This window comes from Streptomyces deserti, from assembly GCF_054782695.1.
On sequence record NZ_BAAGRZ010000002.1, the window covers coordinates 1 to 113067 of the forward strand.

The window sequence follows — 113067 nt, forward strand, 5'->3', positions numbered from 1 at the left end:
CAGTGCGGTCAAGAGGGTGTCTAACTCGGTCGTCACAACCCGATGTTGGACACCCTCCCCACGGCTGAGAACCCCGCATTCGGAACTACTCGTCTAGCTCGACGACGGGCGGGAGTGCGGCGGAGGTGGCCCGGGTGAAGATCTCCACCTCGATGTCGATGGCGGCGAGGCGCCTGGCGAGCTCGACGATGTAGACGTTCATACCGCCGGCGTCTCCGGTGCCGGGCTGGTGCAGCGGTGAGGTGTGCACGCTGAGCATCGCGACGCGGCCGGGGCGGTTGTGAGCGCCGGGCGGCCGCAATCGGCGCGGGCCGACGAGGGTGTTGCCGTGGGTGGGGCTGTGGGTACGGCTGTGGAGCCCTTCGAGCCGGGTCACGTACTGGCTCCTGCCGTTGCCCCGGCTTGCAGATCGAGGCGCTGTTCGCCCGCGTACACGTTCATGGAGCCGCCGCGCAGGAAGCCGACGAGCGTGAGCCCCGTCTCCGCTGCCAGGTCCACGGCGAGAGAGGACGGCGCCGAGACCGCCGCCAGCACCGGGATGCCCGCCATGACCGCCTTCTGCGCCAGCTCGAAGGAGGCCCGCCCGGACACCAGCAAAATGCTCCGGGACAGCGGCAGTTGGCCGGACTGCAGCGCGCGGCCGATCAGCTTGTCGACGGCGTTGTGCCGGCCGACGTCCTCCCGCAGGTCCAGCAGTTCGCCCTCGGGCGAGAACAACCCGGCGGCATGCAGTCCACCCGTCCGTTCGAACACCCGCTGCGCGGCCCGTAGTTGGTCCGGCAGGACCGCCAGCAGTCCGGGGGTGACCCGAACCGGGGGCATGTCGGCGATCGGCCATCGCGCGGTGGTCCGTACGGCGTCCAGGCTGGCCTTGCCGCACAGACCGCACGATGACGTCGTGTACACGTTGCGCTCGAGCGTGATGTCGGGCACCGGCACGCCGGGGGCGAGCTGCACGTCGACGACGTTGTACGTGTTCGCACCTCCCCCACTCGTGGCACCGGCGCAGTACACGATGTTCGCCACTTCCTCGGCCCGGCCCACGACGCCCTCGCTGACCAGGAACCCGGCGGCGAGCGCGAAGTCGTCCCCGGGCGTGCGCATCGTGATCGCCAGCGGCTTGCCGCCGAGCCGGATCTCCAGCGGCTCCTCTGCCACCAAGGTGTCCGGGCGCGTGCTCAGCGCGCCGTCCCGGATCCGCAGCACGCGCCGTCGCTCGGTGACCCGTCCCATGGCTCACTCCCAGTTCTTTGTGTGGATCTCGTTCCGCTCTACGCCTGGGGCGTCATCCCCCGATGACCGACATCGGCCGGACGGGCTGACCGGGGCGCAGCAGCGGCTCGCCGCCGGTGAAGCGAACCTCCCGGTGAGCGAGACCCGCAGGTCGGTGGCTACGCGACCGAAGGCGCCGATGAGCATGGCTGCGGCCCTTTCTCCTGATCCGCCCACCTCCTCAGCACTCGATGACGTTGACGGCGAGTCCGCCGCGCGCGGTCTCCTTGTACTTGACCTTCATGTCGGCGCCGGTCTCCTTCATGGTCTTGATGACCTTGTCGAGGGAGACGTGGTGGCGGCCGTCGCCGCGCAGGGCCATCCGTGCGGCGGTCACGGCCTTGACCGCGGCCATGCCGTTGCGCTCGATGCACGGGATCTGGACGAGACCGCCGACCGGGTCGCAGGTGAGGCCGAGGTTGTGCTCCATGCCGATCTCGGCGGCGTTCTCCACCTGTTCGGGACTGCCGCCGAGGACCTCGGCGAGACCACCGGCGGCCATCGAGCAGGCCGATCCGACCTCGCCCTGGCAACCGACCTCGGCGCCGGAGATGGAGGCGTTCTCTTTGAAAAGCATGCCGATGGCGCCCGCCGCGAGCAGGAAGCGGACGATGCCGTCGTCGTCGGCGCCCGGCACGAAGTCGAGGTAGTAGTGCAGGACGGCGGGGATGATGCCCGCGGCGCCGTTCGTCGGGGCGGTGACGACCCGGCCGCCCGCCGCGTTCTCCTCGTTCACCGCCATCGCGTAGAGGGTCACCCACTCCATGGCGCGCCCCGCCGGGTCGCCCTCGCCGCGCAGCTGCCGGGCCACCGCCGCGGCGCGCCGACGGACCTTCAGACCGCCGGGAAGAATGCCCTCACGGCCCATCCCCCGTGCGACACATGCCTCCATGACCCGCCAGATCTCCAGCAGGCCCGCGCGGATCTCCTCCTCGGTGCGCCAGGCCTTCTCGTTCTCCAGCATCAACGCGGAAATCGACAGGCCGGTCTCCCGGGAGAGCCGCAGCAGCTCGTCGCCGGTGCGGAACGGGTGGGCCGGCACCGTGTCGTCGGGTTTGATCCGGTCCGCGCCGACCGCGTCCTCGTCGACCACGAAGCCGCCGCCCACGGAGTAGTACGTCTTCTCCAGCAGCGGCACGCCGTCGGTGTCGTACGCGAAGAGGATCATGCCGTTGGCGTGGTACGGCAGCGCGCGCCGGCGGTGCAGGACCAGCTGGGTCGAGACGTCGAAGTCGATCTCGTGGGCCGGGCCGATCTCGGCGCCGAGGAGGCGGATGCGCCCGGTGCTGCGGATCCGCTCGACGTCCAGGTCGGCCTGGGCGACGTCGACCGTGTGCGGCTCGTTGCCCTCCAGGCCGAGCAGGACCGCCTTGGGGGTGCCGTGGCCGTGGCCGGTGGCACCGAGGGAGCCGAAGAGTTCCGCCCGTACCGCGGCGGTCTGGGCGAGCACGCCGTCCTGCTTCAGCCGGGCCACGAACATCCCGGCGGCGCGCATCGGGCCGACGGTGTGCGAGCTGGACGGGCCGATGCCTATGGAGAACAGGTCGAAGACGCTGATTGCCACGCCATACTCCGGGGGTTGAAGGGGCGTGCCGAGTGGTCACGGGCACGCCCCTGCGGGAGGTTGTCACTTACAGGCCGGGGTAGAGCGGGTGCTTGTCGGCCAGGGCCTTCACCCGGGCCTTGAGCGCTTCCGCGTCGTAGGACGGCTTCAGCGCCTCGGCGATGACGTCCGCGACCTCGGCGAAGTCCTCGGCCGTGAAGCCTCGGGTGGCGAGGGCGGGCGTGCCGATGCGCAGGCCCGACGTGACCATCGGCGGGCGCGGGTCGTTCGGGACGGCGTTGCGGTTGACCGTGATGCCGACCTCGTGGAGGCGGTCCTCGGCCTGCCGGCCGTCCAGCTCGGACTCGCGCAGGTCGACGAGGATGAGGTGCACGTCCGTGCCGCCGGACAGGACGTTGACGCCGGCCTCACGGGCGTCGGCGGCCGTCAGGCGCTCGGCGAGGATCTGCGCGCCCTCGACGGTACGGCGCTGACGCTCCTTGAACTCCTGCGAGGCGGCGACCTTGAAGGAGACCGCCTTGGCCGCGATCACATGCTCCAGGGGGCCGCCCTGGAAGCCCGGGAAGACGGAGGAGTTCAGCTTCTTCGCGAAGTCCTTCTTCGCCAGGATGATTCCGCCGCGCGGGCCGCCCAGTGTCTTGTGGGTGGTGGAGGTGACGACGTCCGCGTGCTCGACGGGGTTGGGATGCAGACCCGCGGCCACCAGACCCGCGAAGTGCGCCATGTCGACCCACAGGTACGCCTCGACCTCGTCGGCGATCCGGCGGAACTCGGCGAAGTCCAGCTGCCGCGGGTACGCCGACCAGCCAGCGATGATCACCTTCGGCCGGTGCTCCTTGGCGAGCCGCTCGACCTCGGCCATGTCGACCAGGCCGGTGGCGGAGTCCACGTGGTACGGGACGACCTCGAACTGCTTGCCCGAGAAGTTGATCTTCATCCCGTGGGTGAGGTGGCCACCGTGGGCCAGGTCCAGGCCCAGGATGGTGTCGCCGGGCTGGGCCAGCGCGAACAGGGCGGCCTGGTTGGCGGAGGCGCCCGAGTGCGGCTGGACGTTGGCGTACTCGGCGCCGAACAGCTCCTTCACCCGGTCGATGGCGATCTGCTCGGCCACATCGACGTGCTCGCAGCCGCCGTAGTAACGGCGGCCCGGGTAGCCCTCGGCGTACTTGTTGGTCAGGACCGAGCCCTGCGCCTCCATGACCGCGACCGGCGCGAAGTTCTCCGAGGCGATCATCTCCAGCGTGGACTGCTGGCGCTCCAACTCGGCGTCGACCGCGGCGGCGACCTCGGGGTCGAGCTCGTGCAGCGGCTGGTTGAACAGGGTCATCGGCGGTCTCCTTGGGTGTGGGCGCAGTGGGCGGCGTAGGCATCGGCGGACAGCGCGCCGGCGATGTTCTCGACCCGTAGCCGGAACAGCCAGCCGCCGGTGTAAGGGGCGGCGCTGACGACACCGGGGTCGTCGGCCAGCGCGGTGTTGACTTCCAGGACCCGGCCCGAGGCGGGGGCGTACAAGCCGCTGACGGCTGTCAGTGACGCGATCTCTCCACAGCTCTCCCCCGCCTCGACCCAGGTACCGACCTTGGGCAGCCGGAGGTCGACGACGTCACCGAGGGCCTGCGCCGCGAACGCGGTGATCCCGACCGTGGCGTTGCCCTCGTCCACGACCAGCCACTCGTGGTCCCAGGTGTAACGCAGGTGCCGCGGAATGCTGATGGCGGTCTCCCCTGTGTGCAGAGGGAGTTGCAGCGGGGAGCTCATGAGACGGCGGCCGCGGCGGCGGGGACGAGGGTGCGGCGGAGCCGGTTGAAGAACTTCGGCTGGTTGAGCGAGAGCACGGCGACGGGGGTGCCCTCGCGCCGGTAGACGGCCGTGAAGGAACGGCTGTCGATGTCACCCTCGACGACTTCGGGCTGGGCGCCGGGGGCGACGTGTCCGGCGAGCTGGATGCGCACCTGGTACTGGTCGGACCAGAAGTACGGTGCGGTGAGCGGGGCAGGGGCCGCCACACCGGTCAGCAGCGTGCGGGCGGCGGTCCTCGCCTGCTCGGTGGCGTTGCTCCAGTGCTCGATGCGGGCGTGCCGTCCGGTGAACGGGTTGGGGCAGCGGGCGACGTCACCGACGGCGACCACGCCCGGCACACCGGTCGAGCAACCGGCGTCGCACACCACACCGTCGTCCACCTGCACGCCGGAACCGGCGAGCCAGTCGGTGGCGGGCTTGACACCCACCCCGACCACGACGATGTCGGCGGGCAGCACCCGCCCGTCCGCCAGCCGTACGCCCGTGACCCGGCCCTCGCCGATGAGTCCCGCCACACCGGTTCCGCGCAGCAGGCGAACCCCGTGATCGCTATGGAGCGAGGAGCACACCAGCCCCATCTCGCGCCCCAGTTGGCGTTCCAGCGGTACGTCGAGCGCCTCGACGACGGTGACCTGGAGCCCGAGCCCGTGGGCGGTGGACGCCACCTCGGCGCCGATGAAACCGGCGCCGATGACGACGACCCTGGGCAGGCCGTCCAGCAACTCGGTGCGGAGGGCCAGAGCGTCGTCCAGGGTGCGCAGGGTGTGGACGCCGGCCAACCCGTCCGTGCCGGGGAGCATCCGGGGACTGGCGCCGGTCGCGACGACGACCCCGTCGGTGCGCACATGCCGTCCGCCGGCCAGGGTGATGGTCCGGGCGACGGGGTCGAGCCGCACCGCGCGCTCGCCGAGCAGCCACTGCACGTCCAGGTCCTCGTATTCGCTCGCGTCGCCGAGCGCGAGCGCGTCGGCCTCGAGGTCGCCTTTGAGGAAGTCCTTGGACAGCGGCGGGCGGTCGTAGGGAGTGTGGCGCTCCTCCCCCACGACGACGATCTCGCCGTCGTAGCCCTCTGCGCGCAGCGCGCGGACCGTGCTCAGGCCTGCCAGCGACGCTCCGACGACGGTGATGCTCCTCATGCCGGCTCCAGACGGGGAGTTGTCTCACATAACACAACGACATTCGCTATACGCAACATGCTTTCCGCGGGATGCGGGGCTTGTCAAGAGAGGGGCCGTACATCAATTTCTGATGACGCTCAAGGCTGCGCATTTCGCAGCGGAAGCCCCACCCCAATGCCCGTCCACCTGCCGGAGGGGCCGCAACAGCAGGTGGACGGGCGGTACTGGGGGTGGGGAGGGTCAGTGCGTGGGCCGCACCTCGAGCTTGTGCTGCAGCCAGGTGTGGAATTCGCCGATGTGGTGCTCGCTGGGCACCAGGACGCCACCCTTGGCGTACGCCTTCGAGCTCATCGCCGGCTGGGTGCGCTCACAGGCGTCGAAGTCCTGTTGGTTGACCCGGTGGAACAGCTCCACCGAACGGTTCACGTGCTTGCCGCTCTCCACGACGTGCGGCAGATACAGCCAGTCGCACTCGACGACCGTGCGGTCGGGGGCCATCGGGTACATCCGGTGGAAGATCACGTGGTCGGGCACGAGGTTGATGAAGACCTGCGGCCGGACGGTGATGGCGTAGTAGCGGCGGTCCTGGTCCTCGGCGACGCCCGGGATGCGGTCCAGGCCCTCGGAGCCGTCGACGGTGAAGCCCTGGACGTCCTCGCCGAACTCGGCGCCGTGGCCCACGTAGTACTGGGCCGCGTAGCCGTCCGCGAACTCCGGCAGGACTTCGGTGAGTTCCGGGTGGATGGTGGCGCAGTGGTAGCACTCCATGAAGTTCTCGATGATGAGCTTCCAGTTGGCCTTCACGTCGTAGGTGATGCGGCGGCCCACCTTCAGGTCGTCGATCCCGTAGCGCTCGATCGACTCGAGGTCGCCCAGCCGCTCGACGACCGCGCCCATCACGTCCGCCTCGAAGGAGGGCGGGTTGTCGGCCAGGCACACCCACACATAACCGAGCCACTCCCGTACATGGACGTTGATCAGGCCGTACTCGGTCCGGTCGATGTCGGGCATCGACGTCAGGTTGGGCGCGGCGACCAGCTTGCCGTCCAGGCCGTAGGTCCAGGCGTGGTACGGGCACTGGAAGGCGCGCTTGACCTCGCCGGACTCCTCCGTGCACAGCTTGGCCCCGCGGTGCCGGCAGATGTTCAGGAACGCCTTGATCGAGCCGTCCCGTGAGCGGGTGACCAGCACGCTCTCGCGTCCCACCTGGTAGGTGCGGAAGGCGCCGGGCTTGGCCAGCTCGGGGGCACGGGCCACGCAGAACCACATGGCCTCGAAGACCCGCTCCTGCTCCTGGGCGAAGACCTCGGGGTCGGTGTAGTACTCGCCGGACAGCGTGGGGATCAGGCTGGGCGGCAGGTTCGTGATGGTCATCGTGTCACCTTCGGACGATGTCAGACGCGCACGCGGCGGGGGTCGAACAGGGCGATGGGGTGGTCGGTGGTGCCTTCGGTCGCCAGGTCGGCGAGGATCTCGCCGACGACGGGGACGAACTTGAAGCCGTGGCCGGAGAATCCGCAGGCCACGGTCACCTGCGGGTGCTCGGGGTGCTGGGCGAGGACGAAGTGCTCGTCCGGGGTGTTGGCGTACATGCAGGCCGCGGCCTTGAGGAAGCGGCCGGGCAGGGAGGGGATGCGCGGGCGCAGGTACTCGGCCATGGCCGCGATCTCGTCCGGGTGGATCCGGCGGTCGAGGGTGTCGGGGTCGCTGGGGACGCCCTTGCGGAAGAAGGCGACCTTGGCGCCGCCGTCGGGGCCGTCGAGCGAGGGGAAGCCGTAGATCTGGGTGCCGCCCGGGTCCTCCCAGATGTAGACGGGGTGCCGGTCGGCGGTGAACGGGCCGGTTCCGCCTTCTGGTTGGAACCAGTACATGACCTGACGCTCCACCGTCACCCTCACGCCCAGGTCGGTCAGGAGCTTGGGAGCCCAGGCCCCGGGAGCGATGACGAGCCGGTCGGCGGTGTAGGCGCCGCGGTCGGTGACCACCCAGGCCCTGCCGCCCGGGCCGTCGGCCTCCCAGCCGAGGACCATTTCCGCGAAGTGCAGGTCGGCGCCGTGGGCCCGGGCCAGGTCCAGGTGGGCCGTCACGGTCGCCTCGGGCCGGGCGATGCCGGCCTTGCGCTCGTAGAAGGCGACGTCCTCGGCCGCGGGGTTGAAGGTGGGGAAGCGGCGCCGGATGTCGGCGGCGCCCAGGACCTCGTGGTCCAGGCCGAACTCCTGGGCGCTGCGCAGGGTGCCGGCGAAGGCCGTGCTGTCCTCGCGGCCGATCATGAGACCGCCGGTCTCGGTGAAGACCTCGCGTCCGGAGTCGGCGGCCAGCTTCTCCCACAGTTCGTGGGCACGAAGCAGCAGGGGCACGTAGGCCGGGTCCTCGAAGTAGGCCTGCCGGTAGATGCGGGATCCGCCGTGGCTGGAGCCGAGGTTGTGGGCCGGGCCGAAGCGCTCCAGGCCGAGCACGCGCCGGCCGCGGGCGGCGAGGTGACAGGCGGCTGCGCTGCCCATCCCGCCCAGGCCGACGACGATCACGTCGTACGAAGAGGCCATGTGTCCATCTCCTGGGAATCTTGCCGATGAGGGTTCTGGGTTCTGCCGGCGCCCGGTGCCGGTTCAGCGCCGGATGCGGGACATCTCGGGGTCGAACAGGGGCTCGGCGGCGGTGACGGCCGCGATCCTGGCGCCGAAGTACTCGATCTCCACCGGGGTCCCGGGGGCGGCGTGTCCGGCGGGCAGCCAGGCGTACGCGATGGGTGCGCCGATGGTGTAGCCGTAGGCGGCGCTGGTCACATAACCGACCGGGCGGCCGTCCACGTAGACCGGTTCGTGGCCCATCACCACGGACTGCTGGTCCTGGATGACCAGGGGGGGTGAGCCGACGGGTGACCGTCTCGTCGCTGATGCCCTCGAGTGCGGACTTGCCGGTGAAGTGCTCCTTGGTGCGGCGGACGGCGAGGCCGAGGCCGGCCTCGTAAGGGTCGTCAGGCCGTGCGCCGTCTTCCACAGCACGGCGTCGGCCGGGTGGGGCAGGGTCGGCGCTCCGGAGCGGGCGGCCAGGGCCAAAGCGGCGTTGACGTGGTCGTTGTGGGCGGGGGTGCACACGATGGCGACCAGGCGCCGGTTGCCGACGGCGGCGGCGATCGCGTCGGTGTCGTGCGCGGCGTCGATCACGAGGACCTCGTCATCGTTGCCGATCAGCCAGACGTTGTTGTCCACCTCCCAGCTGCCGCCGTCCAGTTGGAAGGTTCCGGAGGTGACCAGGTGCTCGATCCGCGCCGTCACAGGACCACCACCGAGCGCAGCACCTCACCTCGGTGCATCTTGGCGAACGCCGCCTCCACCTCGTCCAGGGCGATCTTCTCGCTCACGAAGTCCTGAAGGTCGAAACGGCCTTGCAGGTAGAGGTCGATCAGGGCGGGGAAGTCCCGGGCGGGCAAGCAGTCGCCGTACCAGGAGGACTTCAGTGCCCCGCCACGGCCGAAGACGTCCAGCAGGGGCAGGTCCACGGTCATCTCCGGCGTGGGGACGCCCACCAGGACGGCGGTGCCGGCCAAGTCGCGGGCGTAGAAGGCCTGCTTGTAGGTCTCGGGGCGGCCCACCGCGTCTACGACGATGTCGGCGCCGAAGCCGCCGGTGAGCTCGCGGATCGCCTCGACGGCGTCGGTCCTGGAGGAGTCGACGGTGTCGGTGGCGCCGAACTGCTCGGCCCACTTCAGCTTCCGCTCGTCGACGTCGACGGCGATGATACGGCCGGCACCGGCCACCTTGGCGCCCGCGATGGCGGCCATGCCCACGCCGCCGCAGCCGATCACCGCGATCGAGTCGCCGCGGCCGACGCCGCCGGTGTTGACCGCCGCGCCGAACCCGGCCATCACACCGCAGCCGAGCAACCCCGCCGCGGCCGGAGAGGCGGTCGCGTCCACCTTGGTGCACTGGCCGGCGGCGACCAGGGTCTTCTCGGCGAAGGCACCGATGCCCAGGGCCGGGGACAGCGCAGTGCCGTCGGTCAGGGTCATCGGCTGGGTGGCGTTGTGGGTGGCGAAGCAGTACCACGGCTTGCCCTTGCGACAGGCCCGGCATGTGCCGCAGACCGCACGCCAGTTGAGTACGACGAAGTCGCCGGGCACGACGCCGGTGACGCCCTCACCGACCGCCTCGACCACGCCTGCGGCCTCATGGCCGAGCAGGAACGGGAACTCGTCGGTGATCCCGCCCTCCCGGTAGTGCAGGTCGGTGTGGCAGACGCCGCAGGCCTGCACCTGCACCAGCGCCTCACCGGGGCCGGGGTCCGGCACCAGGATGGTCTCCACCGAGACCGGGACGCCCTTCTTCCGGGCGACGACGGCGCGTACCTCGTGTGTCAAGGTCGATCTCCTCGTCGAGGGGAGGGCCGAATGCGAGCTTCGGCCTGGTGTTCTGGATGGCGGGAGGACGTCGATCGCTCCCCCGGATTGATCGACGAGCGGAGGGCGAGAACTTCCCTGGGCCCGGGTGAGGACCGAGGCCCCCGCTTGAGTTGCGCAATACACAACTTTCTTCGTTATAAGCAACGAACGACCAAACTGTCTCCCTGCGGACACTCACTGTCAAGGGGCTGGGCGAGCGAACTCGTCATGCCGCGGGAAGCCGGCCGCCGGACACCCACAGGACACGCAGCCGGCCGGCCCCCGGAGAGGTCGGCCGGCTGCGTGTCCTCGCCCGCGCCGTCGAGTGGCACAGCGACAGCCGTGTACTGGTCAACGGGAACTGCACAGTGGTCTTCCGCTGACTGGACGGGCCGTGCGACCATGCGGGCGACCGGATCCCGCCATGGCCGTCGCCTTCCCCGGCCCTGCGCCCCATGGACACCCCCTGCGTATAGTTGCGCTATGAGCAACTACACCGCAGAGAGCGAAACAGCAGGTCCCGCGGTGAACGGGGTGCAGTCCGTCGACCGCGCCGTCAGCGTCCTGGAGATCCTCGCCCAGCGCGGCGAAGCGGGTGTCAGCGAGGTGGCCGCCGAGATCGACGTCCACAAGTCCACGGCGTTCCGTCTGCTCGGCGCGCTGGAGGCGCGCGGCCTGGTCGAGCAGACGGCCGAGCGGGGCAAGTACCGGCTGGGCTTCGGGATCGTGCGCCTGGCCGGCGCGGTCACGGGCCGCCTCGACATCACCCAGCAGGGCCGGCCGGTGTGCGAGCGGCTCAGCGAGGAGATCGGCGAGACGGTCAACATCGCGGTCCTGCAGGAGCACTATGCGGTCAACCTCCACCAGGTACGCGGCCCGGGCGCGGTCGGCACGCACAACTGGGTCGGGCAGCTCACCCCGGTGCACGCCACGTCGAGCGGCAAGATCCTCTTGGCTCACCTCTCGGAGAAGGAGCGCGCCGACGTGCTCGCGGCGTCCGGAATGCAGAAGCTGACGCCGAACACCCTTACCGCCAGGACGAAGCTGGAGAGGAACCTCGCCGAGGCGCGGGAGCGCGGGTACGCGGTGGCGCTGGAGGAACTCGAGATCGGGCTGCACGCCGTGGCGGCCCCGATCCGCTCCCACGACGGCGAGGTCATCGCCGCCCTCAGCGCCTCGGGCCCCACGTACCGCTTCACCGAGGAACGCATCCACGAGCTCGCGCCCGTGCTGATCAGGGGTGCGGAGGAGATCAGCCGCCGGATGGGCTACCTGGGCTGAGCCTCCCCTGGCCCGGCCAGGGGGCTCAGCGCGACGACGGCTGTGCCGGCGCTGTCGTAGAGGGCGTTCGCCTGCATGCCCTGCTGCGAGGGTTGTTCGCCTTGGAGCTCGGGGCTTCGGTTCGACGGCGACTGCGGGTTGTCGGTGGTCGGGCGCGCAGTTCCCCGCGCCGCTTTGGTCGGCTGCAGCGCCGTAGGCCGTCGCGTGGAGGCCCTGGCGTCCGGCTTTCGATGCCGTATGACGAGACTTGTTGCACAAAGCCCTGTGGGAGCCCCTCGGCGGAGCTCCCACAGGGGTGACGGGGCCGGGCCCCGGTGAGGTCGCTCAGATGTACTCGGTCGCCGCGTCGAGCAACCAGTCCGCCAGATAGCCGGCGAACGACGAACGGACCAGGACCCAGAATCCGGCCCTGGGTTCGTCCCGGGCGACCAGGACGACCTGCGTGCGGCCCAGGGTGGTCTGGGCGCATCGTCCGGGGCCGAAGACCCGCGGGTGCAGGTCCAGGGCGCAGCCGTGGGCCAGCAGATCGCGGGCACGGGGGCCCGTGACGACGAGCGTGGTGCGCTGCGCGGAGACGTCGGTGACCGAGACGGGCTCGTCTCCCGCGGCCTTACGGATCCGGCTCTCCAGCTCCCGCTCGCTCCCCGGCGATCCCACCAGCAGCCACTCGTCCGGACCGAGCCACAGCGCGGTCAACTCGCCCGCGTGTACGACCGTGTTGGGCTGGAGAGGCAGTGGGAGGTCCAGTGCGAGGCCGACGGCTTCGGCCGCCGTTCCCTTGGCGTCGAGGCGGACGTTGATCTGGGCCAGGAAGGGAAGTTCGGCCAGCCGGATCGCACCCCCGGACGTGCGTGTCGCGGCGGCCAGGCGGTCGGCGGCATGCGCCAGGGGGCTGCGGAGCGGGGCGGTCAGGGCGGTGTCAGCCATCGCGGCGGGCTCCCTCGGGGTCGTAGAGGACGGGGCTTGCGACGGTCACCGGGACCAGTCGGTCGCCGACGGGGGCGTACAGCCGCTCGCCGATGCGGTCCCGGCCGCCCTTGATCAGGGCGAGCGCGAAGGTCCGGCCGAGGGCCGCGCTGCGATAGCTGGAGGTGACGTGGCCGAGCATGGGGACGGGCGGCGCGGGCAGCACACTGTCGGCGACCAGGTGCGTGCCCTCCGGGAGGAAGGTGCCCGGGTCCTCGGGGAGGAGGCCGACCAGGTGCTTGCGGTCGGGGCGGGCGGTGTCCGCGCGGGCGTAGGACCGCTTGCCGATGAAGTCCGGCTTCTTCTTCGACACCACCCAGCTCATGCCGAGGTCCTGGGGAGTGACCGTGCCGTCGGTGTCCTGGCCGATGATCGGGTAGCCCTTCTCGGCCCGCAGGACGTGCATGGTCTCGGTGCCGTAGGGGGTGATGCCGTACGGGGCGCCGGCCTCGTACAACGCCTCCCAGAGGGCGAGGGCCCGCCAGGGCGAGACATTGATCTCGTAGGCGAGTTCGCCGGAGAAGCTGATCCGGCACACCCTGGCCTCGATGCCCGCGACGGTCGTCTCCCGCCAGGCCATGAACGGGAAGTCGTCGTTGGACACGGCCAGTCGGGGGGCGAGCGAGCCCAGGACGTCGCGGGAGCGGGGGCCGACCAGGGCGACCGTGGCCCACTGCTCGGTCACGGACGTGCAGTGGACCTTCAGCTCGGGCCACTCGGTCTGGAGCCACTCCTCCATCCAGTCCAGTACGGCGGCGGCGTTGCCCGTCGTCGTGGTGACCAGGAAGCGGTCCTGGGCGACGCGGATGACCGTGCCGTCGTCGAAGACCATGCCGTCCGGGCGGCACATGACGCCGTAGCGGATCATGCCGACCTTCAGGGTGCTCATCATGTTGGTGTAGAGCCGGTCGAGGAAGACGCCGGCGTGCGGACCCTGCACATCGATCTTGCCGAGGGTGGAGGCGTCCATGAAGGCCACGCTCTCGCGGGCCGCCCGGCACTCGCGCAGCACGGCGGCCTCCATGCCCTCGCCGTCCTGCGGGTAGTACCAGGGGCGCTTCCACTGGCCGACGTTCTCGAACAGGGCGCCGTGCGCGACATGCCACTCGTGGAGGGCGGTCGTGCGGACCGGATCGCTCAGCGCGCCTCGGTCGCGGCCGGCGAGGGCGGCGAAGGAGACGGGGGTGTACGGCGGCCGGAATGTGGGCAGGCCGAGCGCCGAGATGTCCACGCCGAGCAGTTCGGCGACGACGCCGCTGGCCAGGACGCCGGAAGTCTTGCCCTGGTCGTTGGCGGTGCCGGCCGTGGTGTACCGCTTGGTGTGCTCGACCGAGCGCAGGCCGGCGCCGGTCGCACGGGTCAGGTCGTCGACGGTGACGTCGCGTTGGAGGTCGACGAAACGGGGGGCGTCCGAGGCACCCGGAACGACGTACACGTGCATCGGTGGCGTCTGCCGCGGCTGCGCGGCCACCTCCGGGAGGCGGGGCGCCTCGGGCGTGTAACCCTCGGCCTCGACGGCGCGGGCACCGGCGGCCGCGCCCTGCGCCAGGACCGTGGCCGGGTCGAGGACACCGCTCGCACTGCCCACGACCTCGACCGCCTGGCGGCAGGTGTCGGGGACGAAGGAGCCCAGCATGTCGTCGTAGCGCAGCTTGCCGCCCGACTGGCTGAACAGGTGCGCCACCGGATTCCAGCCGCCGGAGACCAGCAGCAGGTCGGCGGCGAACTCCCGCTGCCCCGCCGACTGTCCGTACGGGGCGACGGTCACGGCGGTGAGCCGCGTGTCGCCTTCCGTGCCGGTGACGGCGTGGCCGGGCAGGACCTCGATGCCGGCCGCCCTCGCGCGCTCGGCCCACTCCCCCGGTTCGGGGCGGGTGTCGACGATCGCCGTGATGGCCAGGCCCGCCGCGGTGAGGTCCAGCGCCGCGGCGTAGGCGCTGTCGTTGGTGGTGAACACGACCGCGTGGCGGCCCGGGAGGACGCCGTGGCGGTTGACGTACGTGCGGGCCGAGGCGGCCAGCATCACTCCGGGGCGGTCGTTGTCCGCGAAGGCCAGCGAGCGCTCGTGGGCACCCGTGGCGAGGACGACACGGCGGGCGCGGATGCGCCAGACGCGTTCGCGGGAGACGTTCTCGGGGGCCTGGGCGCCGAGGTGGTTGGTGCGGCGCTCGACGGCGAGGAGGTGGTTGTCGTCGTAGTAGCCGAAGACGGTGGTACGGCGCAGGACGCGGACCTCCGGGGCGGTGTCGAGCTGCCCGGTGATCTCCTGTACCCAGTCGAGGTGTTCGGCCGTGCCCAGGAGGCTGCCGCCCAGTTCCGGCTGGTCGTCGGCGAGGATGACGCGCGCGCCGCTTCTCGCTGCCGCCGCCGCGGCCGCGAGGCCGGCCGGGCCCGCGCCGACGACCAGGAGGTCGCAGTGGGCGTGTACGGCGTCGTAGCGGGCGGGGTCCGGGTCGGTGGCGAGGCGGCCCTGGCCGGGGAGGCTGGTCGCCACGAGGCCGTCGTAGAGCTCGACGGTCGTCGCGGGCAGCATCGGCTCGGGGAAGGGCTCCTCGATCTGGACGACCGCGTTGGGCTCCTCCACGCCGGCGGAGAAGATGCCGCGGGGGCGGCCGAGCTTGATGCTGGTGCCGGCCTGGATGACGCCGTTGGCGAGGAGGGCGGAGGCGAGGGTGTCGCCTCGGTAGCCCTGGTATTCGGTGCCGTCGAAGGTGAAGGTGAGGGGGGTGTCGCGGTCGATTCGGCCGCGGGTCGCGTGGCGGAACGGCTGGGTTGCCGCGCCCCCGCCGCCCCTACCCGTCCCGTCCTGAAGGGGCTCCGCCCCCTGGACCCCCGTCGGCCCCGAAAGGGCCTCGTCCTCAAACTCCCCCAGAGGGGGGACCCCCAGACGGGCTGAGAACACTGGCCTCGGCTCAAGAGTCGCCGGGCGCTCCTCCCCCGCCCGGTACACCGCCAGGACCTCGTTCGTCGACGTGTCCCGCACCGCGTTGAACCAGCGGCGGCAGCCCGCCGCGTGGCTCCAGCGCTCGGCGAAGGGGCCCTTCGGGTTGTCGCGGAAGAACAGGTACCGGGCCCACTCCTCGTCACTGAGGGACGCCGGGTCCTCCGGGTAGGGCACGTGGGCCTGACCGCCGTAGTGGAACTCGGCCTCGTCGCGGGGCCCGCACCACGGGCAGGGGATGAGCAGCATGGATCGGCTCCCTAGTGGGCCACCGCGGCCGCGCCGTGCTCGTCGACGAGCGCGCCGGTGGTGAAACGGTCGAGCGAGAAGGGGGCGTTGAGCGGGTGAGGGCTGTCGTGGGCGATGGTGTGCGCGTAGACCCAGCCGACGCCCGGGGTGGCCTTGAAACCGCCGGTTCCCCAGCCGCAGTTGAGGTAGAGGTTGTCGACGGGGGTGAGCCCGATGATCGGCGAGGCGTCGGGGCTGACGTCGACGATGCCGCCCCAGGTGCGCAGGACGTGGGCGCGGGCGAAGACCGGGAAGAGCTCCAGGGCCGCCGACATCTGCTCTTCGATGATGTGGAAGGCGCCGCGCTGGGTGTAGGAGTTGTACGAGTCGATGCCCGCGCCCATCACCAGCTCGCCCTTGTGCGCCTGGCTGACGTACACGTGGACGGCGTTGGACATGACGACCGTCGGGTGCACCGGCTCCAGGAGCTCCGAGACCAGGGCCTGCAAGGGGTGGCTCTGGAGGGGGAGTTCGATGCCCGCCATGGCGGCGAGGACCGAGGTGTGGCCCGCCGAGCAGAGCGCCACCTTGCCCGCCGCGATGGGGCCGAGGTTCGTCCGGACGCCGACCACCCGGTTGCCGACCACATCCAGGCCGGTGACCTCGCAGTTCTGGATGATGTCGATGCCCGCCGCGTCCGCCGACCGGGCCAGGCCCCAGGCGACGTGGTCGTGCTTGGCGATGCCGGCGCGCGGCTGGTAGGTGGCGCCCAGGACCGGGTAGCGCACGTCCGGTGAGATGTTGACGATCGGGCAGACGTCCTTGACGCCGTCCGCGTCGAGCCACTCCGCGTCCACGCCGTTGAGACGGTTCGCCTCCACGCGACGCACACTGTCGCGGACGTCCTGCAGGCTGTGCGCGAGGTTGAGCACGCCGCGCTGCGAGAAGAGGATCGGGTAGTCGAGTTCCTCGGCCAGCCCCTCCCACAGCTTGAGCGCGTGCTCGTAGATGCCGGCGCTCTCGTCCCACAGGTAGTTGGAGCGGATGATCGTGGTGTTGCGGGCCATGTTGCCGCCCGCGAGCCAGCCCTTCTCCAGCACGGCGACATTGGTGATGCCGTGGTTCTTCGCCAGGTAGTGGGCGGTCGCCAGGCCGTGTCCGCCGCCGCCGACGATCACTACGTCGTACGACCGCTTCGGCTCCGGCGTACGCCACAGCCAGTCGGGGTGGTCGGGGAGGTCGGCGCCGGGGGTGCGGGGGCTCATCGGACGTCTCCGTCTTCTGACAGGTCTTCTGAACGGTGCGGATACCGCGGGTACTTGGGGATTGCGGCGTTCATGCGGCGGTGGCGTTCCTCTCGGCGGCCTCGACGACGTTGGCGAGCAACATCGCCCGGGTCATGGGGCCCACGCCCCCGGGCATGGGGGCGAGCCATCCGGCGACCTGGGCGGCGTCCGGGTGCACATCGCCGACCAGCCCGTGGTCGGAGCGGGTGATACCGACGTCCAGGACCGCCGCACCGGGGCGCAGCATGTCCTTCGTGACCAGCCCGGGCGAGCCGGCGGCCGCGACGACGATGTCCGCCTCGCGTACGTGCCAGGCCAGGCCCTTGGTGCCGGTGTGGCAGAGGGTCACGGTGGCGTTCTCGGAGCGGCGGGTGAGGAGGAGGCCGATGGGGCGTCCGACCGTGATGCCCCGGCCGATCACGCACACCCGCGCCCCGGCGATCGGCACGTCGTGGCGGCGGAGCAGTTCGACGATGCCGCGCGGGGTGCACGGCAGCGGGGCCTCGACGCCCAGGACGAGCCGGCCGAGGTTGACGGGGTGCAGGCCGTCGGCGTCCTTGGCCGGGTCCATGCGCTCCAGCACGGCGTTCGCGTCCAGATGGCGCGGGAGCGGGAGCTGAACGATGTAGCCGGTACAGGCCGGATCGGCGTTGAGCTCGTCGATGACGTCCTCGACCTGCCGCTGGCTCGCGTCGGAGGGCAGCTCCCGACGGATCGAGGCGATGCCCACCTGCGCGCAGTCCCTGTGCTTGCCGCCCACATAGGCACGGCTGCCGGGGTCGTCACCGACCAGGACCGTACCGAGACCGGGCGGCCGACCACCATTCGCGGTCAACTTGGCCACGCGCTCGGCGAGTTCGCGGCGAATGTCGGCGGCGGTCGCCTTGCCGTCGAGCAGCTGTGCGTTCACCGGCGGTGTTCCTTCCCTCGGAGTCGACGCTGGGTGTCAGCCACGGAGGCGGGACATGGTGGGGTCGAACAGGGGCTCCTCGGCGACGACCGCCTCGATGCGCTGGTCGAAGTAGCCGATACGCACGGGCGTACCGGGCGTGGCCAGCTCCGCCGGGAGCCACGCGTAGGCGATGCCCTTGCCGATCGTGTAGCCGTAGGCGGCGCTGGTGACGTAGCCGACGGCGCGGTCGCCGTCGTACACCGGCTCCTTGCCCATGACGACCGACCGCGGGTCGTCGATGGTGAGGCAGGTCAGCCTGCGCCGCACGTTTTCCTTACGGCGCTCCAGCGCGGCCTTGCCGATGAAGTCGTCCTTGTCGAGCTTGACGGCGAAGCCGACGCCGGCCTCGTAGGGGTCGTGCTCGTAGGTCATGTCGGTGCCGAAGGAGCGGTAGCCCTTCTCCAGCCGGAGGCTGTTGAAGGCGCCGCGGCCCGCGATGACGCCGCCGAGGGGCCCCGCCGCCTGCCACAGGGTGTCCCACAGCTTCAGGCCCTGGTCGGCGGTGGTGTAGAGCTCCCAGCCGAGCTCGCCGACGTACGACAGCCTCATCGCGGTGACCGGGACGCTGCCGATGTAGGCGCGCTTGGCGCGGAAGTACTTCAGGCCGTCGTTCGAGAAGTCCTCGTCCGTCAGGGGTTGCAGGACCTTGCGGGCGAGCGGGCCCCACAGGCCGATGCAGCAGGTGCCGGGGGTGATGTCGCGGACCTGGACCGTGCCGTCGGCGGGGAGGTGGCGGCTGAACCAGTCGAGGTCCAGGTTGCCGTTGGCGCCGACCTGGAAGAGGTCGCGGGCGAGGCGGGCGACGGTGATGTCGCTGCGGATGCCGCCGTCGTGGTCGAGGAGCAGGGTGTACGTGACCGAGCCGACGGACTTGGCGACCTTGCCGGTGCACAGGCGCTCCAGGAAGGCGGCGGCACCGGGACCGGTCACCTCCAGGCGCTTGAGGGCCGTCATGTCGTACATCGCGACGGTCTCGCGGGTGACCTGGGCCTCGGCGCCGACGACGGGCGACCAGAACTGGGCCGCCCAGTCGTTGGGCATGGGGATGCTGCGGCCTTCGACGAGGCGCGCGTTGGCCTCGTACCACTGCGGGCGCTCCCAGCCGTTCGCCTCCAGGAAGAAGGCGCCCAGCTCCTGCTGGCGGGTGTGGAAGGGGCTGGTGCGGATCGGGCGCGGGTCGCCCGAGGGCTGGAGGGGGTGGAGGATGTCGTAGACCTCGACGAAGTTCTGGCAGTCGCGGGCCAGGACGTACTCCGGGGACAGCTGGTGCGGCTCGAAGCGGTTGACGTCGCACTCGTGCAGGTCGAAGGACGTGCAGTGGCCGTCGACCAGCCATTCGGCCATCGCCCGGCCCACGCCCGCGGAGTGGGTGACCCACACGGCCTCGGCGACCCAGAATCCCTTGACGTCCGGGGACTCGCCGAGGAGCGGGAAGTTGTCGGTGGTGAAGGAGAACAGGCCGTTGATGCCCTCCTCGACCTTCGCCTCCTTGGTCGCGGGGAGCAGCGACTGGGTCTCGGTCCAGGCGTCGGCGAAGTCCTCCTCGGTGAACTTCAGGACCGACGGCATCTGGTCGGCCTCGTCCACGGAGAGGATGTCGTCGGCGGAGATGGGCATCGGGCGGTGGCCGTAGTAGCCGATGCCCAGGCCGTCGAAGCGGTCGCGGTAGTAGAGGTCGGCGTCCTGGTGGCGCAGGATCGGGCGGACCGCCTCCTCGGTCTGGCCGGCCAGGGCCGGGACAGGGCCGGTCCAGGCCAACTGGTGGGCGAGCGGGGTGAGCGGGAGGTTCATGCCGACCATGCGGGCGATCTTCGGGCCCCAGATGCCGGCGCAGCACACGACGATGTCGGCGGGGATCTCGCCCTGGTCGGTCAGGACACCGGTCACTTCGCCATCTGCCTGGATTACGTCGAGGACCTCGTGGCGGGGGAGGAATCGGACGCCGCGCTCGGTGGCCCGGCGGATCTGCGCCTCGACGGCGAGGACGGCCTTGGCGAGGCCGTCGGTCGGGATGAGGAGGCCGCCGAGGACCTTGTCGCGGTTGACCAGCGGGTGCTGCTCGACGCACTCGTCGGAGGTCAGGATGCGGGACTCGATGCCCCAGGCCGTGATCCAGCCGTGGCGGCGGTGCAGTTCCGCGAGGCGCTCCGGGGTGGTCGCCACTTCCAGCCCGCCGACCTGCAGGAAGCAGGGCTTGCCGTCGACGTCGAGGGAGCAGAACTTCTCGACGGTGTAGCGGGCCAGCTCGGTCATGGTCTTGGAGGAGTTCGTCTGGAAGACCAGGCCCGGGGCGTGCGAGGTCGAGCCTCCGGTGGCGGGGAGCGGGCCCTGGTCGACCACGGTCACCTCGGTCCAGCCTCGCGCGGAGATCTCGTCCGCGAGTGCCGCGCCAACGACTCCCGCTCCGATGATGACCACTCGGGGTCCCGCCATCGCCGCACCTCCGGTTTGATAACCAGTCGAGCCGATCCAGTTGCCGTGTGCGCAACTTGATTCAGGTTGCGCAACTCAATGTGCCTGTCGCACAGGTGGGTGTCAAGGGTCCTGAGACCTCGGAAAACGGGCCGGAACACGGCAATGCCCGGTGGGCGGAGCGCGCGGGGTGCGCACCGCCCACCGGGCATGTTCCGACCGGCTTCCTGCTCCCGGCTTCCGGCGCTACTTGAGCCAGGCGTCCACCTTGTCGCGGTTGGCCTCGACCCACTTCTTCGCCGCCGCCTCGGGGGTCATCTTGTCCACCGCGATGTACTTCGCCACGACGTTCTGGTCGTCGTTCGTCCAGCTGAAGTTCTTCACCAGGTCATAGGCCGGGCTGCCCGACTTGGCGAACTTCGCACTGACGATCTTGTCCAGCTTGTACACGGGGTAGTCGCAGTCGACCTTCTCCGCGTCGGCGTCGCAGCCCGCCTTGTACTCGGGCAGCTTGACCTTCTTGAGCGGCACCTCGGACATGAACCACTGCGGCTCGTAGAAGTAGCCGATCACCCATTCCTTGTCCTTCTCCGCCTTGCGGAAGGCCTGGATGAGGGCGGTCTCGCTGCCCGCGTACACCACCTTGTAGTTGAGCTTCAGGTTCTTCACCAGGGCCTCGTCGTTGGTGACGAACGACGGGTCACCGTCGAGGAGTTGGCCCTTGCCGCCGGACTCGGAGGTCTTGAACTGGGCCGCGTACTTGTTGAGGTTCTTCCAGTCGAGGATGTCCGGGTGCTCCTTGGCCAGCCACGGCGGCACGTACCAGCCGATGAGGCCTTCGTTGCCGGTCGGGCCGGCGTCGACGGCGGTCTTCTGGCCTGTGATGTACTTCTTCTTCAGGTCGTCGTGACCCCAGTTCTCGACGACGGCGTCGACCTCGCCCGTCCCGAAGCCCTGCCAGGCGATCTCTTCCTTCAGGTCCTTCTTGGTCACCTTGCAGCCGAGGTCGTGCTCCGCGACGTAGGCGATGACCGCCGCGTTGGCCTCGTAGCCCACCCAGGGGTTGACCGCGAGGTTGAAGGTGCCGCACTTGCCGGAGCTGCCCGAGCCGCCGGCCTCCGAGGAGCTGTCACCGACCTTCGCGCCGCCGCAGGCGGTGAGGGTGATCCCGAGGACAGCCACGCCCGCTATGCCGGCCGCGCCGACTCTCCGTTGTCTTGCTTGCCTTGCCATGGTCAGTTGCTCCTTACGCGCTGGTACGCCGCGCCGCTGCCTGAGTGATCCGGTCGAACATGACTCCGAGAAGGACGATGGCCAGCCCCGCGGCGAGCCCCTTCCCGTACAGCTGTCCCTGCGAGAAGCCGGCCACGACGTCGTAACCGAGGGCGCCCGCGCCTACCAGGCCGCCCACCACAACCATCGACAGCACGTAGATCAGGCCCTGGTTGGTCGCGAGAGTCAGGGCGCCGCGTGCCATCGGCAGTTGGACCTTGGTGATGATCTGCCAGGTGTTGCACCCGGCAGAGGTGGCCGCCTCCACCGTGGTGGCGGGCACATTCCGTACGCCGTCCGCGATGATCTTCATGGCGACGGGAGCCGCGTAGACGACGGCGGCGACGATCGCCGTGAAGCGGGTCGCGCCGAACAGCGCGAGGAACGGCACGAGATACACGAACGGCGGCATGACCTGTGCGGCGTCCAGGCTGGGCCTGAGCAGCCGGTCCACGAGCGCGCTGCGCCCCATCCACACGCCGAAGACGATGCCGAGCAGCATCACGAGCACCGTGGCGACGAGGGTCGACGCCAGCGTCGTCATGCTGTCCGACCACACGCCGGTGCCGACCAGCAGGCCCACGCACACGGCCGTGGTGAGGCCGGCGCGCCAGCCGCCGAGCACCACGGCGAGCGCGATCAGCGCCGCGCCGACGAGCCACCAGGGGGAGTCCGTGAGCAGTGCCTGGAACGGGTTGAGCAGGCCGTTGGTGATGGCGTCACGGAAGGCGTTGGTGATGCCCGACAGGTTGTCCTGCACCCAGGTGGTCACGCTGTCCGCCGTGCTCGAGATGGTGCTGCCGGTGCCCCCCTCGCCGGGGAACTCCGCCCCCCACACGTAGGTGTGGGACAGGTAGACCAGGACAGCCGTGACCGCCGCGCCCACCCCCAGCAGCGGGCGTCGCCATGCCAGGAAGCGGTTCTTCGAACGCCGGGCCGCCTCCTCGCGTGCGCTCGCCGCGGTGGTGACCCGGTCCAGCACGATGGCCATGACCACGATGGCCAGACCCGCGTTGAAGGCCGTGCCGACGTCGAGCGTCTGGAGTGCCTGGATGACGGTCTTGCCGAGGCCGGGCGCGTCGATCAGGGCGGCGATGGTCACCATGGCCAGGGCGGCCATGATGGTCTGGTTCACGCCCATGACCACGGTCCGCTTGGACATCGGCAGCAGCACCTTCGTCAGGGCCTGCCGTCGGGTGGCACCCAGCGAGTCGGCCGCCTCGACCGTGGTCTTGGGGACGGAACGGATGGCGTGCGCTGTGATGCGGATCGCGGGCGGCGCCGCGTAGATCAGGGTGGCGATGGTGGCGGAGGCCGGGCCGATGAGGAAGAACAGGGTCAGCGGGGCCAGATAGACGAAGGTCGGCATCGTCTGCATGAAGTCCAGGAAGGGTGTCACGACCCGGTTGAACCGGTCGGACAGCCCCGCCCACACACCCAGCGGAATCGCGAACAGCAGCGCCACGAACACCGCGGAGAGGGTGAGGGCCAGAGTGTCCATGCTCTCCTGCCACAGACCCTGCAGCCCCAGGAAGGTGAAGCCGGCCACCGCCAGCAGCGCGACCCTCCAGTTGCCCACGGCCCAGGAGACATAGCCCGCGATGCCGACGACACCGAGCCACCCGATCTGCGGGACGGGCCGGTCGGCGGAGGGCTGCGAGATCAGCTCCTGAACGAAGGTCACCAGGGTGTCGATGACCAGGCGGATCTCGTTGAAGAAGTACAGGAACAGCGGGTTGGAGTTGCGGTTCGCGCCGATCGAGTCGTTGACGTCGTTGAACCACCGGTGCAGATCGGTCAGGTCCGCCGCCGCCAGGGCGAGGGTCTGCTTCCCGCGCAGCAGGGCGAAGAGCACCAGCCAGACGAGAAGGATCGCGGCCACCACCATGGACCGGTTGACCCTGCGCTCGCTCTTGACGGGAGCGGCCGGCTCCACGGCCTGGGTCTTCTCCGGTTTCTCTGTCTTCTCCACGGCGACGGTCATCACGCGCCGCCTTCCCGCCCGGCGACCACCGCGAGGATCTCCTCGTCGCCGACGATGCCGAGCAGCTCGCCGTTCTCGACGACCTTGACCGGCTTGTCCGCCGCCAGTACCGCCCGGGTGGCCTCCTTCACCACGACGTCCGGGCCCAGCTCGGGACCGTCCAGGGCGTCGCCGTCCTCCAGTGGGCGCATGATCCACCGCAGGGTGAGCACGTCGCCGCGCGGCACATCCTTCACGAACTCGCGCACGTAGTCGTCCGCCGGGGCGCCCACCAGCTCGTCGCCGGTGCCGCACTGGACCATCTTGCCGTCGCGCATGATCAGGATGCGGTCGCCCAGCTTGAGCGCCTCGGAGAGGTCGTGGGTGATGAACACCATCGTCTTGCCGACCTCGTGGTGCAGGCGGATGACCTCGTTCTGCATGTCGCGCCGGATCAGCGGGTCGAGCGCCGAGAACGGCTCGTCGAAGAAGAGCACGTCCGGATCACCGGCCAGCGCACGGGCCAGGCCGACGCGCTGCTGCATACCGCCGGACAGCTGGTCGGGGTAGGAGTTCTCGTAGCCCGCGAGGCCCACCAGCTCGATGATCTCTTGCGCCCGCCGGGTGCGCTCCGTCCTGCCCATGCCCCGGATCTCCAGACCGAACGCCACATTGTCGACGACGCGGCGGTGGGGCAGCAGACCGAAGTGCTGGAAGACCATGGAGAACTTCCGCCGCCGCAGATCGCGCAGGCGCTTGGCGTCCGCCTCGCGGATGTCCTCGCCCTCGAAGACGATCTCACCGGCGGTGGGTTCGATCAGCCGGGTCAGACATCGCACCAGCGTGGACTTGCCCGAACCGGACAGGCCCATGACGACGAAGACCTCGCCGGGCGAGACGTCGAAGTGGACGTCTCGTACGGCAGCCGTGCATCCGGTGCGGTCCATGAGCTCGCGGCGGGTGAGCCCGCGCAGCTCCCCGGAATCCGGCACCTGGCCGGCCTTCGGCCCGAACACCTTCCACAGCCTGCGCACGGATATGACCGGGGTGGGACCCGAGTCCTGGGGCGTGCCGCGCCGCTGCGGCACCTCGGTCTGTGTGGTCACGTTCGACCTTCTTTCGGCGTTCAGCCGCGGAACCAGTGCTGCGGCCGGGGTCGGATGTTCTGCCAGATGTGTTTGGGCTCTCGGTACTCGTTCAGGCCGGTCGGTCCCAGCTCCCGGCCCACGCCCGAATGCCCGAAGCCACCCCATTCCGCTTGCGGCACATAGGGGTGGTAGTCGTTGATCCACACCGTGCCGTGGCGCAGCCGCCGGGCGACCCGCTGGGCCTTGCCGGCGTCCTGCGTCCACACGGCTCCGGCGAGTCCGTACTCGGTGTCGTTGGCGATGCGTACGGCGTCGTCCTCGTCGGTGAAGCGCTCCACGGTGAGCACGGGCCCGAAGGACTCCTCGTGCACCACGCGCATGTCCTGCCGGCACTCGTCGAGCACGGTGGGCAGGTAGAAGTGGCCGTTCGCCAGCTCGGGGTCGTCGGGGCGTGCGCCGCCGCAGCGTAGTACGGCGCCTTCGGCGAGACCGGCAGCGACGTATGCCTCGACCTTCTCCACATGCTGTGCGGAGATCAGCGCTCCGGTCTCGGCCTCGGGGTCGAAGGGGCCGCCGAGACGGATCTGCCGGGCTCGGCGGACGACCTCGTCGACGAAGCGGTCGTGCAGGGAGTCCTCGACGATCAGCCGGGCGCCGGCCGAGCAGACCTGCCCCGAGTGCAGGAAGACGGCCGTGAGGGCGAAGTCCACGGCCGTGGCGAAGTCGGCGTCGGCGAAGACGACGTTGGGGTTCTTGCCGCCGAGTTCCAGCGCGACCTTCTTCACCGTCGCGGCGGCGGTGGCCATGATGCGCTTGCCGGTCTCCAGACCTCCGGTGAAGGAGACCATGTCCACGGCCGGGTCTTCGGAGAGGGGTGCGCCCACCTCGGGCCCGGTGCCCAGGACGAGGTTCGCGGCGCCGGCCGGGAGTCCGGCCTCCTGAAGTGCCTTCATCAGCAGGATCGAGGTGGAGGGGGTGAGCTCGCTGGGCTTGAGGACGATCGTGTTGCCGGCGAGCAGGGCCGGGGCGACCTTCCAACTGGCCTGCAGCAGCGGGTAGTTCCAGGGAGTGATCAGTCCGCACACGCCTATCGGCTCGTACACGACGCGACTTACGGCGTCGCCCCGGCCGGTGTCGATCACACGTCCGGCGTCGGTGCCGCCGAGCCCGCCGTAGTGGCGGAAGCAGGCGACGACGTCGGCGATGTCGTACTCGCTCTCCACCAGCCGCTTGCCGGTGTCCAGCGACTCGGCGCGAGCGAACTCCTTGGCATCACGCTCGATGAGGTCGGCGGTGCGCAGCAGCAGCGCGCCGCGCTCCCGCTCGGGAGTGCTCGGCCAGTGCCCTTCGTCGAAGGCACGGCGGGCGGCGGCGATCGCCGCCTCGGTGTCGGGGCGTGTCCCTTCCGAGACGGTCGCGGTGAGCGAGCCGTCAGCGGGACACCGGATCTCCCGGCGACCTCCGGCCACCGGGTTCCGCCATTCGCCATCCACGTACAGGTCTGCCACGCGCCGAGCCTCTCAACCGAAATTCGTTGCGCATCGTGCACCCGATTGCTTGTGGTGGAACCCTGGCGAATGTCCAGACAGACGTCAAGAGGTTGGCCGATGACGATTTAGCCAGGCGATCCCTTACCCGGCCACCCTTGACCGCAAGCGGCACCGACCCGACCATGTTGCGTATCGCTCACCATGTTGTGCATTGCGCACCAACGGAGGCCGCTTATGTCCCCTCGACCGCAACCTGGCCGTGAGTACGTCCTCACCCTGTCCTGTCCGGACAGCGCCGGACTGGTTCACGCCGTGAGCGGCTTTCTCGTCAGGAACTCCGGCAACATCCTGGAAAGCCAGCAGTTCGATGATCGACTTCAGGGCCGTTTCTTCATGAGGGTCCACTTCGACGTTTCCGATCCGAACGCCGATCTGGAAAAACTGCGTTACCGGTTCGGTCCCGTGGCCCAGGCCTACGGCATCTCCTGGGCCCTGAGCGAGGCGGCCACGCCGACCCGGACGCTGATCATGGTGTCCAGGTTCGGCCACTGCCTGAACGACCTGCTCTTCCGCCGACGCACCGGCGCCCTCAACATCGAGATTCCCGCGATCGTCTCCAACCACCGGGACTTCGAGGGGCTCGCGGCGACGTACGGCATCCCCTTCCACCACATCCCGGTGACCAAGGAGACCAAGCCCGAAGCCGAGGCGCGGCTGCTGGAGCTCGTGCGTGAGCTGGACATCGACCTGGTGGTGCTGGCCCGCTACATGCAGGTCCTCTCCGACGACCTGTGCAAGGAGCTGGAGGGCCGCGCCATCAACATCCACCACTCCTTCCTCCCCAGTTTCAAGGGCGCCCGCCCCTACGAGCAGGCCTACCGGCGCGGAGTGAAGCTCGTCGGCGCGACGGCGCACTATGTGACGCCGGACCTGGACGAGGGCCAGATCATCGAGCAGGACGTGATCAGGGTGGACCACTCGCTCGACCCCGGCGACCTGGTCACGGTCGGGCGGGACGTGGAGGCACAGGTGCTCGCGCACGCGGTGAAGTGGCACAGCGAGAGCCGCGTGATGATCGACGGCAACCGTACGGTGGTCTTCCGCTGAGCCGCACTCACCGGGGGCGGGACCGGAATCCGGTCCCGCCCCCGTTCGTATACGGCCCTGGCGGCCCGCCCCTCGGTCACAGCGGCTGCTGGAGGGAGGCGATGCGTGCGGCCGTCAGTTCCGCGGGGGCGTCCTCCTGGACGAGGTGGCCCGCGCCGACGGCAACTGTTCGAAGACGTCGCCGGCGGGCTGCCGGACTGCCCCGGCCGCTCCCAGCGGACGTCACCTGAGGTGCTGGTGAAGGTTCGGGTCGGCTTCCCATCGGTGTCGAGTGCCAGCCCTCTCCCGGGTTCAGCCGCCCAGCCGGTCCAGCACAGCGCGGCGCCACCGCTCCGTCTCGGCGATCTGGTTGAACGTGAACAGGTGCAGACCGGCCACGCCCGCCGAGGGAGCGGTGAGCGCCTCCTCCACGCGGGACAGCAGCCGTTCGGGTGCATACCCTCCGGGGGCCGCGAAACGCACGAACCACGAGGCGTGCTTCGTCAGGAAGCGCGTCGACTCCCCCACCCCGATCTTCGTGGCCATCGCCAGCAGCTTCGCCCGCTGGACGGGGCCCGCGACGCCCACATGCACCGGCAGGGTGACGTCCCGGCGCCGTATACGAGCGATCCACTCCCCCAGCACCCGTGGGTCGAAGCAGAGGTTGCTCACGATGTACGTGGCGTGCTCGCGCTTGTCCCACATCGCCTGGATGGTGACGTCGTCGTGGATGAGCGGATGGCTCTCGGGGTAGCCGGTGACGCCGACGCGGGCGAAGGGCCTGCCCAGCTCGCTCAGTCTGCGCAGTACCGGCAGTGCCCCGTCGTAGACCCCGGCAGGCGGGTCGGCGTCGCCGGCCGGGACGAAGACGTCGTCCACCCCGGCCTCGCGGAGCCGTCCCGTGACCTCCTTCAGGTGCAGGTCGTCCCGTAGGAGCCGCGCCGGAACGTGCGGAACGACGCGGTAGCCGTGCGCCGCGAGCCGGCCGGCGAGGTCGAGCGTCGGTTCCAGGCCCTTGACCGGCGACGCCGTCACGGTGACGACGACGTCGCGCGGGACATGGGCGAGGACCTTGTCCTCGGTCGCCTTGGCGGGCAGCACCTCGTAGCGGACGCTCGCGTCTTCGAGCAGCGCCCGGAGCCCTGCGGCACCCAACGTCTACCCCGCCTGCTTCTGGGCATCACGGTGGCGGTAGTACGCGGCCTTCGACGGCGCCAGCGGCTCCTTGCCAAGGATCAGGTCGGCCGCCTTCTCGGCGATCATCATCACGGGAGCGTAGATGTTGCCGTTGGTGACGTAGGGCATCACCGACGCGTCCACCACGCGCAGGCCCTCCACGCCGTGCACCCGCATGCTGGTCGGGTCGACGACGGACATCTCGTCGGTGCCCATCTTGCAGGTGCAGGACGGGTGCAGGGCGGTCTCGCCCTCCTTCGCGACCCACGCGAGGATCTCCTCGTCCGTCTCCACCTCGGGTCCGGGCGAGACCTCCCCACCGTTGTAGGGAGCGAGCGCGGGCTGGTTGAGGAGCTTGCGGGCCACGCGGATGGCCTCGACCCATTCGCGGCGATCCTGCTCGGTGGAGAGGTAGTTGAAGCGCAGCGCCGGGTGTTCGCGGGGGTCCTTGCTCTTGATCTTCACCGAGCCGATGGCGTCCGAGTACATGGGCCCGACGTGCACCTGGTAGCCGTGGCCACCGGCGGGCGAGGAGCCGTCGTAGCGGACCGCGACCGGCAGGAAGTGGAACATCAGGTTGGGATAGTCCACGTCCTCGTTGCTGCGGGCGAAGCCGCCGGCCTCGAAGTGGTTGGTCGCCGCCGGTCCCTTCCCGAACAGCCACTGCAGGCCGATGAAAGGGGCCCGCCACTTCGCCATGTACGGCTGCATGGAGACCGGCTGCTTGCAGGCGTACTGGACGTAGACCTCCAGGTGGTCCTGCATGTTCTCGCCGACACCCGGGAGGTCGTGGACGACGTCGATGCCGAGGGCGCGCAGCTCGTCGGCGTTGCCGACGCCGGAGAGCTGGAGCAGCTGCGGGGAGTTGATGGCGCCGCCACAGAGGATGACTTCCCTTGCGCGGACCTTCTGGAGAGCTCCCCGGCCGCGCTGGAACTCGACACCGACGGCGCGCTTGCCCTCGAAGAGGACGCGGGTGACGAGGGCGCGCGTCCTGACGGTGAGGTTCGGCCGCTTCATCGCGGGCTTGAGGTACGCCTTCGAGGCCGACAGGCGGCGTCCACGGTGGACGTTGCGGTCGAACTTGGCGAAGCCCTCCTGCCGGTAGCCGTTGACGTCGTCGGTGGGGGCGTAGCCCGCTTCCTGGGTGGCTTTGAGGAAGGCTTCGAAGAGCGGGTTGGTCGCCGGGCCGCGCTCCAGGACGAGAGGGCCGTCGTGGCCGCGGAACTCGTCGTCGGGGTCGGCCGCGAGGCAGTTCTCCATGCGCCGGAAGTACGGCAGACAGTGTGCGTAGTCCCAGGTCTCCATGCCCGGGTCGGCCGCCCAGCGCTCGTAGTCCATGGGGTTGCCGCGCTGGAAGATCATGCCGTTGATGCTGCTGGAGCCGCCCAGCACCTTGCCGCGGGCGTGGTAGATGCGCCTGCCGCCCATGTGGGGCTCGGGCTCGGACTCGTACTTCCAGTCGTAGAACCGGCTGCCGATCGGATAGGTCAGCGCCGCGGGCATGTGGATGAAGACATCCCACGGGTAGTCCGACCGGCCTGCCTCCAGGACCAGCACCCGGTTGGCCGGGTCCGCGGAGAGTCTGTTCGCCAGTGCACTGCCGGCCGAACCGCCACCGACGATGACGAAGTCGTACTGCACAGGAGCCATGGTGCCTCGTCTCGCTCGCGCCGTAGATATGCGAGGGATGCTAGACCCAGTCGCGTCATACGCACCAGGTTGCGAACGACGCAACCTGCACGGTCTTCATTTCAGTCCGGTTACTTGCAAGGGTGTTGTTTACTGCGCGTATAGTTTCACTGTGAGCAACTACAGCCCTGACACAGAAACGTCGAATGCGCAAGCCGGCGGCGTGCAGTCGGTGGACCGCGCCATCAGCGTCCTGGAGATCCTCGCCCAGCGTGGCGAAGCGGGCGTCAGCGAGGTGGCGGGCGAGATCGACGTCCACAAGTCCACCGCTTTCCGCCTGCTCGGCGCCCTGGAGGCGCGCGGTCTGGTGGAGCAGGCCGGCGAGCGCGGCAAGTACCGGCTCGGCTTCGGCATCGTTCGCCTGGCCGGCGCGGTCACCGGGCGTATCGACATCACCCAGCAGGGCCGCCCGGTCTGCGAACGCCTCGCCGAGGAGATCGGCGAGACCGTCAACATCGCCGTCATGCAGGAGCAGTATGCGATCAACCTGTACCAGGTGCGCGGACCGGGCGCGGTCACCGCGCACAACTGGGTCGGCCAGCTGACTCCGCTGCACGCCACGTCGAGCGGCAAGATCCTGCTGGCCCACCTGCCCGCGAAGGAGCGCGCCGCGCTGCTGTCCGCCGCCGGCCTGAAGAAGGTCACCCCGCACACCATCACCGCCAAGACGAAGCTCGAGAAGAACCTCGCCGAGGCGCGGGAGCGGGGCTACGCCTTCACCCTGGAGGAGCTGGAGATCGGTCTGCACGCCATGGCCGCGCCGGTCCGCAACCGGGACGGCGAGGTCATCGCGGCACTCAGCGCCTCCGGCCCCGCCTACCGGTTCACCGAGGAGCGCCTGCACGAGCTCGCCCCGGTACTGCTCAAGGGTGCCGAGGAGATCAGCCACCGGATGGGCTACCTGGGCTGAGTCACCCCTGAGAGGTGCCCAGGCGCTCGTTCACCCAGTCGTGGAAGGCGCCGATGTGGTGCTCGCTGGGCACCAGCACGCCACCCTTGGCATACATCCGGGAGCTCATTCCGGGCTGCGTGCGCTCGCACGCCTCGAAGTCCTGACGGTTGACCCGGTCGAAGAGTTCCACGGACCGGCTGACGTCCTTGCCGCTCTCGACGACGTGCGGCAGGTAGAGCCAGTCGCACTCGACGACCGTGCGGTCCACGGACACCGGATACATCCGGTGGAAGATCACATGGTCGGGGACGAGGTTGATGAACACCTGCGGCTTGACGGTGATCGCGTAGTAGCGGCGGTCCTGGTCCTCGGCGACGCCCGGGATGCGGTCCAGCCCCTCCGAGCCGTCGACGGTGAAGCCCTGGACGTCCTCGCCGAACTCGGCGCCGTGGCCCACGTAGTACTGGGCCGCGTAACCATCCGCGAACTCCGGGAGGACTTCGGTGAGTTCCGGGTGGATGGTGGCGCAGTGGTAGCACTCCATGAAGTTCTCGATGATGAGCTTCCAGTTCGCCTTCACGTCGTAGACGATCCGCTTGCCGACGGAGAGGTTCTCGATGTCGTAGCGCTCGATCGACTCGACGTCGCCGAGGCGGGCGACGACCTCACCGATGACCTCCTCCTCGAAGGAAGGCGGGTTCTCCGCGAGGCACACCCAGACATAACCGAGCCATTCACGCACTGCCACGCTCACCAGGCCGTACTCGGTGCGGCCGACGTCGGGCATCTTGGTGAGGTTGGGCGCCGCGACGAGCTTGCCGTTCAGGTCGTACGTCCAGGCGTGGTACGGGCACTGGAAGGCCCGCTTGACCTCGCCGGTCTCCTCGGTGCAGAGCTTGGCTCCGCGGTGCCGGCACACGTTGAAGTACGCACGGATGGAGTTGTCACGCGCCCGGGTGACGAGGATGCTCTCGCGGCCCACGTCGACGGTGCGGAAGGCGCCGGGCTTCGCCAGCTCGGAGGCGCGCGCGACGCAGAACCACATGGTCTCGAATATGCGCTCCTGCTCCTGGGCGAAGATCGCCGGGTCCGTGTAGGACGAGCCGGGGAGGGTGGCGATCAGGCTGTCCGGCAGGCTGGTCGAGGTCACGGTGCACTCCTCGGGAAACGTCGTGGAGGGGTCATTCACGCGCCGGGAAGAGCGACTCCGGACGGCGTTGTGCATGGAGCAACGCTGCGTGCTATGTGCAACCGCAGCATGGGGTGCCGCTGGGGCGGTGTCAAGACGCGGTGGCGGCGAGCTGCTTGCGCCAGCGCGTGAACAGCCGCGGCTGGTTCATCCCGAGTACGGCGACCGGGTTCCCGGCACGCCGGTAGACGGCCAGGACGTCGCGGTCGTCCGCGGCGCCCGCCTCGATGGACACAGAGTCCGCGCCGGCCGCGTGACCGGCGAACTGGATCTTCACGCCGTACTGATCCGACCAGAAGTACGGCGGCCGGGGCACACCCGGTTCCACCGCACCGCCCGCCAGCAGCGTGGCGACCGCGGCGTCGGGACGCTCGCGCGCACCGGTCCAGTGCTCGACGCGGCGATGGAATCCCGCGCGTGGGTCGTACCAGTTGGCGCAGTCGCCGACCGCGACCACGCCTGCCAGGCTGGTGCGGCCGTCCGCGCCGCACTTGACGCCGTCGCCGAGTGCGATGCCGGAACCTTCCAGCCACTCGACGCACGGGCGTGCGCCCACGCCCACCACGACGATGTCAGCGGGGATGCTGCGGCCGTCCTCGAGCAGGACGGCATCGACACGCCCCCAGACTCCGTCCGGGGGGACCCCCGTCCCGCTTCGCTCGTCCCCGCTCAGCCCTTTGACGCCCACGCCGCACAACAGCCGTACGCCGTGGTCCGCATGGAGGGCGGAGACGACGGCGCCCATGGCCTCGCCGAGCGGTCCGGCGAGCGGTGTCGGGGCCGCCTCCACGACGGTCACCTCGAGCCCGAGGGCGTACGCGGTGGAGGCGACCTCGGCTCCGATGAAGCCGCCGCCGATCACCACCAGCCGTCCGCCGCGGGCGAGTTCGTCCCGCAGGGCGCGGGCGTCGTCGAGGGTGCGCAGGGTGTGCACCCCGGCCAGGCCTTCGGAGCCGGGGAGGGTGCGCGCTGCGGCGCCGGTCGCGATGACGAACCCGTCGGCGCGCACCTCCCGCCCGTCGGCGAGCAGGACGGCACGGTCCCTGTGGTCGAGTCCGACGGCACGGGTGCCGAGCAGCCACTGCGCCCCCAGGTCCTCGTCGTCCGTCTCCAGGGCGAGTTCCGTCTCGCCGAGGGTGCCGGCCAGGAACTCCTTGGACAGCGGGGGCCTGTCGTACGGGCGGTGGAGCTCGTCGCCGATGACGACCAGCCGCCCGTCGTAGCCCTGCTTGCGCAGTGAGCGTGCCGCCGACAGGCCGGCCAGTGAGGCACCGACCACGGCGACGGTCCTCACGCGGGGCCCCCGGCAAGCCGGGCTGCGACGCAGGGCGGCAGGTTGGGCGCGTCCGTGGACAGGCGGACGTAGATCACGCCGCCCTCGACGACGACCTCGTGCGTCCGGACCGGAAGCTTGGCCGGCGGGGCGTCGACCGCGCCGGTCCTCAGGTCGAACTTCGAAGCATGCAGCGGGCATTCCACCTCGCAGCCCTCCAGCCAGCCGTCGGCGAGCGACGCGTCCTGGTGGGTGCAGGTGTCGTCGATGGCGAAGAGCTCGCCGTCGTCGGTGTGGAACACCGAGACCGGCGGATCGATGTCGAGCCGGTGGGCCTCGCCTCGCGGGAGATCCTCGAGACGGCACGCGGGAATCATCATGACACCTCGGTGCGTATAACGAAACGGATTGCGGTAAGCGCAACATCAGTCTGGGGTCGCCCAGAACCCTTGTCAAGGCGTTCAAAGGGCCCTCTGCGCCGCCCATTTAGCTGCGTATTTCAAAACTCAGCTCACATAGAACAACAGCAGCCCGCCGCATCGGCTCGCGATGACCGCGAGCCGAGGGCGGGCGTGTGAGGGTCGCCGGTGGCCGTCAGAAGCCGCGGTCGATCCACTCCTGCAGGTGCGGGGCCTCGGCGGCGATGGTGGTCGTGTCCCCGTGTCCGGTATGGACGACGGTGTCGCCGGGCAGCGTCAGCAGCCGGTCCCGGATCGACTCGACGATGGTCGGGAAGTGGCTGTACGACCTTCCTGTCGCCCCCGGCCCACCGGCGAACAGCGTGTCGCCGCTGAAGAGGGCCGTCAGGGCCGGCGCATAGAGGCAGACCGCGCCGGGTGCGTGGCCGGGCGTGTGCAGCACGGTCAGCTCGATGCCGGCCACCGTGAGGCCCTGGCCGTCGGTCAGTTCGGCGTCCGGCGCCTTGTCGGGGTGGGTCTGTTTCCACAGCGGCAGGTCGTCCGGGTGGAGGAGGATCGGGGCACCCGTGCGCGCCGCGAGTTCGGGTGCGGAGTCGATGTGGTCGTTGTGGGCGTGCGTGCACACGATGGCCCGCAGGGTGCGCCCGCCGACGGCCCGGGCGATCGCCTCGGCGTCATGTGCGGCGTCGATGACGATCGCCTCGTGGTCGTCAGCGACGATCCACACGTTGTTGTCGACGTCCCAGGTCCCGCCGTCCAGCGAGAACGTCCCCGAGGTGACGAGGTGTTCGATGCGGGCCGCCATCAGAGCACCACCACCGAGCGCAGCACGTCGCCGTGGTGCATCCGCTCGAAGGCCTTCTCGACCTCGTCCAGCGCGATGGTCTCCGTGACGAAGGCGTCCAGGTCCAGCCGGCCCTGCAGGTAGAGGTCGATGAGCATCGGGAAGTCCCTGCTCGGCAGGCAGTCGCCGTACCAGGAGGACTTCAGCGCGCCACCGCGGCCGAAGACGTCCAGCAGCGGCAGTTCCAGCTTCATGTCCGGGGTCGGCACACCGACCAGGACGACCGTGCCGGCGAGGTCGCGGGCGTAGAAAGCCTGCTTGTACGTCTCCGGGCGGCCGACCGCCTCGATCACGACGTCGGCGCCGAAGCCGCCGGTCAGCTCGCGGATCGCCTCGACCGCGTCGGCGTTCTTGGAGTTGACGGTGTGGGTGGCGCCCAGCTTCTTGGCGGTCTCCAGTTTGCGGTCGTCGATGTCCACCGCGATGACCTTCGCCGCGCCCGCCAGGTTCGACCCGGCGATCGCCGCGGCGCCGACACCGCCGCAGCCGATGACGGCGACCGAGTCGCCCCGGCCGACGTTCCCGGTGTTGATGGCCGCGCCGATGCCCGCCATCACGCCACACCCCAGCAGACCGGCGGCGGCCGCCGACGCGGTCCGGTCGACCTTGGTGCACTGCCCGGCCGCGACCAGCGTCTTCTCCGCGAACGCGCCGATGCCCAGGGCCGGCGACAGCTCGGTGCCGTCGGTCAGGGTCATCTTCTGCTTCGCGTTGTGGGTGTTGAAGCAGTACCACGGCCGTCCGCGCAGACAGGCCCGGCACTGGCCGCACACCGCACGCCAGTTGAGGATGACGAAGTCGCCGGGGGCGACGTCGGTGACCCCCTCCCCCACCGACTCCACGACACCCGCGGCCTCGTGGCCCAGCAGGAACGGGAAGTCGTCGTTGATGCCGCCCTCGCGATAGTGCAGATCGGTGTGGCAGACCCCGCAGGCGTCGATCTTCACCAGCGCCTCACCCGGACCCGGGTCGGGCACGATGATCGTCTCCAGGCTGACGGGGGCGCCCTTGCCCCGCGCGACGACAGCACGGACCTGGTGCGTCATGGCCACTCCTCGGCTGGTCGAGACTTGAATCAGATGTTGCTCATTACGGCACACATCTCATGTGTCGCAACACAGCATCGTGGAGTGCCGACCGGGGGTCAAGGAGCTCGACGGGGTTCCCTCAGCTGGGGACGGAGTTCCCTCAGCCGGGCAGGATCCCGGCGGAACAGCGCGAACGCCCGACGGGGCCGTGGCCGGACATGTCGGTCCACGACCCCGCCGGGCGCGGGTCCGCCGATCTCAGTGAGCGGAGGAGGATGTGGGCTGCGTCGGCTGCGTGGACTGCTGGGGCTGTGCGGACTTTGCCCCATCGGCGGGCGTGCAGGGACCGATGCGGAGTTCGAAGTCGCCGTCGTACTTCTCGTGGCCGGCGATGACGGCCGTCTCGATGGCTTCCTTGCCCTTGCGCCCGCGGATGATGAGCGGGTCCTGGCGCAGATCGCGGGTGAGCGCGATACACAAGCCGACCATCACCAGGGTGAAGGGGGCCGCCGCGAGAATGGTGAGGTTCTGCAGTCCGGTGAGCGCGTCGTCCCTGCCGCCGCCGATGAGCAGCATGATCGCGGCGACCGCCCCGGTCAGCACACCCCAGAACACCACGACGGTCCGGGTCGGTTCCAGGGATCCGCGCTGTGAGAGGGTCCCCATCACGATCGAGGCGGCGTCGGCGCCGGAGACGAAGAAGATCCCGACGAGGATCATCACCACGATGCTCGTCACCGTGGCGATCGGATACTGCTGGAGCACGTCGAAGAGCTGACCCTGGGCTGTCGCGGCGTCGCCGAGGCGCCCTTCGTCCTGCAGGTGCATCGCCGAGCCGCCGAAGATCGCGAACCACAGCAGACTGACCGTGCTGGGCACCAGGATGACCCCGCCCACGAACTGCCGGATGGTCCGGCCGCGGCTGATGCGCGCGATGAACATGCCGACGAACGGCGTCCAGGAGATCCACCAGGCCCAGTAGAAGACCGTCCAGCCGGCCAGCCAGTCGGCGACTCCCTCACCGCTCGAGGCCTCGGTACGCCCTGCCATCTGGGTCAGATCGCCGAGGAAGGCGCCGACTGAGGTGGGCAGCAGGTCAAGGATGAAGATGCTCGGCCCGACGAGGAACACGAAGACCGCCAGGGTCACCGCCAGCACCATGTTGATGTTGGACAGCCACTGGATGCCCTTGGCGATCCCGGACACCGCCGAGGCGACGAACGCCACGGTCAGCACCGCGATCACGGCGACCAGTAGGCCGGTGCCGACGGATCCCATCCATCCCAGTCCGGTGATGCCGCCGCCGATCTGCAGGGCGCCGAGCCCCAGCGAGGCCGCGGAGCCGAAGAGGGTGGCGAAAATGGCGAGGATGTCGATGATCCTGCCGCCCCAGCCGTTCGCCCGCTTCTCGCCGATCAGCGGAGTGAACACGGCACTGATCAGCTGTCGGCGTCCGCACCGGAAGGTGCTGTAGGCGATGGCCAGGCCCACGACCGCGTACATCGCCCACGGGTGGAGCGTCCAGTGGAAGAGGGTGGTGGCCATGGCGGTCGCCATGGCCTGGTTGGCATCAGCCGGGTCGGTGCCCGGTGGCGGGGTGGTGAAGTGTGACAGCGGTTCGCTCACGCCGTAGAACATCAGGCCGATGCCCATGCCCGCGCTGAACATCATGGCGATCCAGGAGACGGTGCGGAACTCGGGCTGCTCGCCCTCCTCGCCGAGGGTGATCCGCCCGTAACGGCTCATGGCCAGCCAGAGGGCGAAGACGACGAAGCCCGAGGCGGCGAGGACGAATGCCCGGCCGCCGTTTCGGATGGTCCCGTCCAGCAGCTTCCCGGACACGCTCTCCAGCGTGCCGGTCGCCGTGGCCCCCCACACGACGAAGGCGAGGGTGAGGACCGCGGCGACTCCGAATACGACCAGGTCGGTCCGAGGGCGGGCGGATGCCGCCGGGCTTCCTGGCAGATCCGCCTCGACGGGATGGCTTCCGCTCCCGTTCCTCTCGCGGGTTTTGTTCATCAGCTCGTCCTTTCCGCAGACGGCAGTGGACTCTCTGTCGCGGACGACGGATGCGCGACCGAGCAGGCGGGGGATGCCTCGGCGGTCCCGCCGCGCCCCATGGACAGCGGCTACCACCCGGGCACAGTTGCACATAATGCATAGATGTTCACTATGAGCAACAACAATCTGACGGCTCACAGGGGCTGTCAAGGGGCAGGTCGAGCAGAAAATGCCCGACCGCGATCAACCGGTCAGCCGGTACGCGGCCGACGCCACCCCGAGCAGCCGGCGCGCTTTCAGCTCCGTCTCCGCCCACTCGCGCTCAGGGTCGGAGTCCCACGTGATCCCGGCCCCCGTGCCGAAGCGCAGGAGCGGGCCGCCGGAAGCGGTGCGGTCGACCCAGAAGGTGCGGATGCCCACCGCGAGCGCACCCGTGCCGCGGTCGGCGTCGACCCAGCCGACGCCACCGCAGTACGGACCGCGGGGCGCGGTCTCCAGCGCCGCGATGACGCGCAGCGCGCTGGACTTGGGGGCTCCCGTGACGGACCCCGGCGGGAACGTTCCGGCGAGCAGCTCCGGCCATCCGGCGCCGTCGGCGAGCTCGCCACGCACGGTGGACACCAGGTGCACCAGGCCGGGGTGTTCCTCGACCGCGCACAGGTCGGGGACGGTCACCGAGCCGGTGGCGCAGACGCGTCCCAGGTCGTTGCGGACCAGGTCCACGATCATGACGTTCTCAGCGTGGTCCTTCTCGAGGAGGTCCGCGGCGGTCCGGCCGGTGCCCTTGATGGGGCCGGACACCACCGTGCGGCCGTCGCGGCGGAGGAAGAGCTCGGGCGAGGCCGTGGCGATCTCCACACCGTGCGCGGGGAGGCGCACCGTGCCGGCGTACGGCGCTGGATTGCCGCGCGCCAGCAGGGCAGTGAGGGCGTCCACGTCCGCGCGTGCCGGGCCGGGCAGCGGCGCGGACAGAATCCGGCACAGATTCGCCTGGTAGACCTCGCCGGCCGCGATGTGCTCACGTATGCGCCGGACCCCGGCGGTGTAGGCGGCCCGGTCGAGGGAGGACGTCCAGGCGCCCGGGTCCGGCCCGCGCCACGCACCGGGATCGGCGGTGGGCACGGGCTCACGGCGTACATCCCCGAAACGCGCGCAGACCAGGCGCCCCTCGAAGCCGGCGACCACGGCCCAGAAGCCGGTGGAGTCCAGGGCCGCGGGATCGCCGGTCACGTCCCGGAGGTCGGTGGCGACGAGGCCGCCGAAGCGGGCCAGAGGGGAGAAGCGGTGCTCGGCTCCGCTCATCGACGGTCACGTACTCGCGTCCGTGCCGGCGCAGGCCGGTTCCAGCCGGACGACGATCGACTTCGACGTAGGGGTGTTGCTGATCGCCGCGGTGGAGTCCAGGGGTACGAGGACGTTGGTCTCGGGGAAGTAAGCGGCGCAGCAGCCTCGGGGCGTCGGGTAGGGCACTGCCCGGAAGGCCGGCGCCCTTCGCTCCACGCCGTCCCCGTATTCGCTGACGATGTCGACGAGGTCCCCTTCGGCCAGGCCTCGCTCGGTGAGGTCGTCGGGGTGCAGGAAGAGGACCCGGCGCCCCTGGTGGATGCCGCGGTAGCGGTCGTCCAGGCCGTAGATGGTGGTGTTGTACTGGTCGTGGGAACGGAGCGTCTGCAGCAGCAGCCGACCCTCCGGGACGTGGGGCCTCTCCAGCGGGTTGGCGGTGAAGTTGGCCAGGCCGGTGGAGGTGGTGAACCGGCGCTCGTCGCGCGGCGGGTGGGGCAGGGCGAAGCCGCCCGGCCGTCGTACCCGGGCATTGAAGTCCTCAAAACCGGGGATCACGCGTGCGATGCGGTCTCGGATGGTGTCGTAGTCTGCCGCGAAGTCCTCCCAGGGCACGCGGGAGCCTGCTGTCCCCAGCGTGGCCCGTGCCATCCGGCAGATGATCGCGACCTCGCTCAGCAGATGCTCGGACGCGGGGGCGAGCCGCCCCCGCGAGAGATGCACCATGCCCATGGAGTCCTCCACCGTGACCAGTTGGGGCCCGCTCGGCCGCAGGTCGGCCTCGGTTCGGCCGAGGCACGGGAGGATGAGGGCCTGCTCCCCGGTGATGACATGCGAGCGATTGAGCTTGGTCGAGATCTGGACGGTGAGGCGGCAGTTGCGCAACGCCTGCTCGGTCAGTTCGGTGTCGGGGGCCGCGGCGACGAAGTTGCCGCCCAGCGCGACGAAGACCCGTACGGCGCCGTCGCGTATGGCCCGGATGGTCTCCACCGCGTCGTGACCGTGGTGCCGCGGGGGCGTGAACGCGAACTCGGCGCCGAGCGCGTCCAGGAACGCGCCGTCCGGCTTCTCGTAGATGCCCATCGTCCGGTCGCCCTGCACGTTCGAATGGCCGCGTACCGGACACAGGCCGGCGCCCGGGCGGCCGATGTTGCCGCGCAGCAGAAGGAAGTTGACGACGTCCCGGATGGTGGGTACCGAGTGGCGGTGCTGGGTGAGTCCCATCGCCCAGCAGACGACGATCTTCTCGGCGGCCAGCACCTGGCGGAACGCGGCCCGGATCTCTTCCTCGGGCAGGCCCGTGGCCTGAAGGATGTCGTCCCACGACGTCTTGCGGGCATGCTCGGCGAACTCCTGGAAGCCATGCGTGTACCGGCCGATGAAGGACATGTCCAGGCACGTGCCGGGTGCTTCGTCCTCCGCCTCCAGCAGCATGCGGTTGAAGGCCTGGAACAGGGCCTGGTCTCCGCCCAGCCTGATCTGCAGGAACTGGTCCGCCAGCCGGGTGCCGCCGCCGACGATGCCGGAGGGCCGCTGGGGGTTCTTGAACCGGAGCAGCCCGGCCTCGGGCAGGGGGTTCACGGCGATGATGCGAGCGCCCCGCCGCTTGGCCTGTTCCAGTGCGGAGAGCATGCGGGGGTGGTTGGTGCCGGGGTTCTGGCCGACCACGAGGATGAGATCGGCCTCGTAGAGGTCGTCCAGGCGGACGCTGCCCTTGCCGATGCCGATGGTCTCCGTCAGGGCCGAACCGCTGGACTCGTGGCACATGTTGGAGCAGTCCGGCAGGTTGTTGGTGCCCAGCATCCGGACGAAGAGCTGATAGACGAACGCGGCCTCGTTGCTCGCCCGTCCGGAGGTGTAGAAGGCGGCCTGATCCGGGTGATCGAGCGCGCCGAGTTCGCGGGCGATCACGGCGAACGCGTCGTCCCAGGAGATCGGCCGGTAGCTGTCACTGCCGGCCGCGCGGTACACGGGGTGGGTGAGGCGTCCTTGCTGCCCGAGCCAGTAGTCGCTGCGGGGGAGCAGATCCTCCAGGGTGTGCTCGGCGAAGAAATCCGGCGTGACCCGGCGGACGGTGGCCTCCTCGGCCACCGCCTTGGCCCCGTTCTCGCAGAACTCCGCCCGGTGCCGGTGGTCCGGCTCGGGCCAGGCGCAACCGGGGCAGTCGAAGCCCTCCTTCTGGTTGACCCGGAGCAGAGTGAGCAGGCTGCGGCGGGCCCCCATCTGCTCGCCGGCGTGCCGCAGCGAGGAGGTGACCGCTGGGATTCCGGCGGCGTACTCCTTCGGGGGACCGACCCTGAGACGGGCGTCGCCGGGATCTTCAGCAGGTGCCTTGCGAGTCATCTGGAGCGCCACTCCGCGGTGTAGGGGATCAGAGCCGTTCCATCGCCGGGCATCGCGGCCGTCGTACGAGGAGCCGCCACCGGGGACGAGAGCTGTTTCCTATTGCGCAACTGTATTGCCATACGCAACACCTCTAAGGAAGCCCGACTTGCGACCTCCTGTCAAGGCCGCTGCACCGAACCAGCACGGGAGTCAGCACCGTGCGGCAGAGGTGGTGACGGCACTTACACTCTGGCCCCGAACTATGTTGTCCCACCACATGTGCGCCTGACGTGCGGATTCCTACGGTGTTCCGACACGAACCCGTCCCCACCGCACACGAGGAAGTGGCGCACATGGCCTCCGGAACTACCGCTCCCCCACCACCCTCGAACCTCAAGCGCATCGTCGCCGCCAGCCTCATCGGCACCACCATCGAGTGGTACGACTTCTTCCTGTACGGCTCCGCGGCCGCCCTCGTGTTCAACAAGCTGTTCTTCCCGGAGTCCGACCCCTTGGTCGGCACGCTGCTGTCGTTCCTGACGTACGCCGTGGGGTTCGCGGCCCGGCCGCTGGGTGCGCTGGTCTTCGGGCACTACGGTGACCGGCTCGGGCGCAAGAAGCTGCTGGTGCTGAGCCTGTTGCTGATGGGCGGGGCGACCTTCGCGATCGGGCTGCTGCCCACGCACGCCACCATCGGGTCCGCCGCGCCGGTGCTGCTGACCGTGCTGCGGCTGATCCAGGGCTTCGCTCTCGGCGGTGAGTGGGGCGGTGCCGTACTGCTGGTGTCCGAGCACGGGGACGCGCGGCGGCGCGGGTTCTGGGCCTCGTGGCCGCAGACCGGCGCGCCGGCGGGGCAGTTGCTGGCGACCGGGGTGCTGTCGCTGCTGACCGCCGTCCTGTCGGACGACGCCTTCGGCGCCTGGGGGTGGCGGATTCCGTTCCTGCTGTCCGGTGTGCTGGTGTTCGTCGGTTTGTGGATTCGTCTGTCTGTCGATGAGTCGCCGGTGTTCAAGCAGGCGTTGGCGCAGGCCGAGTCCCGCAAGGCGACCCGGGCAGCGGACGCCGAGCGGCTTCCGCTCGTCTCCGTGCTGCGGCACCACTGGCGTGACGTGCTCGTCGCGATGGGCGCGCGCATGGCGGAGAACATCAGCTACTACGTCATCACCGCGTTCATTCTCGTCTACGCCACCACCTCGGCCGGCGTCTCCAAGCAGACCGCGCTCAACGCGGTGCTGATCGCCTCGGCCGTGCACTTCGCGGTCATCCCGGCCTGGGGCGCGCTGTCGGACCGGCTCGGCCGACGACCGGTGTACCTGATGGGCGCGGTCGGCGTCGGGCTGTGGATGTTCCCGTTCTTCTCGCTCATCGACACCGGCGGTTTCGGCAATCTGATCCTCGCCGTGACCGTGGGCCTGGTGCTGCACGGCGCCATGTACGCGCCGCAGGCCGCCTTCTTCTCCGAGATGTTCGCGACCCGGATGCGCTACTCCGGCGCCTCCATCGGCGCCCAGTTCGCCTCGGTCGCGGCGGGCGCGCCCGCACCGCTGATCGCCACCGCGCTGCTGTCCGACTACGGCAGCTCCACCCCGATCGCCCTGTACGTCATCGCGGCCAGCCTGCTGACGGTCGTCGCGGTGGCGGTGGCCAAGGAGACGCGCCACCGGGACCTCTCCGAGATCACGCCCGATGCCGACATGGAGCCGGCTGCGGCACGGGAAGCGGACGCCCGGACCGTGTGAGCCACCCCGGCCCGCGACCCCCGTACGCGGCTCCGTACGGGGGTCAGCGCTGTGCCGGTGCGGACAACCGGTGCAGGCGCAGGGCGAGTTGGATCTCCAGGGCGCGGGACGGGGTCTGCCAGTCGTCGCCGAGGAGGCGGCCCACGCGTTCCAGGCGCTGGGCGACCGTGTTGACGTGGACGTGCAGCTCGTCCTTGGTGCGGGCCGGGCTCATACCGCAGGCGAAGTAGGCGTCGAGGGTGCGCAGCAGCTCGGTGCCGCGCCGTTCGTCGTACGCGACGACCTGGCCGATCGTACGGTCGACGAAGCCGGTGATGTCCCGGTCACCGGCGAGGAGCAGCCCCAGGAAGCCGAAGTCCTCGGCGGCGGCGCCGTCCCCGGAGCGGCCCAGCACGCTCAGGGCGTCGAGGCAGCGGCGGGCCTCCGCGTAGGCCTCGGCCACGGGGCCCGGGCGGTTGGCGAGGTCCTTTAGGGGGGCGGAGGCACCGACGCTGACCGGCTCGTGGACGGCCGTGCCCAGGTCCCGGGCGGTGCGGCGGGCGAGGTCGGTGGCGGTGTCCCCGGGGGTGAGGGGCAGCAGCAGGACGGTGCCGCCGTCGCGCGCGGCGGCCAGGCCGTGCCGGGTCGCCGCGAGATGGGAGGCCGCGGCCCACAGGCGTCTGCGGGCGTCCGCCTCCTGGTCGGCGTCGGCGGCCGCGCCCTCCAGGCGGGCGGCGAGGACGACATGGGTGGCGTCGAGGTCGGCGTGCAGGCGGGCGGCGCGGTCGCGCAGCAGGCGGGGGTCGCGGTCGCGGGCGTCCAGGAGGTCGTCCAGCAGCTCGCCGCGGACGCGCTGTTCCGCCTCGGCGGCGGAGCGGCGGGCGAGCAGCAGCAGGGAGGTGACCATCGCGGCGCGTTCCAGGGTGCGCTGGTCGACGGGGTCGAGTCCCCGATGGCCGCGCAGCACGAGCGCGCCGAGCAGTTCGCCGCCTGCGGTGACGGCGGCGATCCAGTCGTCCTCGTGGCGCACCGCGTGTCCTTCCGCGCGGGACGCCTCCAGGGCGTCGGCCGGTGCGGCGGCTGCCTCGGCGAACTCGACGGCGCCGCCCAGGACTTCGGAGACCGCGGCGGCCACGTCGTGCACTCCGCCGCCGCGCAGGACGAGTTCGGCGAGCCGGTCGTGGACGTCGGAGGCGCGCTCGATGACCGCGCTGCGGTCCTGGATGATCTCGTTGGCCCGCTCCAGGTCGGCGAGGGCCGAGCGGGTCTCGGTGAGCAGGTTGGCGGTGTCGATGGCGGCCGCGGCGAGGGCGGCGAAGGAGCCGAGCAGGGCGATCTGTTCCCGTTCGAAGACGCGGGCGCGGCGGTCCGCCGCGAACAGCACGCCGATGACGTGGTGCCCGAGCATCAGGGGCACGCCGAGGATGGCGACCAGTCCCTCGTCCCGTACGCCCGCGTCGATGGTGAGGGTGTGCTGGAAGCGGCCGTCCTTGAAGTAGTCCTCGGTGACGTAGGGGCGCGCGGTCTGCGCGACCAGGCCGCCGAGCCCCTCCCCCATGCCGAGCCGCAGCTGCTGGAAGCGGGCCGCGACCGAGCCCTCGGTGACCCGCATGTACGTGTCGCCCCTGGCCGGGTCGTTGAGGCTGAGGTACGCGACGTCCGTGCCGAGCAGCGAGCGGGCGCGCTGCACGATGGCCTGGAGTACGGCGTCCAGGTCGCGCAGTCCGGCGAGGTCGTGGGCGGTCTCGAACAGCGCGGACAGCTCGGCCTCCCGCCGGCGCCGCCCCTCCAGCTCGGACCGCACGCGCAGGGCGAGCAGCTTGGCCTGTTCGAGCGCGGCGATCCGCTCGACAGGCTGGCCCTCTGCGCGGGCGAGCAGCACCGGCTGCTCGTAGGCATCGGCGGACGCGCCCCGGGACAGCAGCTCCAGGAACGGCGTCTCGGCGCCGGCCCCGGCACCCCATGCCGGGGCAGCGCCGCCCGGCGTTCCGGCAGCGGTGGCGGAACGCTCGGCGGAGTGGACGTGATCGCGAGACATGCTCACAGGATTCCGCACAGCCCGGCCGTCCCGTCAGCCCTGTGGACAACTCCGCCGACTTCGAACACGCGAGCGTTCAGTGGGCGGTCCAGCCGCCGTCGAGCACGAGCGAGGTGCCGGTCATGAAGGACGCCTGCGGGCTGCACAGGTACGCCACGGCCTCGGCGACCTCCTCCGGTTCGATGAGCCGCTTGACGGCGCTGTCCTGCAGCAGCACCTCGGACAGCACGCGCTCCTCGGGGATGCCGTGCGCCCGGGCCTGGTCGGCGAGCTGCTTCTCGACCAGTGGGGTGCGCACATAGGCGGGGTTCACACAGTTCGAGGTGACCCCGTGGGGCGCGCCTTCGAGGGCGGCGGTCTTGGACAGTCCCTCCAGGCCGTGTTTGGCGGCCACGTAGGCCGACTTGTAGGCCGAGGCGCGCAGCCCGTGCACGGACGACACGTTCACGATGCGGCCCCAGCCCTGCCCGTACATGTGGGGCAGGGCACCGCGGATGAGCCGGAACGGGGCCTCCAGCATGACGGTGAGCACCGTGTGGAAGACGTCGGGCGGAAACTCCTCGATCGGGCGCACCAGTTGCAGTCCGGCGTTGTTGACGAGGACGTCGGTGCCCGCGGCGGCGAGTTCGGCGGCGTCCAGGTCGGTGAGGTCGAGGACGTGCGGTTCGACCGTGCCCGTGAGGTCCCGGGCCCCCTCGGCCAGCGTCTCCAGGCCCGCGGCGTCGCGGTCGACGGCTCTCACCTTGGCCCCGGCGGCCGCGAGCCGCAGCGCGCAGGCGCGGCCGATGCCGCCGGCGGCGCCGGTGACGAGGGCGGTGCGGCCGCCGAGGTCGAGCGTGGGGGCGTGGGGGGCCGGGAGGGCGCGGGGCACGGTCATGTCTCGACCCTAGGCAGCACCCGCGCCTCGCCCCATGTGGTCACGCCCCATAGTTCAGGCAGATCCCGTGGGGTCGAACCATGTGGGTGCGTCCGACAGGGCCTGCTTGATCCGGAAGAGTCCGTGCTCGTTCAGTTCGGGCAGGGCGTCCACGGCGAACCAGCCGACCTCCAGCGACTCGTCGTCGTTGACCCGCGCCTGGCCGCCGACGGCCCGGCACCGGATGGTGATGTCCATGTACTGGCAGGTGTCGCCGTTGGCGTAGGTGACCGGCTCCAGCGCCTGCACGAGCACGACCCGCTCGGCGACGCACCGCACCCCGGTCTCCTCCTCGACCTCGCGCACGGCGCAGACCGCGGGCTGCTCCCCGGGGTCCGGGATGCCGCCGATCACCGACCACCTGCCGGTGTCGGACCGGCGGTTCAGCAGCACTCTGTCCTCGTCGTCGAAGACGATGGCGGTGACTCCGGGGAGCCACAGCAGCTGATGACCGGCGGAGGCACGCAGCGTGCGGATGAAGTCGGGAGTAGCCATGGCCCGACCCTAACGGGCCGCTCCCGCCGCCCCGACGCGGTTCGGCCGGTGTGCGACGGGCGTACGGCTATACGTCACCGGCGCGTCGTCCGCGCACCCCGGCGCCGATCGCCCAGCCGAGCCCGCCCGCCGCGACCAGCAGGACGGCGATCTCCGGCAGGACGCCCAGCCGCGTGGCGGGCGTCTGCGAGGAGCGCAGCGGCACCTTCTGGACCAGGGAGTCGGCCACGAACATGCCGGTCTTCTGTGTGATCCTCCCGTCCGGCATGATGATCGCGCTGACGCCGCTGGTCACCGGCACGGTGACGGTCCGGCTGTGCTCGACGGCGCGGACGCGGGACATGGCGAGCTGCTGGTAGGTCATCTCGCTGCGGTCGAACGTCGCGTTGTTGCTCGGCACGGAGATCATCTGGGCGCCGTCGGTGACCGTGTCGCGCACGGCCCAGTCGAAGGCCGCCTCGTAGCAGGTGACGAGGCCGACCTTGGCGCCGTCCATGGTGAACACGCCCGGCTCGCTGCCCCGGCTGAAGTCCTGCCGGACCATGCTCGTCCAGTCGCTGTTGATCGCCCCGACGAGGGAACGCAATGGGAGGTACTCGCCGAACGGCTGGATCTGGCGCTTGTCGTAGGTGTCGACGGGGCCCTTGACCGGGTCCCACAGGATCTGTTCGTTGAGCAACCTGCCGTCGCGCTCCACGACGCCGCCGACCGAGATGGGGGCGCCGATGGCCTTGGCAGCCGCGTCGATGACGGCACGCGCGTCCGCGTTGGCGAACGGGTCGATGTCGGAGGAGTTCTCCGGCCACAGCACGAAGTCGGGCCGGGCGACCTTGCCCGCCCTGACCTCGGCGGCCAGCCGCTCCGTCTCGCGCGCGTGGTAGTCGAGTACGGCCCGCCGCTGGGAGTTGAAGTCGAGCCCCAGGCGCGGGACGTTGCCCTGGATGACCGCGACGGTCGCGGTGCCGACCTCGGCCTTGTCGCTGACCAACGGCCGGGCCGCCACCGCACCCAGGACCGGGACGGCCACGCTCAGCAGGCCCACGGCCGCCGCGGCCCGCCGTACGGTGCCGGTGCGCCGGGCCTGCACCGCCACGCGCGCGATCTCGTACAGGCCGAAGCCGCACAGGACGACCGCGAAACCGAGTACCGGGGTGCCGCCCAGCGCGGCGAGCGGCAGGAAGACGCCGTCCGCCTGCCCGAACGCGACCTTGCCCCAGGGGAAGCCGCGGAACGGCACACGCGCGCGTGCCGCCTCACCGGCGATCCACAGCGCGGCCGCCCACACCGGCCAGGCGGGCAGCTTCGACACCGCCGCGACGCCCGCGCCGACCAGTGCGACGAAGACCGCCTCGATCAGCACCAGCGCGATCCAGGGCCCGGGGCCGACCTCCACACCGGTCCACACCAGCAGCGGCAGCAGGAAGCCGAGGCCGAAGAGGTAGCCGAGGCCGAGTCCGGCCTTCCAGCCGCGGCCGCGCAGCACCCAGCCGAAGACGGCGAAGGCCGGCATGGCCAGCCACCACAGGGTGCGCGGCGGGAAGCTGACGTACAGCAGCAGGCCGGAGAGCGCTGCCGCGGCGGCCGGAACGAGGCGCATGAGCCGCCGGCCACGGGCCGCGGGCGCGATCTGCGGCTCCAACTGGTCCGACTCGCCGACGGAGGTTGCGGTGACGGTCACCCCGGGAGTCTACGGCGAGTGACCTTGGCACGGACAGCGCGGTCCACGGGGCGGCCACCGGCACGCGTGCGGCCTGACGTCCCGGGGACCGGCACCGATGAGCGCGCCCGCCCACGCGGGCCCGCTCCCCGCCGCACCGCGCCGCACCACACGACACGGCACCGCACTTCACCTCACCCCACCACCGCAACTTTTCACCAGACATCCCCAAACCGTCCACCAGCCGTTACGGTGTGCCGAAGCCCCCGCAGTGCGGCCGGTCGAGGCCCGGGGGGCGTGGTCCGTCACAGGTCGGGGGCGACGTGATGCGGGGGGCGGGGTGGGTTCCACAGGGATGGTGTCCGCGGCCGGTGCGGAGGCCGAGAGCGAGAGACGAAACGTTTCCGACGCCACGGGTGTCGTGGTGCTCGGGGCCTGCGCCGGCTGGTCCCTGATCTCCGCGGCCGCGCAGGGCGGCCGTCCCGAGGGCATGCTGCTCGCGGTGCTGGCCGTGACCGCCGGCTACGCCGCGGGCCGGATCGGCGGGGCGCTCCTGCCGGTCGCCGCGCCGTGTGCCGGGGCGCTGACCGGCATCGGCCTGACCGTGGCCGTTCCGCATCTGGCCCCGGGCCCGCAGATCGGCACGCCGCTGGGGCACGCCGGGGCCACCGCCGCCGTGCTGACCCTCTCGGCGGGCGCCGCGTGCTGCGCGGCCTGGGCGAGCCCGGTTCCGGCCGTACGGTTCGCGCTGCGTCTGCTGGCCGCCGGGACGGCGGTGACGGCGGCCGCGCTCGGCTCGGCCACCGGATGTGTCAGCTGCGCGGCGGTGCTGTTGTGGTCGCTGGCCACCGGCCGCGCCCGCCGCCGCGGCCCGGGCATCGCCGCACTGGCCGCGGTCACCGTCCTGGTGACCGGCCTGACCTGGGCAGTCGCCGGGAAGGCCGTGCCGGACGGGCTCGCCGGGTCCGTCGAGGACCGGCTGACCCCGCACCGCGTCGACCTGTGGCGCGACGCGCTGAGCATGGCGCACCAGGACGCCGCCCTGGGCGTGGGCCCGGGGCGCTTCGGGGAGCTGAGTGCGACGGCGGCCCAGTCGCCGCTGTCCGACGGCAAGGCCCACTCGGCGCCTTTGCAGCAGGCGGCCGAGCAGGGCGTCGTCGGGGTCGTACTGCTGGCGGCGGCCTTCGGCTGGGTCCTGTACGCGCTGTGGCGCTCCCCGCGCCCCACACCGGTGGCGCTCACCGCGGGCGCGGCCCTGACGTCACTCGCGGCCATCGCCGCGGTCGGCAACGCGCTGAGCTTCACCGCGGTGTCGGTGGGCGCGGGCCTGCTCGCGGGCATGTCGACGGCCCGCCCGCTCGCCGACGAGCCGGCGCGGGACGAGGCGGGCACGCGCGCGTGGTGAGCGCCGGGCTTGTCACAGGGACACCCGTCGAGGCCCGACCGATGACCGATTCGGTGACTCAGTGCGGGGGCCAGGAACTCAGTGCGCGGGCCCAGGACTGGTCGGCCGCAGCCGGTCCTTGATCACCCGTACGGCCGCCTCCGCGTCGTCGACGGTGATCGTGAACGTGTGTCCGTCCCACAGGCGCAGGACGACGCCCTCGCCGCGCCGGACGACGACCGCGGTGCCCTTCTCGGGGCGCCAGCGGTAGCCCCAGCCGCCCCACTGGCGCGGGGTGACGTCCGAGGTGTACTCGGCGCCCGCCACCTGTGAGAGCGGGATGCGGCGGCGCGGCACGCCGATGTGGCCGCAGCGCACCTCGAGGGACTCCTTGTCGACCCTCAGGGCGACGTGCACGAACGCGAGCGTGCCGAAGAGGACCAGCAGCCCGGCGGCGATGCAGCCGACGATCGCCATGATGAGCGGGGCGCTGCCGGACGTCCACGGTGCGTCGACGGCCAGCTCGATACCGAGTGCCATGCAGCCCGCACCGATGAGCGCCAGCAGCCACTGCAGCCGGTTGGTGGCGTGGCCGGTCCAGACGTCGGGGTTCGGGGCGTCCTCGCCGTGGCGGTGGTCCCTCATGGCTACGAGGTTACTCAGGTTTCGCTGCACGGGTACCGCGTCGCGGAGAGTCACTGAGCCGGTCGGGCCGCCGGCTCCTTGCCTCGGTGCCGGAGGAGAGCCGGGCTCGCGCCGCCGTACGGCCTGGGTCATGCGCACCGCCGTACGGCGTAGGTCACCGAGCCGGGGTGACCGTCTGGAGGAGCCGGCCTTCCTCGTAGGCCAGGGCGGCCGCGGGCAGCGGGCCCTCGCGTCCGCTCAGCAGCACGGTCAGCGTGCCGTCGGTGGCGGCGCGGGGGACGGGCTGCTCGCCGAGGCGGCGCAGTGCCTGGGCGGCCACCGCTCCGGCGGAGCCGTGCAGGACGAGGGGTGGGCGGCCGGGCTGCTGGACGGCGGCCCGGATGCGTTCGGCGACCAGTTCGTAATGGGTGCAGCCCAGGACGACGGTCGTCACATCGTCGGGGGTGAGCGCGGCGGCCGCGGCGACGGCGGCGTCGATGGCCGCCTCGTCCGCGCGTTCCACGGCTTCGGCGAGCCCCCGGCAGGGGACCTCGGTGACGGGCACCCCGTCGGCGAAGTCACGGATGAGTCCGCGCTGGTACGGGCTGCCGGTGGTGGCCGGGGTGGCCCAGATGGCGATCGGGCCGCCGCCGGCCGCGGCCGGCTTGATCGCGGGGACCGTGCCGATGACGGGCAGGTCCGGTTCGTGTCGGGCGCGCAGGGCGGTGAGCGCGTGGACGGTCGCGGTGTTGCAGCCGACGATGAGGGCGTCGGGCCGGTGCCCGGCCGCCGCCTCGGCGACGGCCAGGGCGCGCTCGGTCAGGTCCTCGGGGGTCCTCGGTCCCCACGGCATGCCGTCGGGGTCGAGGGAGAGTACGAGATCGGCGTCGGGGCGGAGACGCCGTACCGCGGCGGTGGCCGCGAGCAGACCGATTCCGGAGTCCATGAGCGCGATCTTCACCCGGCCACGATAGACGATGAGCGTCTTCCGGCCGGTCCGGTGGGGCAGACTGCGCGCGTGAGCGCCGTTGTGTGGATCGCCGCCGGATCACTCGCCGCCTGGCTGTGGCTGCTGCTCTGCCAGGGCTTCTTCTGGCGTACGGACGTCAGACTGCCGCCCTGCGGGGAGCCGGAGGCGTGGCCGTCCGTGTGTGTGGTCGTACCGGCCCGCGACGAGGCGGCGGTGCTGCCCGCCAGTCTGCCGTCGCTGCTCGCCCAGGACTACCCGGGGCGGGCGGAGGTCTTCCTGGTCGACGACAACAGTGCGGACGGCACCGGGGACCTGGCGCGTGAGCTGGCGCGCCGGCACGGCGGGCTGCCGCTCACGGTGGACTCGCCGGGCGAGCCGCCCGCGGGCTGGACCGGCAAGCTGTGGGCGGTGCGCCACGGCATCGGCCTGGCACGCGCGCGTGCCCCCGAGTACCTGCTGCTGACCGACGCCGACATCGCGCACGCGCCGGACAGCCTGCGCCGGCTGGTGGCGGCGGCACGCACCGGAGGGTTCGACGTCGTCTCCCAGATGGCCCGGCTGCGGGTGGACAGCACGTGGGAGCGGCTCGTGGTGCCGGCCTTCGTCTACTTCTTCGCGCAGCTGTACCCCTTCCGGCGGATCGGAAAGAAGGGGACGCGTACGGCGGCCGCCGCGGGCGGGTGCGTGCTGTTGTGCGCCGAGGCCGCCGAGCGGGCCCGGATCCCGGAGGCCATCCGCCACGCCGTCATCGACGACGTGGCCCTGGCGCGGGCCGTCAAGCGCGGCGGCGGCCATGTGTGGCTGGGGCTGGCGGACCGGGTGGACAGCGTGCGCCCCTATCCGCGGCTGGGCGACCTGTGGCGGATGGTCTCGCGCAGCGCGTACGCCCAGCTCCGGCACAACCCGCTGGTGCTGGCCGGAACGGTCGCCGGACTGGGGCTGGTGTACCTGGTGCCGCCCGCCGCGGTCGTCATGGGCCTGGCCTCGGGGAGTGCGGCGGCAGCGGTAGTCGGCGCAACGGCGTGGCTCGTGATGACGGGGACGTACGTCCCGATGCTCCGCTACTACCGGCAGCCGCTGTGGGTGGCGCCCCTGCTGCCGTTCACCGCGTTCCTGTACCTGCTGATGACGGTCGATTCCGCGGTGCAGCACTACCGGGGGCGCGGTGCGGCCTGGAAGGGCCGCACCTACGCGCGCCCGGACGCCGTGCCCGACGAGGGCTGAGCACCCGCGCCCTGGACGGGTCATTTCCGGCCCGGCGTCCAGTTCATGCCCCATCCGTAGGCGTAGTCGACGGTGCGCTGCGGGCTCACCCCGCGCTCGGGCACCAGGTAGCGGGCCTCGCGCTGGACGACGAGGTCGCCGCCGGTGTTGGTGATCAGGGCGAGCGCGCACACCGGCGAGGGAACGGTGCACTCGTCGAGCGAGAAGTCGATCGGCGCGCCGTGCTGCGGTGTGAGGGTGACGGTGGCGTTCAGGTCGGCGAACGAGCGGGCGCCTTCGTAGATGGTGACGAAGACGAGGATGCGCCGGAAGGCGTTCTTGTGGTCGAGGTTGACGGTGAGGTTCTCGCCGGACTCCACGGCGCCGGTGCGGTCGTCGCCGTCGAGTTGGATGTACGGCGGCTGGTGCAGCGACCCGAAGGCGTTGCCCAGGGCCTGCACGACTCCCTTGCTGCCGTCGGTGAGCTCGTACAGGGCGCACAGGTCCAGGTCGAGATCGGAGTGCATCGCGGCCGCGCGGCCGAACTTGGCGCCCCAGCCGGAGAACTGCTTGTGCACCTGCCAGTTGAGGTTGACGTGCAGGGCGCCGGAGGTACCGCCCTGCTTGGTCAGCGAGACCGAGGGCGCCGCCTTGGTGAGCGTCACCTTGGTCAGGCGGACCGGTGCGGCGGGGGGCGCGGCCGGCGGAGGCGGAGCGACCGGTCGTGTCGCGGACGGGGGCGGCGCCACCGGTTGGGTCACCGTGGGCGCCGCGGGCGGCGGCGCGGTCGTCGCGGGTGCCGCTGCCGGTGCGGTGTGCTGCGGTTCGTCCACCGTGATGCCGTAGTCCGTGGCCAGGCCTTCGAGTCCGCTGCTGTAGCCCTGGCCGACGGCACGGAACTTCCAGGCGCCCTGACGGCGGTAGAACTCACCGAGGACGAAAGCGGTCTCGGTCGTCGCGCCCGTGCTGTCGAAGCGGGCCGACACGGTGCCCTGCGCGGCGTCCCGTACCTCGATGTACAGGTCCGGCACCTGCCCGAACGTGCCGCCGTCGCAGGAAGCGGCGACGATGACCGTCTCGATCGCGGGCTCCACGCGCGCGAGGTCGACCAGGAGCGTGTCGCTCACCCGGCCACCGGCGTCCCGCTTGCCCTCGTGCCGGATCGCGCCGGAGGAGTGCAGCGGCTGGTTGTAGAAGACGAAGTCGCCGTCGGACCGGACCTTTCCGTCGACCAGCAGCAGCGCCGAGGCGTCCGCGTCGGGCACGCCCGGTCCGGAACGCCAGCCCAATTCCACTCGCAGCGCCGTCGTCGACACCGGAGTATTTGAACCTTTCAGCATTGACATGCCCGCCCCCATCACGTGTCACCGCGCCAGGCCACACCCGGCAGTCGATCGGGTTCCGTCCGCACAACCTATTCCCCACGGCATCGAACTCCCATGAGGAGTACGGAAAGACTGGCGGCCGACCCCCGGTAACCCGCCCGGAACTCGGCCTATACACGATCCGAACCCTGCTCAGCGCACCTTTTTGGCCAAGTTCGCTCGCATTGGCGATCCCGCGTCACCGACGACACGGAAAACAACCCTCTTATCGGTCTCCCCAACCAGCACATCGTGGGCTTAACTTATGTGCCATGACCTCCCCCGGCTCCACCTATGGTGGCGGCTACTACTCCGCCTCTTTCCCGGACACCCCGATCTACGACTCGCTCGTGAAGGAGCGGGGTACCCCGCAGATCGCTCCGATCCGGGTGCCCGCCCAGTACGACATGCCGGGCAGCCACCTGCCCGCACTGCCCTCGGCACTGCCCGCCCTCCCGGCGGCCCCGGCCCAGCCCGCCTACGGCTATCCGCAGGCGCCGCAGCCCGCCCCGCTCCAGCAGGCGCCCGCGGCGTACATCCCCCAGCAGGCGACGGCACCGCGCGGCTATCCCGGCCCGCAGCCGCAGCCTCCGCGCCCCGCGCCGGCGTCCGCCGCGGGCTACGAGGCGATGCGCCCCGCGGCTCCCCGGCCCGCCCCGGCTCCCTACCAGGATCCGTACAACAACCAGCAGTACCGCGGTTACTGACCCGACCCGGGGTTGTCGGTGCCGCCTGGCACGATGACCCCATGGCGAACGCGTATCTGCACTCGATTCACGTCCATCCGGTCAAGGCGTTCCGGGGCCTGGCGCCCCGGGAGGCCGTCGTGGAGCCCTGGGGGCTGGCCGGAGACCGGCGCTGGGTGCTGATCGACGACGGGGGAAAGGTCGTCACGCAACGCCAGCAGCCGCGCCTCGCCCTGGCCGCCGCCGAGCTCCTGCCCGGCGGCGGCGTACGGCTGTCCGCGCCCGGCATGGAGCCGCTGACGGTACGCGTTCCCCGGCCGGTCCGCACCGTGCCGGTGGAGATCTTCCGCGACAAGGTCGAGGCGGTCCCCGCCGAGGACGCGGCCGCGCACGCCTGGTGCAGCGCCTACCTCGGCACCGACGTGCGCCTGGTGCACATGGACGATCCGGCCCTGCGCCGGCCCGTCGACCCGGAGTACGCGCTGCCGGGCGAGACCGTCTCCTTCGCCGACGGCTACCCGCTGCTGCTCGCGACCGTCTCCTCCCTCGACGCCCTCAACTCCCTGATGGCCGAGGGCGATCACGCGGGCGAGGGCCCCCTGCCCATGAACCGGTTCCGGCCGAACGTGGTCGTGGCCGGCACCGCCGCCTGGGCCGAGGACGGCTGGTCGCGCATCGCCGTCGGCGACGTCACCTTCCGCATCGCCAAGACCTGCGGGCGATGCGTCGTGACCACGACCGACCAGGGCACCGCGGTGCGCGGCAGGGAGCCCCTGCACACACTGGGGCAACACCGCCGCATCGGGGGCAAACTGGTCTTCGGGCAGAACCTGGTGCCCCTCTCCCGCGGCATGATCCGGGTCGGGGACCCGGTCCGGATCCTCGAGTAGCAGATCGATCGATCACCTGTGGGAACCGCGGCCCAGGGACTGTGCGTTGGCCATTCGTGAGAAGTTCATGAGAGGTCCTGGCGAGAGGTGATTTCGCTCTCTCTTCACCGGGCCCTCGCGTGAGCGACTCCGCAGGGGGTTATCACGGAGCGGGAAGGGGGTGCGGACCGTGCGGGCGATCAGTGGGCTCTGGCGCTGGCGGCACAATCCGCTGTGCCGGGCGACCGATCTGGCCGAGGCCTGGCTGGCCCTGGTGGCCCTGCTCCTGATCCTTCTCGCCGCCCCGCTGATCGGCTCCGTCGTCGGCGGCGCCGCCCAGGACGCCCTGCAGCGGTCCGTCCGGGAGCAGCACCAGTCCCGGTACGTGGTGACGGCCACCGTGGTCCGCAAGCTGGAGGGTTCCCCGCTGGAGGCCGACCCGGAGACCTCCACGGGACGGGACCTGCGCAACCGCGTCCTCGCCGAGTGGACCGCGCCGGACGGCACCGAGCACCGCGGCCCGGTCCTGGCGGGCCTCAAGACCCCGCAGCAGGGCGATCACTTCCGGATATGGACGGACCGGCACGGCAAGCTGGTGGCCCGCCCGCTGGACGCCGCGACGGCGTCGACGCACGCCGTCCTCGCCGGGTTCGGCGCGGCCCTGGCGACCGCGGGCCTCATAGAGAGCGGCAGACGTGTGATCGTCTGGCGCATGGTCCGCCGCCGGTACGCCCGTTGGGACCAGGCATGGGACAAGGCGGGCCCGGACTGGGGCAGGACGGGCACGGGCAGCTGACGGCCTTCCGGCTCTGGTCAATCCACCACCCGCGCGCACGCTACGGTGGACCGGCCGAACCAATCGGCGACAACCCGCGCGTGAGTTGGCCGTAGAGGCGCGCCGGTGTGAGAGTGCGAGTGCGCTTCAGGCCCGACGGGCGTGAGCACGGTCGCGGTCCCAGTACCGGCTGTGACGCCCCGAAGGCGAACGAGCCATCAGTACGACGAGGTGGGGGCACAGTTACGCCATGGCACAGGGCACGGTCCAGGTGACGCACACCGGCACGTCGCGGTGGCGGCGCCGCACGGGTGAGTACGCATCGCTCGCCGCAGCCCTGGAGGCCGCGGCCGACGGTGACGTCCTCACCGTCGCGCCCGGCACCTACCGGGAGAACCTCGTCGTGCAGCGGGCGGTGACCCTGCGCGGTCCCGAGGGTTCCCCCGGTTCGGTGCGGATCGCGCCCGTCGACGGGGTGCCGCTGACGGTGCGGGCCTCGGCGGTGGTCCAGGACCTGCACGTGGAGGGCCAGGACGCGGCCGCGCCGGCGGTGCTCGTCGAGGAGGGCACGCCGGAGCTGAGGGACGTCCGGGTCGTCACCCGGTCCGCGGCCGGGATCGAGGTGCGCGGGAGCGCCCGGCCGACCGTGCGCCGCTGCACGGTCGACAATCCGGCGGGCATCGGCATCGCCGTCCTCGACGGCGGGGGCGGGGTGTTCGAGGAGTGCGAGGTCGTCGCCGCCGGGCAGGCGGGCGTGGCGGTGCGCGGCGGCGCCCACCCGCGTCTGGACCGCTGCCGGATCCACCACACCTCGGGTTCGGGACTGACGGCGACCGGTGAGAACTCCGCGCTGGAGGCGGTGGGCTGCGAGGTCTACGAGGTGCGCGGCAGCGGCGTCCAGGTCACGGGCCGGGCCACCGCCCACCTCACCGACTGCGACGTGCACCGCACGACCGCCGACGGCGTCACGCTCGACACGGACGCCGTGCTCACACTCGCCGACTGCCGTATCCACGACATCCCGGAGAACGCGATCGATCTGCGCTCGCGCTCCGTGCTCACCCTGACCCGCACCAGCGTGCGGCAGTTCGGGCGCAACGGCCTGTCGGTGTGGGACCCGGGCACGCGTGTGGACGCCAACCAGTGCGAGATCTTCGACAGCACCGGCGACTACCCGGCGGTGTGGGTCAGCGACGGCGCCACGGCGGTGCTCGACTCCTGCCGGGTGCACGACGTGCCGGACGCGCTGTTCGTCCTCGACCGCGGCTCGCGCGCGGACGTCGTGGACAGCGACCTGTCCCAGGTGCGCAACACGGCCGTGTCGGTGAGCGACGGCGCCACCGCGCAGCTCGACGACTGCCGGATCCGGGATGCGGCGACGGGCGCCTGGTTCCGCGACCACGGCAGCGGCGGCACCCTCAGCAACTGCACGCTGGACGGCACCCAGACCGGCGTGATCGTCACCAAGGGCGCCGACCCGACCGTCGAGCGCTGCACGGTCGACTCCCCCGCGGAGGCCGGGGTCTATGTGTCGGCCGGGGGCCGCGGCAGCTTCCTGAACTGCCGGGTGACGGGCAGCGGCGGCTACGGCTTCCATGTGATCGACGGCAGCCGCACCACGCTGCGGAAGTGCCGCACGGAGCGGTGCGCGCGGGGTGGGTACGAGTTCGCGGACGGCGGCGCGGACGCGGGGTCCGCAGGGGGCCCCGTCGTCGAGGACTGCACGAGCGACGAGAGCGGGGGGCTGCGACCGTCCGTGGCGCGGGAGACGGCCGTGCAGACGGCGACCCCCTCCCCCGGCCTGCTGGGCGCGATCCCCGGTCAGCGTGCCGAGCAGGAGACGCCCGCCCCGGCCCCGGAGCCGGAGAAGCCGGTCCGCACCTCCAAGGCCGTCCTCGGTGAACTCGACGCGCTCGTGGGCCTGGAGAGCGTCAAGCGTGAGGTGCGTGCCCTCACCGACATGATCGAGGTGGGCCGGCGCCGCCAGCAGGCGGGCCTGAAGGCGGCCTCCGTCAAGCGGCACCTGGTCTTCACGGGCTCCCCCGGCACCGGCAAGACGACCGTCGCCCGCCTCTACGGCGAGATCCTCGCCTCCCTCGGTGTGCTGGAGAAGGGCCACCTGGTCGAGGTGTCCCGGGTCGACCTGGTCGGCGAGCACATCGGCTCGACGGCGATCCGCACCCAGGAGGCCTTCGAGAAGGCCCGCGGCGGCGTGCTGTTCATCGATGAGGCGTACGCGCTGTCCCCCGAGGACGCGGGCCGTGACTTCGGCAAGGAGGCCATCGACACACTGGTGAAGCTGATGGAGGACCACCGGGACGCGGTCGTGGTGATCGTCGCGGGCTACACGGCCGAGATGGAGCGGTTCCTGTCGGTCAACCCGGGTGTCGCCTCCCGCTTCTCGCGGACCATCACCTTCAGCGACTACGGCCCGCAGGAGCTGCTGCGGATCGTGGAGCAGCAGGCCGAGGAGCACGAGTACCGGCTGGCGCCGGGCGCGGCCGAGGCCCTGCTGAAGTACTTCACCGGGATTCCCAAGGGCCCGGCGTTCGGCAACGGCCGCACCGCGCGGCAGACCTTCGAGGCGATGGTGGAGCGGCATGCGAGCCGGGTCGCCCAGCTGGACGACCCGAGCACGGACGACCTGACCCTGCTCTACGCCGAGGACCTGCCCGAGTTGCCCTGAGGCTCCCCGTCCTCAGGCTCCCCGTCCTGAGGCTGCCCGGCCTGGGGCCCGGTGTGGCGCGGCGCCGGTACACCCGGCCGCAGCCGGGTCAGCAGCCGCCGGCGTTCCTCGGCGAACGCCGGGTCCGCCTGGTAGTCGGAGTGGCCGAGGATCGGCGCGGGCAGCGGATGCAGCTCGGTACGGCCGTAGGAGAGGGGGTCCTTCAGGGGTTCGTGGTCCACCTCGGGGCCGCAGTCGCCGGGCAGCCCCACCGGGCCGCCGATGGGGTCGGTGAGCCGGTACAGGTTGCGCCAGCAGTCGACGTCGTGGTGCAGCGAGGTGAGCGCGGCCGGGCCGAAGTGGGCCGGGAACCAGCGGCCGTACAGGCGCTCCAGCGGGGAGCCGTACGTCAGCAGCGCGACCCGCCTGCGGGCGGACGGCGCGAGCTGCCAGGCCGCGGCCGCCGCGAGCACGCTGCCCTGGGAGTGCCCGGAGATGACCAGCCGCCCGCCGGTGACGCGGGTCCAGGTCGCCATCCGCCAGGTCAGGTCGGGCACGGCGCGCTCGGCGTAGCAGGGCGGCGCGAAGGGGTGGGCGGCGCGCGGCCAGAAGGTGCCGACGTCCCAGAGGATGCCGATGGTGCGCCGGGCGGAGGCGTCCTTGTAGGCGCGCCGGCCCCAGGTGACGAACAGTATGAAGCCGAGCCCTATCAGCCAGGAGCCGAGGGCCTGGGCGGTCTCGGCGGCGCCGTGGACGACGTCGTACGCGTGCTGAGTGGCCTCGCCGGGCGTCCGGTCGGTGGTCAGGGCGCCGACGAGGGCCCCGGCGCCCAGGACCAGGGTCGCCGTGGAGGTCACGCCGATCAGGACAGGCGCCTGGTCGGTGAGGGTCGCCATCGCGCGCGCGGAGGCGATACGGCGGGTGCGTCCGGGGTCCCCGGCCTCGTCCGGGTAGTCACGCTCCACGACGGCGCGCTCGGCGCGGGCGAGCCGCCAGGCGCGCCGGGCCAGCCAGCCGCACATCACCAGCAGTACGACGAGCAGCGGCGGGATGACGGACGCCTGCCAGGTCAGCAGGACCGGCGGCCCCTTGATGGAGGTCCCGGTGCCGTCCAGCCAGTCGGACACCCGCTGGGCCACACCGCCGGACATCACACCGCCCAGCGCGCACGCCAGCATCACGACCACGGGCCCGCCGAGGCCCCGCAGCACGGCGCGCGGCTCCGGATGTGTGCGGTACAGGACGTGGGCGACGACGGCGAGGACGACGACGAGCAGCCCCTGGACCAGAGCGATGGCGCCGAAGGTCGCGTCGCCCGGCAGCCGGCCGGCCGATACCCACCCCGGGCGCTCCCACCCGGCGTACACCAGGGTGAGCGCGAGCAGGACGAGGGCGGCGAGCGGCAGGCGTCGTACGAGGTGTGCGTCGAGTTCCTTGTCGAGGCGGTTCTCGGTGCGGCCCCGGCGGCAGACCACCCAGACCACGGCGATCGCGCCGGCCACGAGTGCCGCTGCCAGCAGCAGGCCCAGGACGTCCAGGACGGCCGGGCCGCCCGCCTCGCGGTCGTACCGGGCGGCGGCGGTGCCGACCGCGGCGGCGACGGTGAGCAGTCCGGCCGCGGTGTGCGCGGCGCGCAGCCGGGCCACCAGGCGGCGGCCGTACCAGAAGCCGGGGCGGCCCAGTGCGGTGCGGTCGCCGGCCTCGTCGCGCTCCGGTGCGCGGGTCATGGGCTGCTGGGACTCGTACGCGCTCCAGGTGCGCAGGGACAGGTACCACAGGAGGCCGGTCAGGGCGGTGGGCACCAGGGCCGCGAGGGCCAGCCTGCGGCCGGGGCGGCTCCACCAGCCGCCGTCGGAGACCGTGGGTGAGAGGAAGCCCAGCCAGGAGTGCCGGTCGGAACACGTGAGCGTGCCCGCGCACTGCCACGCGGCGAGATCGAGGGCGACCTCGCAGGCGGCCGCGACGAGCAGCACCGTCAGGGTCAGTCCCGCCAGGCGCACCAGCAGCCCGTACAGGCGGACCGTGCGTCTGCGGCCCCGGGCCGTGGGGCGCATCCAGTGGGCGAGGTTGACCACCATGAACGGCAGCAATAACAGCCACAGGGCGCGCGTGCCGTTGCCGGAGGTGAGGTTGCACCAGACGTAGGCCTCGGGCACCGGTCCGTCGCGGCGGTGGTCGGTCCGGGTCTCCGCGTCGACGTCGTCGGCGCGCCGGAAGACGGCCGCGATGTCGTCGCCGGTGATCCGCTCCGTGCGCGGATCGTTCAGCATCTCCTGCGGTGTCGTGCCGCCCACCCCGTGGACCAGGAGCTCCAGGGCGGTGCCGGTTTCCCCGGCCCCGGTTCCGCTGGTCGAGGCACGTTCCTGCGCACGTTCCATTGTTCGCACTTCCCCCGTGACGCGCCGTCGGCTCTGTCTGTGCGGGCAGAGGATCTCCGCCGCAAAGGCGGCGCACACCTCTCGTCACGGAATCTCCCCGAACCGGGTGACGGACGGGTAACGAAAGCGGCACGAGTGTCATGCGCGCGGCGAGCAGGCGGTGGCGCGGCCCGTGACGCGACGTGCGAGGATGGGACGCCCGCGCACCGGGGTCGGGGAGAATGTCCTTGTCAATGGGTCCCCTGCTCGAGCGGAGTCGAGAGCCTGGGGAAGGTGCGCAGGGCGTGTCGGACGGCAATGAGGCGAAAGGACCGGAGCGTACGTGAGCGAGAATCAGAACCTCCTCGCGGAGCAGCGGCGCGCCCTGATCCTCGACGAGGTCCGGCGCCGGGGCGGGGTCCGCGTCAACGAGCTGACCCGCAAGCTCGGCGTGTCGGACATGACGGTCCGCCGCGACCTCGACGCGCTCGCCCGGCAGGGCGTGCTGGAGAAGGTGCACGGCGGCGCGGTCCCGGTGGTCGAGGCGAGCACGCACGAACCGGGTTTCGAGGCCAAGTCGGGCCTGGAGCTCAGCGCCAAGGAGGACATCGCGCGGGCGGCGGCCAAGCTGGTCGCGCCGGGCGCGGCGATCGCCCTGTCGGGCGGTACGACGACGTACGCGCTGGCGCACCAGCTGCTGGACGTACCGGACCTGACCGTGGTCACCAACTCGGTGCGGGTGGCCGACGTCTTCCACGCGGCGCAGCGCACCTCGGGCCCGCGGCAGGGCGCGGCCACGGTGGTGCTGACCGGCGGGGTGCGCACTCCGTCGGACTCGCTGGTGGGGCCGGTCGCCGACCAGGCGATCGCGGCGCTCCACTTCGATCTGCTGTTCCTCGGCGTGCACGGGATATCGGTGGAGGCGGGCCTGTCGACGCCGAACCTCGCGGAGGCCGAGACCAACCGGCGGCTCGTGCAGTCGGCCCGGCGGGTCGTCGTGGTCGCCGACCACACCAAGTGGGGTGTCGTGGGACTGAGCTCGTTCGCGAAACTGGAGCAGATCGACACCCTGGTGACCGACGCCGGTCTGGAGTCCGGGGCGCGCGCGGAGATCTCGGAGCACCTGCGGCTGATCGTGGCGGGCGAGCCGGAGAACGGTGACTGATCAGAGCCCTGGCGCCTGACGGCTCATCAGCCAGGGTGCCCGTGGTCGAGGGATCCCGCGAGGGGGGTGGTGTCCATGGCTCGGCGTCTGCGCCCGGTGGGGCTCGGCTTCGTCGGCACCGCTCCCGTGCGGCTGGTCTTCACTCGGGAGATGTCCGCCGCACCGGAGTCGGTGTTCCGCGCGCTGGCCGAGGACGTGCCGGGGTGGGCCGAGTGGTTCTCGGCGGTGACGCTGGCCCGGCCGACGGGTGAGGGAGCCGGGCGGGAGATCCGGCTCAAGGGCGGCCTCCGGTTCCAGGAGACGATCCTTACGGCGAAGGCCGACGAGGTGTACGCGTATCGCGTCGACGTCACCAACGCGCCGGGCGTCCGGGCGCTCGTCGAGGAGTGGCGGCTCGCCCCGGCCGGCACCGGTACGCGCGTGCAGTGGACCTTCGCGGCCGACGGCCCGGCGCCGTTCCGGGTCGCGCTGCGGCTGGCCCAAGCGGGGCTGGGGCACGCGTTCCGGAACGCGACCGTCTCGCTGGACCGGCGGCTGGCGCGCCGGGTGTGAGGCCCCGCGGGGTTGCGGTGCCAGGTCCAGGGGGTCAGTCGGGCCAGACGCCCGTCCGCAGCAGTGACTCGATCGCCGCCGCGTACGGCTCGATGTCCAGCCCCTGCTGCGCCAGCCAGACGTCCGAGTAGTACTTGTCGAGGTACCGGTCCCCCGGGTCGCACAGCAGCGTCACCACGCTGCCCTGCCGCCCCTCGGCGACCATCTCGGCGACGATCTTCAGCGCGCTCCACAGGCCCGTGCCGGTCGAGCCGCCCGCCTTGCGTCCGATGGCCCGCTCCAGGGCCCGTACGGCGGCGATGCTGGCCGCGTCGGGCACCTTCATCATCCGGTCGATGGCGCCGGGCACGAAGCTCGGTTCCATGCGCGGGCGTCCGATGCCCTCGATACGGGAGCCGCAGTCGCATGTGACGTCCGGATCGCCGGTGGTCCAGCCCTCGAAGAAGCAGGAGTTCTCCGGGTCGGCGACGCAGATGCGGGTGTCGTACTGCATGTAGTGGACGTAGCGCGCGAGAGTCGCCGAGGTGCCGCCGGTGCCGGCCGTGGCGACGATCCACGCCGGTTCCGGGAACCGCTCCAACTTCAGCTGGCGGAAGATGGATTCGGCGATGTTGTTGTTTCCGCGCCAGTCCGTGGCCCGTTCGGCGTAGGTGAACTGGTCCATGTAGTGGCCGCCGGTCTCGGCCGCGAGGCGGGCGGACTCCTCGTACATGGTGCGGGGGTCGTCCACGAAGTGGCACCGGCCGCCGTGGAACTCGATGAGGCGGATCTTCTCGGCGCTCGTCGTGCGCGGCATGACGGCGATGAAGGGCACGCCGATCAGCTTCGCGAAGTACGCCTCGGAGACGGCGGTCGAGCCGCTGGACGCCTCGATCACCGGACGGCCCGGCCGGATCCAGCCGTTGCACAGGCCGTAGAGGAACAGGGAGCGGGCGAGGCGGTGCTTGAGGCTGCCGGTCGGGTGGGTCGACTCGTCCTTCAGGTACAGGTCGAGGCCCCACCGCTCGGGCAGCGGGAAGCGGAGCAGGTGCGTGTCGGCCGAGCGGTTGAGGTCGGCCTGGACCCTGCGGACGGCTTCTTTCAGCCACGCCCGGTAGGCGGCGTCGCTGTGGTCGACGTCGAGGGTGGCGCCGGTCCGGGGCTGTTGGTCAGTGGTCACGACGGGGCTCCTTGGGCTGCGCGCGCCGACGGCGGGGCGCGCGGCCGACACACCGATCATAAGCACCTTTCGCACGCTTCTCACCTGCATAAACGCATCTTTGAGCCCCCCAAAGCGCCCCCTGGGGCAAGGCGTGGGGCACGGGGGCGCGCGGTTCCGGGGGCGCATTCGGGTGAGTGCACCGGGCGCCCCTGGCCGGGCCGTCGCGCGGGGTGGTGCCGGGCGGCGGGGGCGGGCAGACTGCACCGGGCGGGGCCAAGGTCCCGGGCGGGGGCACACTGGACGACGACACGAGCCGGTACCGGCCCACGGGAGGCACGGTCCGGCACACCGACGCGCACAAGGGGGCGGGTGACATGGCGGAGCCGGAGTTCACGGCCACGGGGGTGCGGATCGGGAAGCGGCTGCGTTCGCTCACCCGGGCCGGGCAGGTCCGGATCAGCGACGGCCGGCTGGAGTTGCTCACCAGCTACGGCAGTGAGATCGACAGCGCGCCGGTGCAGGCGGTGCGCGCCTCCAAGCCCTGGTTCGCCCCCGACGACCGGGCGCTGGCCGATCTCAACGGCAAGCGGTACCTGCTGACCCTGGGCGAGCAGGACCCGGCGCCGGGCGAGCCGGGCCCGCCCGCGGCGCGCCGCTTCATCGAGGCCGTGCGCAGGGCGGCGGGGCGCGGCGCCTGAGATGTCCGCGAGTTGCGCTACCTCACCCCCTGCGTCACTCTGTTCTCACGTCACTCTGGGTTTACCGGCGATAACGCTGCGAACCAGCCCGCCGGCCACGACAGCAGGCGGCAGTGTCACGCAGGCGCCCTGCTGGATCCGTACTCCGTGTTCTTCCGGACGTCTTTCCGGACCTGACATCGGGGAGTCGCAGCCGTGATCAGTCACCCAAGCAGGCACTGCACGGTGGAGCTCCAAGCCCTGCCGTCGCGGATCGGCCAGGTCCGCAGAATCGTATCTGCGCAGTTGCGCTACTGGCATCTGGATTCCCTGATCGACCGGGCCTCGCTGGGTGTGACGGAGCTGTTGTCCAACGTCCACCGGCACGCCCAGCCCGACAAGACGTGCACCGTGGAGATCGAGCTGCTGCTCGACCGGCTCAAGGTCTCGGTGCGCGACCACGACCCGCGTCTGCCGGTGGTGGGGGACATCGACGAGATGGCGCCGCTGGCGACCTGCGGGCGCGGGCTGGCGATGGTGGCCGCGATGAGCGAGAGCTGGGGCGCGCTGCCCGACGGTGAGTCCGGCAAGGTGGTGTGGTTCACGCTCCCGACGTCCCCCGCCGCCGTGGCGCCGCCGACGCGCCCGCCGCGGCGCGCGGCGCAGGACAAGCCCGCGCCCCGGTTCGCGGAGGTGGCGCCCGCCGCGGAAGGCCTCCGGCCCGAACATGCTCCCGCCCGGTCCGCCGTCGCAGGCTGACCGGGCGGTGACCCTCTCCCCCGCGGGGTCCGCGGGTGTCACTCGGTGGCGATGGCCCGCAGCACGTCCAGGCGGGCCGCGCGCCGGGCCGGGCGCAGTCCCGCGAGGGCTCCGGCGGCCAGGCCCACCAGCGCCACCAGGGCGAGCTGCACGGGCGGCATCGCGAAGGCGAAGGCGCTGTCGGACGCGCCGTCGGACGCCTTCACGAGCACCCAGCCGAGGAACGCGCCGAGGCCGAGCCCGCCCACCGTGCCGAACGCGGCGACCAGGACGGACTCCCAGCGGACCATGGCCCGCAGTTGGGACCGGGTCTGGCCGACGGCGCGGAGCAGGCCGAGTTCGCGGGTGCGTTCGTGGATCGCCAGTGTGAGGGTGTTGGCGATGCCGAGGAGCGCGATGAGGACCGCGAGGGCGAGCAGGGCGTAGACGAGGGTGAGCATCATGTCGATGCCGCCGGCCGAGGACTGCGCGTACTCGTCACGGGTCTGCACCTCGGGGTTGCCGTACCGCTCGGCGACCTTCTCGACGGCGGCCCTGCCCGCGTCCGTGCCCACGCCGTCCTTGAAGGTGACGGCGACGAGGGTGTCGGAGTCCTGGGTGCGATGCGGGGCCCATGCGGCGCGGGTGATGACGTAGTCGCCGGCGAGTTCGGACTGGCCGTAGACCGCGCGGACCGTGAAGGTTTCCTGCTCGCCGTCGGTGAAGGTGAGCCGGGTCGTGTCGCCGGGGGTCAGGCCCCGCTTGCCGGCCTCCTGCTCGGTGAGGGCGATGCCGTCGGTGCCCAGGTCGCGCAGGGAGCCCTGGACGGTGCCCAGGTCGAAGGTGCGTTCCAGGGCGACCGGGTCGGTGACGGTCAACGCCCGCCCCTCGCCGTCGACTTCGGCGACGCCCCGGCCGAGCCCTACGGCGGTGTCCACCTCGGGGAGCCCCGCGACGGCGGGAGCCAGCCCGGGGCTCAGTCCGCTGCCGCCCGCGCCGAACGACGGCGTGCTGACGGCCACGTCGCCCGCGAAGGACCGGGACACCGTCTGGTCCATGGTCGCCTTCAGCGAGGCGCCGAACACGGTGAACAGCGACACGACGGCCACGCCGATCATCAGGGCACTCGCGGTGGCGGCCGTCCGCCTGGGGCTGCGCAGGGCGTTGCGCCGGGCGAGCGAGCCGGTGACGCCGCGCAGTCGGCCGAGGGGGCTGCCGAGGGCGCGTACGGCGGTGGAGGAGGCGACCGGGCCGAGCACCACGAACGCGGCCAGGGCCAGCACGGCGCCGGTTCCCGCCAGCCACACCGAGGGTGAGACCAGTACGCCGGTGAGCGTCACCGCGACCGCGAGGGCGAGAAGTCCCGTGCCGGTGACCGCCCGCAGCCGGGAGGCGCCGGAGGTGTCTACGGCCGTCTCGCGCAGCGCGGCCAGCGGTGCGGTGCGGCCGGCGCGTACGGCGGGCAGCACGGCGGAGCCCAGGCAGACCACGATGCCGACCGCGAGGGGCAGGAGCAGGGACACCGCGCCGACCACCAACGCGCCCTTAGGGAACGGGAATCCGATCGCCGGGAACAGCGCCTGCAGCCCCGCCGCGATGCCGATGCCGCCCGCGAGGCCTGCGGCCGAGGCGGTCACGGCCACGACGGTCGCCTCCAGAAGGGTGGCCGCGGTGACCTGGCGGCGCGTGGCGCCGAGTGCCCTCAACAGGGCGTTTTCCCGGGTGCGTTGGGCCACGACGATCGCGAAGGTGTTGTGGATGGAGAACGTGGCGACCAGCAGGGCGATGCCGGAGAACACCAGCAGGAAGAGCGTGAAAATGCTCAGGAACCGGCTGGAGATCATCTCGTTGTTCTCCTCGGCCGACTCCTGACCGGTGATGGCCTCGACCCCGCTCGGCAGCACGGGGGTCAGCCGGTCGACGAGCTCCCGCTGGCCGACGCCCGGACCGGCCCGCACCTGGATGCTGGACGCCTCGCCGGGCCTGGCCGTCAGGTACTTCTCGGCGTCGGCCCGTGTCATGCCTGTGAAGGTGACCTGCGCCATGCCGTCCTCGCCGCCGAAGGTGGCGAGTCCGACGATGGTCACCTCGACCGGGTCGGGGGTGCGCAGGACGGTCGTGTCGCCGATCTTCAGGTCGCCGGTCTTCGCGGCACCGCGGTTGACGACGACCTCGCCGGACTTCTGCGGGGCGCGGCCTTCGGCGAGCCGGTACGGGTTGAGCTTCGGGTCGGTGATCCAGTTGCCGGCGAGGGTGGGCGGGCCCTGCCCGCCGACGGGATCGCCGTTCGCGCCGACGAGTTGTCCGGCGCCCTGGATGCTGGGGGCGGCGACCGCGACACCGGGGACCTTCTCGATGCGGTCCACCAGGTCCGTGGCGACCGGCTGCCGCACCCCCTCGCTCTCGCCGGGCGTGGTGATGGCGTCGGCGCTGCGGACCACGGCGTCCGTGCCGCCGGCCGCGTTGCCGAACATGGTGCCGAAGCCGGCGCGCAGGGTGTCGCCCATGACGAGCGTCCCGGCCAGGAACGCCACGCCGAGGAACACGGCGAGGAACGTCCCGGCGAAACGCCTCTTGTGGGCGCGCAGGGAGGACACGCTCAGGCGGACGGAGGCGTTCATGAGGGCACCTCGAAGGCTTTCATCCGGTCCAGGACCTTGCCGGCGGTCGGGGCTGCCATGCGGTCCACCAGGCGCCCGTCGGCGAGGAAGACGACCTCGTCGGCGTGCGCCGCGGCCACGGGGTCGTGGGTGACCATGACGACCGTGCGGGCCGTCCGGCGCACCGCGCGGCCCAGCAGGCCCAGCACCTCCTCCCCGGAGCGGGAGTCGAGGTTGCCGGTCGGCTCGTCGGCGAAGACGACGTCCGGCTGCCCGGCGAACGCCCGTGCCACGGCGACGCGTTGCTGCTGTCCGCCGGACAGTTCGGCGGGCCGGTGGTGCAGCCGGTCGCGCAGCCCGACGACGTCGATCAGCGCGTCGATCCACTCGGGGTCGCCCGTGCTCCCCGCCAGGTCGAGCGGCAGCGTGATGTTCTCCGCGACGGTGAGCGTCGGCACCAGGTTGAACGCCTGGAACACGAAGCCCACACGGTCGCGGCGCAGCAGGGTCAGGCGGCGGTCGTCGAGACCGCCCAGGTCGGTGTCGCCGAGGTAGGCGGCGCCGGAGGTGAGCGTGTCGAGGCCGGCCGCGCAGTGCATCAGGGTGGACTTGCCGGAGCCCGAGGGCCCCATGATCGCGGTGAAACGGCCGGCCGGAAAGGTCACGGTGACGCCGTCGAGGGCCCGTACGGCGGTGTCGCCACCGCCGTACACCTTCACGGCGTCGACGACCCGGGCGGCCGTGCGCGGGGTGATCGTCGTGGTCATACCGCACCGCCCTTGCGCGCGGGGCCGAACTGCTCGTCCAGGACGGACAGCCGGCGCCAGTACTCGTCCTCGTCGATCTCGCCGGAGGCGAAGCGGTGGCCGAGGACGGTGAGGGGCGAGTGGTCGTCGACGGTGGGCCGGCGGGGGCCGCGGCGCCCGCGCCACACCGTGCGGCGCAGCAGCGCGATGCCGCCGCCGATGACCAGCGCCCAGATCACCGGGAAGAGCAGGATCCACGGGCCGGGCCCGCCGTCGCCGAAGTGCGCCAGGGTCTGCATGTCGGTTCAACTCCTCGGTCGCGATGCCTTGAGGTCCTTGTGCGTCGCTTCCGAGCGTCGTCCGGCAAGGGGTCCCCGGTCGTCGTACGGCCAGCGGCAGTGCGCGTACCTCCCGGGGAGTAAGCGGGGGCGGGGCGGCTGCTTCCCGCGGCCGCCTCCGTCTGTAACTACTAGTATGTACACTGCTCCCATGAGCACCTCCGAGCGACTGATCGAGTCCACCCGTGAGCTGCTGTGGGAGCGCGGCTACGTGGGCACCAGTCCCAAGGCGATCCTGGAGCGCGCGGGCGCGGGGCAGGGCAGCATGTACCACCACTTCAAGGGCAAGCCGGACCTCGCCCTCGCCGCGATCCGGCGGACGGCCGAGGAGATGCGGGCCACCGCCGAGGGAGTACTGGGCGGGCCGGGAACGCCGTACGAGCGCATCGAGGCGTATCTGCTGCGGGAGCGGGACGTGCTGCGCGGCTGCCCGGTCGGCCGGCTGACGATGGACCCGGACGTGATCGCGCACGACGAGCTGCGGGCTCCGGTCGACGAGACGCTGGACTGGCTCCGGGAGCGGATCGCCGGGATCGTCGAGGAGGGCAAGGAGCAGGGCCGGTTCGCGCCGGACCTGGACGGCGCGCAGATCGCGGCCGCCGTCGTCGCGACCGTCCAGGGCGGTTACGTCCTCGCCCGCGCGTCCGGGTCCCCCGCCGCCTTCGACGCGGGCGTCCGGGGGCTGCTCTCGCTGCTCGCCCCGCACAACTCCCGCACCGCGTAGGGGAATGCGCCCGAGGAGGCCGCCCATGCACGCCATGCAGTACGAACTCACCCTGCCCGCCGACTACGACATGGGCATCGTCCGCGACCGGGTCGCCCGCGTCGGGCACCTGCTCGACGACTGGGACGGGCTCGGCATCAAGGCGTATCTGGCGCGCGAGCGCGGAACGTACGGCTCGCCGGTCAACCAGTACGCGCCGTTCTACCTCTGGGACACGGTGGAGGGCATGAACGCCTTCCTCTGGGGCGGTGGCTTCCAGGGGCTCAGTGACGACTTCGGGCGGCCGTCGGTGCGGCAGTGGACGGGGCTGGCGTACGAGGAGGGTGGTGGTTCTCGCGGGCGTTTCGCGGTGCGGCGGCGGCAACCGGTGCCGGACGGGGCGCGGTTGGCGGAGGTGGCGCGGGACGCGGTGCGGGAGGCCGGGCGGCTGGCGGGCGAGGACGGGGCGGTGCTCGCGGCGGCCGCCGTGGACACCGGCCGCTGGGAGGTCCTGCACTTCTCGCTGTGGGAGCACGACGCGCCCACGGCGGACGGTGACGTGTTCCAGGTGCTGCACCTGTCGGCCCCGGGGCGGGACCGGCTGCCGCGCGGGCGCCAGTGGTGAGCGCGGTCCGCACGGTGCTCGGGGACATACCTCCTGAGCACCTGGGCGTGTGCGACGCGCACGACCACCTGTTCTTCGGCAGTCCCCGGCTGCCCGGTCAGGAGCTGCGGAGCTCTTCGGCCGCGCGGGCGGAGCTGGCCGCGTTCCGGGCGGCGGGCGGCGGGTCGGTGGTGCAGTGGACGCCGTACGGCCTGGGGCGGCGGGCGGCCGATCTGCCGCCGTTGTCCCGGGAGACGGGTGTGCACGTCGTGGCCGCGACCGGGCTGCACCAGGCCGTGCACTACGCCGAGGAGACGCTCACCGGGCTGCGCGGCCGGCTCGCCGACGTCTTCGTCGCCGAACTGACCGACGGCATCGGCACGTCGGGGGTACGCGCCGGGTTCGTCAAGGTCGCGGGCGGGTTCCACGCCCTCGACGCGCACGCCCGCTGGACCATGACGGCGGCGGCCGAGGCCCATCACGCCACGGGCGCGCCGATCGCCGTCCACCTGGAGCTGGGGACCGGTGCCCTGGACGTACTGGACCTGCTGTGCGGGGAGTTGGGTGTGCCGCCGCACCGGGTGGTGCTCGGGCACCTCAACCGCTTCCCCGACCTGGTGGTGCACCGCCAGGCCGCGGAAGTGGGTTGTTATCTGGCGTTCGACGGTCCGTCACATTCCCATCACGCCACCGACTGGCGGATGCCGGACGCCGTACGGGCCCTTGCCGACGCCGGTTTCGGCGAGCGGCTCCTGCTGGGCGGCGACACCACGACGGCCGCCGCCCGCTCGGTGAACGGCGGCCCCGGGATGCCGTATCTGCTGCGCCGGGTGGCCCCCCGGCTCGCGCTCGCCCTGGGCGAGGATCTGGTGCGGCGCGTCCTGACGGAGAATCCCGGCCGGGCCTTCGCCGTGGACTGGCGGTGACGGCCGGCCGTCAGGGGCTGGTCTGTACGAGCTTGCCACGCACGTGACGGCCGGCCAGCTCGGCCAGGGCGGCCGGAACCTCGCCGAGGGAGACGGTCCGGGCCAGCAGGTCGAGTCGGCCGTGGGCGAACAGGTCGCGGACGCGGTGGCGATCACCCGGGCTCCGGCGAGGGCGGCGAGCTGGACGGCGTAGCCGCCGACGCCGCCCGCACCGCCGGTCCCCGACGCCGCCCCCCACCGCCGGTGACCAGCACCGTCTGCCCGGCGGTGACGGGCAGTCGGCGTACCACCGCCTGGTAGGCGGTCATCCCGGCGCACGGCACGGCGGCGGCCGTGGCCGCGTCGAGTCCGCCGGATACGGCCGCCAGGGTCACGGCGTCGGCCAGGGCGTACTCGGCGGGGCCGCCCGGGCGGCGCAGGTCGCCGGGCAGGCGACGCGCTGCCCCGGACGTACGCCGGTCACCTCCGGGCCCACCGCATCGACCGTGCCCACCACGTCCCGGTCCAGGACCTGGGGCCGCGTCCAGTCGGGGTGGCCAGCGGCGGTGATCTGGTAGTCCATCGGGTTCAGCCCGCACGCCGCCCCCTCAGCCACACCTGGCCGGGGCCGGACTTTCCGTGAGGTCAGGTCGACGCCTGGTCGCTGTCCTTGGTCTCGCCCCAGCCGTGCCAGCGGTCGACCTCGATCCAGGCGCTGACGCGGGGGCGCTCCCGGTCCGGGTACGGCTTGCCGGTGTAGTGCCGGGCGAGGCGGTCGATGTCGTCCAGGCCCTCGTCGTCGTACGTCTCGATGACGCGGCCGATGAGGGTGACGTGCGTGTACCAGTTGTCCGCGTCGAGGACGGTGAGGGTGACGCGGGGGTCGCGGCGCAGGTGCTTGAGGCGTACCCGGCCCGCGTCCAGGTTGATCAGCACCCGGCCGCTCTCCCACAGGTACCAGGTGGCGGTGGAGACGGGGGTACCGTCCGACCGCACGGTGGCCATGACGCAGGGGTTGGGGCGGCGCAGCAGGGTGTCGGCCTTCGGGGGCAGCGGGGGCTTGGACACGCGGGCTCCTTCGGTGGGGTTCTCGGTGGTCAGGCGGTCGGCTCGGGGTCGAAGCTGGCGAAGTAGGCGGCGGCCATGTCCTCGTCGCCGTGGCCCTGGGCGGCCGCGCGCTCCAGGCGTGCGGCGCCGGCGGCGGCCACGTCGAGGCGAATGCCGTGCTGCTCGGCGGCCTGGACGATCAGCCGGGCGTCCTTGGCCGCGGTGTCCACCGCGAACTGGGCGGGAGACAACTGGCCGTCGAGGACCAGCCGGGCCTTGGCGCGCAGGTAGCCCATGTCGAGCGGGCCGCCGGCGACGAGGTCGAAGAAGCTGTCCGGGTCGACGCCGAGGGCCTGGGCCAGGGCCAGGACCTCCCCGGTGGCGGCGGTGGCGGCGAGCACCCAGCTGTTGGTGACCAGCTTCAGCCGGGTCGCGCTGGCCTGCGCCCCGTCCTCGCCGGTCCACACGGTGCGGGCGCCGACGGCCTCGAAGACCGGCGTCACCCTGTCCCGGTCCTCGGCGGGACCCGCGGCGAGCACGGTCAGCCGGCCTGCCTCGGCGGGCTGGCGGGTGCCGAGCACGGGGGCGTCGTAGAAGACCAGGCCGTGGTCGCGGGCGAAGGCGGCCAGCTCACCGACGGCTTCGATGCCCGCGGTGGTCGACTGCATCCAGGCGGTCCCGGGGCGCAGGGCGGGGGCGGCCCGGCGCATCACGTCCAGGGCGGCGGGGCCGTCGTACAGCATGGTCAGGACGGCGTCGGCGCCCTCGACGGCCTCGGCGGGCGTGCCGGCGATGTGGGCGCCGTCGGCGGCGAGCGGCTCGGCCTTGGCGCGGGTGCGGTTCCAGGCGCGGACGGTGTGTCCGGCGCGGACGAGGTTGCGAGCCATCGCCGCGCCCATGATGCCGGTGCCCAGGACGCTCACCGTGAGCTGGTCGGTCATGACGTCAACTTTCCTCGTGCATGCGGTGCGGGAGTGCTGTCCGTGGTCGGTGCTGTGTGTGGTCCAGCCTGGCCGCTCAGTCGCGTACCTTCCCCGAGGCAGCCCGGCCAAGCCCGTCCAGCCAGGCCTGGTGACCGTTGAGCATCGGGCTCGGCGTCCGCCGGGCCGGTTCGGCGGCGGGCCACCCGTCCCCGTGCATCCGGCGGGCCCGTCGGAACTGCTGTGCGTGCGCGTCCTGCCGGCCCGAGGGGACTGACCGACCCGCTGCTGGAGGAGCTGCGCGCCGGCCGGCACGACCTGGTGATCGCCATAGGCGTCCCGCGGGTCCGTGCCCTGGGCTCGGTCCCCCCTCGGACGGCCGCCCATCCGCAGGTGCGGCTCGATCTGCGGACCGGGGACGCGGCGGCGGCGCTGGCGCGGCTGGACGAGGGCGAGGTGGACGTGGCGGGGGCGGGGATCCCGGCCCGGCTGCCGGAGCCGCTGGTGAGCCGGACGGTCACGGTCACCGACTGGTCCTGGTCACGGCCCGGGACCGCCCGGACCACGGCCTTGCCGTTCCCTTCGTCCCCCCACCGCGGGCTGGTCCGGGACGCCGCCGACCGCTGGTTGCGGGCCCGCGGCACGGTGCCCGACGTGGTCTGCGAGCCGGACGGCCACGAGGGGCTGCTCACGCTGGTGGCCCTGGGCTGCGGCACGGGTGTGGTGCCCCGGCTGGTGCGGAGCACAGCGCGGTGCGGGACCGGCTGGCGGTGCTGCCCGCCGAGCCGGCGCCGGAGCCGTTCCCGATCGGGCTGTGCGTACGGCGTGCCGATCTGCGGCGGCCGCTGGTGGCGGCGTTGTGGAGCCTGACGGCCGAGGCAGCCGGGGAGCCTCACGGCTCGGGCTGAGGCGACCTGCGGCGGCCGGCCTGACGTCGTTCACCTGTCCGGAGCCCGGCGGATGCGGGCCTGGCGTGCTCGGCCGACGATCGGCGGGAGGCTCGCGTGTCGCGAGGCCCGCCCACGGCGTCGGTGAGGAGAGACCACATGGTGAGCGAGCGGACCACCGCCGACGAGCCTCGTGATGCCGAGACGGGCGAGTGGCTGCCCGCCCTGGACGTGGCCGAGCCGGTACACCAGAACCGGCTCACTGTCCTGCTGCGGGCCCTGATGCTCATCCCGCACTTCGTGGTGCTGTTCTTCCTGGCGATCGCGGCCGGTGTCTGCACCGTTGTGGGATGGTTCGCGGCCCTGGTGCTGGGGCACCTGCCCGGACGGATCGCCGGGTTCCTCTCCCGCTACCTCGGCTACCGGGTCCGGGTCCTCGCGAGTCTGATGCTGCTGAACGGCCGCTACCCGCCCTTCGCCCTGACGCCTCCCGCCGGTCACCCGGTGCGGATCGGTCTGCGGCCGGGGCGGCTCAACCGGCTCGCGGTCTTCTTCCGGCTGATCCTGATGATCCCGGCCGCGATCGTGCAGAGCCTGCTCACCTCCGGCTGGTGGGGCCTGTGCGTGATCTGGTGGATCATCGCCCTCGTCCTCGGACGCCTGCCCCGGCCCCTGTTCGAGGCGACCGCCGCCACCCTGCGCTATGAGATGCGCTTCCAGGCGTACATGATGATGCTCACCTCGGCCTACCCCAAGAAGCTCTTCGGCGACCGGGCCCCGGCCCCGGGCGAGTCGGTCCACTCGGCCACCCGCCCGCTGCTCGTCTCCGGCGCCGGCAAGGCGCTGCTGGTGCTTTTCCTCCTGGTCGGCATCGTCGGCGGCGTCACATCCAGCGTCACCACGTCGTCCCCCGACTCGGACTCCGCCCCGTCGCCGACGTACTGACCCCCGTCGCGCAGGGCCCGGCGTTCAGCCCAGCGCCCCCAGCGGATCGTCCAGCACCGGCTGCCAGGCCAACTCGGCGGCCCCCACCAGGCTGTTGTGATCCAGTGTGCAGGCCAGAATCGGCACACCGCCGCTCTGGCCCCACAGGCTGCGGTCGGCGACGACCGCGCGCAGCCGGTCCGGGTCGGCGTCGAGGAGGGTGCGGTGCAGGCCGCCGAGGATGATCCGGTCCGGGTTGAGGATGTTCACCAGGCCCGCGAGGCCGAGGCCGAGGCGGTCGATGAGGGACTCGGTGGCGGTGCGGACGGCCGGGTCGTCGTAGTGGTCGCGGATCAGGTCGTCGGCCTGCTGCAGCAGGGACACCTCGGGGCCGGGATCGCGTCCGGCCGCCGTGAGGAACGCCAGCGGGTCGGCCTCGACGTCGAGGCAGCCGCGGCTGCCGCAGTGGCAGGGGCGGCCCTCGGGGTTGACGGTGAGGTGGCCGACCTCCAGGGCGAGGCCCGAACTGCCGGTGTGCAGACGGCCGTCCAGCACCAGCGCGCCGCCGACGCCCCGGTGGCCGGTGGCCACGCACAGCAGGTCGCGGGCGCCGCGTCCGGCGCCGTGCCGGTGCTCGGCGAGCGCGGCGAGGTTGACGTCGTTCGCCGCGAACGCGGGTCCGTCGATGCCGGCGGCGCGCACCTGCTCGGCGAAGATCTCCCGCACGGGCGCGCCCGCGGGCCAGGCCAGGTGCAGCGGGTTGAGCGCCAGACCGTCCGGTTCGGCGACCGCGGAGGGTACGGCGAGCCCGGCGCCCACGCAGCGCCGTCCGGTCTGCCGCAGCAGTTCGGCGCCCGCCTCGACGACCGAGCCGAGCACCTTCGCCGGGTCGGCGTCGACGACCTCGCAACCGGGCGCGGTGGCGACGATCCGGCCGCCGAGGCCGACCAGCGCCGCCCGGAACCCGTCGGCGTGCACCTGTGCGGCGAGCGCGACGGGACCGTCCTCGGCGACCGCGAGCCGGTGCGAGGGCCGCCCCTGCGAACCGGCCGCCGCGCCGGGCCGGGCGTCGACCCGGATCAGGCCGAGCGCCTCCAGTTCGGCGGCGACCGCGCCGGCCGTCGCCCGGGTCACGCCGAGTTCGGCGGTGAGGACGGCACGGGTCGGGGCGCGTCCGGTGTGCACGAGCTCCAGCGCGGGCCCGAGCGCGCCGCGCCCCCGGTCCAACCGCGTCCTCGAGGTGGTCCCTTCCCCCGCCGGCCGGGGGTCCGCCTTCCCGCTCATGTGGGCGAGTCTCCCATGATCCGCGGGTGCGGCGGCCTACAGGCCGCTGACCCGGAGCGTGATGTTCAGCCGCCCGGCCAGCCCCAACTCCGGCGGCGCGGTGCCCGCCTGCACCCGCGGCACACCGTGGTAGGCGAGCCGGGACGGTCCGCCGAAGACGAACAGGTCGCCGCTGCGCAGCTCGACGTCCGTGTAGGGCCGGGTGCGGGTCTCGGTGTTGCCGAAGCGGAACACGCAGGTGTCGCCGAGGCTCAGCGACACCACCGGCGCGTCGGACTGCTCGTCGCTGTCGCGGTGCATGCCCATGCGGGCGTCGGCGTCGTAGAAGTTGATCAGTGCGATGTCGTATCCGGCAGTGTCCGCGCCGAGCGCCTCCCGCGCCGCGCGGCGGCCGAGCTCCCCCAGCCATGCCGGGAACGGCTTCACCGGGGCACCGTCGCCGTCGACGACCGTGCGGGCGTACGCGTACGGGTACCAGTGCGGGCCGGGGCACTCGGGACTGGCCCGTACCGCTCGACCACAGTTCGGACATGTCCGTACGGGCCCCCAGTGCCAGCCCAGGCAGACCTGCCGGGCGGTCATCGTGCCGCCGCCGGGGGTGCGGACCGTGCGCAGTCCGGCCGGCGGGCGGGCCCACTCCCGGCAGGCCGCCAGCAGCTCGCGCTGGAGCCGCGCGTCCAGCCAGTCCGGCAGGTGCACGGCGCCGGGCGCGACCTGCGTACGGGTTCTGGGGAACAGCTCGGCGTCCATGGTTCCCATCCTGCCCGAGGTGGCCTGAGCTGCGGCTCGGCTAGCCTGGACGCACGATGAACGACCGTATGACGACGCCCTGGGGCGAGTTCGCGCTGTCCCGTTTCCCGGAGGACCCGCGCGACAGGCTGCGTGCCTGGGACGCCTCCGACGAGTACCTACTCCGGCACCTCGCCGATCAGGAGATCGAGCTGTCGGGCACGGTCGTGGTCGTCGGGGACCGCTGGGGGGCGCTGGTCACGGCGCTCGCGGCGCACCGGCCGACGCAGATCACCGACTCGTATCTCGCGCAGGAGGCGACCCGCGCGAACCTGGCCCGGGCCGGCGCCGAGCCGGGCCAGGTCCGACTGCTCACCACGCAGGATCCGCCGCCGGGCCGCATCGACGTGCTGCTGGTGCGGGTGCCGAAGAGCCTGGCGCTGCTGGAGGACCAGCTGCTGCGGCTGGCGCCCGCGGTGCACGCGGGGACGGTGGTCGTCGGCACCGGGATGGTGAAGGAGATCCACACTTCGACGCTGCAGCTGTTCGAGCGGATCCTCGGCCCGACCCGCACCTCCCTCGCCGAGAAGAAGGCCCGGCTCATCTTCTGCACGCCGGACCCGGAGCTGGAGCGGCCCGCCCATCCGTGGCCGTACAGCTATACGCTCCCCGACGGCGTCGGCCCGGTCTCGGGGCGCACCGTCGTCAACCACGCGGGGGTCTTCTGCGCGGACCGGCTCGACATCGGCACCCGGTTCTTCCTCCAGCATCTGCCTCAGGCGCGCGGTGCCCGGCGGGTGGTGGACCTGGGGTGCGGCAACGGGGTCGTCGGTACGGCGGTGGCGCTGGCGGACCCGCAGGCCGAGGTGCTGTTCGTCGACGAGTCGTTCCAGGCGGTGGCCTCGGCGGAGGCGACGTACAAGGCGAACGGTGTGCCGGGGCACGCGGAGTTCCGGGTCGGGGACGGGCTGGCGGGAGTGCCGTCCGGCAGCGTCGACCTGGTGCTCAACAACCCGCCGTTCCACTCCCACCAGGCGACCACCGACAGCACGGCGTGGCGGATGTTCACCGGAGCGCGGCGCGTGCTGCGGCCGGGCGGCGAACTGTGGGTGGTCGGCAACCGGCACCTCGGCTACCACGTCAAGCTGCGGCGGCTGTTCGGCAACTGCCACCTGGTCGCGAGCGACCCGAAGTTCGTGGTGCTGAAGGCCGTCAGGCAGCGGTCCGGCCGAGCACCCGGATGAGGCCCGCGACGGTGCGCACCATGGCCTCCCTGCCCACCGTGAGGTAGTGGCGCGAGTCGACCGCGTCGGGGTGGGCGGCGAGGAACTCCCTGATCGCGCCGGTCATGGCGATGTTGAGCGCGGTGCCGATGTTGACCTTCGCGATGCCGCCCGCGACCGCCGCGGCCAGTTCGTCGTCCGGGACTCCGGAGGAGCCGTGCAGGACCAGCGGCACGTCCAGGGTGCTCGACAGGCGCTTGAGGAGAGTGTGGTCGAGGGTGGCCGTGCGGGTGGTCATGGCGTGCGCGCTGCCGATGGCGACGGCCAGGGCGTCCACGCCGGAGTCGGCGACGAACGCGCGGGCCTCGTCGGGGTCGGTGCGGGCGCCGGGCGCGTGGGCGTCGAGCGGCGGCTTGCCGGAACTCCCCCACCCACCCGGCACGGAACTCCCCCGCCCACCCGGCACAGAACTCCCCCACCCACCCGGCACAGAACTCCCCCACCCACCCGGCACAGAACTCCCCCACCCACCCGGCCCGGCCTTGCCTCCGATCTGCCCCAACTCGGCCTCGATCCACAGTCCATGGGCGTGCGCCCAGTCGGCCGCCGCCCGGGTCGCGGCGAGGTTCTCCTCGTACGGCAGCCGGGCCGCGTCGTACATCACGGAGCTGAACCCGGCGTCCGGAGCCTGGCGCAGCAGGGCGTCGCTCTGGACGTGGTCGAGGTGCAAGGCGACCGGTACGGCGGCGCGTTTGGCGGCGGCGACGGCCGCGCGGGCCAGCGGGAGCAGGCGGCCGTAGCGGAACTTGACGGCGTTCTCGCTGACCTGGAGGACGACGGGAGCGTGCACGGACTCGGCACCCGCGATGACCGCCTCGACATGCTCCAGCGTGATGATGTTGAACGACGCGACGGCCGATCGCTCGGCGGCGGCGCGGGTGACGAGGTCGCCGGTGGTCACGAGGGGCACGACGCCTCCTGCTCCGCGGCGCCGGGGAGGATCACCGAGCGGGTGAGGTGGCGGGGCCGGTCCGGGTCGAGGCCGCGCGCCGCCGCGACGGCGACGGCGAGCCGCTGGGCGCGGACCAGTTCGGCGAGCGGATCGAGCGTGCCCTCGACCCACAACCCGCCGGTGTCCCGGACCTGTCGGGCCAGGCCCTCGGGGGCCTCGCCGAGCATCCAGGTGGCGGTGGAGCGCGTGGTGACGCTGATGGGGCCGTGCCGGTACTCCATCGCCGGGTAGGCCTCCGCCCAGGACAGCGCGGCCTCGCGCATCTTCAGCGCGGCCTCGTTCGCCAGTCCGACGGTCCAGCCGCGGCCGAGGAAGGTGACCTGCGTGCACTCCACGAGCCCGTCGGGCAGCGGCGCCGCCAGCGCGGTGCGCGCGTCGGCGACGACCGCGTCGGTGTGCAGGCCCAGGTGGGCGCGGAGCAGGGTGAGGGCGGTGGTCGCGAAGCGGGTCTGCACGACGGACCGTTCGTCCGCGAAGTCGAGTACCACGGCGTCGTCGGCGGCCGACATCACGGGGCTGTCGGGGTCGGCGGTGACGGCGGTGGTGCGTACGCGGCCCTTCAACTGGCCGAGCAGGTCGAGGACTTCGGTGGTCGTCCCGGAGCGGGTCAGGGCGACGACACGGTCGTACGCGCGGCCCCGGGGGAACTCCGAGGCGGCGAAGGCGTCCGTCTCGCCCTGTCCCGCCGCCTCGCGCAGCGCGGCGGCCGACTGGGCCATGAAGTACGAGGTACCGCAGCCGACGAGGGCGACCCGCTCCCCCGGCGCCGGAAGCACCCCGCCGTGTCCGGGCGCCTGAGTCACGGCGCGTGACCAGCACTCGGGCTGGCTGTTCAGCTCGTCCTCGACATGGGTCATGCCGCACCCCTTCGACTGTTGCTCGTTCTTGCAAGATATAGCGCGCTTTCAAGCACAATCAAGCATTCGCGCGGCCGTCGGGTGCGCTAGGGTCGCCGCAAGGTCCGGGAACGGAGGGTGTGGATGTCGCGGGACGCCCGCTGGAAGGCGCTGCTGGAGCTGCTCGTCGAGCGCGGCCGGCTGGACGTCGAGGAGGCGGCGGCCGAGCTCGGCGTGTCGGCCGCGACCATCCGGCGCGACTTCGACCAGCTCGCCGAACAGCAGATGCTGGTGCGCACCCGGGGCGGCGCGGTCGTGCACGGGGTGTCGTACGAGCTGCCGCTGCGCTACAAGACGGCCCGCCACCCCTCCGAGAAGCAGCGCATCGCCAAGGCGGTGGCGGATATGGTCGCGCCCGGTGAGGCGGTCGGCCTGACCGGCGGGACGACCACCACCGAGGTGGCGCGGGCGCTGGCGGTGCGCGGCGATCTCGCGTCCGGCTCCCCCGCGCTGACCGTCGTGACGAACGCGCTGAACATCGCCAACGAGCTGGCCGTACGCCCCCAGTTCAAGATCGTGGTGACGGGCGGGGTCGCGCGGGCACAGTCCTACGAGTTGATCGGCCCGCTCGCGGACGGGGTGCTGGGCCAGATCACGATGGACGTGGCGGTGCTCGGGGTCGTCGCCTTCGACGTCACGCACGGGGCCGCGGCCCACGACGAGGCGGAGGCCGCGATCAACCGGCTGCTGTGCGAGCGGGCCGAGCGCGTGGTCGTGGCCGCCGACTCCAGCAAGCTGGGCCGGCGGGCGTTCGCCCGGATCTGCGCGGCCGAGGCGGTGGACACGCTGGTCACGGACACGGCGGCCGACCCGGAGACGGTACGGCGGTTCGAGGAGGCGGGACTGAGGGTCCTCACGGTCTGAGCCGTGTCGCGGCCTGTCCGGCCGGGCCTCTCGCCGTACTCGCCCGCCCGGCTCCGCCTAGGCCTGTCGTCAAACTCCCGCCTGCTCCGGGCGGACGACGGGAGTCTGACGACAGGGCCTAGGCTGAGGGCAGGAGGCTGCGATGAGCGGTACGAGCGGTACATCCCGCGACGCGGACGGCGCCGGCGGCCCGCGCTGTCCGCCGATCGCCGAGCACGGGCTGATCGGCGACCTGCGCAGCGTGGCCCTGGTGGGGACCGACGGCACGATCGACTGGTACTGCTGCCCGTCCTTCGACGCGCCGAGCGTGTTCGCCTCGATCCTGGACGCCGAGCGCGGCGGCTGCTTCGAGCTGGCGGCTGCCGCCGCGGCGCGGACCAAGCAGTTCTACTTCCCCGACACCAACGTCCTGATCACCCGGTTCTTCACCGAGGACGGGGTCGGCGAGGTGCAGGACTTCATGCCCGTCAGCGGCGAGGCGGTCGAGGTGGAGCGGCACCGGCTGATCCGGCGGGTGGTGTGCGTGCGCGGCTCGCTGCCGTTCCGGACGCGGGTGGCCCCGCGGTTCGGCTACGGCACCCGGCCGCACACGGTCCGGCTGACCGGCGACATGGCGGTCTTCGCGTCCGACGGGCTGTCGCTCGCGCTGACCGCGACCGTGCCGCTGGAGGCCGACGGGCCGGACGTGCGGGCGGAGTTCAAGCTCACCGAGGGCGAGTCGACGGTGTTCGCGCTGGACCAGGTCGGCGGCCCCGTCTCCCCGCGCGGGTGCGCGCACACGGAGGCGCAGGAGCAGTTCGCCGCCACGGTGGCGTACTGGCGGCGCTGGCTGTCCGCCTCCCAGTACCGGGGCCGCTGGCGGGAGATGGTGCACCGCTCGGCCCTGACGCTGAAGCTGCTCACCTACGCGCCGACCGGGGCGATCGTGGCCGCGCCGACGACGAGCCTGCCCGAACAGCTCGGCGGCGAACGCAACTGGGACTACCGCTACGTGTGGGTGCGCGACGCGGCGTTCTGCGTGTACGCGCTGCTGCGGCTGGGGTTCACCGGCGAGGCAAAGGAATTCATGCAGTTCGTGACCCGGCACATCGCTCCGGGCGACGGGCGGGGATCCGGTCCGTTGCAGATCATGTACGGCATCGACGGCCGCACCGACCTGCCGGAGCGCGAGCTCGGCCATCTGGCAGGGCACCAGGGCTCGGCTCCGGTGCGGGTCGGGAACGCCGCCGCCGACCAGCTCCAGCTCGACATCTACGGCGCGCTCATCGACTCCATCTACCTCTACGACAAGTGGGCCGAACCGATCTCCAGCGGCCAGTGGGACGACGTGTGCGCGCTGGTGGACTGGGTGTGCGCGCACTGGGACCAGCCCGACGAGGGCATCTGGGAGACCCGCGGCGGCCGCAAGAACTTCCTGTACTCGCGGCTGATGTGCTGGGTGGCGATCGAGCGGGCCATCCGGATGGCCAACCGGCGCGGCCTGCCCGCCGACCTGCCGCGCTGGCGGGAGAGCCGCGACACGATCTACCGGCGGATCATGGACCGGGGCTGGTCCGAGGAGCGTCAGGCCTTCGTCCAGCACGAGGACGGCGACGTGCTGGACGCGGCCGTCCTGATGATGCCGCTGAGCAAGTTCATCGCCCCCACGGATCCCAAGTGGCTGTCGACCCTGGACGCCCTCACCCAGGAGCTGGTCTCCGACTCGCTGGTCTACCGGTACGACCCGCAGGCCTACCCCGACGGTCTGCGCGGCGTCGAGGGCACGTTCTCCATCTGCTCGTTCTGGTACGTCGAGGCCCTCACCCGGGCCGGCCGGCTCGACGAGGCGCGCCTGGCCTTCGAGAAGATGCTGACGTACGCCAACCATCTCGGCCTGTACGCCGAGGAGATCAGCCACACCGGCGAGCAGCAGGGCAACTTCCCACAGGCGTTCACGCACCTGGCGCTCATCAGCGCGGCGTTCATCCTGGACCGGGCGCTGAGCTGACGGTGGTCAGTGCCCGTGACCGTCGGAGGGGTGGTCCTCCTGCGGGGTCCCCGGCGCCTCGGGTGCCGCGCCGCCGGCCCGGACCGTGAACGCGGCGGTGTGGACCTTGCCGTCGTGCTGGAAGTCCAGGAACAGGCGGTAGCTGCCGCTGCTGGGCGCCGTGGCCGTGAACGAGATGTCCGGGCCGGGCCTGGTCGTGCCGTCGCCGGGTTCGCCGTTCGGGTGGACGTGCAGGTAGGCGAGGTCGCCGGAGCGCAGGGCCACGAGGTGGCCGTACGCGCCGAGGTAGGGCTGGAGGTTGGTGACGGGCTTGCCGTCGCGGGAGACCTTCAGCTTCAGTTCGCTCGCCTTGCCCGGGCGCAGGGCCCCGGCCAGCTCGACCTCGTAGCCGTTGGTCCGGGCCGTGGTCCTGGGCGCCGGGAGGTCCTTCGGTTCGTACGTTCCCGCGACCGCGAGGTCCGCTCCGAGGGTGAGGTTCCCGGTGCCCTTCTTCGCCGGGGTGAAGTCGGCGAAGATCCGGTAGCCGCCCGCGTCGGGCAGGTCGACGGGGGTGCTCCAGGTGCCGTCGGCGGCGCGGGTGGGGTGCAGGTGGCGGTAGGTGGTCAGGTCGCGTGAGGCCACGATGAGGTGGAGTTCCTTGTCGTGCTCGCGCTGGTAGGCGGTGACGGCCCGGCCGCTCGCGTCGCGGACGGTGAAGCGGAGGTCGGCGCGTTTGCCCGCCGTGACGCGCGGGGTCCTCAGGTCGAGGGTGTAGCCCTTGTCGGAGATCTGCAGTCCGCCGGCCGGGGATGTCTCGTGCCCGGCGTGGCCGCCGCCCTCCTGCGCCGCGGGCGAGGGCCCGCCGTGTTCGTCGTCGTGCTTCGGCGCGCTGTCCGCGACGACGGGGTCGAGGCCCTGGCCGATCCCGTAGGCCGTGCCGAAGGTCGCGGCGAGTGCGGCGGCGAACGCGGTGATCTTCAGTCCGGTTTTCATGGCCGTCGTCTCCTTCGAGGAACAGGGCCTCGGGCTTGGTGAGGCCTCGATGCAGTTCACCATACCCCTAGGGGGTATAAAGTCAAGTCGACTCAGCACTTGCTTCCAATACCCCTCGGGGGTATATAGGACACCGGTGCGGCGATACCCCCGCCCCGTATCCCGAAAATCACTACCTCACTGAGGAGGCCCCATGTCCGTCACCCCCTACGCCGTCGCCGGGATGTCCTGCGGCCACTGCAAGGCCACGCTGACCAAGGTCATCGGCGAGTTGGACGGAGTCACCGGTGTCGAGGTCGACCTCGACACCGGGCGGGTCACCGTCACCAGTGCCGCCGAGCCCGACGACGCCCTGATCGCCGAGGTCGTCGACGAGGCGGGTTACGAGCTGACCGGCCGGGTCTGACCGGCCGGGCCCCGACCCGCGCCCGCATTCGTCCGCATTCCGAGGAGCAGCCATGACCACCAGTACGACCGGCCCGACCACCGAGGTAGAGCTCGCCATCGGCGGCATGACCTGCGCCTCGTGCGCGGCGCGCATCGAGAAGAAGCTCAACCGGATGGACGGCGTCACCGCCACCGTCAACTACGCCACCGAGAAGGCGAAGGTCAGCTACGGCGGTGACGTCTCCGTCCGGGACCTGATCACCACCGTCGAGGCGACCGGGTACACCGCGCGGGAGCCGGCACCGCCCGAGCGTCCCGCCGAGAAGGGCGAGCAGACCGACGAACTCCGGCCGCCGCGGCAGCGGTTGGTGACCGCCGTGGTGCTGGCCGTACCGGTCGTGGCGATGGCCATGATCCCCGCCCTGCAGTTCGAGTACTGGCAGTGGCTGTCCCTGACGCTGGCGGCGCCGGTCGTGACGTACGCCGCCTGGCCCTTCCACCGGGCGGCGTTCACCAACGCGCGGCACGGCGCGGCCACCATGGACACGCTGATCTCGGTCGGCACCTCGGCGGCGTTCCTGTGGTCGCTGTGGGCGCTGTTCTTCGGCACCGCGGGCACGCCGGGCATGACGCACCCCTTCGAGCTGACCATCGCCCGCACGGACGGCGCCAAGAACATCTACCTGGAGGCCGCGGCCGGCGTGACCGCCTTCATCCTGGCCGGGCGGTACTTCGAGGCCCGCGCCAAGCGCCGGGCGGGCGCGGCGCTGCGGGCGCTGCTGGAGCTGGGCGCGAAGGACGTCACCGTGCTGCGCGGGGATGGCCGCGAACAGACCATCCCCGTCGGCGAGTTGAAGGTCGGCGACCGGTTCCTGGTGCGCCCCGGCGAGAAGATCGCGACCGACGGGACCGTCGTCGAGGGGTCCTCCGCCGTGGACGCCTCGATGCTGACCGGAGAGTCCGTGCCCGTGGAGGTGGCGGCCGGGGACCCGGTCACCGGTGCCACGATCAACGTCGGCGGGCGGCTCGTCGTCGAGGCCACCCGGGTCGGCGCCGACACCCAACTGGCGCGGATGGCCCGGATGGTGGAGGACGCGCAGAACGGGAAGGCCGCCGCGCGGCGGCTCGCGGACCGGATCTCCGCGGTGTTCGTCCCGGTCGTGATCGCCCTGGCCCTGGGCACGCTGGGCTTCTGGCTCGGCAACGGTGCCGGGCTGACGGCCGCCTTCACGGCAGCGGTCGCCGTCCTCATCATCGCCTGCCCGTGCGCCCTGGGGCTGGCCACGCCGACCGCGCTGATGGTCGGCACGGGGCGCGGCGCCCAGCTCGGCATCCTCATCAAGGGCCCGAAGGTCCTGGAGTCCACGCGGCGCGTCGACACCGTCGTCCTGGACAAGACCGGCACCGTCACCACCGGCCGTATGACGCTGCTGGCCGTGCACACCGCCGACGGCACCGACGAAGCCGACGTGCTGCGGCTGGCGGGGGCGTTGGAGCACTCCTCCGAGCACCCGATCGCCCGTGCGGTCGCCGACGGGGCGCTGGAGAAGCTGGGCTCGCTGCCCACGCCCGAGGACTTCGCGAACGTGCCCGGTCTGGGCGTGCAGGGCATCGTCGAGGGCCACGCGGTCCTCGTCGGCCGGGAACGGCTGCTCGCCGAGTGGGCGATGGAGCTGCCGGACGACCTGGTGCGGGCCAGAACTGCTGCCGAGGAGGCCGGACGCACCGCCATCGCGGTCGCCTGGGACGGCGAGGCACGTGCGGTCCTGGAGGTCGCCGACGCCGTGAAGGACACCAGCGCGGAGGCCGTACGGCGGCTGCGCGCCCTCGGGCTGCGGCCGGTCCTGCTGACCGGCGACAACGCGGCGGTGGCCCGGTCCGTCGCCCGCGAGGTCGGTATCGCGCCCGAGGACGTGATCGCGGAGGTACTCCCCCGGGACAAGGTCGAGGTCGTCAAGCGGCTCCAGGCCGAGGGCCGTTCGGTCGCCATGGTCGGCGACGGCGTGAACGACGCGGCGGCGCTCGCCCAGGCCGACCTGGGGCTGGCCATGGGCACCGGCACGGACGCCGCGATCGAGGCCGGCGACCTGACCCTCGTACGAGGTGACCTGCGTGCCGCGGCGGACGCCATCCGGCTCGCCCGCCGGACGCTCGGCACCATCCGCTCCAACCTGTTCTGGGCCTTCGCCTACAACGTCGCCGCCCTGCCGCTCGCCGCGGCCGGCCTGCTCAACCCGATGATCGCGGGAGCGGCGATGGCGTTCTCGTCGGTGTTCGTCGTCGGCAACTCCCTGCGGCTGCGCACCTTCCGGGCCGCGGCCTGACCCGCTCGCACCGCCGGTGACGCTCCCGTTCCACACCGCCGGTGAGGCTCCCGGGCCTCACCGGCGGTGCCACACGAGGGTGTAGCGCCAGAACAGCCGGCGGCGCGGCCGCGCGCCGGGCAGCACGGCGCGGGCCTCGCGGACGATCTCTGGAAAGCTCATCTCCGGCGCTCTGGTGGGGGCGGTCATCGCGACCGGCCGGGGCGCCGGCCTCCCTCTGTTCTCGAGCCATGCCATGACGAGGTTCAGCGGGATCGACGCGGCACCGAGCAGGTGGTCGACGGGCGTCCGGGCCCGGGCGAGCCCGACCACCACCAGGGTCCCGCCGGGTGCCAGGTGGTCGCGGAAGGCGGTCAGGGCGGGAGTGAACGGCAGGTGGTGGAGGACGGCGACGCAGGTGATGACGTCGTACGTACGGTCGGGGATCCCGGCCGGCGCGTCGGCGACCGTGTACGTCACCGGAGCCGCCGCGGGGGTCAGCTCCCGCGCCCGGGCCGTGATCGCCGGGTCGGCGTCGATGCCGTGCACCTGCTCGGCCCGGCCGGCCAGCAGCCGGGCCAGGTCGCCGCTGCCGGAGCCGACGTCCAGGGCACTCCCCACGCGCCGGGGAAGCTGCCGCAGGATCCAGCGGTGGTAGTGGGCGTTGTGGTCCCAGGGGTGGGCGGCGTGGAAGCGGTCGAGGGCGTGCAGGAACCGGTGCGGCAGGGACGTCATGCCCCCAGTTCACCAGGTGACGACGGCGCGTCTCACACCACCGCCGCGCGGCGGGACAGCAGGGAGCGGTGGATCTCCCGTGCCGTCAGGCCTCCCGACGGGAACCGGAACACGACCGGCCCGACCCCACCAGACGGACACTCGACGCAGCTGAACCCAACCGATCCGGCACGCGGCACAGCCGAACCCAAGAGGCCCGGACACCCGGCCCCTCATCGCCCGGACGGCCGTGCCGAGGAGCCGTCGCAGGTAGGACGGGTCACGCTTGGTTCCAGGTCGGCGGCTCCGGTCCCGTGCTCACCGAGTGGGGTCTCACCGGGTGGAACGATCACGCCCTGGGCACTCGTTCAGTCTGTGCCGGCCGCGGGCGCACCCCGCCGGCCGGCCCCGTGCCCGGAATGCCACCGCAGGAGATACCGCATGACCGACCCGACCACCGACGAGGCCACCCACGCGCGCACGGCGGCCGAGGACCCTGCCGCCGGAGGGGGGCGTGCCCTGTCCGCCGTCCTCCACGATCTGCGGGCCGTCGACGGTGCCCTGTACGCCGCGGTGGCCGCCACGCCCACGCCGACGCTGGACCGGGCCCTGCGCCGCCTGTCCCACGCGGCCGACCACTCGAAGATCTCGTTCGCCATCGCCGCCGCCCTCGCCCTGGGCGGGTCACGGCCGCGCAGGGCCGCGCTCGCCGGGGTCGGTGCGATCACCGTGGCCTCGGCCTCCGCCAACCTGCTCGGCAAGCGTCTGGTCCGCCGGGCCCGGCCGGACCGGGAGGCGGCCCGGGTGACCGTGGACCGGCATGTCCCGATGCCGACGTCGGCGTCGTTCCCGTCCGGGCACACGGCGTCGGCGGTCGCGTTCGCCACCGCCGTCGGTGTCGTCCTCCCGCCCGCGGCGGTACCGCTCGGGGCGCTGGCGAGCGCCGTCGGCTACTCCCGCGTGCACACGGGCGTGCACTACCCGGGCGACGTCGCCGCCGGCGCCGTCCTCGGCATCGCGAGCGCGACTGTCGCGCTGGCCGCGGCCGCGGCGGCGGCCGCCCCGTCGTCGAGGTGGCGGTCGGCCCTCGCGTCGAGCCGCTCGTGGCTCCGGCACGGTGCCGGCGCGCCCCGACGGGGGTGAGATGCGGCCGGCCGTGGGACCCGCGTGGGTTCCACGGCCGGCGTCCTGACCGACGGGCCGTCAGCCCAAGGCCCTGACGGCCTGGTAGTACGTCCATGCCGTGCTGTCGCAGGTGGTCCTCGTACCGCCGCTGTAGTGGGCGCACACGCGCTTGAGGTCCTCGTAGAAGGCGCTGTCGAGGCGGGACTTGTGAGCGCTGAAGGTGCCCGCCGCCTTGTAGTTGCGGTAGCCGAAGTCGTGGCGGGCGCAGGACTGGGCGAACGGGAAGCCGAACGGGTTGTCCGGCGAGGAGGAGCAGTAATCGGTGGACCAGTCGAACTCGTAGGCGGCCCACGCGGCCTGGTTCGCACGGGCGGCGGCCCACAGGCGGTGACTCGACGCGCTGGTCCGGGTCCAGCTCGCGAGGACCTGGGGCTTGTCGGCGGGAGCGGCTTCGGCGGCCGCGGCGGTGCCGACGACGGTGACGAGGGCCAGGGTCGAGGCGGCTAAACCGGTGGCGAGTCTGCGGTGCATCCCACACCTCCATGAGACTGCGACCCGACCGCCGAGCCGCAGGTTCATGACAAGAGAATGCTTGCCCGCTGACTGCCTTCACCACCTGATGCGCCCCAACCCCCTTTAACTCTTGGGTATTTCAGGAGATCGGAGCGTAAACCTCCGGATACCCCGCCGGTTAGGCGGTGTCCCGTGGATCGGATCGTCGCTTGATCGGACGTGCACGTCCGTCCGGTAGGTGGCGTCGGCCATGGGCCCGTAGGTCGGGCGTGGCCCTCTCACAGGTGATCAAGCCTTGCGGCCCACGCCACCGAACATGGCCACCTCGCCGGGCAGATCGGCCTCGCCACCGTCCGGGCGCCAGAGGTTGCAGGAGACCACGCCGGGGTCGAGGAGTTCCAGCCCGTCGAAGAACCCGGCGACGGCGGCGGGGGTGCGCTGGGTCAGCTTCGGTGTGCCGTGCTCGTTCCAGAAGGCCACCGCGGCGTCGACGTCCGGCATGTCCGGCCGGGTGATGGTGTGCGAGAGGACGAGGTGGCTGCCGGCGGGCAGCGCGTCCATCAGACGCCGCACGATCCCGTACGCCTCCTCGTCGTCCTCGATGAAAATGACGACGCCGAGCAGCATCAGCGCCACTGGCTCACTGAAGTCCAGCGTCTGCGCCGCCTGCTCCAGGATCGCGTCGACATTGCGCAGGTCCTCGTCGAGGTAGGCCGTGCGCCCTTCCGGCGTGCTGGTCAGCAGGGCCTCAGCGTGGGCCAGCACGATGGGGTCGTTGTCGACGTAGACAATGCGGGACTCCGGCGCGAGGCGCTGGGCGACCTCGTGCGTGTTGTCGGCAGTGGGCAGGCCGGTGCCGATGTCGAGGAACTGCCGTATCCCGCACTCGCCGACGAGGTACCGTACGGCGCGCCCGAGGAACAGCCGGTCGGCAAGGGCGTAGTCACCGATGCCGGGGTGCAGCTTGCGGATCTGGTCCCCGGCCACCTGGTCGACGTCGTAGTTGTCCTTGCCGCCCAGCCAGTAGTTCCAGATCCGGGCCGTGTGCGGCTGGTCGGTCTTGATCCGCTTGCGCGCCTCGATCGACGCGGCGGGAATCTCAGTCACGGGATGTTCTCCAGGTCAGGCCGATTAGCGGTCAAGGAGCAACATAACCAGAGCAGTTGAGGACAGCGACTCCACCCGGGACAGGCTGGACCGAAGAGGCTGTTTCTGAGAGGGAGGTATGTGAGTCGACAGGTGAATTGTCGTCACCTGAACGTATGGGACTGCGGCATCTCAGCCGGTCGGCGGGCTCGGGCATGCTGGGCTGAACACCGTGAGCGAGTGCAAGCGCGGCTTGGCCGTTGACGTGTTGGGCCTGGTGATCGCGGTGGTGGTGCTCGCCGCGTCCGTGCAAAGTGGCCTCCGGTGCGGCGGATGTGCACGCCGCCGACGTCCAGCCTTTCGCCTGGTGGGTTCACGCCACACTGCGGTTGGACTGTCAGGACGGCCGCCTGCCTGTCACGGACCGACCCATCGGCGACGTCACCGCATCCCAAGCCGATTTCGGACGATGGGTGTGGCCTGTTGCACTGTTGGTTATTGGCATCAGGGTAGTGGTGAGCTTCGACGACGCAGCACGTCGTCGGCGACTGGCCGCGTAGCGGTACGCTGCCCTCTCCCAGAAGTGATCACTAGCTCGATCTGCGCCCACCGCTCGTCGGACAGGCCGGTCTTGTAGTGCTTGCGCTCGCTCACAATGCACTCGCGTGCTCGGCCGAGCCCCTTCCCGGCTGACCAGCCCGTTGGCCTCCTGCTGCGCCGCAGTCAATCGCTCGCCGCGGACCGCGTTTGAACCGCTCCGGATCTGATGGAGGCTCCACCGATCCCCGGAGCGGTTCAGTTTGCTGCATCACGGACGTCCGGACGTGCCGCTGAGGATCTGCTCGCGAAGGATGTCGGCATGGCCGCAGTGCTGGGCCAGTTCGCGCAGCGCATGGAGGTAGACCCAGCGCAGCGGCAGTGGGCCCCGGCGGTTGCCCCGTACCAGGTCGTCCAGCGTCAGCTCTGCCGTGGCCTGACGGGACGCCGCGCACGCCTGCTGGTAGGCGCGCTGGACCGAGGCGATCGTGTCGCCGTCGTGGAGGTCGAACGACTCGTCGGGCGAGTCGGGAATGCCGATCTCGGCACGGGATCGGCAGGTGATCGCCTCGTCGAACCAGACCTTTTCGACGAACGTGGCGTGCTTGACCAGGCCGAGCAGCGTGGTCTTGGACGGGACCAGTGACAGGCGTGCTTGCTCTTCGGTCAACCCGTTCAGACTGTCGTGCAGAGCGGATCGATGCTCATCGAGGAATACCTCGAACTGATCGCGGAGCGCGGCGTGGAAGACGGCGGGTTCCACCGACGGTTGGAAGACCATGACCGCAACGATAGGCCGCTCAGGTCCTGCCCTGAGATCCCGCCTGTGGGGAGCGCACCCAGGCGGCGAAGGCTTCCACTGCGTTGACGACTGTCTCGAAGCGCAGGGAGTGGAACAGGTCGAGGGCGTGCCCAACTTCTCGGAAATAGGTCTCGGGTGACGACGGCAGCCTGCCGCGCTTCGGCTGCTCCTACCAGGCGATCGCCGACACGACCTGCTCAGCCACCACGGTCCGCAACCGTCGCGACGAGCGGATCCGGCTTGGCATCTTCGCCACACTCCAGCGAACGCGGCCTGCACGGCCGCATCGCGTACAAGGGCGAGAAGGTACCGATCCAGGCAAGCCAGAGGTGGCACGTGGAGCGGACCCACGCCTGGCAGAGAAGATGGGTGGGTCAGCGGACCGTGCCAACTCCCAGACGCCTGGCCCAGTCCAGCAATTCGGGTTCGGCCAGGGTGGTGCCGAGCCAGTCGTGGTCGAGGTCGGCGCCTGGAAGGGAGGGTACGGCCGCGACGTAGAGTCCGGCAGCACGCGCCGCGGCAATGCCCGTGGCCGAGTCCTCGAACGCGACGGAGTGCTTGGGAGCCGTACCGAGTGCCTCGCATGCTGTGAGGTAGAGCTCTGGTGCGGGCTTGGGGGAGCGCACTTCGTCGGCGGCGAACGAGTGGGTGAAGTAGTCGGCGAGACCGGCTGACCACAGTGCCGTGTCCAGCAGTTCTCGGGGGCTGTTGCTGGCGACGGCGATGGGGACGGCTGCCCGGCAGGCGCGCACCAGTTCCGCCGCCCCGGGGAGGGCTGCGGCGCCCCCGGCCAGCTCCTTGCGGACCGTTTCGAGGAGTTCGGCGGCGAGTTCGGCGCCGGCCCCGGGGCGCCCGAGGTATTCGGCCATGGCCTCTCCAGCGGCCTCCACGGTGCGGCCGATGACCAGGGCTTTCTGTTCGGGGCCGAAGGGATGGCCGTGCGCCGCGAAGATGGCCGTTTCCGCAACGGTCCAGCAGGCTTCGGTGTCGACCAGCAAGCCGTCGCAGTCGAAGACCACAGCCTCGGCGCTGGTGGGGAGCGAGCCCATGCAGATGTCCTTTCACTTCCGGTGTGTGGTTGCCCGTTCGGCGCTGTCGGATCGTCTGCGGTCGCGTCGACCGGTGCCTTACTGCCCGAGTGCCAGCCGGATGCCGAAGGCGGCGATGACCGTGCCGGTGATCCGGTCGAGGTAGCGGCGGGCCGAGGGGCGTTGTAGGCGGTCTCGGAGCACGTGCGCGAAGGCGATCAGCGCACAGGCCCAGATGACGGCCAGGAGAATGCGCACACCGGCCACGAGATCTCTCTCGATGCGTGGCGCCAGGTGGCCCACAGCAGCCTGCCGCCCATCCACACCAGGTACGCGGCCCCGGCCCAACGAAGAGTCTCGCCCGCAAAAGTCCCGATCGCATCTGGGGTGATCATGAGCGATCACCCTAGGTCGGGAGTCGCGGAACGTCTACATTCCTGCCCGAAATCGGGCAGGAATATGGCGTTCACCTCTGGATTTAGGCATGATGCCTCACGGTGACGCGCCCGGGACGCGTCTCCGGCGGTGAGGTCAGCGGGTCAGCCTGGACTCCTCGAGCCTCACGGCACTGCGCAACGCCGGCCTCGTCAGCGCCCACCGAGCGGGCCGCTCCGTGCTCTGCGTCCGCACGTCCGTCGCCGAACGCGTCCTTGCTGCCATCCCGTAGTCGCCCACCGCGCCGCACCCCCTGGATTGCCGTGTTCCCCCAGGTATGCCGCACTTCCCGCAAGACGACCCGGCCTGGGACTCTCAACAGCTGGCTCGTTCCAAAGGATCGGCAGGCACGACGGTGCCGAATGTAAGCGGAGGGCCTGGCGGTCCGGGTAGCGCCTCAGTGACGCAGCCCGATTTCAGAGGCTTCCAGTCCTTCACGGGTCAGTACACCTGGGCGACGGGCACGACGGCGACGGGGCAGTGCGCGTGGTGGAGGACGGCATGCACCACCGTCCCCAGGCGCAGCCCGAACCGGCCGTCCGGCGCGTGACGCGGAAGCACCACCAGGCCCGCTTCGGCCGAGGTCGCCACGAGCGCGGCGGCGGCCGAGCCGGCCACCAGCTCGGTGTCGGCGGGCACCTGCGGATACTCGGCGATGGGACGGGCGGCGCGGTCCAGCAGGCGCGCGTGCAGGCGCCGTTCCTCATCCACGACGGTCACCTGGGGCACCATCAGGCCGGTGCGGACGAAAGGCGTCCAGGCGTGGACCAGACGCACCCGAGCCCGGCGCAGTTCCGCCTCGGCCAGGGCGAACCGTACGGCCTGCTCGTCCCGTTCGTCGCGCACCCCGACCACGATGCCGTCGCCCGCTGCCCGTTCCGTGTGTCCACGGGCGACGACCACCGGGCGGTCGGCGTGGGCGGCCACCTTCAGGCTCACCGAGCCGAGCAGCAGCCCGGTGAAGCCGCCCCGGCCCCGGGTGCCGACCACCACCAGGTCGGTGTCCCGGGCCGCGTCGAGGAGTGCCTCGGCGGCATGGTCCCGGGCGAGGATCGTGTCGACGCGCAGGCCGGGGTGGGTGGCCGTGGTCCGGGCGCGGGCGTCGTCCAGCAGGCCGGTGGCCGCGGCCCGCAGACGCTCGTCGGTCTCCGCGTCCCCGCTTCCGGGGCCGACGGCGTGCAGGATCCTCAGTGCGGCGCCGCGCAGCCCCGCCTCGGTGGCCGCCCAGTCCGCGGCCAGCCAGGTGTGCGGCGTGTCGTCGACGCCGACGAGTACGGTGCCGAAGGGCCCTCGGGTCACCATCGTGCCGCCCCGCTTCCTGCCGTAGCCGGCCCGGGTCCGCGGTCGTTGCCCACCGGGCCTTCTCGCACCTCACCGGGTACCCGTCGGCTGTGCCGCCACCCCTGCCGCCCCGCCGGGCCGCGGGACCCGTTCACCCGCGCCGGCCGGCCACCGCCGCCTTCCCGCGGCTCGCTCCGCCGGACCGGCCCTTGCGCAGGAACCGCCGCAGCCGGGTCTCCGGCCAGGTGTTGATCACGTCGTCCTCGGTGAGCCAGCCGCGCTGGGCCGTTCCCACGCCGTAGCGCATGACGGCCAGGTGCAGCGGGGCGTGGGCGTCGCTGTCGATCGCGAACTTCACCCCGTACCGCCTGGCCCGCAGGATGTCGCTGTCGCGCAGGTCGAGCCGGTCCGGGTGGCCGTTGATCTCCAGGGCGGTACCCGTGCGCGCGCAGGCGGCGAAGACCGCGTCGAGGTCGCAGTCGACACCGGGCCGCCTGCCGATGATCCGGGTGGTGGGGTGGCCGATGATGTTGACGTACGGGTTCTCGCAGGCCCGTACGATGCGCCTGGTCATCGCCTCGCGCCCCTGGTTGAAGTGCGAGTGCACCGAGGCCACGCACAGGTCGAAGCCGGCGAGGAACTCCTCGGGCCAGTCGACCTCGCCGTCGGGGTCGATGTTGAGCTCGGCGCCGTGCAGCAGCCGCAGGCCGCCGCTCCTGCCCCGGGTGGGGTACGTGCCGTCGAGCTCCCGCACGCGCTCGCGCTGCGCCAGCATCCGTTCGTCGGTCATCCGCTGCATGTAGAGGTTGGGCCCGTGGTCGGTGATCGCGTAGTAGGCGTAGCCGCGCTCGGCGGCCGCGGCGGCCATCTCCTCCAGCGGGGCGAGGCCGTCGGTGAGGTCGGTGTGCGTGTGCAGGTCGCCCCGGATGTCCTGCTCCGTCACCAGGTCGGGCAGCTCGCCGCGCAGCCCGGCCGCGATCTCCCCGCGGTCCTCGCGCAGCGTCGGGGGGATCCAGGGCAGGCCGAGCCGGGCGTACACCTCCTCCTCCGTCTCGGAGACGATCTTCTCGCCGCTCTCGGCGTCGAACAGCCCGTACTCGGAGAGCTTGAGCCCCTGGTGCACGGCCAGCTCCCGGGTGCGGATGTTGTGCGCCTTGCTGCCCGTGAAGTACTGCAGCGCCGCTCCCCACGAGTCCAGCGGGACGACACGCAGGTCGACGGACAGGCCCCTGGTGGTGCGGACCGACGTCTTCTTCTCCCCGTGCGCGATGACCTCCTGGACGTACGGCAGCTCGGTGAACGCCCGCATCAGCGCGGTCGGCGTGCGGGCCGCGGCGAGCACGTCGACGTCGCCGATCGTCTCGCGGAACCGGCGCAGCGACCCGGCGTACGCGCACCGCAGGCAGCCGGGGACCCGGGACAGCTCGGCGACGATGTCGTCGGCGAGGTCCATGGCGGCGTCGAGCAGCACACGGTCGCCGGACGACTGGAGGAGTTCGATGCCGTGCAGGATGTTCTGCTCCGTCTTCGGCCCGAAGCCCTTCAGGTCGCGCAGCCGCTCCGCGTGGATGGCGTCGACCAGTTCCTCGACCGAGGAGATGCCCAGCTCCTCGTACAGGACGCAGGCCTTCTTCGGGCCGAGCGTGGGGATGGCGGTCAGCCGCCGGACCCCGGCGGGGATCTTCGCCCGCAGTTCCTCGACCGCGGACACGCTGCCGCCGCGGAAGTACTCGACGATCTTCTCGGCGATCGACTTGCCGACGTTGGGGATCTCCTGGAGGCCCTTGACGTCGAGGCGGGACACGTCGGCGTGGTAGCCGCCGATCGACCGGGCGGCCTTCTCGTAGACACGCGCCCTGTACGCGTCTCCTCCGGTGATCGAGATCAGGTCCGCGTACTCCTGGAAGAGCGCGGCGACCTCGTCGTTGGACCGAGCCACACGTCCAGGGTAGGCAGGGATCCCGAGATCATGCTGTCCCCGCGTGCCGCGCCGGCGTCTCGGTACGGGCGGTGGGATCACGGGTACTCCGAAGGTCAGCACGACTCCCTGAGGAGATGACTCGGATGCTGATCCTCGGACTGCTCCTCGTCGCGGCCACGGGTGCCTTCACCGGCCTGCTGATCGCCGGCAACCTGTCGGGCGGCCCGGAGTACACCGTGTCGCTGCTGGGCAACGACATCGCCACCCTGAACGCGCTCGCGATCTTCAGCTCCGGTCTCGCGCTGGCGCTCCTGTTCTGTCTGGGCCTGGCCATGATGGCGACCGGCGCGGCGCGCCGCCGGCACCGCCACCGGGGTCCGCGGCGGCGCGGGCGGGGCGAGGAGACCACCACTCTCGACGGGGCGACGCGGCCGGACGCCCGCGCCTGAGGGAACTCCGGACACTCCTGCAGCGCCCGCCCAAGGACACTCCTACGGCGCCCGCCCAGGACAGTCCTACGGCGTCACTCCCAAGGCGCCCCGGCGTACGTCGACGGCGGTGAGCGCCAGCGCCAGGGGCCCCGGGGCGAGGAAGGCGAGCGGCAGCAGCATCCAGGCGCACAGGGCCGCCGTCGCCACCGCGAGCAGGACGAGGCCACTGCCGCCCACGTCCCGTACGGCGTCCCGGGCGGCCTCGCGCACCGCCGCCCGCCAGTCGGTCAGCGACTCGGGGCGGGCACAGGCCCGCAGGCCCACCACCGTGGCGCCCGCGCCGATCGCGGCGGCCACCACCGCGAAGAGCGGCGCCCCGGGCAGCCCCGCCCCGGCCAGCGCCAGGTCGGCGGCGAGCAGCAGCAGGCCCGAGAGCACGACCGTCCCCGCCGCCAGGTCGCCGGCCCGCAACCGCCGCCGCAGCAGGGTGAGGTACCGCCCCGCCGTGGCGGGCCGGCCTTCTCCCGCGCCCCGCAGCACCGCGCACGCCGTCGACAGCGCGGCCGGGACGGTCAGCAGCGGCAGGCAGGCCACGGCGGTGACGAGGCCGACGCTCAGCACGTCGGCGAACAGGGTCATGCGCGGCCCGAAGACCTCGCCCGGCTCCCGTGCGGTGCTCACGCCCCTCACCCCTTCAGTCCGGAGCTGGCCATGCCCTCCACCAGGAACCGCTGGAAGGCGAGGAAGAACAGCACGATCGGCAGCAGCGCGATCACCGACATCGCGAACATCGGGCCGAACGCCGAGGTGCTGGAGGCGTCCACGAAGGACCTGAGCGCGAGCGTCAGCGTGAACTTGTCCGGGTCGAAGAGGTAGATCAGCTGGGTGAAGAAGTCGTTCCACGTCCAGATGAAGGTGAAGATCGCCGTGGTGATCAGCGCGGGGCGGGTCAGCGGCAGGACGACCTTGAAGAAGCTGCGGAACGGGCCGCAGCCGTCGATGCGGGCCGCCTCCTCCAGCTCGCGCGGCAGGCCGCGCATGAACTGCACGATGAGGAAGACGAAGAACGCCTCCGTGGCGAGGAACTTCGGCAGAATCAGCGGCCAGTAGGTGTTCACCAGGCCGAGCTGGTTGAAGATGATGTACTGCGGGATCAGCACCGCGTGGTGCGGCAGCATGATCGTGGCGATCATGAAGGCGAACAGCGGCCCGCGGAACCGGAAGCGCAGCCGTGCGAAGGCGTAGGCGGCGAGCGAGCAGCTGATGACGTTGCCGAGGACCGCGCCGCCCGCGATGAGCAGCGAGTTGCCGAGCAGCCGCCACACGGACACGTCGTTCACGCCCTCCAGCGCCGTGGAGTAGTTCGACCACTCCAGGCGGCTGGGCAGCAGGTCGAGGCTCGCGATGACCTCGTCGGCGGGCTTGAGCGAGGTGGCCAGCAGCCAGGCCAGCGGATACAGCATCACGAGCAGTGCGGCCAGGCAGCCGAGGTGCAGGGCGATCCGGCCCCAGCGAACCGGCTTGTGGAACGGGGTCGGTGGCCCCGGGCCTGCCGGTCTTCTTCGCGAGCGCGCGCATGGCGTCGGCCCACTCGCTCCAGGTCCAGCTCTCGCCGGGAAGCGGGATGCCGGAGTCCTTCCAGGCCTTCACGTCGTAGACGACGGTCTCGGTGCCGCGCCCCTGCGGGATCGCGTACTGCGTGCCGTCGAGCCGCCCGGTGGCGAGCAGGCCGGGGTCGATCTCGCCGGTGCGCAGGACGGCCTTCTGCTCGGCGAGATCGAGCAGGACGCCACCGGAGGCGTACTGGTCGATCTGGCGGTAGTCGAGCTGCATCACGTCGGGGGCGTCACCGCCCGCGGCCTGGGTGGCGAGCTTCTGTTTGTAGGCCTCGTAGGCCGAGAACGACGTTTGTACATCGACGTTCGGGTGGCGTTTCTCGAACAGGTCGACGGCCTGCTCGGTGCGCTGCGCGCGGTCGGGGTTGCCCCACCACGTGTAGCGCAGCACGACCTTGCCGCCGGCGACCGACTCCCCGGATCCTCCGCAGCCGGCCAGCACCGCGCAGAGCACGAGTGCGGCGGCCGACGCGCAGAACCCCTTCGTCCTGTGTCCGGGCATGCCGAGGTCACCTCTCCTCTCCTCGGAGTTCGGTTGAGGTCCCCCCTCGTTGTGTGCGGCTACTCCCCCTGGTACGGCAGCGTGGTGCCCGGCAGGGCGTACTCGTCCCGGCGCCCGCACATGCCGAACCCGCCGAGCCGGGTGGGCGCGGCCTCGTGCGCGGTCGCCTCGCTGAGGTACGAGGGCTCGCCCGCTGCCAGCGCGTCGAGCTGGGCGCCGGTGCGCTCGGCCGTGGCCAGTGCGCCCGCCCGCCACAGTTCGCGCCAGGTCGGCACCTTGTCGCGCACCAGCCGGGCGGCGGCGCGCTGGAACTCCAGGTACGGGCCGCTGTCGCCGGCGACCAGGGCCTCGCGCAGGGCGAGGTAGCCCTCGACGGCGAGGTCCCTGCGGCGCCGGGCGGCGGCCGCGGTCTCCGGGCCGGTGCCGGGCGGCAGGGTCGCCGCGGCGGCGTACTTCTCCGGGTCGGCGAGCACCTCGGGCGGGAAGGTGAACACGGCGTCCCCCGCCTCGGGCAGGCCGCTGTTCTGCATCAGCACGGTGATGCGCAGGTCCCCGCCCTGCACCATGCGGTGCACGGTGCCCGGCGTGAACCAGGCGACCGAGCCGGACTCCAGCGGAATGTCCCGGTAGCCGTCGGGGCTGAGCGTCTGCACGGCGCCCCGGCCGCCGGTGACGACGTACGCCTCCGTGCACACCAGGTGCAGATGCGGACTGCCGCCGCACACCCCGTCGGCGGCCTCCCAGTCGTAGGCGCTCAGGTGGGACAGGCCGACGGCGCCGGGCAGCGGATGGGGCAGCGAAGGCTTGGCGTCGCTCACCATGACAGGCCCTCCAGGTGCGTGCTCACGCGCTCCCGGTCCCAGGCACCGTCGGCGACGACGACCCGGTAGCGGTAGGCGAACGACTCGCCCGGCGGCAGCTCGAACTCCTCGAAGAAGGCCCACGAGAAGGCGACCGTCGGGAACGGTTCGGAGCGCACGAACCAGTGGGACTCGTGGATCGCGGCCTTGTCGTCCAGGTTCTCGGGCGCGTGGGCGAAGACGAGGGTGGAGTGCCCGTCGACCTCGTCGTGCTCGGTGGTGAGCGCCAGCCACGGGCCCTGGCTGCCCATGAGTTTCCCGGCGTCGGCGTCGGTGTCGGTGTCGGGTGCGAAGACCGTGCCGCCGGTGAAGTCGCGCGGGCCGCGCCACTGGAGCCCGGTGTAGCCGGCCATCTCGCGGCCCGCGGTGGTCGGGGAGCCGAAGGCCAGGGGCGTGTCACGGATGTTGGTGAGGCGGATCGCCCAGTCCAGGGCCCAGGCACCGGCCGCCTCGTCGACCGAGTGGACGGCGAGGTCCCGTACCTCCCGCGCCCACTCCTCGCCCCCGTTCTCGACCCACGTCAGGTCCTCGGTGAAGGCCAGCCGGTCGTCCTCGACGGTGAACGCGGAGAACCCGTCGTGGCGCATGGAGCCGACCCGCTCGGGCAGTTTCAGGTAACCCTGGCCGTGGACGTAGCAGTTGCCGCCCCAGAAGTTCTGCCCGGACAGGTGACTGGCCGTCATCTGCAGGCCCTTGTGCCAGCGGTGGTCGTTCGGGCGGTAGCCGGTCACCGTGTGCCCGGCCAGGGTGCGCACCGGGTGGGCATAGGGCTTGCGGGACTCGAACGCCTCGGGGTCGGGGCGGTAGACGTAGCGGAGGATCTCGGTGCCGTTCGCCGCCGTGACCGCGATGTCCTCGCCATGGGTGTGGCTGACTCGGATGCTCATGCGCGCTCCTTGGGGGCCCAGTCGGGGTGGTCGCCGTGCATGGCCTCATAGAAGGGGTCGCCGGGGCCGATCTCGCCCGCGTGCACGGGGCTGCCGCTGAACGCCGCTTTGTACAGGGCGGCGGCGAACTCCAGCGTGGCGCGGGCGTCTGGGCCGCTGCCCGGCGGTCTCGTCCCGGTGTCGTAGGCGTCGAGGAGGGTGCCGAGCTGGGCCGTGTGCGAGCTGGGCACGTCCTGTGCGGGGGTGCGCCAGAGGTCGGCGCGGTCGGAGTCGACGTGCGGGGCCGGGGTGTAGACCCAGTTGTCGTTGCCGTGGCCGTACAGGTGGGTCAACTCCACCGTCGCGTCGGCGCAGTCGATCCGGACGCGGCTCACCTCGTCCGGGGAGAGCACGCTGTTGACGACGGTGGCGAGGGCCCCGTTCCTGAAACGCACCAGCGCCGTCGACACGTCCTCGCTCTCCGTGTCGTGCACCAGCCGCGCCGCCATGGCCCGCACCTCCTCCCACTCGCCGAGCAGGTGCAGCAGCAGGTCGTACTGGTGGATGCCGTGCCCCATGGTCGGCCCGCCGCCCTCGGTGGCCCAGCGTCCGCGCCACGGCACCGCGTAGTACGCGGCGTCCCGGTGCCAGGTCGTCTGGCAGTGCGCGACCAGCGGGGCGCCCAGCTCACCGCTCGCGATCAGCTCGCGGGCGTGCTCGGCTCCGGAACCGTAGCGGTGCTGGAAGACCACGGAGGCGTACGCCCCCGACGCCTCCTCGGCGGCCGCGATCTCGTCGTACTCGGCGAGCGACAGGCACAGCGGCTTCTCGCACAGCACCCAGGCGCCCGCCTTGAGCGCGGCCACCGTCTGCTCCCGGTGCAGCGCCGGCGGCGTGCCGATGAGGACCAGGTCGGGGCGTACGGCGTCCAGCATGTCGCCCATCGAGGTGTACCCGGCGACCTCCTCGCCCGCCAGCTCCCGGAACGCGTCCAGCCGGCCCTGGTCCACGTCGACGGCGGCAACCAGTTCCACGCGGTCGGCGTGGGCTCTGAGCGCGGGCAGATGGCTGCCGCTGACGATGGCTCCGGTGCCGACGACGGCGACGCGTCGGCGGGCGGAGAACGCTGGGGACACGGGCATGCGGCGCTCCTCGGACAACCGGTGGACATGCGCTTGGAAAGCGCTTGCACTCGACAGGCGACCCTAGGTGCGGGAGATTGTCAGGACAACCCCCCGTGCGATGATCTTGGCAAAGGCATCACCTCTGTGACCCGGCGGGCGGGGCGCTGTCGGCCCGGGCGGGGCCGTGGCCGCGGTCGCCCGGGGGCTGAACGAGCCGTCCTGCTCGGCCGGCGCGCGGGAGGTCGCGCGCCGGATCGCCGGGATGCACGCCCCGCAGGAGGTGCTGTCGCTGCTGCCGGCGCGGATGCCCTGAGCGCGCGGGGGCCCTGCTCCTCCGGCCGAGGGTGCTCCTTCCGGGGCATCGCCCCCGGGTCAGGCGCGGGCTTCGCCACTGGTCTGCAGTCCCGTGGCCGGACCGCGGAACCGGTAACGCCGTTCCGGGCGCCCCGCCACCCCGTACCGCAGGGACACCTCCGCGCTGCCGATGGTGTGGAAGTACTCCAGGTAGCGGCGGGCGCTGACGCGGGAGACGCCGGTCAGGTTCGCGCACTCGGTGGCGGACAGGGTGCCGTCGGCCTCGCGGAGGGTGCGTTCGATCAGCTCGGCGGTCTCCACGCTCATGCCCTTGGGCAGCACGGGGACGGCCGCTGCCGCGCCGGCCGCCCCGGCCAGGACGCGGTCGACGTCGGCCTGGCTGCGCACGACGGTGTCGCGCAGCCGGCCGCGCTGGGCGGCGTACCGCTCGAGGCGGGTGCGCAGGTCCTGGAACTCGAACGGCTTGAGCAGGTAGTCGACGACGCCGTGCCGGACGGCGCCGCGTACCGTCTCGGCCTCCCGGGCGGCGCTGATCACCATCACGTCGCAGTCGTGGCCGGCGGTGCGCAGCCGGGGGATGACGTCGAGGCCGAAGAGGTCGGGCAGGTAGAGGTCGAGCAGGACGAGGTCGGGGCGCAGTTCGTCGACGGCGGTGATGGCCTGCTCGCCGGTGCTGGCGACTCCGACGACCCGGAACGGCTCGACGCGCTCGACGAAGGTGCGGTGCACCCGGGCCACCATGAAGTCGTCGTCGACCACGAGCACGTCGATCGGGTCGGACCTGCCCGGCGTGGTCCTCATCGTGTCGCTCCTTCCGTCACCGCGTCGGTGAGGTGGCTGACGGTCATGCGTGCGGTGAACATCGCCCCGTCGGGCGTGTTGGTCACCGAGATCTCACCGCCGTGACGTTCGCAGACCAGACGGGTGAGCGCCAGACCGATGCCGCGCTCGCCCTCCTGGGCGGCCTTGGTGGTGAAGCCGTGCGAGAACACCTCGCGGGCGAGTTCGGGTGCCACGCCGGGCCCGGAGTCGCGGACCACGATCTCCACGCTGGAGGCGTCCTGCCGCAGCTCGACCTCGACCCAGGCGTCCTGTTCGCCGTCGTGCGCGGCGGCGTCGACGGCGTTGTCGACCAGGTTGCCGACGACGGTCGCGACATCGGCGGCGTCCTCCGGGGCGAGCCGGTCGAGCGCGGTGTGGTCGGAGATCCGCAGGCTGACCCTGCGTTCGGCCGCCAGGGACGCCTTCGCCATCAGCAGGGCCGCGACGGCCGTGTCGCGGACGCGGCGGCTGAGGGTGACGTCGAGGGACTGGCGGCGCTGGTTGAGTGCGCGGATGTAGCGGACCACCTCGTCCTGCTCGCCGATCTGGATGAGCCCGGAGATGGTGTGCAGCTGGTTGGCGAACTCGTGGGCCTGGGCGCGCAGCAGTTCGGAGGAGCTGCGGAAGGAGCCGATCTCCCGCTCCAGCCGGGCCAGTTCGGTGCGGTCGCGCAGGGTGGTGACCGAGCCGAGCGGGCGGCCGTCCTTGGTGACGGTCATCCGGTTCATCACCAGGACCCGGCCGCGGCGGATGACAACCTCGTCCCGCCGGTCCCCCGTCGCCCCGGAGACGGCCTCGCCCCGCCGGTCCTGGGTGGCGCCCGACAGGACCTCCCGCAGCCGTCCCTCGATGCCGAGGGCCTCCAGGCTCTGGCCCACGCAGTCCTCGGGCAGGTCCAGCAGGCGCCGGCCCATCTCGTTGACGAGGGTGAGCCGGTGCTGCGGGTCCAGGGCGATCACGCCCTCGGCGATGCCGTACAGCATGGCTTCGCGGTGCTCGGCGAGCCCGGCGATCTCGCGGGGTTCCAGGCCGAGGGTCTGCCGTTTGACGCGCCGGGCGAGCAGCCAGGAGCCGGCGACGCCGAGCCCGCTGGCGATGCCCAGGTAGGCGAGCAGGTAGGAGGACGCGCCGCTCAGGCGCTGCCACACCGTGGGATCGGCCTCACCGATCATCACCGTGCCGAGGTGCCGGCCGAGATTCTCCTGGCCGGCCCCGAGGACGGGCACCTGGGCGACCAGTTCGCGGCTGCCGTCCAGGGTCAGCGGCCCCGACCAGCCGCGTCCCGCGGTGGCGCCCTCGCCCAGGGGCAGCCGGTCGCCGACCACCGTGGGATTCGTGGAGCTTACGATCCGGCCGGCGGCGTCGGCCACCGTCACCGAGGTGACCCCGGACTGGGTCTGCGTGGAGTTCACCAGCGGCGCCAGCGCCTCCTGCGTCACCGGCCGCCCCAGCTGGCTGCGCACCAGCGGGTTCGCGGCCAGCTGCTCGGCGAGCGCGCTCACCCGGCGGCCCTCGACACGGTTGAAGGTCGCCTCCGACTGGGCGAGCGAGACCGCGGCGACCGCCAGCAGCACCATCACGACGATGGCGAGCTGGAGCACCAGCATCTCGCCCGCGAGGGTCTGGCGACGGAAGGTGGCGACCACGACGTACTCAATCTCCCGTGTCTCGTGACGGGTCGCCCCATCATGGCGCCCACCTGCACAGAGGGAAAGAGAGGTGCGCCGCCGCCCGACGCCGCCCTGTGGCCACAAAGACCAAAACCTCCGTTGGTTCCGCAAGAGAGACAGACCCCTGACGCGAGGGCAGCATGTGGCCCACGTCACCCTCCCCCACAGGGCCTCCCCTCTCCATCGAATCTCCATCGACACAACCGACAGGTGGTGGCACTCGTGCGCCTGCGCACTCCCCTCGCCCTGCTCGGGGCCGCCGTGCTCGTGCTCGTGGGTCCGCCGCTGCTGACCGCCGGCAGCGGCGCCGAGACCGGCACACAGATCCCGGGCCTGCGCTTCATGGTTCCCAACACGCCCGGAGGCGGTTACGACATCACGGCCCGTACGGCCGCGAAGAACGCCGAGGACGCCGGGCTCACCCACAACATCGAGGTGTTCAACCTGCCCGGCGCCGGCGGCACCGTGGGCCTGAGCCGCCTGGTGAGCGAGCACGGCAACGGCAAGCTCGCCATGTCCATGGGCCTCGGTGTCGTCGGCGCCGTCCGCTCCAACGACGCGCCGAAGACCCTCGCCGACACCACCCCGATCGCCCGGCTCACCGAGGAGCAGGACGTCGTCGTGGTCGCCAAGGACTCCCCGTACAAGACCATCGACGAGCTGATCGGCGCTTGGAAGAAGAACCCGGGCAAGCTGCCGGTGGGCGGCGGGTCGTCGCCCGGCGGGCCCGACCACCTCGCGCCGATGCTGATGGCGCAGGCCGCCGGGATCGCCCCGAAGAAGGTCAACTACATCCCCTTCGACGGCGGCGGCGAGCTGCTCGCCTCGATCCTCGGCAACAAGGTCGCCTTCGGCGTGTCCGGCGTCGGCGAGTACCTGGACCAGATCAAGGCCGGTGAGCTGCGAGTGCTGGCGGTCACCGGCCCGGAGCGGGTCGACGAGCTGAAGGACGCGCCCACGCTCAAGGAGTCCGGCTACGACGTGAACTTCACCAACTGGCGCGGCATCGTCGCCCCGCCCGGCCTGACCGACGCCGAACGGGACAAGCTCGTCCGGCTGATCGAGGAGCTGCACGACTCGCCCGAGTGGCAGCAGTCCCTGAAGCAGAACGGCTGGGACGACGCCTTCCTTACGGGCGAGAAGTTCCGCGCGTTCCTGGACGCCCAGGACAAGCGTGTGGTGTCGGTGCTGAAGGAGCTGGGACTGTGACGACGCAGATGGACATTCCTCCGGCCGAGACGGCCGAGCGCCGCTCCTGGCTGCGCGACCACTCCGAACTCGGTGTGTGCGCCCTGCTGCTGGCACTGGGCGTGCTCGTGCTGACCGACGCGCTCACCATGGACGTCGACATCGCCCAGCGCGGCCCGGTCGGCCCGAAGACCGTGCCCGTCGTGGTCGGCATCGGGCTGCTGCTGATCGCCGCGCTGCTCGCCGTCGACGTGCTGCGCGGCGGCCGCGGCCAGGCCGAGACCGGCGAGGACATCGACCTGTCCGAGCCCGCGGACTGGCGCACGGTGCTGCTGCTCACCGGGGTGTTCCTCGGCGCGGCGGTCCTCATCGAACCGCTCGGCTTCCCCATCGCCGGAACGCTGCTGTTCTGGGGCGCCGCCTTCGCGCTCGGCAGCCGCAGAACCGACCGCGACCCGCTCATCGCGGCGGTCCTCTCCCTCGTCACCTACACCGTCTTCAACAACCTGCTCGGAGTGCCGCTGCCCGGCGGTCCGCTGATGGGAGTGCTGTGACATGGACGCCCTCAACTCCCTTCTGGACGGCTTCGGTACGGCCCTCACCCCGATCAACCTGCTCTGGGCCGCGATCGGCGTCCTGCTCGGCACCGCGATCGGCGTGCTGCCCGGCATCGGCCCCGCCATGGCGGTCGCCCTGCTGCTGCCGGTGACGTACGGGCTCAACCCGATCGGCGCGTTCATCATGTTCGCGGGCATCTACTACGGCGCGATGTTCGGCGGCTCCACCACCTCGATCCTCCTCAACACACCCGGCGAGAGCGCCGCCGTCGTCGCGGCCATGGAGGGCAACCCCATGGCCAAGTCCGGCCGGGGCTCGCAGGCCCTCGCAGCCGCCGCCATCGGTCACTTCGCGGGCGGCCTGATCGGCACGATCCTGCTGGTGGCGCTCGCCCCGACGGTCGCCGAACTGGCGGTGGACATCGGCGCGCCGGACTACTTCGCCATCATGGTGCTGGCGTTCATCGCGGTGACCTCGGTACTGGGCTCCTCCCGTGTCCGGGGCCTGGCGTCCCTGCTCATCGGCCTCACGCTCGGCCTGGTCGGCCTGGACCAGATGACCGGCCAGCAGCGCCTGACCTTCGGTTCCCTCCAGCTCGCCGACGGGATCGACGTGGTGATCGTCGCGGTCGGTCTCTTCGCGATCGGCGAGGCCCTGTGGGTCGCCGCGCACCTGCGGCGCAGGCCGCCCGAGCCGATCCCGGTGGGCCGCCCGTGGCTGGGCCGCGACGACGTGAAGCGGACCTGGAAGTCGTGGGCGCGCGGCCCGTTCATCGGCTTCCCGTTCGGCGCGGTCCCGGCGGGCGGCGCGGAGATCCCCACCTTCCTCTCCTACGTCACGGAGAAGCGCCTGTCGAAGCACAAGGACGAGTGGGGCAAGGGCGCCATCGAGGGCGTCGCCGGACCGGAGTCCGCGGCGTCGGCCTCGGCGGCGGGCACCCTGGTGTCGATGCTGACCCTCGGCCTGCCGACCACGGCCGTCGCGGCGGTGATGCTGGCCGCCTTCCAGCAGTACGGCATCCAGCCCGGCCCGCTGCTCTTCGAACGGGAACCCGACCTGGTGTGGGGCCTGATCGCCTCCCTGTTCGTCGGCATGGTGCTGCTCCTCGCCCTCAACCTGCCCCTGGCACCGCTGTGGGCGAAGCTGCTGCGCATTCCGCGGCCGTACCTGTACGCGGGGATCATGTTCTTCGCAGCGGTCGGCGCGTACGCGGTCGGCGGTGAGGTCATCGACCTGGTGACGTTGCTGATCATCGGCCTCATCGGGTTCGGCATGCGCCGCTACGGCCTGCCGATCCTGCCCGCCGTGATCGGCGTCATCCTCGGCCCGAACGCCGAGCAGCAGCTGCGGCGCGCCCTGCAGATCAGCGACGGCAGCGTCACGGGCCTGGTCAACACGCCGTTCGCGGTGACCGTGTACGCGGTGATCGTGGTGCTGCTGGCGTGGCCGCTGCTGAAGAAGATGGTGACGCGGGGCCGCGCCGAGGCGTAGGGCCTGTGCCGCGTCGCGGGGCAGGCGGGACTTTCGGCACAGGTCCTGCCCCCGTCACCGCGGTACCCGCTCCCGGGTGCCGTCCGGGAAGCGGATCTCCACCTCCCCGTCCGCGGCGACCCGTACGCGCGTATCCGAACACAGCGCGTGCGGGTCGCCGCTCACTGCCGGGTCGGCGCTGAGCACGACGAGGGTCACCAGGAGGTGGGTGCCGCCCGGGTGGGCGGGCAGGGTGAGGTGTGGGGTCGCCGAGTGGCGGCCGTAGGCGTTGGTTCCGGTCGCGTGGGCCACCGCCGTCCCGGCGTCCCGCCACCCGTGCAGCCCCGCGATCGCGCTGGTCAGTCCGTCCGCGCGCCGGGCCATCGCCCAGTCGGGCCCGGTCGCGGCGGCGGGCGGCGCGGTGTCGTCGGCGACGGCCCAGCCCCCTTCGCGCACGGGGGTGCCGTGCGGTGCGTCGACGTGGTGGACGCGGACCTCCCAGGGGCCGTGCACCACGCTGACCGTCTCGATACGGTGCCCCCCGCTGTCGCCCGGCAGCAGCGCCCGGTGCCAGGAGGCGGCGCGGCGCCCCTCGACGCCGAGCAGGTGGATACGGCCGCGCCGGGACGGTGTGCCGTCGGCGGTGAGCAGCGCGATGTGGTTGTCGGGGCCGGCCGGCGGGGCGTCGGCCGCCGCGGTCTCGGGGGCGGCGGCGCTCGCGTAGGCGAACTTGGCGTAGTACGGGCTGTCCTGGGCGGTGGGGGTACCTCCCTGCTCGAGCGCAGCCGAGAGCTTGGGGGAGGGCGGGGGCGGCAGCCGGTCGCTGCCGTGGTTGACGAGCCGTACGATCCCGTCGGCCGCGGTGGAGTGCAGCAGCCAGCCGGGAGCGGGTAACGCCAGGCACACGTCGGCCTCCTCCACCGGGCTGGGCTCCTCGGGCGCGGTCCACACGGGGTGGTCGGCGGGCAGCAGCAGACCGAGGAACGCCTTGCTCGCCCAGTACGGGGACGCCGGGCCCGAGTACCGCTGGGTGACGGGGTGGAAGGGGCCGTACCAGCCGAGCGTGAGCAGTCCGCGCTCGTCGGGCACCCCCCGCTCGGCGAAGTGCTTCAGGGCGCCCGAGGCGAGGCGGCGGGTGCGGCCGGGCGGCAGCGGGGTGACGTCGGCGAGGGCGCCCGCCCACAGCGGGGCGGTGGTGGCGAAGCGGTAGGTCAGGGAGCGGCCCTGGTGGACGGGGGCGCCGTCAGCGCCGAAGAAGTGCTGGTGGGCGTGGAGGAACGCGCGCAGCCGTGCCCGGTGACGGTCGACCAGACGCGGGTCGGCGCGCGGCCCGGCGATGCGGGCCCACAGCACCGGATACAGGTGCAGGGCCCAGGCGTTGTAGTAGTCGAACTTGCGGCCGTCGCCGTCGGTGTACCAGCCGCCGCCCCGGTACCAGTCCTCCAGGCGGGCCAGGCCCGCGTCGATCTCGGAGCGGCTGTGCGGAGCGCCGGCGGAGGCGAGGAACTCCTCGGTGATGACCTGGAACAGCCGCCAGTTGGAATCGTTGACGCGGGCCCCGACGAATCCGCCCAGCCAGTCGGCGACCCGCTGCCGTACGCCGTCGTCGAGCCGGTCCCAGAGCCACGGGCGGGTCTCGTGCAGGGCGATCGCGATCGACGCGGCCTCGACCATGGGCTGGGCCCGGTCTGTGATGGGCGGCCAGTGGTCCGGACTGCGCGGGTCGGTGCCGGCGGCGAGTCCGGCCGCGTACCGCTCGATCAGGCCGGGGGCCCGCCCGCCCGAGCCCGCGATGCGGAAGGCGGCCAGCAGGAAGGAGCGGGCGAAGCCCTCCAGGCCGTCCGACCAGGGCCCGGAGTGGCTGGGCGGGCCGGGCAGCCGGTACTGGGCCAGGCCCGGGGAGGCGTACGGCAGCAGCCCGTCGAGGAGCCGGTCGGCGATCGCCTCCCAGTGGGCGCGGGTCCAGCCGGTGATCGGCGATCTGGTGGGGTCGGGGGGCGGAAGCAGGTGCGTCGGACCGGGGAGCGACACGTGCGGCGCGCTCATGCGGGTGCGGTTCCTCCGTCTGTCACAGGGCACGCCCGGGCGGGGGCGCGCCGACGCTGTCGCGTACGACGATGTGGGTACCGAGCAGGTGGTGGGCCCCGGCGGCGTGCTCGGGGTCGCGCAGCGCGATGCGTACGGCGGCGCGGCCGAGCTCTTCGGCGGGGGTGCGGACGGTGGTGAGCGGCGGGTTGAAGTCCTCGGCGAGCGGGATGTCGTTGTAGCCGACGACGGAGATGTCACCGGGGACGGTCAGGCCCGCCTCCGCGATGGCGCGCAGGGCACCCGCGGCGACCATGTCGTCCCCGGCGAAGACGGCGGTGAACTCCCTGGTGCCCTGGAGGAGTTCGGCCATCGCCCGGTGGCCGGCGGCGCGGCCGAGGCCGCAGTCGATGACGTGCGCGGCCTCGGGCGGCAGCCCGTGTTCGGCGAGCGCGGCCCGGTAGCCGGCGACGCGGGCGTCGAGTGCGGTGTTGCCGGGCAGCCCGCCGAGGAACACGATCCCGCGGTGGCCCGCCGACAGCAGGTGGGCGGTGATGGCGCGGGCCCCGGCCTCGTTGTCGAACTCGACGACGAGCGCGGGGATGTCGGGGTCGGGCGCGGGCCGCCCGCACAGCACCAGCCGGGCGCCGGAGGCGTCCAGGGCCTGCGCGTAGTGGGCGACGCGCTCCCGGTAGGCGTCGTCCTCGACGACCCCGCCGACCAGGATGACCAGCCGCGCCCCCTCCTCCCGCATCAGCTGCACGAACTCCATCTCGCGCTGCGGATCCCCGCCCGTGGCGCCGACCACACACAGCCAGCCGCGGTCGGCGGCCTCCGCCTCCACGCCCTCGGCGACCTGCGCGTAGAAGGGGCTGGTGACCTGGCGGACCACGACGGCGGCCATCTTGCGGCCGCCGCCGACCAGGGCGCGGGCGTGCGCGTTGGCGACGTAGTCGAGGTCGCGGGCCGCGCGCAGGACACGTGCCCGGGTCGCGGCGGGCACCGGGTGGTTGCCGCTCAGTGCGCGCGAGGCGGTGGCCATGGACACGCCCGCCCGCTCGGCGACCTCGCGGATCGTGACCCGCCGCTTCGACCCCATGCCGTCGTTCCCCATCCCCCGCGTCTCCTCTTCCCCGGCCGCCGTTCAGGTGTTGGCCGCGTAGTCCTCGGCGTACTCCTCGGCCATTCTGTCGCCGCCCCGCGTCCGCCACTTCTTCACCGTGGCGTCCCACTCCGACAGCGGGACGCGCCCGGCGACGATCCCGGTGACGGTGTCGTCGATCAGGGCCTTGAGCGTGGCGCCCTGGGAGTTGTTCGTCGCGGACTGCAGCCCGAAGGAGGCGTCGCGGATCGCGTGCGGGACGACCTTCCGCTGCCAGGCGTGCAGAGCGCGGACGGCCTCGGGCATGCCCGGGACGAACAGCACCTGGGGGCCTTCCGCGAGGTACTTCAGCGGCAGGTTGGTGTTGTTCTCGACCTCGCCGAGCTTGGTGGGGGTCGGCGAGCCGTCCTTGCCGCGGGTGAAGTGGACGCCCTCGACGCCGTAGTGCACGAGCTCCCACTCCTGGCTGCCGAAGGGCGCGGCGAGGTAGTCGAGGATGCGCAGCAGCAGTTCGATGCGGTCCTTGTTCGCCTTCTTCAGGACGGTGTAGCCGAAGGAGCGGCGGGCGGCGACGATCCCGCCGGGCTCACCGCCGACGCCGTACGGCAGGGCGGGTGCCGGGGTCATCTTGCCCTGCGACTCCCGGTACTTGGGCAGGTAGGCGCCGAAGCCGTCCTGCATGGAGCCGACGGTGCCGTTGTAGTAGAGCGTCGTCAGGTCGATCTGCGAGATGGATGTCGCGTCGGGGTGGTACGAGCCGTTCTTGCGCAGCTGCGCCTGGAAGGCGATGGACGCCTTGTAGCGTTCGTCGGCCCAGGCCGGCACGAAGGTGCCGTCCTCGGTGACGGACCACCGCTGGGGTGCCCGGTGGGCGGCGGAGTGGAAGGCGTTGCCGAACAGGGAGCCCATGGCGGCTCCCAGCATGTACGTCCGTCCGCGCGTGCCCCGCCGGGCGACGGCGGCGAAGTCCCCGTCGGTCCACCCCTCCTTCATGCCCGCGTCGGCGAACATGTCCTGGTTGATCCAGAGGGTGGAGCCGGGCAGCGGGCGCTCCAGCGGGATGCCGTAGATGCGGCCGCCGATGCGGCCCATGTCGCGCCAGGCGTGGGTGGGGATGTTGGCGAGGTTGGGGTAGTCGGCGATGGCGTCCCCGGACAGGAACGGGGTCAGGTCCTCGGCGCGCCGCTGCACGAACTGCGCCTCGCGGGGCAGGGTGAAGCCGGCGAAGAGGTTGATGATGTCCGGCAGGGCGCCCTCGTCACCGGCCATGACGGTCGCCATCTTCTTCTGGTAGTCGGCCTGGGAGATGATCGTGTACTCGATCTTCACGCCGAGGGCCTTCTCGACGGCCGCCCAGAACCGGTTGGCGGACGCGGGCTTGGGGGGTGTGCCGAACGAGACGGACATGACCTTGATCGTGGACCCGTCACCCGGGGTGCGGGAGACCGACTTCACCAGGTCCGACGGGTAGCGGGTGTACCCGGCCTGGACGCCGGCGTCGGTGGGCGCGAGGTCCGGCTCGGGGCCGGTGGCGGGCCGGTACGCGGGCCAGGGCGCGAGTTTCTTCCCGGCGTTGGAGACGTCGCCGTCGTCCGAACCGGAGGAGCAGGCGGTCAGCAGACCGGGGGCCGAGACTGCGGCGCCGCCCGCCGCTATGGAGCGCAGGAGGGTGCGTCGGGACATGCTGGACATGGGCAGGTGCCTTTCTGCGCGCGGCTCTTGATGAAGCTTCGGCTCTTGATGCGTCGGCTCTTGATGCGTCGGCTGGTGATGCGTCGGCTCGTGAATGAGCGCGTCAGCTCTTGATGGCGCCGGTGAGCACGCCCTTGGTGAAGTACTTCTGCAGGAACGGGTAGACGAGCAGGATCGGCACGGTGGCGATCACGAGCACCGCCATCTGCACGGTCTGCGGGGCGGTGATCGTGCCCTCTCCGGTGGTCGCGTCGGTGAGTCCCGCACCGGCCACCACATAGGTGCGCAGGACCTGCTGGAGCGGCCAGTGGTCGCTCTCCAGGTAGAGCGAGGCGTAGAACCAGGAGTTCCAGTAGGCCACCGCGTAGAACAGGCCGACGACCGCGAGGGCGGCCTTGGACAGCGGCAGCACCACCGAGACCAGCACCCGCCAGTCCCCCGCCCCGTCCAGGCGCGCGGCCTCGTACAGCTCCTCGGGGATCGACTGGAAGAAGCCGCGCAGGACGACGAGGTTGAACACGTTGACCAGGACGGGCAGGACCAGCGAGGCGTAGCTGTCCAGCAGGCCGAGCTCCTTGACGAGCAGGAAGCTCGGGATCATGCCGGGCGGGAAGAGGAACGTGAACAGCACCAGCAACAGCACCGGTTTGCCGCCGAAGACGCCCGGGCGGGACAGCGCGTAGGCGAGGGTCACCGTGCAGGCGAGGCTGAGCAGGGTGCCGACGAGGGTGACGCCCGCGCTGACACCGAGGGCGTGAGTGACGATGCCGCCGTCGAAGATGTCGCGGTAGGCCTGCAGGGTGGGCTCGCTGGGCCACAGCACCCAGCCGCCATTGTCGACG

General features: G+C 71.8%; 98 protein-coding genes and 5 pseudogenes (1 of these 103 only partly in view). 34 read left to right on the top strand and 69 right to left on the bottom strand.

What is annotated here, in order from left to right; genetic code table 11:
* Positions 1-94 precede the first annotated feature (94 nt).
* The 10 genes and pseudogenes from ACYVMZ_RS06285 to ACYVMZ_RS06330 form a co-directional block, all read right to left on the bottom strand.
* Positions 95-376: pseudogene (locus tag ACYVMZ_RS06285) on the bottom strand (D-inositol-3-phosphate glycosyltransferase); the annotation flags it as partial.
* Positions 373-1233: a formate dehydrogenase accessory sulfurtransferase FdhD gene (fdhD, locus tag ACYVMZ_RS06290; protein ID WP_461076397.1), complete on the bottom strand. Its 861-nt coding sequence runs from the start codon at positions 1231-1233 to the stop codon at positions 373-375. The gene fdhD and the pseudogene ACYVMZ_RS06285, both read right to left, overlap by 4 nt.
* A gap of 220 nt (positions 1234-1453) precedes the next feature.
* Positions 1454-2836: an L-serine ammonia-lyase gene (locus ACYVMZ_RS06295; RefSeq protein WP_461076399.1), complete on the bottom strand. Its 1383-nt coding sequence runs from the start codon at positions 2834-2836 to the stop codon at positions 1454-1456.
* A 67-nt stretch (positions 2837-2903) separates the two neighbouring features.
* On the bottom strand, positions 2904-4163 hold the full coding sequence (gene glyA / locus ACYVMZ_RS06300) for a serine hydroxymethyltransferase (protein WP_461076401.1): 1260 nt from the start codon (positions 4161-4163) through the stop codon (positions 2904-2906).
* On the bottom strand, positions 4160-4594 hold the full coding sequence (gene gcvH / locus ACYVMZ_RS06305; RefSeq protein WP_461076403.1) for a glycine cleavage system protein GcvH: 435 nt from the start codon (positions 4592-4594) through the stop codon (positions 4160-4162). The genes glyA and gcvH overlap by 4 nt, the downstream gene beginning before the upstream one ends.
* Positions 4591-5772, bottom strand: coding sequence for an NAD(P)/FAD-dependent oxidoreductase (locus ACYVMZ_RS06310; protein ID WP_461076405.1), 1182 nt, complete (start codon positions 5770-5772; stop codon positions 4591-4593). Before ACYVMZ_RS06310 ends, gcvH begins: the two co-directional genes overlap by 4 nt.
* Before the next feature lie 222 nt (positions 5773-5994).
* A complete protein-coding gene (locus tag ACYVMZ_RS06315; protein WP_461076407.1) occupies positions 5995-7128 on the bottom strand; it encodes an aromatic ring-hydroxylating oxygenase subunit alpha in 1134 nt (377 codons plus the stop codon).
* Between the two features lie 20 nt (positions 7129-7148).
* Positions 7149-8297: an N-methyl-L-tryptophan oxidase gene (solA, locus tag ACYVMZ_RS06320; RefSeq protein WP_461076409.1), complete on the bottom strand. Its 1149-nt coding sequence runs from the start codon at positions 8295-8297 to the stop codon at positions 7149-7151.
* A gap of 63 nt (positions 8298-8360) precedes the next feature.
* Positions 8361-9029 carry a glycine cleavage T C-terminal barrel domain-containing protein gene (locus ACYVMZ_RS06325; RefSeq protein ID WP_461076411.1) on the bottom strand — a complete coding sequence of 223 codons (669 nt, stop codon included), beginning with the start codon at positions 9027-9029 and terminating at the stop codon, positions 8361-8363.
* On the bottom strand, positions 9026-10111 hold the full coding sequence (locus ACYVMZ_RS06330) for an S-(hydroxymethyl)mycothiol dehydrogenase (RefSeq protein WP_461076413.1): 1086 nt from the start codon (positions 10109-10111) through the stop codon (positions 9026-9028). The genes ACYVMZ_RS06325 and ACYVMZ_RS06330 overlap by 4 nt, the downstream gene beginning before the upstream one ends.
* 302 nt (positions 10112-10413) lie before the next feature.
* On the opposite strand from ACYVMZ_RS06330, the pseudogene purU (ACYVMZ_RS06335) reads away from it, so the two are divergent.
* Both purU (ACYVMZ_RS06335) and ACYVMZ_RS06340 read left to right on the top strand, forming a co-directional pair.
* Positions 10414-10515 (top strand): annotated as a pseudogene (gene purU, locus ACYVMZ_RS06335) (formyltetrahydrofolate deformylase); the annotation flags it as partial.
* A gap of 100 nt (positions 10516-10615) precedes the next feature.
* Positions 10616-11413, top strand: a complete 798-nt coding sequence (locus ACYVMZ_RS06340; protein WP_461076415.1) for an IclR family transcriptional regulator — start codon at positions 10616-10618, stop codon at positions 11411-11413.
* Between the two features lie 324 nt (positions 11414-11737).
* Here the strand turns inward: ACYVMZ_RS06340 and ACYVMZ_RS06345 are convergent, their stop codons facing one another.
* The 9 genes from ACYVMZ_RS06345 to ACYVMZ_RS06385 form a co-directional block, all read right to left on the bottom strand.
* Positions 11738-12340 carry a sarcosine oxidase subunit gamma gene (locus ACYVMZ_RS06345; protein WP_461076417.1) on the bottom strand — a complete coding sequence of 201 codons (603 nt, stop codon included), beginning with the start codon at positions 12338-12340 and terminating at the stop codon, positions 11738-11740.
* Entirely contained in the window at positions 12333-15569 is a 3237-nt protein-coding gene (locus ACYVMZ_RS06350) for a sarcosine oxidase subunit alpha family protein (protein ID WP_461076419.1), read from the bottom strand. Before ACYVMZ_RS06350 ends, ACYVMZ_RS06345 begins: the two co-directional genes overlap by 8 nt.
* Before the next feature lie 11 nt (positions 15570-15580).
* Complete coding sequence (locus ACYVMZ_RS06355; RefSeq protein WP_461076421.1) at positions 15581-16813, bottom strand: sarcosine oxidase subunit beta family protein; 1233 nt, start codon at positions 16811-16813, stop codon at positions 15581-15583.
* Positions 16814-16883: 70 nt separating this feature from the next.
* Positions 16884-17744, bottom strand: coding sequence for a bifunctional methylenetetrahydrofolate dehydrogenase/methenyltetrahydrofolate cyclohydrolase (locus ACYVMZ_RS06360; RefSeq protein WP_461076423.1), 861 nt, complete (start codon positions 17742-17744; stop codon positions 16884-16886).
* Between the two features lie 36 nt (positions 17745-17780).
* Positions 17781-20219 carry a GcvT family protein gene (locus ACYVMZ_RS06365; protein ID WP_461076425.1) on the bottom strand — a complete coding sequence of 813 codons (2439 nt, stop codon included), beginning with the start codon at positions 20217-20219 and terminating at the stop codon, positions 17781-17783.
* Positions 20220-20444: 225 nt separating this feature from the next.
* On the bottom strand, positions 20445-21431 hold the full coding sequence (locus ACYVMZ_RS06370; RefSeq protein ID WP_461076427.1) for an ABC transporter substrate-binding protein: 987 nt from the start codon (positions 21429-21431) through the stop codon (positions 20445-20447).
* 13 nt (positions 21432-21444) lie between these two features.
* On the bottom strand, positions 21445-23454 hold the full coding sequence (locus tag ACYVMZ_RS06375) for an ABC transporter permease (protein ID WP_461076429.1): 2010 nt from the start codon (positions 23452-23454) through the stop codon (positions 21445-21447).
* Positions 23454-24539, bottom strand: coding sequence for a quaternary amine ABC transporter ATP-binding protein (locus ACYVMZ_RS06380; protein ID WP_461076431.1), 1086 nt, complete (start codon positions 24537-24539; stop codon positions 23454-23456). The genes ACYVMZ_RS06375 and ACYVMZ_RS06380 overlap by 1 nt, the downstream gene beginning before the upstream one ends.
* Positions 24540-24559: 20 nt before the next feature.
* Positions 24560-26029, bottom strand: a complete 1470-nt coding sequence (locus ACYVMZ_RS06385) for an aldehyde dehydrogenase family protein (protein WP_461076433.1) — start codon at positions 26027-26029, stop codon at positions 24560-24562.
* A gap of 216 nt (positions 26030-26245) precedes the next feature.
* Between ACYVMZ_RS06385 and purU (ACYVMZ_RS06390) the strand changes: the two genes are divergently transcribed.
* A complete protein-coding gene (gene purU / locus ACYVMZ_RS06390) occupies positions 26246-27118 on the top strand; it encodes a formyltetrahydrofolate deformylase (protein WP_461076435.1) in 873 nt (290 codons plus the stop codon).
* Between the two features lie 291 nt (positions 27119-27409).
* Here the strand turns inward: purU (ACYVMZ_RS06390) and ACYVMZ_RS06395 are convergent, their stop codons facing one another.
* Both ACYVMZ_RS06395 and betA read right to left on the bottom strand, forming a co-directional pair.
* A complete protein-coding gene (locus tag ACYVMZ_RS06395) occupies positions 27410-28252 on the bottom strand; it encodes a methylenetetrahydrofolate reductase (RefSeq protein ID WP_461076437.1) in 843 nt (280 codons plus the stop codon).
* Positions 28253-28255: 3 nt separating this feature from the next.
* Complete coding sequence (betA, locus tag ACYVMZ_RS06400; RefSeq protein WP_461076439.1) at positions 28256-29926, bottom strand: choline dehydrogenase; 1671 nt, start codon at positions 29924-29926, stop codon at positions 28256-28258.
* A gap of 202 nt (positions 29927-30128) precedes the next feature.
* On the opposite strand from betA, the gene ACYVMZ_RS06405 reads away from it, so the two are divergent.
* Positions 30129-30875 (top strand): IclR family transcriptional regulator, encoded by a 747-nt coding sequence (locus ACYVMZ_RS06405; protein WP_461076441.1) that lies wholly within the window; start codon positions 30129-30131, stop codon positions 30873-30875.
* Between the two features lies 1 nt (position 30876).
* Here the strand turns inward: ACYVMZ_RS06405 and ACYVMZ_RS06410 are convergent, their stop codons facing one another.
* The 8 genes from ACYVMZ_RS06410 to ACYVMZ_RS06445 form a co-directional block, all read right to left on the bottom strand.
* The gene (locus ACYVMZ_RS06410) at positions 30877-32007 is read right to left on the bottom strand and encodes an aromatic ring-hydroxylating oxygenase subunit alpha (RefSeq protein WP_461076443.1); all 1131 of its coding nucleotides are present in this window, start codon (positions 32005-32007) and stop codon (positions 30877-30879) included.
* 130 nt (positions 32008-32137) lie between these two features.
* Positions 32138-33340: an NAD(P)/FAD-dependent oxidoreductase gene (locus ACYVMZ_RS06415; protein ID WP_461076445.1), complete on the bottom strand. Its 1203-nt coding sequence runs from the start codon at positions 33338-33340 to the stop codon at positions 32138-32140.
* A complete protein-coding gene (locus ACYVMZ_RS06420) occupies positions 33337-33699 on the bottom strand; it encodes a bifunctional 3-phenylpropionate/cinnamic acid dioxygenase ferredoxin subunit (RefSeq protein ID WP_461076447.1) in 363 nt (120 codons plus the stop codon). The genes ACYVMZ_RS06415 and ACYVMZ_RS06420 overlap by 4 nt, the downstream gene beginning before the upstream one ends.
* A gap of 214 nt (positions 33700-33913) precedes the next feature.
* On the bottom strand, positions 33914-34543 hold the full coding sequence (locus ACYVMZ_RS06425; RefSeq protein ID WP_461076449.1) for an MBL fold metallo-hydrolase: 630 nt from the start codon (positions 34541-34543) through the stop codon (positions 33914-33916).
* Positions 34543-35628, bottom strand: a complete 1086-nt coding sequence (locus ACYVMZ_RS06430) for an S-(hydroxymethyl)mycothiol dehydrogenase (RefSeq protein WP_461076451.1) — start codon at positions 35626-35628, stop codon at positions 34543-34545. The genes ACYVMZ_RS06425 and ACYVMZ_RS06430 overlap by 1 nt, the downstream gene beginning before the upstream one ends.
* Before the next feature lie 240 nt (positions 35629-35868).
* Positions 35869-37629: a BCCT family transporter gene (locus tag ACYVMZ_RS06435; protein ID WP_461076453.1), complete on the bottom strand. Its 1761-nt coding sequence runs from the start codon at positions 37627-37629 to the stop codon at positions 35869-35871.
* A 225-nt stretch (positions 37630-37854) separates the two neighbouring features.
* Positions 37855-38913 carry a chorismate-binding protein gene (locus ACYVMZ_RS06440; RefSeq protein WP_461076455.1) on the bottom strand — a complete coding sequence of 353 codons (1059 nt, stop codon included), beginning with the start codon at positions 38911-38913 and terminating at the stop codon, positions 37855-37857.
* A 6-nt stretch (positions 38914-38919) separates the two neighbouring features.
* The gene (locus ACYVMZ_RS06445; protein WP_461076457.1) at positions 38920-41235 is read right to left on the bottom strand and encodes an FdhF/YdeP family oxidoreductase; all 2316 of its coding nucleotides are present in this window, start codon (positions 41233-41235) and stop codon (positions 38920-38922) included.
* A gap of 335 nt (positions 41236-41570) precedes the next feature.
* Here ACYVMZ_RS06445 and ACYVMZ_RS06450 point away from each other — a divergent pair, with 335 nt between their 5' ends.
* The gene (locus ACYVMZ_RS06450) at positions 41571-42956 is read left to right on the top strand and encodes an MFS transporter (protein ID WP_461076459.1); all 1386 of its coding nucleotides are present in this window, start codon (positions 41571-41573) and stop codon (positions 42954-42956) included.
* A 43-nt stretch (positions 42957-42999) separates the two neighbouring features.
* On the opposite strand, the gene ACYVMZ_RS06455 is transcribed toward ACYVMZ_RS06450, so the two are convergent.
* The 4 genes from ACYVMZ_RS06455 to lnt form a co-directional block, all read right to left on the bottom strand.
* Complete coding sequence (locus ACYVMZ_RS06455; protein ID WP_461076461.1) at positions 43000-44973, bottom strand: helix-turn-helix domain-containing protein; 1974 nt, start codon at positions 44971-44973, stop codon at positions 43000-43002.
* Between the two features lie 76 nt (positions 44974-45049).
* Positions 45050-45850, bottom strand: coding sequence for a 3-hydroxybutyrate dehydrogenase (locus ACYVMZ_RS06460; protein ID WP_461076463.1), 801 nt, complete (start codon positions 45848-45850; stop codon positions 45050-45052).
* Between the two features lie 54 nt (positions 45851-45904).
* Entirely contained in the window at positions 45905-46384 is a 480-nt protein-coding gene (locus ACYVMZ_RS06465; RefSeq protein ID WP_461076465.1) for an NUDIX hydrolase, read from the bottom strand.
* A 67-nt stretch (positions 46385-46451) separates the two neighbouring features.
* Positions 46452-48062, bottom strand: a complete 1611-nt coding sequence (gene lnt, locus ACYVMZ_RS06470) for an apolipoprotein N-acyltransferase (protein ID WP_461076467.1) — start codon at positions 48060-48062, stop codon at positions 46452-46454.
* Between the two features lie 334 nt (positions 48063-48396).
* Here lnt and ACYVMZ_RS06475 point away from each other — a divergent pair, with 334 nt between their 5' ends.
* Positions 48397-49446, top strand: coding sequence for an O-antigen ligase family protein (locus ACYVMZ_RS06475; protein ID WP_461077087.1), 1050 nt, complete (start codon positions 48397-48399; stop codon positions 49444-49446).
* A 78-nt stretch (positions 49447-49524) separates the two neighbouring features.
* On the opposite strand, the gene ACYVMZ_RS06480 is transcribed toward ACYVMZ_RS06475, so the two are convergent.
* Both ACYVMZ_RS06480 and ACYVMZ_RS06485 read right to left on the bottom strand, forming a co-directional pair.
* Positions 49525-50070, bottom strand: a complete 546-nt coding sequence (locus tag ACYVMZ_RS06480; RefSeq protein WP_461076469.1) for a hypothetical protein — start codon at positions 50068-50070, stop codon at positions 49525-49527.
* A 154-nt stretch (positions 50071-50224) separates the two neighbouring features.
* Positions 50225-51010, bottom strand: coding sequence for a glutamate racemase (locus tag ACYVMZ_RS06485; RefSeq protein WP_461076471.1), 786 nt, complete (start codon positions 51008-51010; stop codon positions 50225-50227).
* A gap of 39 nt (positions 51011-51049) precedes the next feature.
* On the opposite strand from ACYVMZ_RS06485, the gene ACYVMZ_RS06490 reads away from it, so the two are divergent.
* On the top strand, positions 51050-52243 hold the full coding sequence (locus ACYVMZ_RS06490; RefSeq protein ID WP_461076473.1) for a glycosyltransferase: 1194 nt from the start codon (positions 51050-51052) through the stop codon (positions 52241-52243).
* Positions 52244-52263: 20 nt separating this feature from the next.
* On the opposite strand, the gene ACYVMZ_RS06495 is transcribed toward ACYVMZ_RS06490, so the two are convergent.
* A complete protein-coding gene (locus tag ACYVMZ_RS06495) occupies positions 52264-53562 on the bottom strand; it encodes a TerD family protein (RefSeq protein ID WP_461076475.1) in 1299 nt (432 codons plus the stop codon).
* 296 nt (positions 53563-53858) lie between these two features.
* Here ACYVMZ_RS06495 and ACYVMZ_RS06500 point away from each other — a divergent pair, with 296 nt between their 5' ends.
* The 4 genes from ACYVMZ_RS06500 (at position 53859) to ACYVMZ_RS06515 (ending at position 58602) form a co-directional block, all read left to right on the top strand.
* Positions 53859-54293 (top strand): DUF6643 family protein, encoded by a 435-nt coding sequence (locus ACYVMZ_RS06500; RefSeq protein WP_461076477.1) that lies wholly within the window; start codon positions 53859-53861, stop codon positions 54291-54293.
* A 41-nt stretch (positions 54294-54334) separates the two neighbouring features.
* Positions 54335-55162 carry an MOSC domain-containing protein gene (locus tag ACYVMZ_RS06505; RefSeq protein WP_461076479.1) on the top strand — a complete coding sequence of 276 codons (828 nt, stop codon included), beginning with the start codon at positions 54335-54337 and terminating at the stop codon, positions 55160-55162.
* 169 nt (positions 55163-55331) lie between these two features.
* Complete coding sequence (locus ACYVMZ_RS06510) at positions 55332-55937, top strand: Rv1733c family protein (protein WP_461076481.1); 606 nt, start codon at positions 55332-55334, stop codon at positions 55935-55937.
* Positions 55938-56166: 229 nt separating this feature from the next.
* Entirely contained in the window at positions 56167-58602 is a 2436-nt protein-coding gene (locus ACYVMZ_RS06515) for a right-handed parallel beta-helix repeat-containing protein (protein ID WP_461076483.1), read from the top strand.
* Here the strand turns inward: ACYVMZ_RS06515 and ACYVMZ_RS06520 are convergent.
* Positions 58572-60959: a hypothetical protein gene (locus tag ACYVMZ_RS06520; RefSeq protein ID WP_461076485.1), complete on the bottom strand. Its 2388-nt coding sequence runs from the start codon at positions 60957-60959 to the stop codon at positions 58572-58574. The genes ACYVMZ_RS06515 and ACYVMZ_RS06520 overlap by 31 nt on opposite strands.
* A 322-nt stretch (positions 60960-61281) precedes the next feature.
* On the opposite strand from ACYVMZ_RS06520, the gene ACYVMZ_RS06525 reads away from it, so the two are divergent.
* Entirely contained in the window at positions 61282-62103 is an 822-nt protein-coding gene (locus ACYVMZ_RS06525; protein ID WP_461076487.1) for a DeoR/GlpR family DNA-binding transcription regulator, read from the top strand.
* Between the two features lie 75 nt (positions 62104-62178).
* Positions 62179-62655: an SRPBCC family protein gene (locus ACYVMZ_RS06530; RefSeq protein ID WP_461076489.1), complete on the top strand. Its 477-nt coding sequence runs from the start codon at positions 62179-62181 to the stop codon at positions 62653-62655.
* A gap of 34 nt (positions 62656-62689) precedes the next feature.
* Here the strand turns inward: ACYVMZ_RS06530 and cds1 are convergent, their stop codons facing one another.
* Complete coding sequence (cds1, locus tag ACYVMZ_RS06535; protein ID WP_461076491.1) at positions 62690-63814, bottom strand: L-cysteine desulfhydrase Cds1; 1125 nt, start codon at positions 63812-63814, stop codon at positions 62690-62692.
* 356 nt (positions 63815-64170) lie between these two features.
* Here cds1 and ACYVMZ_RS06540 point away from each other — a divergent pair, with 356 nt between their 5' ends.
* A complete protein-coding gene (locus tag ACYVMZ_RS06540) occupies positions 64171-64494 on the top strand; it encodes a hypothetical protein (protein WP_461077089.1) in 324 nt (107 codons plus the stop codon).
* Positions 64495-64689: 195 nt separating this feature from the next.
* Positions 64690-65232, top strand: a complete 543-nt coding sequence (locus ACYVMZ_RS06545; protein WP_461076493.1) for an ATP-binding protein — start codon at positions 64690-64692, stop codon at positions 65230-65232.
* A gap of 38 nt (positions 65233-65270) precedes the next feature.
* Here the strand turns inward: ACYVMZ_RS06545 and ACYVMZ_RS06550 are convergent, their stop codons facing one another.
* The 3 genes from ACYVMZ_RS06550 to ACYVMZ_RS06560 are packed head-to-tail and all read right to left on the bottom strand — an operon-like array spanning position 65271 to position 68856.
* Positions 65271-67832: an ABC transporter permease gene (locus ACYVMZ_RS06550; protein ID WP_461076495.1), complete on the bottom strand. Its 2562-nt coding sequence runs from the start codon at positions 67830-67832 to the stop codon at positions 65271-65273.
* Positions 67829-68578 (bottom strand): ABC transporter ATP-binding protein, encoded by a 750-nt coding sequence (locus ACYVMZ_RS06555; protein WP_461076497.1) that lies wholly within the window; start codon positions 68576-68578, stop codon positions 67829-67831. The genes ACYVMZ_RS06550 and ACYVMZ_RS06555 overlap by 4 nt, the downstream gene beginning before the upstream one ends.
* The gene (locus tag ACYVMZ_RS06560) at positions 68575-68856 is read right to left on the bottom strand and encodes an SHOCT domain-containing protein (RefSeq protein WP_461076499.1); all 282 of its coding nucleotides are present in this window, start codon (positions 68854-68856) and stop codon (positions 68575-68577) included. The genes ACYVMZ_RS06555 and ACYVMZ_RS06560 overlap by 4 nt, the downstream gene beginning before the upstream one ends.
* A 190-nt stretch (positions 68857-69046) precedes the next feature.
* Here ACYVMZ_RS06560 and ACYVMZ_RS06565 point away from each other — a divergent pair, with 190 nt between their 5' ends.
* From ACYVMZ_RS06565 to ACYVMZ_RS06580, 4 genes are read left to right on the top strand one after another with little or no spacing between them, the layout of a single operon-like run.
* The gene (locus tag ACYVMZ_RS06565) at positions 69047-69619 is read left to right on the top strand and encodes a TetR/AcrR family transcriptional regulator (RefSeq protein ID WP_461076501.1); all 573 of its coding nucleotides are present in this window, start codon (positions 69047-69049) and stop codon (positions 69617-69619) included.
* Positions 69620-69644: 25 nt separating this feature from the next.
* Positions 69645-70223: a DUF4865 family protein gene (locus ACYVMZ_RS06570; RefSeq protein WP_461076503.1), complete on the top strand. Its 579-nt coding sequence runs from the start codon at positions 69645-69647 to the stop codon at positions 70221-70223.
* Positions 70220-71128 (top strand): phosphotriesterase family protein, encoded by a 909-nt coding sequence (locus ACYVMZ_RS06575; protein WP_461076505.1) that lies wholly within the window; start codon positions 70220-70222, stop codon positions 71126-71128. Before ACYVMZ_RS06570 ends, ACYVMZ_RS06575 begins: the two co-directional genes overlap by 4 nt.
* Positions 71129-71171: 43 nt before the next feature.
* Complete coding sequence (locus tag ACYVMZ_RS06580; protein ID WP_461076507.1) at positions 71172-71321, top strand: hypothetical protein; 150 nt, start codon at positions 71172-71174, stop codon at positions 71319-71321.
* A gap of 177 nt (positions 71322-71498) precedes the next feature.
* Here the strand turns inward: ACYVMZ_RS06580 and ACYVMZ_RS06585 are convergent, their stop codons facing one another.
* From ACYVMZ_RS06585 to ACYVMZ_RS06595, 3 genes are read right to left on the bottom strand one after another with little or no spacing between them, the layout of a single operon-like run.
* Positions 71499-71723 carry an alcohol dehydrogenase catalytic domain-containing protein gene (locus tag ACYVMZ_RS06585; protein ID WP_461076509.1) on the bottom strand — a complete coding sequence of 75 codons (225 nt, stop codon included), beginning with the start codon at positions 71721-71723 and terminating at the stop codon, positions 71499-71501.
* 29 nt (positions 71724-71752) lie between these two features.
* Positions 71753-72175: a PPOX class F420-dependent oxidoreductase gene (locus tag ACYVMZ_RS06590; RefSeq protein ID WP_461076511.1), complete on the bottom strand. Its 423-nt coding sequence runs from the start codon at positions 72173-72175 to the stop codon at positions 71753-71755.
* Positions 72176-72204: 29 nt separating this feature from the next.
* The gene (locus tag ACYVMZ_RS06595) at positions 72205-73095 is read right to left on the bottom strand and encodes an NAD(P)-dependent oxidoreductase (protein ID WP_461076513.1); all 891 of its coding nucleotides are present in this window, start codon (positions 73093-73095) and stop codon (positions 72205-72207) included.
* A gap of 222 nt (positions 73096-73317) precedes the next feature.
* On the opposite strand from ACYVMZ_RS06595, the gene ACYVMZ_RS06600 reads away from it, so the two are divergent.
* Both ACYVMZ_RS06600 and ACYVMZ_RS06605 read left to right on the top strand, forming a co-directional pair.
* The gene (locus tag ACYVMZ_RS06600; protein WP_461076515.1) at positions 73318-73944 is read left to right on the top strand and encodes a LysR substrate-binding domain-containing protein; all 627 of its coding nucleotides are present in this window, start codon (positions 73318-73320) and stop codon (positions 73942-73944) included.
* Positions 73945-74120: 176 nt separating this feature from the next.
* Positions 74121-74906, top strand: coding sequence for a DUF4389 domain-containing protein (locus tag ACYVMZ_RS06605; RefSeq protein ID WP_461076517.1), 786 nt, complete (start codon positions 74121-74123; stop codon positions 74904-74906).
* A gap of 24 nt (positions 74907-74930) precedes the next feature.
* On the opposite strand, the gene ACYVMZ_RS06610 is transcribed toward ACYVMZ_RS06605, so the two are convergent.
* Positions 74931-76169: an ROK family protein gene (locus tag ACYVMZ_RS06610; RefSeq protein ID WP_461076519.1), complete on the bottom strand. Its 1239-nt coding sequence runs from the start codon at positions 76167-76169 to the stop codon at positions 74931-74933.
* Between the two features lie 36 nt (positions 76170-76205).
* Positions 76206-76919, bottom strand: coding sequence for an alpha-ketoglutarate-dependent dioxygenase AlkB family protein (locus tag ACYVMZ_RS06615; protein WP_461076521.1), 714 nt, complete (start codon positions 76917-76919; stop codon positions 76206-76208).
* A 68-nt stretch (positions 76920-76987) separates the two neighbouring features.
* On the opposite strand from ACYVMZ_RS06615, the gene ACYVMZ_RS06620 reads away from it, so the two are divergent.
* Positions 76988-78142, top strand: a complete 1155-nt coding sequence (locus ACYVMZ_RS06620) for a methyltransferase (protein WP_461077091.1) — start codon at positions 76988-76990, stop codon at positions 78140-78142.
* Here ACYVMZ_RS06620 and ACYVMZ_RS06625 read toward each other — a convergent pair.
* Positions 78111-79091 (bottom strand): class II fructose-bisphosphate aldolase, encoded by a 981-nt coding sequence (locus ACYVMZ_RS06625; protein ID WP_461076523.1) that lies wholly within the window; start codon positions 79089-79091, stop codon positions 78111-78113. The genes ACYVMZ_RS06620 and ACYVMZ_RS06625 overlap by 32 nt on opposite strands.
* Entirely contained in the window at positions 79079-79990 is a 912-nt protein-coding gene (locus tag ACYVMZ_RS06630; RefSeq protein ID WP_461076525.1) for an SIS domain-containing protein, read from the bottom strand. The genes ACYVMZ_RS06625 and ACYVMZ_RS06630 overlap by 13 nt, the downstream gene beginning before the upstream one ends.
* A 123-nt stretch (positions 79991-80113) precedes the next feature.
* Between ACYVMZ_RS06630 and ACYVMZ_RS06635 the strand changes: the two genes are divergently transcribed.
* Positions 80114-80893 (top strand): DeoR/GlpR family DNA-binding transcription regulator, encoded by a 780-nt coding sequence (locus tag ACYVMZ_RS06635; RefSeq protein WP_461076527.1) that lies wholly within the window; start codon positions 80114-80116, stop codon positions 80891-80893.
* A gap of 142 nt (positions 80894-81035) precedes the next feature.
* Entirely contained in the window at positions 81036-82880 is a 1845-nt protein-coding gene (locus ACYVMZ_RS06640) for a glycoside hydrolase family 15 protein (protein ID WP_461076529.1), read from the top strand.
* A 6-nt stretch (positions 82881-82886) separates the two neighbouring features.
* On the opposite strand, the gene ACYVMZ_RS06645 is transcribed toward ACYVMZ_RS06640, so the two are convergent.
* Positions 82887-83852, bottom strand: a complete 966-nt coding sequence (locus ACYVMZ_RS06645) for a hypothetical protein (RefSeq protein ID WP_461076531.1) — start codon at positions 83850-83852, stop codon at positions 82887-82889.
* Between the two features lie 193 nt (positions 83853-84045).
* On the opposite strand from ACYVMZ_RS06645, the gene ACYVMZ_RS06650 reads away from it, so the two are divergent.
* Together ACYVMZ_RS06650 and ACYVMZ_RS06655 are read left to right on the top strand one after the other, a co-directional pair.
* Positions 84046-84258, top strand: a complete 213-nt coding sequence (locus ACYVMZ_RS06650; protein ID WP_461076533.1) for a heavy-metal-associated domain-containing protein — start codon at positions 84046-84048, stop codon at positions 84256-84258.
* A 52-nt stretch (positions 84259-84310) separates the two neighbouring features.
* Positions 84311-86563, top strand: coding sequence for a heavy metal translocating P-type ATPase (locus tag ACYVMZ_RS06655; protein ID WP_461076535.1), 2253 nt, complete (start codon positions 84311-84313; stop codon positions 86561-86563).
* A gap of 57 nt (positions 86564-86620) precedes the next feature.
* Here ACYVMZ_RS06655 and ACYVMZ_RS06660 read toward each other — a convergent pair whose 3' ends face one another.
* Positions 86621-87277: a class I SAM-dependent methyltransferase gene (locus ACYVMZ_RS06660; RefSeq protein WP_461076537.1), complete on the bottom strand. Its 657-nt coding sequence runs from the start codon at positions 87275-87277 to the stop codon at positions 86621-86623.
* A 420-nt stretch (positions 87278-87697) separates the two neighbouring features.
* Between ACYVMZ_RS06660 and ACYVMZ_RS06665 the strand changes: the two genes are divergently transcribed.
* Positions 87698-88399, top strand: coding sequence for a phosphatase PAP2 family protein (locus ACYVMZ_RS06665; protein WP_461076539.1), 702 nt, complete (start codon positions 87698-87700; stop codon positions 88397-88399).
* A gap of 60 nt (positions 88400-88459) precedes the next feature.
* Here ACYVMZ_RS06665 and ACYVMZ_RS06670 read toward each other — a convergent pair whose 3' ends face one another.
* From ACYVMZ_RS06670 to ACYVMZ_RS06680, 3 genes are all read right to left on the bottom strand, one after another.
* A complete protein-coding gene (locus tag ACYVMZ_RS06670; RefSeq protein ID WP_461076541.1) occupies positions 88460-88912 on the bottom strand; it encodes a phospholipase in 453 nt (150 codons plus the stop codon).
* 270 nt (positions 88913-89182) lie between these two features.
* Positions 89183-90001, bottom strand: a complete 819-nt coding sequence (locus ACYVMZ_RS06675; protein WP_461076543.1) for an SAM-dependent methyltransferase — start codon at positions 89999-90001, stop codon at positions 89183-89185.
* A 787-nt stretch (positions 90002-90788) separates the two neighbouring features.
* Positions 90789-91280 carry a DinB family protein gene (locus ACYVMZ_RS06680; protein WP_461076545.1) on the bottom strand — a complete coding sequence of 164 codons (492 nt, stop codon included), beginning with the start codon at positions 91278-91280 and terminating at the stop codon, positions 90789-90791.
* Positions 91281-91480: 200 nt separating this feature from the next.
* Between ACYVMZ_RS06680 and ACYVMZ_RS06685 the strand changes: the two are divergent.
* A pseudogene (locus tag ACYVMZ_RS06685) lies at positions 91481-91585 on the top strand (IS5/IS1182 family transposase); the annotation flags it as partial.
* A gap of 108 nt (positions 91586-91693) precedes the next feature.
* Here the strand turns inward: ACYVMZ_RS06685 and ACYVMZ_RS06690 are convergent.
* Positions 91694-92368, bottom strand: coding sequence for an HAD family hydrolase (locus tag ACYVMZ_RS06690; protein WP_461076547.1), 675 nt, complete (start codon positions 92366-92368; stop codon positions 91694-91696).
* Positions 92369-92446: 78 nt separating this feature from the next.
* Positions 92447-92605 (bottom strand): LysE family transporter, encoded by a 159-nt coding sequence (locus ACYVMZ_RS06695; protein WP_461076549.1) that lies wholly within the window; start codon positions 92603-92605, stop codon positions 92447-92449.
* A 292-nt stretch (positions 92606-92897) separates the two neighbouring features.
* Between ACYVMZ_RS06695 and ACYVMZ_RS06700 the strand changes: the two are divergent.
* Positions 92898-93014, top strand: a pseudogene (locus ACYVMZ_RS06700) (transcriptional regulator); the annotation flags it as partial.
* Between the two features lie 209 nt (positions 93015-93223).
* Here the strand turns inward: ACYVMZ_RS06700 and ACYVMZ_RS06705 are convergent.
* On the bottom strand, positions 93224-94084 hold the full coding sequence (locus ACYVMZ_RS06705; protein WP_461076551.1) for a universal stress protein: 861 nt from the start codon (positions 94082-94084) through the stop codon (positions 93224-93226).
* Between the two features lie 130 nt (positions 94085-94214).
* The gene (gene polX / locus ACYVMZ_RS06710; protein WP_461076553.1) at positions 94215-96002 is read right to left on the bottom strand and encodes a DNA polymerase/3'-5' exonuclease PolX; all 1788 of its coding nucleotides are present in this window, start codon (positions 96000-96002) and stop codon (positions 94215-94217) included.
* A gap of 125 nt (positions 96003-96127) precedes the next feature.
* On the opposite strand from polX, the gene ACYVMZ_RS06715 reads away from it, so the two are divergent.
* Positions 96128-96433, top strand: a complete 306-nt coding sequence (locus ACYVMZ_RS06715; protein ID WP_461076555.1) for a hypothetical protein — start codon at positions 96128-96130, stop codon at positions 96431-96433.
* A 66-nt stretch (positions 96434-96499) separates the two neighbouring features.
* Here ACYVMZ_RS06715 and ACYVMZ_RS06720 read toward each other — a convergent pair whose 3' ends face one another.
* The 6 genes and pseudogenes from ACYVMZ_RS06720 to ACYVMZ_RS06745 all read right to left on the bottom strand — a co-directional run bounded on the left by ACYVMZ_RS06720 (position 96500) and on the right by ACYVMZ_RS06745 (position 101401).
* Positions 96500-97105, bottom strand: a complete 606-nt coding sequence (locus ACYVMZ_RS06720; protein WP_461077093.1) for a hypothetical protein — start codon at positions 97103-97105, stop codon at positions 96500-96502.
* Positions 97102-97878 (bottom strand): carbohydrate ABC transporter permease, encoded by a 777-nt coding sequence (locus tag ACYVMZ_RS06725; protein ID WP_461076557.1) that lies wholly within the window; start codon positions 97876-97878, stop codon positions 97102-97104. The genes ACYVMZ_RS06720 and ACYVMZ_RS06725 overlap by 4 nt, the downstream gene beginning before the upstream one ends.
* Before the next feature lie 67 nt (positions 97879-97945).
* Positions 97946-98533: pseudogene (locus ACYVMZ_RS06730) on the bottom strand (ABC transporter substrate-binding protein); the annotation flags it as partial.
* Positions 98534-98592: 59 nt separating this feature from the next.
* Positions 98593-99354: a cupin domain-containing protein gene (locus tag ACYVMZ_RS06735; RefSeq protein WP_461076559.1), complete on the bottom strand. Its 762-nt coding sequence runs from the start codon at positions 99352-99354 to the stop codon at positions 98593-98595.
* Complete coding sequence (locus tag ACYVMZ_RS06740) at positions 99348-100280, bottom strand: DUF6807 domain-containing protein (protein WP_461076561.1); 933 nt, start codon at positions 100278-100280, stop codon at positions 99348-99350. The genes ACYVMZ_RS06735 and ACYVMZ_RS06740 overlap by 7 nt, the downstream gene beginning before the upstream one ends.
* Positions 100277-101401, bottom strand: coding sequence for a Gfo/Idh/MocA family protein (locus ACYVMZ_RS06745; protein WP_461076563.1), 1125 nt, complete (start codon positions 101399-101401; stop codon positions 100277-100279). The genes ACYVMZ_RS06740 and ACYVMZ_RS06745 overlap by 4 nt, the downstream gene beginning before the upstream one ends.
* A 166-nt stretch (positions 101402-101567) precedes the next feature.
* Between ACYVMZ_RS06745 and ACYVMZ_RS06750 the strand changes: the two genes are divergently transcribed.
* Positions 101568-101696 carry a hypothetical protein gene (locus tag ACYVMZ_RS06750; protein WP_461076565.1) on the top strand — a complete coding sequence of 43 codons (129 nt, stop codon included), beginning with the start codon at positions 101568-101570 and terminating at the stop codon, positions 101694-101696.
* Between the two features lie 59 nt (positions 101697-101755).
* Here the strand turns inward: ACYVMZ_RS06750 and ACYVMZ_RS06755 are convergent, their stop codons facing one another.
* Both ACYVMZ_RS06755 and ACYVMZ_RS06760 read right to left on the bottom strand, forming a co-directional pair.
* On the bottom strand, positions 101756-102499 hold the full coding sequence (locus tag ACYVMZ_RS06755) for a response regulator (RefSeq protein ID WP_461076567.1): 744 nt from the start codon (positions 102497-102499) through the stop codon (positions 101756-101758).
* The gene (locus tag ACYVMZ_RS06760) at positions 102496-104166 is read right to left on the bottom strand and encodes a sensor histidine kinase (protein WP_461076569.1); all 1671 of its coding nucleotides are present in this window, start codon (positions 104164-104166) and stop codon (positions 102496-102498) included. Before ACYVMZ_RS06760 ends, ACYVMZ_RS06755 begins: the two co-directional genes overlap by 4 nt.
* A 246-nt stretch (positions 104167-104412) precedes the next feature.
* On the opposite strand from ACYVMZ_RS06760, the gene ACYVMZ_RS06765 reads away from it, so the two are divergent.
* Genes ACYVMZ_RS06765 through ACYVMZ_RS06775 form a run of 3 tightly spaced genes read left to right on the top strand, consistent with a single transcriptional unit; the run spans position 104413 to position 107427 of the window.
* Entirely contained in the window at positions 104413-105399 is a 987-nt protein-coding gene (locus ACYVMZ_RS06765; RefSeq protein WP_461077095.1) for a Bug family tripartite tricarboxylate transporter substrate binding protein, read from the top strand.
* An 8-nt stretch (positions 105400-105407) separates the two neighbouring features.
* Complete coding sequence (locus ACYVMZ_RS06770; RefSeq protein ID WP_461077097.1) at positions 105408-105932, top strand: tripartite tricarboxylate transporter TctB family protein; 525 nt, start codon at positions 105408-105410, stop codon at positions 105930-105932.
* Position 105933: 1 nt separating this feature from the next.
* Positions 105934-107427, top strand: a complete 1494-nt coding sequence (locus ACYVMZ_RS06775) for a tripartite tricarboxylate transporter permease (protein WP_461076571.1) — start codon at positions 105934-105936, stop codon at positions 107425-107427.
* Between the two features lie 54 nt (positions 107428-107481).
* Here the strand turns inward: ACYVMZ_RS06775 and ACYVMZ_RS06780 are convergent, their stop codons facing one another.
* The 4 genes from ACYVMZ_RS06780 to ACYVMZ_RS06795 form a co-directional block, all read right to left on the bottom strand.
* The gene (locus ACYVMZ_RS06780; RefSeq protein WP_461076573.1) at positions 107482-109452 is read right to left on the bottom strand and encodes a DUF2264 domain-containing protein; all 1971 of its coding nucleotides are present in this window, start codon (positions 109450-109452) and stop codon (positions 107482-107484) included.
* 22 nt (positions 109453-109474) lie between these two features.
* On the bottom strand, positions 109475-110530 hold the full coding sequence (locus ACYVMZ_RS06785) for a LacI family DNA-binding transcriptional regulator (RefSeq protein WP_461077099.1): 1056 nt from the start codon (positions 110528-110530) through the stop codon (positions 109475-109477).
* A gap of 45 nt (positions 110531-110575) precedes the next feature.
* Positions 110576-112225 (bottom strand): extracellular solute-binding protein, encoded by a 1650-nt coding sequence (locus ACYVMZ_RS06790; RefSeq protein WP_461076575.1) that lies wholly within the window; start codon positions 112223-112225, stop codon positions 110576-110578.
* A gap of 103 nt (positions 112226-112328) precedes the next feature.
* Positions 112329-113067, bottom strand: the 3' portion of a protein-coding gene (locus ACYVMZ_RS06795) for a carbohydrate ABC transporter permease (protein WP_461076577.1). The gene runs 149 nt beyond the window's last position; the window shows 739 of its 888 coding nt (coding positions 150-888); its start codon lies beyond the right edge, outside the window; the stop codon is at positions 112329-112331.

Excerpts from the sequence above, each read along its gene's own strand:
- fdhD (WP_461076397.1), bottom strand. The coding sequence starts at position 1,233 with ATGGGACGGGTCACCGAGCGACGGCGCGTGCTGCGGATCCGGGACGGC.
- glyA (WP_461076401.1), bottom strand. The coding sequence starts at position 4,163 with ATGACCCTGTTCAACCAGCCGCTGCACGAGCTCGACCCCGAGGTCGCC.
- gcvH (WP_461076403.1), bottom strand. The coding sequence starts at position 4,594 with ATGAGCTCCCCGCTGCAACTCCCTCTGCACACAGGGGAGACCGCCATC.
- ACYVMZ_RS06310 (WP_461076405.1), bottom strand. The coding sequence starts at position 5,772 with ATGAGGAGCATCACCGTCGTCGGAGCGTCGCTGGCAGGCCTGAGCACG.
- ACYVMZ_RS06315 (WP_461076407.1), bottom strand. The coding sequence starts at position 7,128 with ATGACCATCACGAACCTGCCGCCCAGCCTGATCCCCACGCTGTCCGGC.
- solA (WP_461076409.1), bottom strand. The coding sequence starts at position 8,297 with ATGGCCTCTTCGTACGACGTGATCGTCGTCGGCCTGGGCGGGATGGGC.
- ACYVMZ_RS06340 (WP_461076415.1), top strand. The coding sequence starts at position 10,616 with ATGAGCAACTACACCGCAGAGAGCGAAACAGCAGGTCCCGCGGTGAAC.
- ACYVMZ_RS06345 (WP_461076417.1), bottom strand. The coding sequence starts at position 12,340 with ATGGCTGACACCGCCCTGACCGCCCCGCTCCGCAGCCCCCTGGCGCAT.
- ACYVMZ_RS06350 (WP_461076419.1), bottom strand. The coding sequence starts at position 15,569 with ATGCTGCTCATCCCCTGCCCGTGGTGCGGGCCCCGCGACGAGGCCGAG.
- ACYVMZ_RS06355 (WP_461076421.1), bottom strand. The coding sequence starts at position 16,813 with ATGAGCCCCCGCACCCCCGGCGCCGACCTCCCCGACCACCCCGACTGG.
- ACYVMZ_RS06365 (WP_461076425.1), bottom strand. The coding sequence starts at position 20,219 with ATGGCGGGACCCCGAGTGGTCATCATCGGAGCGGGAGTCGTTGGCGCG.
- ACYVMZ_RS06370 (WP_461076427.1), bottom strand. The coding sequence starts at position 21,431 with ATGGCAAGGCAAGCAAGACAACGGAGAGTCGGCGCGGCCGGCATAGCG.
- ACYVMZ_RS06375 (WP_461076429.1), bottom strand. The coding sequence starts at position 23,454 with ATGACCGTCGCCGTGGAGAAGACAGAGAAACCGGAGAAGACCCAGGCC.
- purU (WP_461076435.1), top strand. The coding sequence starts at position 26,246 with ATGTCCCCTCGACCGCAACCTGGCCGTGAGTACGTCCTCACCCTGTCC.
- betA (WP_461076439.1), bottom strand. The coding sequence starts at position 29,926 with ATGGCTCCTGTGCAGTACGACTTCGTCATCGTCGGTGGCGGTTCGGCC.
- ACYVMZ_RS06420 (WP_461076447.1), bottom strand. The coding sequence starts at position 33,699 with ATGATGATTCCCGCGTGCCGTCTCGAGGATCTCCCGCGAGGCGAGGCC.
- ACYVMZ_RS06425 (WP_461076449.1), bottom strand. The coding sequence starts at position 34,543 with ATGGCGGCCCGCATCGAACACCTCGTCACCTCGGGGACGTTCTCGCTG.
- ACYVMZ_RS06430 (WP_461076451.1), bottom strand. The coding sequence starts at position 35,628 with ATGACGCACCAGGTCCGTGCTGTCGTCGCGCGGGGCAAGGGCGCCCCC.
- ACYVMZ_RS06435 (WP_461076453.1), bottom strand. The coding sequence starts at position 37,629 with ATGAACAAAACCCGCGAGAGGAACGGGAGCGGAAGCCATCCCGTCGAG.
- ACYVMZ_RS06440 (WP_461076455.1), bottom strand. The coding sequence starts at position 38,913 with ATGAGCGGAGCCGAGCACCGCTTCTCCCCTCTGGCCCGCTTCGGCGGC.
- ACYVMZ_RS06445 (WP_461076457.1), bottom strand. The coding sequence starts at position 41,235 with ATGACTCGCAAGGCACCTGCTGAAGATCCCGGCGACGCCCGTCTCAGG.
- ACYVMZ_RS06450 (WP_461076459.1), top strand. The coding sequence starts at position 41,571 with ATGGCCTCCGGAACTACCGCTCCCCCACCACCCTCGAACCTCAAGCGC.
- ACYVMZ_RS06455 (WP_461076461.1), bottom strand. The coding sequence starts at position 44,973 with ATGTCTCGCGATCACGTCCACTCCGCCGAGCGTTCCGCCACCGCTGCC.
- ACYVMZ_RS06460 (WP_461076463.1), bottom strand. The coding sequence starts at position 45,850 with ATGACCGTGCCCCGCGCCCTCCCGGCCCCCCACGCCCCCACGCTCGAC.
- ACYVMZ_RS06465 (WP_461076465.1), bottom strand. The coding sequence starts at position 46,384 with ATGGCTACTCCCGACTTCATCCGCACGCTGCGTGCCTCCGCCGGTCAT.
- ACYVMZ_RS06475 (WP_461077087.1), top strand. The coding sequence starts at position 48,397 with ATGGTGTCCGCGGCCGGTGCGGAGGCCGAGAGCGAGAGACGAAACGTT.
- ACYVMZ_RS06480 (WP_461076469.1), bottom strand. The coding sequence starts at position 50,070 with ATGAGGGACCACCGCCACGGCGAGGACGCCCCGAACCCCGACGTCTGG.
- ACYVMZ_RS06495 (WP_461076475.1), bottom strand. The coding sequence starts at position 53,562 with ATGCTGAAAGGTTCAAATACTCCGGTGTCGACGACGGCGCTGCGAGTG.
- ACYVMZ_RS06500 (WP_461076477.1), top strand. The coding sequence starts at position 53,859 with ATGACCTCCCCCGGCTCCACCTATGGTGGCGGCTACTACTCCGCCTCT.
- ACYVMZ_RS06505 (WP_461076479.1), top strand. The coding sequence starts at position 54,335 with ATGGCGAACGCGTATCTGCACTCGATTCACGTCCATCCGGTCAAGGCG.
- ACYVMZ_RS06515 (WP_461076483.1), top strand. The coding sequence starts at position 56,167 with ATGGCACAGGGCACGGTCCAGGTGACGCACACCGGCACGTCGCGGTGG.
- ACYVMZ_RS06520 (WP_461076485.1), bottom strand. The coding sequence starts at position 60,959 with ATGGAACGTGCGCAGGAACGTGCCTCGACCAGCGGAACCGGGGCCGGG.
- ACYVMZ_RS06530 (WP_461076489.1), top strand. The coding sequence starts at position 62,179 with ATGGCTCGGCGTCTGCGCCCGGTGGGGCTCGGCTTCGTCGGCACCGCT.
- ACYVMZ_RS06540 (WP_461077089.1), top strand. The coding sequence starts at position 64,171 with ATGGCGGAGCCGGAGTTCACGGCCACGGGGGTGCGGATCGGGAAGCGG.
- ACYVMZ_RS06550 (WP_461076495.1), bottom strand. The coding sequence starts at position 67,832 with ATGAACGCCTCCGTCCGCCTGAGCGTGTCCTCCCTGCGCGCCCACAAG.
- ACYVMZ_RS06555 (WP_461076497.1), bottom strand. The coding sequence starts at position 68,578 with ATGACCACGACGATCACCCCGCGCACGGCCGCCCGGGTCGTCGACGCC.
- ACYVMZ_RS06560 (WP_461076499.1), bottom strand. The coding sequence starts at position 68,856 with ATGCAGACCCTGGCGCACTTCGGCGACGGCGGGCCCGGCCCGTGGATC.
- ACYVMZ_RS06565 (WP_461076501.1), top strand. The coding sequence starts at position 69,047 with ATGAGCACCTCCGAGCGACTGATCGAGTCCACCCGTGAGCTGCTGTGG.
- ACYVMZ_RS06570 (WP_461076503.1), top strand. The coding sequence starts at position 69,645 with ATGCACGCCATGCAGTACGAACTCACCCTGCCCGCCGACTACGACATG.
- ACYVMZ_RS06595 (WP_461076513.1), bottom strand. The coding sequence starts at position 73,095 with ATGACCGACCAGCTCACGGTGAGCGTCCTGGGCACCGGCATCATGGGC.
- ACYVMZ_RS06605 (WP_461076517.1), top strand. The coding sequence starts at position 74,121 with ATGGTGAGCGAGCGGACCACCGCCGACGAGCCTCGTGATGCCGAGACG.
- ACYVMZ_RS06610 (WP_461076519.1), bottom strand. The coding sequence starts at position 76,169 with ATGAGCGGGAAGGCGGACCCCCGGCCGGCGGGGGAAGGGACCACCTCG.
- ACYVMZ_RS06615 (WP_461076521.1), bottom strand. The coding sequence starts at position 76,919 with ATGGACGCCGAGCTGTTCCCCAGAACCCGTACGCAGGTCGCGCCCGGC.
- ACYVMZ_RS06620 (WP_461077091.1), top strand. The coding sequence starts at position 76,988 with ATGACGACGCCCTGGGGCGAGTTCGCGCTGTCCCGTTTCCCGGAGGAC.
- ACYVMZ_RS06630 (WP_461076525.1), bottom strand. The coding sequence starts at position 79,990 with ATGACCCATGTCGAGGACGAGCTGAACAGCCAGCCCGAGTGCTGGTCA.
- ACYVMZ_RS06635 (WP_461076527.1), top strand. The coding sequence starts at position 80,114 with ATGTCGCGGGACGCCCGCTGGAAGGCGCTGCTGGAGCTGCTCGTCGAG.
- ACYVMZ_RS06640 (WP_461076529.1), top strand. The coding sequence starts at position 81,036 with ATGAGCGGTACGAGCGGTACATCCCGCGACGCGGACGGCGCCGGCGGC.
- ACYVMZ_RS06645 (WP_461076531.1), bottom strand. The coding sequence starts at position 83,852 with ATGAAAACCGGACTGAAGATCACCGCGTTCGCCGCCGCACTCGCCGCG.
- ACYVMZ_RS06650 (WP_461076533.1), top strand. The coding sequence starts at position 84,046 with ATGTCCGTCACCCCCTACGCCGTCGCCGGGATGTCCTGCGGCCACTGC.
- ACYVMZ_RS06655 (WP_461076535.1), top strand. The coding sequence starts at position 84,311 with ATGACCACCAGTACGACCGGCCCGACCACCGAGGTAGAGCTCGCCATC.
- ACYVMZ_RS06660 (WP_461076537.1), bottom strand. The coding sequence starts at position 87,277 with ATGACGTCCCTGCCGCACCGGTTCCTGCACGCCCTCGACCGCTTCCAC.
- ACYVMZ_RS06665 (WP_461076539.1), top strand. The coding sequence starts at position 87,698 with ATGACCGACCCGACCACCGACGAGGCCACCCACGCGCGCACGGCGGCC.
- ACYVMZ_RS06670 (WP_461076541.1), bottom strand. The coding sequence starts at position 88,912 with ATGCACCGCAGACTCGCCACCGGTTTAGCCGCCTCGACCCTGGCCCTC.
- ACYVMZ_RS06690 (WP_461076547.1), bottom strand. The coding sequence starts at position 92,368 with ATGGGCTCGCTCCCCACCAGCGCCGAGGCTGTGGTCTTCGACTGCGAC.
- ACYVMZ_RS06705 (WP_461076551.1), bottom strand. The coding sequence starts at position 94,084 with ATGGTGACCCGAGGGCCCTTCGGCACCGTACTCGTCGGCGTCGACGAC.
- ACYVMZ_RS06715 (WP_461076555.1), top strand. The coding sequence starts at position 96,128 with ATGCTGATCCTCGGACTGCTCCTCGTCGCGGCCACGGGTGCCTTCACC.
- ACYVMZ_RS06725 (WP_461076557.1), bottom strand. The coding sequence starts at position 97,878 with ATGCTGTATCCGCTGGCCTGGCTGCTGGCCACCTCGCTCAAGCCCGCC.
- ACYVMZ_RS06735 (WP_461076559.1), bottom strand. The coding sequence starts at position 99,354 with ATGGTGAGCGACGCCAAGCCTTCGCTGCCCCATCCGCTGCCCGGCGCC.
- ACYVMZ_RS06740 (WP_461076561.1), bottom strand. The coding sequence starts at position 100,280 with ATGAGCATCCGAGTCAGCCACACCCATGGCGAGGACATCGCGGTCACG.
- ACYVMZ_RS06745 (WP_461076563.1), bottom strand. The coding sequence starts at position 101,401 with ATGCCCGTGTCCCCAGCGTTCTCCGCCCGCCGACGCGTCGCCGTCGTC.
- ACYVMZ_RS06755 (WP_461076567.1), bottom strand. The coding sequence starts at position 102,499 with ATGAGGACCACGCCGGGCAGGTCCGACCCGATCGACGTGCTCGTGGTC.
- ACYVMZ_RS06770 (WP_461077097.1), top strand. The coding sequence starts at position 105,408 with ATGGACATTCCTCCGGCCGAGACGGCCGAGCGCCGCTCCTGGCTGCGC.
- ACYVMZ_RS06775 (WP_461076571.1), top strand. The coding sequence starts at position 105,934 with ATGGACGCCCTCAACTCCCTTCTGGACGGCTTCGGTACGGCCCTCACC.
- ACYVMZ_RS06780 (WP_461076573.1), bottom strand. The coding sequence starts at position 109,452 with ATGAGCGCGCCGCACGTGTCGCTCCCCGGTCCGACGCACCTGCTTCCG.
- ACYVMZ_RS06785 (WP_461077099.1), bottom strand. The coding sequence starts at position 110,530 with ATGGGGTCGAAGCGGCGGGTCACGATCCGCGAGGTCGCCGAGCGGGCG.
- ACYVMZ_RS06790 (WP_461076575.1), bottom strand. The coding sequence starts at position 112,225 with ATGTCCAGCATGTCCCGACGCACCCTCCTGCGCTCCATAGCGGCGGGC.